Source organism: Aporhodopirellula rubra (assembly GCF_014192335.1).
Classification (GTDB): Bacteria; Planctomycetota; Planctomycetia; order Pirellulales; family Pirellulaceae; genus Rhodopirellula; species Rhodopirellula rubra.
Genome location: NZ_JACHXU010000003.1, coordinates 57,672 through 173,014 on the forward strand (window position 1 = coordinate 57,672; position 115,343 = coordinate 173,014).

The 115,343-nt window shown below is 56.7% G+C and carries 69 protein-coding genes and 1 pseudogene (2 of these 70 cut by a window edge); 37 read left to right on the plus strand and 33 right to left on the minus strand.

Annotated features, from left to right (window positions below; all coding sequences use genetic code 11):
- Positions 1–309, minus strand: the 5' end (the start) of a protein-coding gene (locus FHS27_RS04970) for a riboflavin synthase (RefSeq protein ID WP_184302548.1). 318 nt of this gene lie to the left of the window's left edge; the window shows 309 of its 627 coding nt (coding positions 1–309); its start codon is at positions 307–309; the stop codon falls past the left edge of the window.
- 240 nt (positions 310–549) lie between these two features.
- Here FHS27_RS04970 and eno point away from each other — a divergent pair, with 240 nt between their 5' ends.
- The 5 genes from eno (at position 550) to FHS27_RS04995 (ending at position 6,724) form a co-directional block, all read left to right on the plus strand.
- Complete coding sequence (gene eno / locus FHS27_RS04975) at positions 550–1,830, plus strand: phosphopyruvate hydratase (protein WP_184302551.1); 1,281 nt, start codon at positions 550–552, stop codon at positions 1,828–1,830.
- Positions 1,831–2,250: 420 nt separating this feature from the next.
- Complete coding sequence (locus FHS27_RS04980; RefSeq protein ID WP_184302554.1) at positions 2,251–2,886, plus strand: RNA polymerase sigma factor; 636 nt, start codon at positions 2,251–2,253, stop codon at positions 2,884–2,886.
- 7 nt (positions 2,887–2,893) lie between these two features.
- On the plus strand, positions 2,894–4,420 hold the full coding sequence (locus FHS27_RS04985; protein ID WP_246419118.1) for a serine/threonine-protein kinase: 1,527 nt from the start codon (positions 2,894–2,896) through the stop codon (positions 4,418–4,420).
- Between the two features lie 245 nt (positions 4,421–4,665).
- Entirely contained in the window at positions 4,666–5,964 is a 1,299-nt protein-coding gene (locus FHS27_RS04990; RefSeq protein WP_184302559.1) for a hypothetical protein, read from the plus strand.
- Positions 5,965–6,070: 106 nt separating this feature from the next.
- Positions 6,071–6,724 (plus strand): hypothetical protein, encoded by a 654-nt coding sequence (locus FHS27_RS04995; protein ID WP_184302561.1) that lies wholly within the window; start codon positions 6,071–6,073, stop codon positions 6,722–6,724.
- 113 nt (positions 6,725–6,837) lie between these two features.
- Here FHS27_RS04995 and FHS27_RS05000 read toward each other — a convergent pair whose 3' ends face one another.
- The 4 genes and pseudogenes from FHS27_RS05000 to FHS27_RS05010 form a co-directional block, all read right to left on the minus strand.
- Positions 6,838–7,662 carry a c-type cytochrome gene (locus FHS27_RS05000; RefSeq protein WP_184302565.1) on the minus strand — a complete coding sequence of 275 codons (825 nt, stop codon included), beginning with the start codon at positions 7,660–7,662 and terminating at the stop codon, positions 6,838–6,840.
- 162 nt (positions 7,663–7,824) lie between these two features.
- Entirely contained in the window at positions 7,825–8,484 is a 660-nt protein-coding gene (locus FHS27_RS31600) for a class I SAM-dependent methyltransferase (RefSeq protein ID WP_246419177.1), read from the minus strand.
- A gap of 42 nt (positions 8,485–8,526) precedes the next feature.
- Positions 8,527–11,640, minus strand: a pseudogene (locus tag FHS27_RS05005) (efflux RND transporter permease subunit); the annotation flags it as partial.
- On the minus strand, positions 11,637–13,025 hold the full coding sequence (locus tag FHS27_RS05010; protein WP_246419120.1) for an efflux RND transporter periplasmic adaptor subunit: 1,389 nt from the start codon (positions 13,023–13,025) through the stop codon (positions 11,637–11,639). The gene FHS27_RS05010 and the pseudogene FHS27_RS05005, both read right to left, overlap by 4 nt.
- A gap of 258 nt (positions 13,026–13,283) precedes the next feature.
- Here FHS27_RS05010 and FHS27_RS05015 point away from each other — a divergent pair, with 258 nt between their 5' ends.
- Positions 13,284–13,769 (plus strand): MarR family winged helix-turn-helix transcriptional regulator, encoded by a 486-nt coding sequence (locus FHS27_RS05015; protein ID WP_184302571.1) that lies wholly within the window; start codon positions 13,284–13,286, stop codon positions 13,767–13,769.
- Between the two features lie 141 nt (positions 13,770–13,910).
- Here FHS27_RS05015 and FHS27_RS05020 read toward each other — a convergent pair whose 3' ends face one another.
- From FHS27_RS05020 to FHS27_RS05035, 4 genes are read right to left on the minus strand one after another with little or no spacing between them, the layout of a single operon-like run.
- Positions 13,911–15,056 (minus strand): sodium ion-translocating decarboxylase subunit beta, encoded by a 1,146-nt coding sequence (locus FHS27_RS05020; RefSeq protein WP_184302573.1) that lies wholly within the window; start codon positions 15,054–15,056, stop codon positions 13,911–13,913.
- A 21-nt stretch (positions 15,057–15,077) separates the two neighbouring features.
- Positions 15,078–15,482: an OadG family protein gene (locus FHS27_RS05025; protein WP_246419121.1), complete on the minus strand. Its 405-nt coding sequence runs from the start codon at positions 15,480–15,482 to the stop codon at positions 15,078–15,080.
- 8 nt (positions 15,483–15,490) lie between these two features.
- Positions 15,491–15,871 carry a biotin/lipoyl-containing protein gene (locus FHS27_RS05030; protein WP_184302579.1) on the minus strand — a complete coding sequence of 127 codons (381 nt, stop codon included), beginning with the start codon at positions 15,869–15,871 and terminating at the stop codon, positions 15,491–15,493.
- 54 nt (positions 15,872–15,925) lie between these two features.
- Positions 15,926–17,479: an acyl-CoA carboxylase subunit beta gene (locus tag FHS27_RS05035; RefSeq protein ID WP_184302582.1), complete on the minus strand. Its 1,554-nt coding sequence runs from the start codon at positions 17,477–17,479 to the stop codon at positions 15,926–15,928.
- Between the two features lie 598 nt (positions 17,480–18,077).
- On the opposite strand from FHS27_RS05035, the gene FHS27_RS05040 reads away from it, so the two are divergent.
- The 15 genes from FHS27_RS05040 to FHS27_RS05110 all read left to right on the plus strand — a co-directional run bounded on the left by FHS27_RS05040 (position 18,078) and on the right by FHS27_RS05110 (position 41,137).
- Positions 18,078–19,952, plus strand: a complete 1,875-nt coding sequence (locus FHS27_RS05040; RefSeq protein WP_184302585.1) for a carbon starvation CstA family protein — start codon at positions 18,078–18,080, stop codon at positions 19,950–19,952.
- Between the two features lie 179 nt (positions 19,953–20,131).
- Complete coding sequence (locus FHS27_RS05045) at positions 20,132–20,785, plus strand: DUF2238 domain-containing protein (protein ID WP_184302588.1); 654 nt, start codon at positions 20,132–20,134, stop codon at positions 20,783–20,785.
- A gap of 55 nt (positions 20,786–20,840) precedes the next feature.
- Positions 20,841–21,263 (plus strand): GNAT family N-acetyltransferase, encoded by a 423-nt coding sequence (locus FHS27_RS05050; RefSeq protein ID WP_246419122.1) that lies wholly within the window; start codon positions 20,841–20,843, stop codon positions 21,261–21,263.
- A gap of 247 nt (positions 21,264–21,510) precedes the next feature.
- Positions 21,511–22,542 (plus strand): AAA family ATPase, encoded by a 1,032-nt coding sequence (locus FHS27_RS05055; RefSeq protein WP_184302591.1) that lies wholly within the window; start codon positions 21,511–21,513, stop codon positions 22,540–22,542.
- Between the two features lie 4 nt (positions 22,543–22,546).
- Positions 22,547–23,491, plus strand: a complete 945-nt coding sequence (locus tag FHS27_RS05060) for a DUF58 domain-containing protein (RefSeq protein ID WP_009097417.1) — start codon at positions 22,547–22,549, stop codon at positions 23,489–23,491.
- Complete coding sequence (locus FHS27_RS05065; RefSeq protein WP_184302594.1) at positions 23,488–25,602, plus strand: BatA domain-containing protein; 2,115 nt, start codon at positions 23,488–23,490, stop codon at positions 25,600–25,602. Before FHS27_RS05060 ends, FHS27_RS05065 begins: the two co-directional genes overlap by 4 nt.
- Positions 25,599–27,875 (plus strand): hypothetical protein, encoded by a 2,277-nt coding sequence (locus FHS27_RS05070; RefSeq protein ID WP_184302597.1) that lies wholly within the window; start codon positions 25,599–25,601, stop codon positions 27,873–27,875. The genes FHS27_RS05065 and FHS27_RS05070 overlap by 4 nt, the downstream gene beginning before the upstream one ends.
- A complete protein-coding gene (locus FHS27_RS05075; RefSeq protein WP_184302601.1) occupies positions 27,872–31,147 on the plus strand; it encodes a hypothetical protein in 3,276 nt (1,091 codons plus the stop codon). Before FHS27_RS05070 ends, FHS27_RS05075 begins: the two co-directional genes overlap by 4 nt.
- Positions 31,147–31,917: a hypothetical protein gene (locus tag FHS27_RS05080; protein ID WP_184302604.1), complete on the plus strand. Its 771-nt coding sequence runs from the start codon at positions 31,147–31,149 to the stop codon at positions 31,915–31,917. Before FHS27_RS05075 ends, FHS27_RS05080 begins: the two co-directional genes overlap by 1 nt.
- Before the next feature lie 278 nt (positions 31,918–32,195).
- On the plus strand, positions 32,196–32,852 hold the full coding sequence (locus FHS27_RS05085; protein ID WP_246419123.1) for a hypothetical protein: 657 nt from the start codon (positions 32,196–32,198) through the stop codon (positions 32,850–32,852).
- Between the two features lie 4 nt (positions 32,853–32,856).
- Complete coding sequence (locus FHS27_RS05090; RefSeq protein ID WP_184303344.1) at positions 32,857–33,915, plus strand: terpene cyclase/mutase family protein; 1,059 nt, start codon at positions 32,857–32,859, stop codon at positions 33,913–33,915.
- A 5-nt stretch (positions 33,916–33,920) separates the two neighbouring features.
- Positions 33,921–36,761 carry a TlpA family protein disulfide reductase gene (locus tag FHS27_RS05095; RefSeq protein ID WP_246419124.1) on the plus strand — a complete coding sequence of 947 codons (2,841 nt, stop codon included), beginning with the start codon at positions 33,921–33,923 and terminating at the stop codon, positions 36,759–36,761.
- Between the two features lie 207 nt (positions 36,762–36,968).
- Positions 36,969–39,284: an NfeD family protein gene (locus tag FHS27_RS05100; RefSeq protein ID WP_246419125.1), complete on the plus strand. Its 2,316-nt coding sequence runs from the start codon at positions 36,969–36,971 to the stop codon at positions 39,282–39,284.
- Positions 39,284–39,994: an NfeD family protein gene (locus tag FHS27_RS05105; RefSeq protein WP_184302614.1), complete on the plus strand. Its 711-nt coding sequence runs from the start codon at positions 39,284–39,286 to the stop codon at positions 39,992–39,994. Before FHS27_RS05100 ends, FHS27_RS05105 begins: the two co-directional genes overlap by 1 nt.
- A 225-nt stretch (positions 39,995–40,219) precedes the next feature.
- Positions 40,220–41,137 carry a universal stress protein gene (locus FHS27_RS05110; protein ID WP_184302616.1) on the plus strand — a complete coding sequence of 306 codons (918 nt, stop codon included), beginning with the start codon at positions 40,220–40,222 and terminating at the stop codon, positions 41,135–41,137.
- A gap of 25 nt (positions 41,138–41,162) precedes the next feature.
- Here FHS27_RS05110 and phoU read toward each other — a convergent pair whose 3' ends face one another.
- From phoU to FHS27_RS05135, 5 genes are all read right to left on the minus strand, one after another.
- On the minus strand, positions 41,163–41,861 hold the full coding sequence (gene phoU / locus FHS27_RS05115) for a phosphate signaling complex protein PhoU (RefSeq protein WP_184302618.1): 699 nt from the start codon (positions 41,859–41,861) through the stop codon (positions 41,163–41,165).
- A gap of 59 nt (positions 41,862–41,920) precedes the next feature.
- Positions 41,921–42,799 carry a phosphate ABC transporter ATP-binding protein PstB gene (gene pstB, locus FHS27_RS05120; RefSeq protein WP_390852682.1) on the minus strand — a complete coding sequence of 293 codons (879 nt, stop codon included), beginning with the start codon at positions 42,797–42,799 and terminating at the stop codon, positions 41,921–41,923.
- Between the two features lie 169 nt (positions 42,800–42,968).
- Positions 42,969–44,255 (minus strand): PstA family ABC transporter permease, encoded by a 1,287-nt coding sequence (locus FHS27_RS05125; protein ID WP_184302622.1) that lies wholly within the window; start codon positions 44,253–44,255, stop codon positions 42,969–42,971.
- 19 nt (positions 44,256–44,274) lie between these two features.
- Complete coding sequence (gene pstC / locus FHS27_RS05130; RefSeq protein ID WP_221224891.1) at positions 44,275–45,150, minus strand: phosphate ABC transporter permease subunit PstC; 876 nt, start codon at positions 45,148–45,150, stop codon at positions 44,275–44,277.
- 68 nt (positions 45,151–45,218) lie between these two features.
- The gene (locus FHS27_RS05135) at positions 45,219–46,286 is read right to left on the minus strand and encodes a PstS family phosphate ABC transporter substrate-binding protein (protein ID WP_184302629.1); all 1,068 of its coding nucleotides are present in this window, start codon (positions 46,284–46,286) and stop codon (positions 45,219–45,221) included.
- Between the two features lie 411 nt (positions 46,287–46,697).
- Between FHS27_RS05135 and FHS27_RS05140 the strand changes: the two genes are divergently transcribed.
- Entirely contained in the window at positions 46,698–47,825 is a 1,128-nt protein-coding gene (locus tag FHS27_RS05140) for an FAD-dependent oxidoreductase (protein WP_184302632.1), read from the plus strand.
- A 292-nt stretch (positions 47,826–48,117) separates the two neighbouring features.
- Here FHS27_RS05140 and FHS27_RS05145 read toward each other — a convergent pair whose 3' ends face one another.
- The 3 genes from FHS27_RS05145 to FHS27_RS05155 form a co-directional block, all read right to left on the minus strand.
- Positions 48,118–48,789 carry a hypothetical protein gene (locus tag FHS27_RS05145; protein WP_184302635.1) on the minus strand — a complete coding sequence of 224 codons (672 nt, stop codon included), beginning with the start codon at positions 48,787–48,789 and terminating at the stop codon, positions 48,118–48,120.
- A gap of 230 nt (positions 48,790–49,019) precedes the next feature.
- Positions 49,020–50,222 (minus strand): hypothetical protein, encoded by a 1,203-nt coding sequence (locus tag FHS27_RS05150; RefSeq protein WP_184302638.1) that lies wholly within the window; start codon positions 50,220–50,222, stop codon positions 49,020–49,022.
- Positions 50,223–50,536: 314 nt separating this feature from the next.
- The gene (locus FHS27_RS05155; protein ID WP_184302641.1) at positions 50,537–54,310 is read right to left on the minus strand and encodes a hypothetical protein; all 3,774 of its coding nucleotides are present in this window, start codon (positions 54,308–54,310) and stop codon (positions 50,537–50,539) included.
- A 728-nt stretch (positions 54,311–55,038) separates the two neighbouring features.
- On the opposite strand from FHS27_RS05155, the gene FHS27_RS05160 reads away from it, so the two are divergent.
- The 4 genes from FHS27_RS05160 (at position 55,039) to FHS27_RS05175 (ending at position 62,352) form a co-directional block, all read left to right on the plus strand.
- Entirely contained in the window at positions 55,039–56,049 is a 1,011-nt protein-coding gene (locus tag FHS27_RS05160; protein WP_184302644.1) for an ABC transporter substrate-binding protein, read from the plus strand.
- Between the two features lie 741 nt (positions 56,050–56,790).
- On the plus strand, positions 56,791–57,921 hold the full coding sequence (locus FHS27_RS05165) for a methyltransferase domain-containing protein (protein WP_184302647.1): 1,131 nt from the start codon (positions 56,791–56,793) through the stop codon (positions 57,919–57,921).
- Between the two features lie 310 nt (positions 57,922–58,231).
- Positions 58,232–59,890, plus strand: a complete 1,659-nt coding sequence (locus FHS27_RS05170) for a caspase family protein (protein ID WP_315854465.1) — start codon at positions 58,232–58,234, stop codon at positions 59,888–59,890.
- 200 nt (positions 59,891–60,090) lie between these two features.
- Positions 60,091–62,352 carry a serine/threonine-protein kinase gene (locus tag FHS27_RS05175; RefSeq protein ID WP_184302653.1) on the plus strand — a complete coding sequence of 754 codons (2,262 nt, stop codon included), beginning with the start codon at positions 60,091–60,093 and terminating at the stop codon, positions 62,350–62,352.
- 83 nt (positions 62,353–62,435) lie between these two features.
- On the opposite strand, the gene FHS27_RS05180 is transcribed toward FHS27_RS05175, so the two are convergent.
- Positions 62,436–63,725, minus strand: a complete 1,290-nt coding sequence (locus FHS27_RS05180) for a CCA tRNA nucleotidyltransferase (protein WP_184302656.1) — start codon at positions 63,723–63,725, stop codon at positions 62,436–62,438.
- Positions 63,726–64,286: 561 nt separating this feature from the next.
- Here FHS27_RS05180 and FHS27_RS05185 point away from each other — a divergent pair.
- From FHS27_RS05185 to serB, 4 genes are all read left to right on the plus strand, one after another.
- Positions 64,287–65,795, plus strand: coding sequence for a serine/threonine-protein kinase (locus FHS27_RS05185; RefSeq protein ID WP_184302659.1), 1,509 nt, complete (start codon positions 64,287–64,289; stop codon positions 65,793–65,795).
- A 264-nt stretch (positions 65,796–66,059) separates the two neighbouring features.
- The gene (proC, locus tag FHS27_RS05190; RefSeq protein ID WP_184302662.1) at positions 66,060–66,881 is read left to right on the plus strand and encodes a pyrroline-5-carboxylate reductase; all 822 of its coding nucleotides are present in this window, start codon (positions 66,060–66,062) and stop codon (positions 66,879–66,881) included.
- A 45-nt stretch (positions 66,882–66,926) separates the two neighbouring features.
- Positions 66,927–67,175 (plus strand): hypothetical protein, encoded by a 249-nt coding sequence (locus FHS27_RS05195; protein WP_009097347.1) that lies wholly within the window; start codon positions 66,927–66,929, stop codon positions 67,173–67,175.
- Positions 67,176–67,620: 445 nt separating this feature from the next.
- A complete protein-coding gene (gene serB, locus FHS27_RS05200) occupies positions 67,621–68,871 on the plus strand; it encodes a phosphoserine phosphatase SerB (protein ID WP_184302665.1) in 1,251 nt (416 codons plus the stop codon).
- 14 nt (positions 68,872–68,885) lie between these two features.
- Here the strand turns inward: serB and FHS27_RS05205 are convergent, their stop codons facing one another.
- Positions 68,886–70,406: a protein kinase domain-containing protein gene (locus tag FHS27_RS05205; RefSeq protein WP_246419126.1), complete on the minus strand. Its 1,521-nt coding sequence runs from the start codon at positions 70,404–70,406 to the stop codon at positions 68,886–68,888.
- A gap of 337 nt (positions 70,407–70,743) precedes the next feature.
- On the opposite strand from FHS27_RS05205, the gene FHS27_RS05210 reads away from it, so the two are divergent.
- On the plus strand, positions 70,744–71,886 hold the full coding sequence (locus FHS27_RS05210; protein WP_246419127.1) for a hypothetical protein: 1,143 nt from the start codon (positions 70,744–70,746) through the stop codon (positions 71,884–71,886).
- Positions 71,887–72,021: 135 nt separating this feature from the next.
- On the opposite strand, the gene FHS27_RS05215 is transcribed toward FHS27_RS05210, so the two are convergent.
- Positions 72,022–73,584, minus strand: coding sequence for an amino acid ABC transporter permease (locus FHS27_RS05215; RefSeq protein WP_184302672.1), 1,563 nt, complete (start codon positions 73,582–73,584; stop codon positions 72,022–72,024).
- A 112-nt stretch (positions 73,585–73,696) separates the two neighbouring features.
- Between FHS27_RS05215 and FHS27_RS05220 the strand changes: the two genes are divergently transcribed.
- Positions 73,697–75,445, plus strand: a complete 1,749-nt coding sequence (locus tag FHS27_RS05220; RefSeq protein WP_184302675.1) for an ABC1 kinase family protein — start codon at positions 73,697–73,699, stop codon at positions 75,443–75,445.
- Positions 75,446–75,500: 55 nt separating this feature from the next.
- On the opposite strand, the gene FHS27_RS05225 is transcribed toward FHS27_RS05220, so the two are convergent.
- Entirely contained in the window at positions 75,501–76,373 is an 873-nt protein-coding gene (locus FHS27_RS05225; protein WP_184302678.1) for a protein kinase family protein, read from the minus strand.
- A 674-nt stretch (positions 76,374–77,047) separates the two neighbouring features.
- Between FHS27_RS05225 and FHS27_RS05230 the strand changes: the two genes are divergently transcribed.
- Positions 77,048–82,201: an Ig-like domain-containing protein gene (locus FHS27_RS05230; RefSeq protein WP_246419128.1), complete on the plus strand. Its 5,154-nt coding sequence runs from the start codon at positions 77,048–77,050 to the stop codon at positions 82,199–82,201.
- Here the strand turns inward: FHS27_RS05230 and FHS27_RS05235 are convergent.
- From FHS27_RS05235 to FHS27_RS05255, 5 genes are all read right to left on the minus strand, one after another.
- Positions 82,198–84,990, minus strand: coding sequence for a bifunctional acetate--CoA ligase family protein/GNAT family N-acetyltransferase (locus FHS27_RS05235; RefSeq protein ID WP_184302681.1), 2,793 nt, complete (start codon positions 84,988–84,990; stop codon positions 82,198–82,200). The genes FHS27_RS05230 and FHS27_RS05235 overlap by 4 nt on opposite strands.
- Positions 84,991–85,295: 305 nt before the next feature.
- Positions 85,296–90,584, minus strand: coding sequence for a DNA repair ATPase (locus FHS27_RS05240; protein WP_184302683.1), 5,289 nt, complete (start codon positions 90,582–90,584; stop codon positions 85,296–85,298).
- Positions 90,585–90,767: 183 nt separating this feature from the next.
- Positions 90,768–92,837 (minus strand): flotillin family protein, encoded by a 2,070-nt coding sequence (locus FHS27_RS05245; RefSeq protein WP_184302686.1) that lies wholly within the window; start codon positions 92,835–92,837, stop codon positions 90,768–90,770.
- A gap of 403 nt (positions 92,838–93,240) precedes the next feature.
- Entirely contained in the window at positions 93,241–94,698 is a 1,458-nt protein-coding gene (locus FHS27_RS05250) for a class I adenylate-forming enzyme family protein (protein ID WP_184302689.1), read from the minus strand.
- The gene (locus FHS27_RS05255) at positions 94,695–95,483 is read right to left on the minus strand and encodes a TrmH family RNA methyltransferase (protein ID WP_184302692.1); all 789 of its coding nucleotides are present in this window, start codon (positions 95,481–95,483) and stop codon (positions 94,695–94,697) included. Before FHS27_RS05255 ends, FHS27_RS05250 begins: the two co-directional genes overlap by 4 nt.
- 236 nt (positions 95,484–95,719) lie before the next feature.
- Here FHS27_RS05255 and FHS27_RS05260 point away from each other — a divergent pair, with 236 nt between their 5' ends.
- Positions 95,720–96,745, plus strand: coding sequence for a hypothetical protein (locus FHS27_RS05260; protein ID WP_246419129.1), 1,026 nt, complete (start codon positions 95,720–95,722; stop codon positions 96,743–96,745).
- 153 nt (positions 96,746–96,898) lie between these two features.
- Entirely contained in the window at positions 96,899–99,013 is a 2,115-nt protein-coding gene (locus FHS27_RS05265; RefSeq protein WP_184302697.1) for a TolC family protein, read from the plus strand.
- Between the two features lie 201 nt (positions 99,014–99,214).
- Here the strand turns inward: FHS27_RS05265 and FHS27_RS05270 are convergent, their stop codons facing one another.
- The 6 genes from FHS27_RS05270 to FHS27_RS05295 form a co-directional block, all read right to left on the minus strand.
- Positions 99,215–100,825 (minus strand): DUF4332 domain-containing protein, encoded by a 1,611-nt coding sequence (locus FHS27_RS05270; RefSeq protein ID WP_184302700.1) that lies wholly within the window; start codon positions 100,823–100,825, stop codon positions 99,215–99,217.
- Between the two features lie 79 nt (positions 100,826–100,904).
- Positions 100,905–101,210: a hypothetical protein gene (locus tag FHS27_RS05275; protein ID WP_009097307.1), complete on the minus strand. Its 306-nt coding sequence runs from the start codon at positions 101,208–101,210 to the stop codon at positions 100,905–100,907.
- Between the two features lie 564 nt (positions 101,211–101,774).
- Complete coding sequence (locus FHS27_RS05280; RefSeq protein WP_184302704.1) at positions 101,775–103,568, minus strand: sigma-70 family RNA polymerase sigma factor; 1,794 nt, start codon at positions 103,566–103,568, stop codon at positions 101,775–101,777.
- A 267-nt stretch (positions 103,569–103,835) separates the two neighbouring features.
- Positions 103,836–105,950: a DNA primase gene (dnaG, locus tag FHS27_RS05285; RefSeq protein ID WP_221224894.1), complete on the minus strand. Its 2,115-nt coding sequence runs from the start codon at positions 105,948–105,950 to the stop codon at positions 103,836–103,838.
- Between the two features lie 927 nt (positions 105,951–106,877).
- The gene (locus FHS27_RS05290; RefSeq protein ID WP_184302707.1) at positions 106,878–111,527 is read right to left on the minus strand and encodes a vWA domain-containing protein; all 4,650 of its coding nucleotides are present in this window, start codon (positions 111,525–111,527) and stop codon (positions 106,878–106,880) included.
- A 315-nt stretch (positions 111,528–111,842) separates the two neighbouring features.
- Positions 111,843–112,073: a DUF4339 domain-containing protein gene (locus FHS27_RS05295; protein WP_236624807.1), complete on the minus strand. Its 231-nt coding sequence runs from the start codon at positions 112,071–112,073 to the stop codon at positions 111,843–111,845.
- 866 nt (positions 112,074–112,939) lie between these two features.
- On the opposite strand from FHS27_RS05295, the gene FHS27_RS05300 reads away from it, so the two are divergent.
- Entirely contained in the window at positions 112,940–113,338 is a 399-nt protein-coding gene (locus tag FHS27_RS05300; RefSeq protein ID WP_246419130.1) for a hypothetical protein, read from the plus strand.
- Positions 113,339–113,369: 31 nt separating this feature from the next.
- On the opposite strand, the gene FHS27_RS05305 is transcribed toward FHS27_RS05300, so the two are convergent.
- Positions 113,370–114,281 (minus strand): DUF6655 family protein, encoded by a 912-nt coding sequence (locus FHS27_RS05305; RefSeq protein WP_315854466.1) that lies wholly within the window; start codon positions 114,279–114,281, stop codon positions 113,370–113,372.
- A 552-nt stretch (positions 114,282–114,833) separates the two neighbouring features.
- Here FHS27_RS05305 and FHS27_RS05310 point away from each other — a divergent pair.
- Positions 114,834–115,343, plus strand: partial view of a response regulator gene (locus FHS27_RS05310; RefSeq protein WP_184302713.1) — the 5' portion only. 375 nt of this gene lie beyond the right edge of the window; 510 of the gene's 885 nt are visible here — the first part of the coding sequence; it begins with the start codon at positions 114,834–114,836; its stop codon lies beyond the right edge, outside the window.

The following is a 115,343-nucleotide window of genomic DNA, read 5'->3' on the forward strand; positions in this document are numbered from 1 at the left end:
GTAATGACCCCCCAAACGGTCACCGATGGCGAGGGCTCGTTCGAGATTGACCTGAGAGGTTCCGGCAACGAGTTTGCCCAGATTGGTGCGGCTGAGGGTTTCCTCGCCGGCCTCAAAGGAAAAAAGGTCCCCCTCGATCGCCACCACGGTGAGGCAGCATCCATTGATCGCGATGCTGTCGCCAATTTGCGTGTCGTCGGGGGTTCCGGGATTGCGAAACATCGGTGCGGCAACGGTGATGCGTTTGCCAGGGGGATCGTTTTCGATCGCGGCGACCGTGGCGAGAGTCTCAATCAGTCCGGTAAACATCGATAAGGGAGGTTGAAAGGTTGCTGGCGAAGGGTGACATGCTGCCGCGGGCAAGCCGGTTCGACAATCACGCCTGCGGGGTGTTCAATGCTGCCGTCATTGGACAAACTACGCGATGAAAACACAACGCCCAGCGTTTTGGCGGCCCCCCGTTTGTTTTGCGGTACATTTTGCGGCCGACCATCGGCTTATCCGATCACCTTTCTATTCCCCCATTACCTTCCAACCGATTAAAAAAACATGACACTGATCGAATCCATCCACGCTCGTCAAATTCTCGACAGCCGCGGCAACCCGACCGTTGAATGCGAAGTCACCCTGATCGATGGTGCAGCCGGCCGCGCCGCCGTCCCGAGCGGAGCGAGCACGGGGATCCACGAAGCCTGGGAATTGCGTGACGGCGACAAGTCCCTGTTCATGGGCAAGGGCGTTTCCAAGGCAGTTGATAACGTCAACGGCAAGATCGCCGAAGCCCTCGAGGGAATGGACGCGACGGATCAAGCCGCAGTCGACCAAGCGATGATCGCTCTGGACGGAACCCCCAACAAGAAAAACCTCGGCGCCAACGCCATCCTCGGTGTTTCTTTGGCGACCGCACACGCCGCCGCCGCATCGACGAACCAGCCCCTCTTCCGCTACCTCGGCGGATGTGGCGCCCGTCTATTGCCCGCACCGATGATGAACATCATCAACGGTGGCGAGCACGCCGACAACAATGTTGACGTGCAAGAATTCATGGTCATGCCACTCGGTTTCGAACGTTTCAGCGATGCACTTCGTTGTGGAACGGAAATCTTCCACAACCTGAAGAAAGTGTTGACCGACAAGGGTTACAACACCGCGGTCGGCGACGAAGGCGGTTTCGCACCTGACCTCAAGAGCAACCAAGAAGCTCTCGACGTGATCATGACCGCGATCGAGAAAGCCGGTTACAAACCAGGCGAACAAGTTTGGATCGCGTTGGATGCGGCTTCGACTGAGTTCTACGACGACAGCACGAAGAAGTACAAAGTCGATGGCAAAGAATTGTCGGGCGACGAAATGGTCGACTTCCTCGCTGATTGGTGTGCGAAGTACCCAATCTGCAGCATCGAAGACGGATGCAGCGAAGACGATTGGGACACCTGGAAGAAGCTCACCCTCAAACTCGGCGACAAGGTCCAACTCGTCGGCGACGATTTGTTCGTCACCAACGTCGAACGACTGCAACGCGGTATCGACGAAGGAATCGGTAACAGCATCCTGATCAAGGTGAACCAAATCGGTACGCTGACCGAAACGATCGATTCGATCCAATTGGCTGCCCGCAACGGTTACACCTCGATCGCCAGCCACCGCAGTGGTGAAACCGAAGACAGCACGATTGCCGACTTGGCCGTTGCTCTCTCGACCGGCCAAATCAAGACCGGTTCGGCAAGCCGTAGTGACCGGATGGCGAAGTACAACCAATTGCTCCGCATCGAAGAAATGCTCGGCGACGCAGCTCAGTACGGTGGACCTTTGTTCGCCGCCAAACTGTAGTTCGAACCCTCGAGCTGATTACAGAAGTCTCCCCGACCGGTTCGCCGGTCGGGTTGAGCGGCTCTTTTCTACGTTTGTGGTCTCGTAGCGTCCCGCCTGGCGGACGTTACTCGAGACAAACAATCTGCACGTGTGAGCAGTACGCACCGCGTCTCTTTCATCTGGTCCCGTCTTTCATTCGATCCTGAATGTTTCACGGATCCGTCTGCCGGGCAGCGAAAAACGAGCCTCTCATTCATGAGAGCTTGCGGTTTTGCAGTCTCATCGGACGTCCGTCGGGTACATTGCGGGACGTGCACGCTGGTTGAAAATCGAATTGTTCGAGCGAATGTTCGATTTTTTGAAAATGGAATGCAAGATCTGTGGCGGGCATGCGTGTGACTCTTTGAACAGTCAACCTCGCCCACTCGGGACCGTGTTTTGAATTTCGATTCCGCCACCACCGAACCGCAGACTCGGGAGAGTTTGCTGGTGCGTCTGCGAAACGCGGACGACGAGCTGGCGTGGGCGGAGTTTGCCGCCGTCTATGAGCCCGTGATTTACCGCATGGTCCAGAGGCGTGGTCTGCAGGACGCGGACGCCCGCGAAATCGTGCAAGAAGTTTTGATGTCGGTCGCGGCTTCGATCAAGCGGTTTGATGTTTCTGCCAAAGGTTCGTTCCGCGGATGGCTCAGCCGGATCACGCGAAACGCGACGATCGATCGATTGCGGTCGGTTCAGTCGCGACGCGAAATGGTCGGAGGCAGCAGCGTGGCTCGAATGATGGACGCCGTTGTCTCAAACAACGGCGACGGGTCGGGCAATCGACACGACGCGGAATTATCCCACGAGTTCGATCGCGATCATCGGCAGCAGTTGTTTCGCTGGGCCGCTGGCAAGGTGCGATCACGAACGGGTGAAATCGGATGGATCGCGTTTTGGAAAACGGCGGTTGAGGAACAACCGATTGCGGAGGTGGCCTCTGAATTGGGGATCTCCGAGGGTGCGGTGTATGTCGCGCGGTGCCGGATTCTAAAGCGGATCCGCGAACTCGTTCATCAACGGAGCAATGATTGAGAGCCTCATGATTGCAAAACAAAACCCTCACTTCGAAACGGATACGCTGCGAGAACTGCTTGACGAGCGATTGCCTCGCTCAGAAGCACAACGCATTGAGTCGCACCTCAACGATTGCGAGCATTGTCGAACGCAATTGCAGAATGTTGCGGGAGAGTCGATGTGGTGGGACGAAACGATCGAGGTGCTGGGCAATAGCACGTTCATCGAGCCGACGCGTGAACGCGGTTCGCGCTCGTCGGCCGACGCATCGTCTCCGCTGCATTCGCTCGACGCGTCTTTGGATTGGATTCGTCCGCTGCTGCAACCGCTGCCCGATCGAGTCGCAGATGGTGAGGTTGTTGCGGATGCGATCGGGCGATTGGATCAGTACCTGATTGACGGTGTGATCGGACAAGGTGGGATGGGGGTGGTGTTGCGGGGAACCGATCCGGAACTGAATCGACCGGTCGCAATCAAAGTCCTCTCGCCTCATTTGGCTGGCGTGGGCGCGGCGCGGATGCGTTTCATGCGGGAGGCCCAAGCTGCCGCGGCGATCGTTCACCCGTCAATCGTGCCGATTTACAGCGTCGTTCCGAACGGGAGATTGCCGTATTTGGTGATGCCATGCATCGCCGGTGGGAACTTGCAACAGCGTCTCGATCGTGAGGGACCGTTGGAGCTGACCGAGGTGCTGCCGATCGGTTTGCAGGTCGCGGAAGGTTTGTCCGCCGCACACAAAAACAGTGTCATCCACCGAGACATCAAGCCCGCGAACATCTTGGTCGAAGAAGGCAACGGCCGCGTCCTGATCAGCGATTTTGGACTCGCGCGAGCACTCGATGACGCCACGCTGACGTGCAGCGGAATGATTGCGGGGACGCCGCAGTACATGAGTCCCGAGCAGGCCCGCGGTGAGTCGTTGGACGCTCGCAGCGATTTGTTCAGCATGGGCAGTTTGCTCTACACGCTCGCAACAGGGCGACCGCCTTTCCGCGCCGAGTCGCCGCTCGGAGTGCTCCGCAAGATCACCGAAACGCGGGCCAAACCGATCCAAGAGATCAACGAACGGATGCCGGATTGGTTTGATGTGTTGGTGTCGCGATTCATGGACCCCGATCTTTCACGCCGCATCGCTTCAGCAGACGATGCGGTCACACTTCTGCGTGAGGTGAACGCGCACTTACGTAACCCGACCGCCGATCGACTGCCGCGTTCGCTGTGCGAACATCGTCGTTCGCCGTCGCTGCGATCGATCGTTTCGGCGACTTGTTTACTGGCGATGGTCGTGGCTGTTGTGATGTGGATCAAAGGGCCGGCTGACCCGATGCCGTTTAAGCGAGAGATTGCGAGGCCTGTTGTCTCGTCACCGCCCACCGCGACCGCGCCGCAGAGCGTTCCTCTATCGCCCACGCGTTTCACGGACGAATGGGAAGCCGTCCATCTCAATACCGAACTGAAATCGATCCAGGGTGTGTTAGACGTGTTGGAAAGCCAGTTCGAAGAAAGCGAATCAACGATTGATACCGACCGAAACTCAGGAGATCAGAAATGAAGGATGAAAACCAAGTGGACTCATTGGGCACCGAGGCAACGTCGCGGCGGAACCGAAACGGGTGGCATGTTTTGCTCGCGGCTTTTTTAGCTCTTCCCGTAACGGCGATTCTGGTTTGGTTGTGGATTCCTTCGTACTCCACGTCGGCGCAGGATCGCGATTCGAGACCCCGTTACCAAACACTGAGAACTGAACCACTTTCGTCGAACACGAGAGTATCTGATTGGAATCAGGCTCCACGGCCTATGACTGGGACACTCGATGCGGGGTCACGAAACAGCGGGAATCGTCAATCGGTGCCTGCGTCTGTTGCTCCCCCAGCATCCGATTTCGCCGCGAATCATCGTCTCGTTGTCGAGACCAGCTACCGCGAGGAAGCGTATCCGGTGACGGTGCCGTACACCGGTGAAAGCGGCAGACGGTCAACCAAAATGGAGACGAGAACACGGCGAGTTCCCGTCACAGTCCACCGCTGGGTCCCCGTAGACGGGAGTGCCGAACCGGATCAGATGCGAGCCTATCACGACGAGCGGATCTTGATGCTCGCCGGGCAACTGCGTGATAAGCCCAGTTCCGACTCCGACTCCAAAGAGGAGGAGGCGAAGTTGAGTGAACTACGCAAGCGATTGGATGCCGAATTTGTGCGGATGCACGAACGGCAAGCGGCGGAAATCGAGGCAACGCAGAAACGCCTCAGTGCCGTGAAGGAGGTTCATGAAAAACGAGGTGAAAATCAATCGCAGATTGTTCAGCGACGAATCGACCAGCTTCTCGGCCGAAGGGATCCGCTCGATTGGAATTATCGTTCGCCCGCGGTCGTCACGCCGCCCGCACCCCAACCACCATCGGCAGCGGTTTGGAGTGCAGACTCACCTAATCAGAGATTCCCTACGTTTGAAAACCGTTTTCAGGCCCCTCAACCTTTACCTCCGCAACCCTATCCATCGACCTCGGCATTGCTGCAACCTCGTGAGCCTTCTTTCGGTAGTGCAGCTTTTCCGACGCCGAACGTTTATCAACCGCCCGCCGCGTTGATTCCAAAAGAAGCGAGTGAGGCGACGGAGCCATCTCGTTTTGGGAACGTCAACGAAGTTTTCGAGGTGATCGCGAAGGCGAGCGAAGCCGAGTTGACGATCCAATCGACGAAGGTGCGGATGGATGAGGTCGCTGAGTTGTATAAGAAGGGGGCTCTTCCTCAGACGGAACTGCGAAAGGCGACGCTCGAACATGAGACGGCGAGAAAACGGTCGGCCGTGCTGCAGTTGCAGCTTCAGTCGATTCGGCGTGCATTGGCTCGTGAGGTTGAGAACGCCGAGAGGCGATTGGAAGACATTGCTGAACAACACGAGTCGAGGGAATCACCATTGACGGCGGCCGAGGAAATCGCGATCCAGCTAGAAAGCCGCAGAGCCAATTCAGCGATGGAAGCCGCCAAGGATGCGTTGACGCAATTCGATGAAGCGATGCGACTCATTCCGTCCCGTGATGAAGTTCAGCAACCAAACGAAACGCCTGAGGAGCTGAATCCCATTACGACCTACTGAACTCTTGTTTTGCGTGAAGCGGACGAGGTGACTCCGTTCGAAGGTGAGCGAGTCACCGTCGCGCGGAATGAGTTCGCGAGAGTGTTGCCACGGTAACAACACTGGCATGCAATACGTTAAATTAATCGTATCGCAATCAGTCATCACTTTCGCCAACGCGTGGATGCAAATGGATTCCATGGATCGAGCTTCGCGAATCGCAGTCTTCTTGCAATTTCTGCATGAAGCGAGCCGCCATGTGAAGAAAACGCGTGTGTCGTCCGACGATCCGCAGGTCCAGTTGATTCGTGGTGCGGTTGAGGAACATTCGGTCGATGACCAAGGCAAGCCCGCGATGTATCAAAGGTTTGAGAGTGCTTTGTATGACGATGCACAATCGATGGTCACGCTTTGGAGCTTCTTTGATCGCTATGAACTATCTGAGTTGCGCGAGTTTCAGCAATTGGTCGCGTTGGAGATTGCGGGGCTGACGGGTGACCGGCATCCTCGGAAAGTCTTCGATCGCTCGCCGTTTGGAATCGTCGTCCTCGTCGTGGGAACGGTCACGATCTGGATGACGTTCCTCAGAACCTACACGGGCGACGATCTGAGCGACCTCTTGGAATTAGTCCGATTCAACTGGATCGCCGGCAGCCTCTGGATCGTCGGTCTGTTCGTGGTGATCTGGTACATTCTCAAAACGCATCGCAACAACGTCCAGATCGCCTTGCTCTCGTCGATAGACCGCGCCTTGAACGTCTATTTGCGAGGTTCGGTTTAGCGTTGTGATTCCGCGCATTCCGGTGGTTGGCACCACCGGCATTGGTTGTGTCGGCCCTTCGGGCCTGGTGAATGAGGCGGTGTTTGCACGCTGAGCGGGGTTCGCGCCGCGTGCTACTGCTTTGTTTTGCCGTTGAAGACGCCTGTTTGGTTTTTGGGGGGGAGGTGTGCGTGGAGATTGAATTTAGGGCGGTCGTGGCTGTTGATGTAGGCGGCGATGTCGTGGGCTTCTTGTGGGGTTAGCAATGCGTCGTCGAGTGGCATTGCAACTTTAAGCCAGGAGGCGAGTTTGGGCACTCGGCTCAAACCGGCTCCGTCGTTGTACGATTCCTCGCCCCAAACCGGTGGCCCGTCGTCGCTGCCCAAACCGTTGTCGCCATGGCAGGACGCGCAGTTGTCTTCGTAGATAGGTTTGCCTCGGTTGATGTCACCGATGGACTCTTCCAAGGGCGGTACGTGATGAGGGCCGAGCGGTTTGTCGGGATTCATGCGGATCGGTTGGGCCGTCGACAACCAAGTAATGTAAGCGGTGATCGCGATCGCAACTTCGCTGCCGACGGGCGGGCGGATTCCGTTCTCACTTCTCATGAAACAATTGAGTGCTCGGTCCTGAAGCGTGATGACGCGTTCTTCTCGAGGTGACCACGCGGGGTACGCGGCGGCGACACCGAGGAAGGTGGCTGCCTCGGGATGCGTTCCGGAATCCAGATGACACGACGTGCAGTTGAGCGAATTGCCGACGTAGGCTTTCGAAAGCGGATGATCTTTGGTGTTTTCGACGATCTCTCGACCGAGTTCGATGACGCGGCTCAGTTCGCCGGGAGGCAGAGAACGCGATGTCCTCCCGGAATCGTTTGAGTCGTCGGCAATCGCCTGCGCCGAAACACAGGCGATGAACAGACTCGCGAGTGCCACCGATACGAGATCTCGAGCGGACATGTCAGGCAATTCCTATTCGGGCAACGTCGGAGCATTCCTAGGATGATGTAGCCGATGTCGTCCGGTTTCCGGCGACGCGGTTGGGGCGAATCCGGCGACCGTGCACCGGCACGTCATCTTTCGGAATGTTTGAGGCGGGTACCGCCTCGTCACTGTACGCGATTAAACCCGTTCGGCGATGAAGAACCATGCGTGCGGTCCGCCATCGCTGTAGTTGGCTTGCGTGTCTTGTCGAACGATGAATCGAGTTCGGGTCATCGATTCGATTTTCCAGTTGTCGGCGAACAATTCTCGGATCGCCGCTTCACTCAGTTTTCGTGGACCCTTACTGCCGGGTTCGAGTTCGCTGAAACACAGCACGAAGAGTTGGGAACCTGCGTGCGTTACTGCGGTGAGTTCATTGACATACTGTTGAAGGTCGTCATCGGAAAAACTGTGCAGTAGTCCGCTGTCGAGAACGTTGTCGAACTTCTCGTTGAGTTGCGAAAGTTTGAGAGCGTCGTGTTGCCCGAAGGTAACGTCGAGACCTCGCTCGCTGCTTTTGAGTTTCGCTGTTTCGATCGGACCTGCGAGGAAATCCACGCCCGTGACCGTGTGACCGCGTTCGGCAAAGAACAGTGAGTTTTCCCCCGTTCCACACCCGACATCGAGAATGGTTCCTTGGATGCGATCGGCAATGTCGACGAATACCGGTTGTGGTTTACCAATGTCCCAGGCCGGACGGTCATCGTACTTTTGCTGAAACTCGGATGCCGGAATGGTGCGTCCTGTGGAGGCCGGAGTGGCGGACGATGAGGACGGTTCCAAATTCGACGACGTCATTGTCACGCCCGCGTCGGTTGCCAATGCGGGTTGCTTCGCAAAGCGGCGAAGGACAACGTAGAAGACGGGAGTCAAAAACAGCCCGAACAACGTCACGCCCAACATGCCGCTGAAGACGGCGGTTCCGAGCACGCGTCGCATCTCAAAACCGGCACCGGTCGCGACTAACAACGGAATCACGCCGAGGATGAACGAGAACGCCGTCATGAGGATGGGACGCAAACGCATCCGGCACGCGTCGATCGCGGCTTGGAAGCGGTCCTTGCCTTTGTCTTCTTCGGCCTTGGCAAATTCAACGATCAAAATCGCATTCTTACACGCCAGCCCGATGAGCACGATGAAACCGATCTGCGTGAGGATGTTGTTGTCCATCCCTCGGAACCAGACACCGACCAATGCGAAGAGCAAGCACAACGGCACGATCAAGATAATCGCGAGTGGCAACAGCCAACTTTCGTATTGGGCCGCGAGTGCGAGGAACACGAACAGAACCGCCAGTGGGAACAGGAATACGATCGTGTTACCGGCTTGGCGTTCCTGGTAGGCGATTTCGGTCCATTCGAATCCGAACCCTGGCGGAAGACTGGTGGCGGCGAGCTCTTCCATCTTCGACAGCGATTGACCGGTACTGAATCCGGGAGATGTCGAACCGTTGATGTCGGCGGCGGGATAGAGATTGAATCGAACCAAACGGTCTGGTCCCGCGATTCGTTTGAGTGTCACGACCGAACCGAGCGAGACACTGGCCCCGCGGGTACTGCGTGTCCGCAGCCGCAAGATGTCACTCGCGTCGTCGCGGAATTCAGGTTCGGCTTGAGCGGTCACCCGGTAGGTTCGTCCGAGCAGGTTGAAGTCGTTGACGTAGGTCGACCCTAGGTAAACCTGCAAGGCTTCGAAAACATTACTGACTGGGATGTCGAGCATTTGAGCCTTGGTTCGATCGACGTCCGCGTAGATCTGTGGCACGCTCATACGCGAGTTCGTGAACGCTTGAACGATGCCGGGTTCTTGGTTCGCCTGGGCGACCATGTCTTCGGTGACTTGGTTGAGTACATCCAACCCCGCGCCGCTGCGGTCTTGCACGTACATCTTGAATCCGCCTCCTCGTCCGATCCCGCGGACCGGAGGTGGTGGAATGATGAAGATTTGAGCTTCGTTGATGGCGGCAACGTTCTGACGCATCTCGGCGACGATGGCTTCAACACTACGGCCTCGGGTGGCGCGTGCTTTAGCGTCTTCAAGGGGCAGGAACGTGACGGCCGCGTTCGGGCTGATGGTGAATGTGGAACCCGACAGGCCGACGATGCCGACCGCGTGAGCAACGCCGTCGATTTCGCTGCCGATCTTTGCAACCTGTTTCGTTACTTCGTCCGTGCGAGCGAGCGAGGCACCATCGGGGAGACGAATACTGACAATCACATAGCCTTGGTCCTGTTCCGGAATGAAACCCGTCGGCACCAGCGAGAAGCTGAATCCCGTCGCCACGAGCAGTCCGCCATAAAGCAGTAAGACGATTGCCGAACCGCGGACCAAACGGGCGACGATGCCAGCATAGAAGTTGCTGGTGCGGTCAAACGTTCGGTTGAACAAACGAAAGAACCAACCGAACAAAGTGTCGATCAGTTTGCCGAACCGGCCCTTTTCGGTGTCGGGAGCCTGCAACAGCAACGCACACAACGCGGGCGTCAGCGTCAGCGAAACGAAGGTCGAGATCGCCGTTGAGATCGAAATCGTCAACGCAAACTGCTGATAGAATTGCCCGCTGATGCTCGGGATAAAAATCGTCGGTACGAACACCGCGATCAGCACCAACGTGGTGGCGATCAGGGCAGAGCCGACCTCATCCATCGCCTTGTGAGCGGCTTCGCGTGGCGAGAAACCTTCGTTGATGAGACGTTCGACGTTTTCGACCACCACGATCGCATCATCGACCACAATCCCGATCGCCAGCACGAGTCCGAAGAGCGAGAGCGTGTTCAACGTCACGCCGATCATCTGCATGACTGCGAAAGTACCGATCAAGGAGATCGGAATCGCGACAACGGGGATGATCGTGGGACGCCAGTGATGCAAAAAGAGGAACACCGTCAAAACCACAAACAGTGTCGTGATCAAGAGCGTGAAGAACACCTCGCTGATGGATTCCTCGACGAAGTCCGTCGGATTGTAGGCGATCTCATAATCGACGCCTTCGGGGAAATCCGTTCGCATCGCCGCCATCGTTTGTTTGACTTCATCAGCGGTATCGACGGCGTTGGTTCCGGGACGTTGATAGATCAGTACCGCGATCGCCGGTTTGCCGTCGAGGTAACTCAAGCGTGAGTAGTCTTGAGCACCGAGTTCAACTCGCGCGACGTCGGCGAGCCGAGTCACGCGTCCGTCTTGGCCGCGTTTGACGATGATCTGACCGAACTCTTCGGTATCGGCCAATCGTCCTTGGGTGGTCACGTTGAGTTGAAAATCGCCGGTTTGGTCGGTCGGTGGTTGGCCGATCACACCCGCGGCGACTTGCACGTTTTGTCTGCGAATCGCTTCGACAACGTCGCCTGCGGTTAAGTCAACGTGGGTCATCTTTTCGATGTCCAACCAAATCCGCATCGCGTATTCGTTACCACCGGCGATACGGATGTCACCGACCCCGTCGAGACGCATCAGGGCATCACGAACACGCAAAAATGCGAAGTTACTGATGTAGAGTCCGTCGCGACTTTCGTCGGGAGACTTCAAGTGCACGACCATCAGCATGTCAGGAATTTGCTTGGTCGTCGTGACACCGATTTGACGGACAGCTTCCGGTAGACGTGATTCCGCAACGGCGACTCGGTTTTGCACCAGAACCTGTGCGTCGTCGAGGTCTGTTCCCAATTTGAACGTCACCGTTAACTGCATCGTGCCATCGGCGCTGGACGAAGATTCCATGTAGAGCATGTCGTCGACGCCGTTCATTTCTTGTTCGATCGGCGTGGCGACGGTGTCAGCGATGACCTGCGGGGTCGCCCCGGGATAGCTGGCGCGAACTAGGATCGTGGGCGGTGCGACGTTGGGATACTGCGAGACCGGTAGGTTGAAATACGTGATCCCGCCGATGAGCACGATCAGAAACGACAGCACCGACGCGAAGATCGGTCGTTCAATGAAGAAGTGTGGGAATTTCATGAAAAGTCTCCCGTCGCAGGCGGATGTGCCACTGCGGTGCCGGATTTCGATCCGGTATCAGGAGTCAGCCATTCATTCCTCGGAACGCTTTCGTAGTCGTCGGGCAATCCGTCTTCCACGACTTCGATGGTGCCTTCGATCGTTTTAACTTCCATCTCCGGGCGAGCTTGCAAAAGTCCTTCCGTGACGAGCGTTTCATCACCGACCAGCCCACTGCGAACGACCCGTAGTCCGTCGACGATCGGACCTACCTTCACGGCGCGGCGTTCGATGACCGAATCGTTGACGACGTAAACGAACTGAGACGCTTGGTCGGTGCCGATCGAGGAGTCCGGAATCAACACCGCCTCGTACGCTGAACTGCCGGGGATCCGAACACGGGCGAACATACCCGGCAGCAGCACTTGGTCTTCGTTGGACAGGATACAGCGGGCACGCATGCTCGCGGTGTCGACGTCGAATCGGTTATCGACGAAATCCATGTGTCCCGTATGAGGAAACCCGGTCTCGTCGACGAGACCGAGGAAGACCGGGTTCTTGGCAACGCGAGAACTTTGCCGCTCGCCCGATGCCGCCAAGCGGATGTACTTCAGTACTTCCTGTTCGTTTGCATCAAACGTGCAGTAGATGGGATCGACGGAAGTGATGGTGGTCAGCAAGGTGGGTGACGCGGTTCCACCGCTGATCAGGTTCCCTTCGTTGACATATTCACGGCTGATCCGACCGGTGATCGGCGATGTGATACGTGCGTAGTCGAGGTTCAGTTGTGCGGTGTCGATTCCTGCCTGGGCCGCTTCGATGGCGGCTTTGGCGGTTTCGATCATGGCTTGCGCCGATCGGATTCCCGCACGGGCGGCCTCCGTATCGGCTTTGGCTTGGAGGTATTCGGCTTCGCGTTGGTCGAGTTCTTCGGCGCTGGTCGCGTTTCGCTGCATCAAGGTTCGGGCCCGTCTGACTCTCGCGTCGGCGAGTTGCACCCCAGCGTCGGCTTGCAATCGTTGAGCCTCGGCCTCACCCATGCCAGCCTCTGCCTGTTGAAGTTGCGATTTGGCTTGGCTCATCGCGGCTTTTGCCGAATCCAAATCGGCCTGGAAGGGACGCGGGTCGATCACAAACAGCAGGTCGCCTTCGTTAACGATTTGCCCTTCGTCAAAGTGAATCGATTTGAGGTAGCCGCTGACGCGGGCCCGAATTTCCACAAACTCGATCGGTTCCAGACGACCGGTGTAGGAGTCCCACTCGACGATCTTTTTGGTGATCGGCTTTGCGACAGTGACGGTGACGGGTGGGCGTGGCGGCGGGCCCTGTTGTCCGCGATCGCAGCCGATCAGCAGGAGCGTCACAAGACTCAGGAAGGTTGTGAATCGTGGGCGAGGTGTATTCAAGGCTGTGACTGAATGTTGTGTAAAAGACGCGGGCATGCTCGATCGCATTGGATAAATCACGCGGAAGTGGCAGGTGACTTCTCTACATGTCGAAGTGGCGATGGCGTCCGCAACGGGGTAACGGACACGGACGTTCAGGATGGAAAACGCTCTGAAAACCAGACTGACACTGGAAATCAGGGGCGGGTTCATTTTGAGCGGAAATGTTTTATTGATAAGATACTTGCCGGTCAAGCTCTTAGCGATAAGATTGACGGAATGAACCTTCGCGAGGAACTCAAACGACCGGTCCCGTTCGCCTCCTTAGAGCAGGAAACTCTCCTTAATCTGCTGCGTGTTGGTGACCAGCTCGACAATAAGGTGTCCCGGTTGTTCCGCACCCACGGGCTGACGTTGTCACGTTTCAATGTGCTGAGAAACCTGGATCTGGCGGATCGGCCGCTGACGTGCGGTGAGATCGGTGAACGGATGATTCAGGTTGTTCCCGCGGTCACGTCGTTGGTCGATCAGCTCGAAAAACACGATCTCGTGGTCCGCCGACGATGCCAGAGGGATCGCCGTGTCGTCTATATCGCCATCACCGAGGAGGGGCGGCGGTTGTGCGAAGAGTTGAGAGATCCGCTCGATCAGCTCGAAATGCGGCTGATGGGAAAGATGACCCAGAAAGACTTGAAATCGCTGATCCGTCTTTTGGGAAAGGTGCGAGCGTCGATCGCGTCGGCGGAAGAAGCCGACGCGGGCTGATTGCCCGTGGAGATCGTTGGTTGTCGCCGAATCCGCGTGCCTAATGCGACGAGCCTGCCCAATGCGACGAACCTGCCCAATGCGACGAGCCTGCATGCCCAATGCAATCAGTGCGTTGGGCCAGTTCTAGCGACGGTCGGCTTACTTCACCAATTGTGACCAGAGGACACCGGCGGCGATTGCCGATCCGATCACGCCGGCGACGTTGGGGGCCATCGCGTGCATGAGGAGGAAGTTCTGCGGATCGTTCTGTTGGCCGACCATTTGCACGACGCGGGCTGAGTCGGGAACCGCCGACACGCCTGCGGCGCCGATCAGCGGGTTGATTTTCTCGGTCAAGAACAGGTTCATGAACTTGGCGAACAGAACACCACTCGCGGTCGCAACGGCGAAGGCCAACGCCCCCAAGCAGAAGATCAGGATCGAGGCGGGGGTGAGGAAGTGTGACGCACTCGTGCTCGCTCCCACGCAGAACCCCAGCAGGATGGTGACGATGTCGATCATTCCGGAGCGTGCGGTGGCGGCGAGTCGATCGGTGACGGTGCACTCTTTCAGCAGGTTTCCGAAGAACAGCATTCCGATCAGCACAATCGCACCGGGGGCGAGCATGGTGCAGACGAGGAATGCGATCACGGGAAAGATGATCCGTTCGCGCGTGGAGACTTGTCGTGAGGGTTTCATGCGGATCTTGCGTTCGGCTTTCGTCGTCAGCAGCGTCATGATGGGCGGTTGGATCACGGGGACCAACGCCATGTAGGAGTAGGCCGCGATCGCGATGGCGCCGAGCAAGTCGGGGGCGAGTTTGGATGAGAGGAAAATGGCGGTCGGTCCGTCCGCACCACCGATGATGCCGATCGCGCCGGCTTCATTAGGGCTGAACCCGAGAACGAGTGCGCCGAGGAATGTGAGGAACACGCCAATCTGGGCTGCTGCGCCGAGGAGAATCAGTTTCGGGTTGGACAACATCGTGGAGAAGTCCGTCATCGCACCGATGCCCAAGAATATCAACGGCGGGTAAACACCTTTGGCGACCCCGAAGTAGAGATACTGCATCACACTGCCCTCGTCGTAAACGCTCAACGGCATTCCCGGAACTGCGGGGATGTTGCCGACGACGACGCCAAATCCGATCGGTACGAGAAGCAGTGGTTCGTAATCTTTCGCGATCGCCAGAAAGATAAAAATCAATCCAACGACGATCATGATCACGTTGCCGAGTTCAAGGCTGCCGAAGGCAGTCGTCTTGAGTAACTCGCCGGCTTTGGAAAGCAAAAATTCGGTGTTCATCAATTTTCTCTTCGCAGTCGATTATCGATTGCGTGTTTGCAGACGGTGGGAAGCGTGATGCCGGATACGCCCTTCGAGCGTCCACGCGAGTTCCGAGGTAGTCAGTTGTCGGGTCCGAACGATTCGGACCGGACCAGGTTCGGCTTCCGCAACGGCGGCAGCAATGATCGCCAGAATGTGTCCGGGGATCGTTCCATCGTCGGTGGCCGCGGGAGTCGGTTTGGGAGCCTGTTTCGGTTTGGCGGCGTGGTGGTTGGATTCGGGAAAGACTTTCTCGAGCACACCCATCGCGAATGGGAATGCGCTAATGATGGTGATCAATACGATCAGTGCGAGGAATACAACGATCATGCCCATGACCGCCAACGGGATGCCGGTCTCTAAGAACAGCGGGGCGAAGCGAGACGTGTCGGCTTCAGCAATCATCGCCATGTTCATTCGAGTTCCACCAACACTTGACCTTCGGCGACGGACTCACCGGCTTTGACGTGAACCTTGGCAACCTTCGCGGGTGCTGGGGCGATGATTTGGTTTTCCATCTTCATCGCTTCGAGCACGAGCAGCAGTTGTTCTTGTTCGACATCCTCGCCATCGGTGACATCGACGGACAGCACAACGCCCGCCATCGGGCTGGTGATCGAACCGGCTTTGATCGGCGGTCGGGGGCTGCTGTCAGCACGTTTCACCGGAGCGGCCGGTTGAGACGGTGCGGGGGCGGCCAAGGGTGCCGGTGAGGAGGTGCCGCCGGGTTCGTCCATCCGTTCGACGGTGACTTCGTAGGCCTTGCCTTCGACGGTGATTTTGAGCTTTTTCATACTTTTGCTTTCAAGCGTCTAACGGTTCTATCGTGATGGGTCGAGAGTTGCCGGTTACAGCGGGATCAAACCGTGTTTCTTAGGCGGTCGTGTTTCGCTTTTCATTAATGTGCTGCGGAGCGCTAGCGAAACGTTCGCGCGGGTCGTCGATGGCTCGATCACGTCGGTGATCATACCACGAGATGCAGCCATATAAGGTGACGCGAATTGATCGTGATACTCCTTGACCAGTTCCGCGCGTTTGGCGGATTTGTCTTCGGCGGCTTCGATTTCGCGTCGGTATAAAACGTTGGCGGCGCCGTCGGCGCCCATCACCGCGATCTCCGCAGTCGGCCATGCGAATACCACATCGGCACCCATGTCGCGGCTGCACATCGCGAGGTAAGAGCCACCGTATGCTTTGCGGACGATGACGGTAATTTTGGGGACGGTGGCCGCACAGTACGCGAACAACATCTTGGCACCGTGACGGATGATGCCGCCCTGTTCCTGTTGCACGCCCGGTAAGAATCCGGGGACGTCGACGAGTGTGAGGAGAGGAATGTTGAACGCGTTGCAGAACCGAATGAATCGGGCCCCCTTGTCCGACGCGTCGATGTCGAGCGTTCCTGCTTTTACTTTCGGTTGGTTGGCGATCACACCGACAACGATGCCATCGACACGAGCAAACCCGACGAGAAGATTCGGTGCAAACTGTTGATGGACTTCCAAGAACTTCCCATCGTCAACGACGCGTTGAATGATCGGCATCATGTCCATCATGCCCTTGGCGTCCGCCGGGACGAGGGTGTCCATGACCGGATCGGGTTCGAGGTTGATGTTTTCGGCAGGCATGTGGGGTGGGTTGTCGAGATTGTTCGCCGGGAGGTACGACAACAATTCGTGAACCAACTCGATCGCGTGAGCATCGTTGTCGGCGACGAAGTGAACATTGCCACTGATCCCCGCATTGGCGGCGGCACTGCCGATCTCTTCCATGGTGGTTTCGACACCGGTTGCCGCTTTGATGACCTGCGGACCGCAGATGAACATGCTCGCGTTGTCGCGGGTCATGATCAGGAAGTCCATCAAGGCGGGAGAGTAGGCTGCTCCACCGGCACAGGAGCCCGCGATCACGGCAATTTGTGGAACGAGTCCTGATAAAGCGACGTTGCGATAGAAGACTTGACCGTAGCCCGACAAAGCGTCGACGCCTTCTTGAATTCGGGCACCCCCGGAGTCATTGATCGCGACGAAAGGCAGCCCGCAATTCAAGGCATAGTCCATCACATCGCAAATCTTTTTCGCGTGTCGTTGTCCGAGTGCTCCGCCGCCGATCGTGAAGTCTTGGGCGAATCCGGCAACGGACCGCCCGTTGACTTGGCCGACGCCGGTGACGACGCCGTCACCGGGCAGCGTTTTCTTTTCCATGCCGAAGTCATGGCAGGCGTGTTCGACGTGCATGCCCCATTCCTGGAACGTGCCTTCTTCAAACAGCAGGTCGAAGCGTTCGCGAGCGGTCAGAGCCCCTTTCGCGTGGACCTTTTTGATCCGTTCTTCTCCCCCGCCGAGCATTCGCTCGCTACGCCGTTTTTGTAAATCTTCGAGAAGCGATTTTTCGATGGTCATCTTGCTTTTACGATTGCGTCCAAACGAGTCAGGGTCTGTCGCGAAACATTCACGCAGCGAGGGTCTTGGGGGCCCAAGAATCGTGATCGACGTGATGTATGTGCAACGTAACAATCGGCCGATTTGATGTCATCACTGAACGTCACCGGCCCGGTGTGAGCGAACTTGCACAGGCGTTGTGGGTGCCTGTGTGTGGTCTTAGCGGAAGATCGGTTTCCCGTCGTGCGATCCCCTGTGCGGATATGCCACTGGGGACGGTTTGTTTTTATGCCGCACACATTCCGTTTTAGGTGGTTTGATTTCACGTTGGATTCACTTCGATACCCCATTCGAAAGTGGTCGCGTCGATTGACGGAAAATGTATAGAGAGCGGTTCGGGCGACGGAACGGTTGTTCAGACACCGTTTCCCTCCTGGGAACTGTTCTAGCATGCGGCAGCGGACCGATGTTGCGGCGACGTGCTCACGTTGGGACGGATCGAAAACACGGCGACCGTCTATCTCGGCGAGTCGGATGCGAATACGATCTGTCGTGTCCCTGGGGAGTTTTCTGAGCCCGTAAGTGGTTTTACAGGCACTTGATTTTCTGAAGAGAGTCTATGAGCACACTGTTTGTTGCGATCGCATCGATGATTGGTTTTGTCATTGCGTATCACACCTATGGCCGTTTTTTAGCGAAGAAATTATTCGCTTTGGCGGACGATGAGCCGATGCCGAGCGTGGTTCAGCGTGATGACGTTGACTTTGTGCCGACGGACCGCAGCGTCGTGTTGGGGCACCACTTCACGAGTATCGCGGGAACGGGGCCGATTGTGGGACCTGCGTTGGCGGTGTTCTGGGGTTGGTTGCCGGCTTTGTTGTGGGTGATCTTTGGTTCGATTCTTGTCGGAGGTGTGCACGATCTCGCGGCCCTGGTGATCTCGATTCGCAACCGCGGAGAATCGGTGGGGCAGGCGGCCGGACATCTGATTTCACCTCGCGCGAAATTGTTGTTTCTTATCGTGCTGGCGATGGCGCTTTCGATCGTGTTGGCAGTCTTTGGGCTGGTGATCGCGATCATATTCAAACTGTATCCCGAGTCGGTGTTAAGCGTTTGGACGGCGATGCCGGTCGCGATCGTGATCGGATATTTCGTGATCCGTCGTGGCAAGAATTTGGTCGTTCCCTGTTTGCTCGGGCTCGGCGTTTTGTACCTGACGGTGTATCTCGGCGCGTATCGTTTGCCGCTTGATATTGCTGACGTTCTGCCGACGGGCAGCACGTACGCGACGCCGGTGGTGGTTTGGACCGGTTTGTTGCTCGCGTATGCGTTTGTGGCCTCGGTATTGCCGGTTTGGTTGTTGTTGCAACCGCGAGATTTCATCAACAGTCTGCAGTTGTTGGTGGCGTTGGTTTTGCTCGTCGTCGGATTGGGCGTGGCGTCGTTCAGTGGCGACGCCGATTTGATTGCGTCGGCACCCGCGATCGCGTCGGAGATACCGGCCGATGCCCCTCCGATCTTCCCGTTTCTCTTCATCACGATCGCCTGCGGCGCGTGTAGTGGTTTTCATTGTATGGTCAGCAGTGGGACGACGAGCAAGCAATTGCGGGTCGCTACGGACGCTCAACTGGTCGGCTACGGGTCGATGCTCGGTGAGGGAATGTTAGCGGTGTTGGTGATTTTGGCGTGCTGCGCCGGAGTCGGGATGGGGCGGTTGGAACGCACCGTGGTGGACGGCGAGACCGTGATCACGCGTGATTCCACAATGGCTTCCTCCAGTGCAACGGATGGTTCGGCGTCATGGCGGTCCTATTACCGGACCGGACGAACGGTTGCGGCCTCGGCGGAGGTTGGGGCGGGCGAGTCTGGAGAAGCAGCCACGCAGGCCGACCAAAGCGGTGGATGGCGAAAACAGGGGCTCGATAAAAAGTTAGGCGCGTTCATCGATGGTGGGGCCAACTTTTTGTCGTCGATCGGCGTTCCGTTGAAAATGGGTGTGGCGATCATGGCCGTGATGGTCGCCTGTTTCGCCGCTACGACGCTCGATACGGCGACTCGTTTGCAACGTTATGTACTCAGTGAGTTGTTCACGTCGGCGGGATTCACGTTGGGAGCGAATAAATTCGTTGCGACGGGGATCGCGGTCACGGTGGCGTTGTTGATTGCGATCTTCGCGGGTGATGCACCCGGGAAAGGTGGTTTGTTGTTGTGGCCGCTGTTTGGGGCGACGAATCAATTGCTCGCCGGTCTCGCGTTGATGGTGGCGGTGTTTTACCTCGCACGTCGGAGTCGCCCGATTGCGTTTTTGGCGATCCCGATGTTCATGATGCTGTTGATGCCGGCATGGGCAATGACGTTTGACCTCGTGGAGAACTGGTGGCCGGCAGGCGATTGGGTTTTGGTCTGTTTCGCACTCGCGGTGTTGGCGTTGCAGTTTTGGATGGTATTGGAAGGTGTGATGTTGTGGCGGCGAGAGAAAACGTTTCGCTCGTAGGTATGACGCATGACTCGCGTGAGAATCAACGCGGGCGTTAGCGCGGTGATCGAGACCATCCTGATCGAAGCGTTTTGAAGGTGAGTGTAACGTTCTCCGGTACGCGTCTACGTGTGTGAGGTGCGGTGCTGTTCGGGAAGTCTGTTTGCACACGGGGCCGGTTTGTAGGAGAGCGATCGATGTCCTTGCGATTCATATTGATCGGTTTGACGGCGTTGGCGATTCCGTTGTCGTTCGTCGCCGCACCTTATCCGAACGAGTTGTTGCTTCAGCACGTTCCGACTGTGATCGGCGTTGTGTTGCTCGTGATTGCAGCGAAGCGATATCAGCCATCGGATGTTGCACTGGGGTGTTGTCTCGCGTTTCTTTGGCTGCATCTCATCGGAGCTCGGTGGATTTATTCGTACGTTCCTTACGATGACATGTTTCAAATGCTGACCGGGCACACGTTGACCGAGACGTTCGGTTGGCAGCGAAACCACTACGACCGAATGGTTCACTTTGCGTCAGGAGTTCTCGGTCTGCCGCCAATCTCGAATTTCTTGCAATCGTATTGTCATGTTTCGCCGGCTTCCGCTGCGTTTCTATCGGTGGCGTGTGTGTTGGCGATCGGAGCGGGGTACGAGATTCTCGAGTGGCAAATCGGAATGACGTTTTCACCTGAGATGGCGGAGTCGTATAACGGTCAACAGGGTGACATGTGGGACGCACAGAAGGACATGGCCCTAGCCGGGTTGGGAGCAATCATAACGGTACCGTTGATCTATCGCTGGGTGCCCAACCCTGTCACGCCATCGGGGGTTCGGAAAAACGAATCGATGCCACGGACGTGAATCAAATTTCGTTGTCGGGGTTTGTGGATCTTTGTTTCGATTGACATGACGTGCGATGATCACAATACGACCTGCCGTTGAGTCGGACACGCCTCGGATTGCGCGAGTCTATCAGGACTGTTTGAGCACCGCGGAGTGGATGGCGGAGGTGCGGCCGGAGTTGATGGACTACGAACGAGTGACGGCGGGAGAAATGGTTTTTGTTGCCGTGGATCCGAGTGGTGACATCGTTGGTTTTCTTTCGATTTGGCGGCCGGAGTGTTTCGTGCATCACCTCTACGTGTCCGAGTCGATGCGGCGTCTAGGCGTGGGCAAGGCACTGTTGGCTTCGCTGGACAGTTGGCTGCCGCGGCCGTGGACACTTAAGTGTAGTTTTGAGAACGCGTCTGCTCTGAAGTTTTATCAATCGCTCGGCTGGATGATTGCGAGCGAGGGTGAGAACGAAGACGGCCGGTATTATTTGATGATCTATCGATAAGTGCGAGTGATTGGTTGGAGACGAGGCACTTGGTGAGCGGTCCGTTTGATCAAGTGTGAGCGTGGTATTGGGGGGAAGTGCCCACTGTGTCACTGAACAGATTTCGAGTGACGATCGTCCATCACCGTGAGTTTGCGAGAAGATAAATTTGCATGGGGGGCTGGCGGACGGCTATGATTAGTGAGCCTTACCCCACTCCTCGGGGTGCGGGAACTCATCGTCGTTCCGACAATCCAGGATCTTCCACATGTCGCAGTCGGTTATGTCATCTACTCCGGTCGCTCCCGAATCCGCCCTGAGCGATGACGACGTCGCCGCCGTCGATCGGCTCGGGAAAGTCCATCACCGGCTGCGTGAAGAGCTCGGGCGAGTGATTGTCGGTCAACGAGACACGATCGATTTATTGCTCGTTTGTTTGTTCGCCCGACGGCACGCGTTGTTGATGGGGGTTCCGGGGCTCGCGAAAACATTGTTGGTGAGCAAGCTCGCCGAGACGATGTCGTTGAAGTTCAGTCGCATCCAATTCACGCCTGACCTGATGCCGATGGACATCACCGGTACTGATATCTTGCAAGACAACGGCGAAGGGCGACGAGAGTTCGAGTTTGCACATGGCCCTGTTTTCGCGAACATTATTTTGGCCGATGAAATCAACCGGGCTCCGCCGAAGACGCAGGCCGCGATGCTCGAGGCGATGCAGGAGCAACGCATCACCGTTGTTGGTAAGGGCTTCGATTTGCCCTCGCCGTTTATGGTACTCGCCACACAGAACCCGGTCGAACAGGAAGGGACGTATCCCTTGCCCGAAGCCCAGCTCGATCGGTTCATGGCGTTAATCGAACTGGACTATCCGTCGGAGGAGGAGGAGATCGCGATCGCGCGGACCACGACGGGCAGCAAGTTACCATCGCTCGAACACTTGATGACGGGTGACGACATAATCGCCCATCAAGATTTGGTGCGTCGGATCCCGGTCCCCGAACACATTTATATCGAGGCGGCGCAGTTGGTTCGAAAGACGCGGCCGGCGGGTGGCACGGCGCCGGAGTGGTTGTTGCCGTTGGTGTCATGGGGAGCGGGACCGCGTGCGGTTCAGGATTTAATTCTCGGCGCGAAGGCGCGTGCGGCGCTGGAGGGGTCTTACATGGTTCGCAGCGAAGACGTGCGTTATGTGGCGTTGCCGGTGTTGACCCATCGGATCATCACCACGTTCGCGGCGCAGGCCGAAGGGTTGTCCGCGAGTGACATCATTGGGCGATTGTTGAGCGAAGAAAACTAATCGCATGTGGACGTCTCAAAAGCCGCGTGATTTTATCGATCCGACCGTATTGGCATCGCTCGCCGGGATGCCGTTGATGGCGCGTCGTCCGATGCGTGGGACGGTTTCCGGTCGCCACACGAGCCCGACGCGAGGATCGAGTGTCGAGTTCGCTCAGTATCGAAAATACGTTCCCGGTGATGATCTCCGGAGACTCGATTGGCGGGCTCATGGACGCAGTGATCGATACTACGTCAAAGAGTTCGAAGCCGACACGAATTTGCGGTGTTGTCTGGTCGTTGATACGAGCGGGTCGATGGAGTTCGGGACGGTCGCCGAAAAAACGAGCGACGCGTTGACGAAGAAGGTGATCACCAAACTGCAATATGCGAGGCGGATTGCGGCGGCGATCGGTTACATCGCCGTTGGTCAGGGGGACGCGGTCGGATTGTCCTGCGTCGCTGATGGGATCGTCAAACACCTGCCTGCCCTTCGAAACCCGTCGCACCTGCGTTCGATTTTTGACACGTTGGAAGAGGCCAAAGGGGACGGGCAAACGCAATTGGTCGAGGTGCTGCACGAACTCGCCGAGACGACGCGTCAGGGCGCGATGATTCTGGTGATGTCAGACTTTTTTGTTGACCCCGATCAACTGCGTGGATGTTTTGAACACATTCGATTTCGCAAACATGATCTATCGTTGTTTCACCTACTCGATCCGCAGGAGTTGAATTTTTCTTTTGGACGACCAACTCGTTTTCTCGATATGGAAGGCGGCACGGCGATCTTTGCAGAACCGAGCGAGATCGCCGACCGCTATCAATCGGCGCTGCGCGAGTATCTCGATCGGATGAGCGAAATTGTGACGCAGACGGGCGTGGACTATCACCGCGTTAGTTTGGATGAGCCCTACCAAGAGGTGCTTACGCGGTTTCTGACTCGGCGGGCCACGGCGCGGGGTGTGCGATGAGTTTTCTGCAACCGTGGATGTTGGCGGCGCTGCCGCTTGCGTTGATCCCGATCATTATTCATTTGATCAATCAACGTCGGTATCAATCGACGCAGTGGGCGGCGATGATGTTCCTGTTGTCTGCCAATCGGATGAACCGGGGATATGCACGGATTCGGCAGTGGTTGATTCTGGCACTCAGGGCGATCGTGATTGCGACGTTGATATTTGCCATCGGCCGCCCGATCGCGAGCGGAGTGTTGGGGGGATCCATTGCCGGAGCCTTCACCGGGAGTGGACCGGCCAACACGATTGTGTTGTTAGATCGTTCGCCTTCGATGCAGTCGAGCACGGACGGGACGTCGCGTACGAAACTGCAAACCGGTATCACTCAGATTGTCGAGGCGTTGCAAACGATCGGGACGGAGCGGGTGGTTTTGATCGAAAGCAATTCGCAAACGCCCCGCGAGTTGGCCTCGCCGTCGGATTTGTTGGAATTGCCTGAGACGGGGCCATCGGACGCATCGGCGGATATGCCGGCAATGTTGCTCGCGGCGTTGGACCATATCAACGCGAACCAGTTGGGCCAAACCGAGGTCTGGATCTGCTCGGACCTGCGTGCTCACGATTGGCGTTCGGAGGACGGGCGGTGGAAATCGCTGCGGGATGCGTTTGTGGATTTCGGTCGTCGGATACGTTTTCGACTCTTGGCGTTCTCGTCGTCGGAAACTGGCGTTTCGGCGGCACAGAAGAATTTGTCCGTGCGAGTCGAACAGGCTGACTTGGTGACGGATGATGACGAGTCCGCGGTCGTTCTCTCGGTCAAAGTGCAACAGAACTTAGATGGTGTGACGTCCGGGCAAAGTGCCTCGAGTGACGAGTCGAGTACGTTGCCGCTGACGCTGAGTCTCGGTGACTCACGCACGGTGGTTGATCTCGAAATTCGCGGCGGCGTCGGCGAACTCAATGGTCATCGGATCGCCCTGCCGAAGGGTTCTGAAAGGGGACACGGACACGTTTCGATTCCAGCAGATTTGAATCCTGCGGACAACGAGTTCTTTTACACCTTCGACGCGCCCGCGGCCCGCCGCACGGTTGTTGTGACGGAAGACGAACAGGTGGGGCGTGTCTTGAAATTGGCGTCGGAAATTCCGTCTGACGAGAGCGTGCAGAGTGAGGCCGAGGTCATCAGTCCACGCGAAGTGGATGGGATCTCTTGGGAGAGCGTGTCGTTGTTGTTATGGCACGCCGCTTTGCCAGGGGTCGGCGGGCGTGACGGTGATGTAGGAACGAGGGAGATGATCGAGGCGTTCGTCGAACGCGGCGGTCGTGTTGTCTTTTTTCCTTCTGCTTCCGCGAGGGGCCTGAGGGGTTCGGGGGAAATCTTCGCGATGCACTGGGACGATTGGCGTGACGCCGATAAAGACACCGCGATCAAATCGTGGCGAGGCGATGCAGACCTTTTGGCCGCCACCATGGCGGGAACATCGTTGCCGGTTGGACAATTGAAAATCGATCGCTATGCAGGTCTGACTGGCGAGGCGACTTCGCTGGCAACGCTCACGGACGGAACGCCACTGCTGGCTCGCGTCGCGACACCTCGGGGTGGAGTTTACTTTTGCAGCACGACGCCTTCGGAAGACGATTCATCATTAGCGGCCGACGGGGTGGTGTTGTATGTGATGATTCAACGAGCGTTGGCCGCCGGCGCCGAGTCGCTCGGGAATACGTCGAACTTAGAAGCGGGTACCTCAGATCCTAAGTTGGCATCGCGATGGCAGCGGTTGTCGGGACGTTCGTCAGCGTTGTCGAGCGAAAACGCTTTTATTGCAGGAGTGTTTGAGCAGCGTGATGAGGGGCAATTGGATGAAGGCCGGTTGATCGCGGTAAACCGCAGCGTGGCCGAAGATGTGTCTGCAACGCTGGATGACGATCAAGTCGAGTCGCTGTTTCAAGGATTGCCGTTCGTTCGGGTAGATCGACAAGCGGGGAGCGGGAGTTCACTCGTTGAGGAGGTTTGGCGAGCGTTCTTGATTGTAATGTTGGTGGCGATGATTGGCGAAGCATTTCTGTGTCTGCCGCGTCAGCGAACCGAGGACAGTGTGCGCGTGCCTGGAGGTGTCTCGGCATGATCCAAACCAACATGATCTCATTCGCATGGACGCCGTGGACGATTGCCATCGCGGTTTGTGCCGTGGTCGTAACGGCGGTTGTCGGTGTGATTGCGTGTCGTCGTACCCGTTGGCGGCGATCCACGATCGCGTTGGAGTCGTTGCGTTTCGCGATGGTGTCGATCGCGGCGTTTTTGTTGGGCGGACCGGAATGGGTGGAGCAGTTTCGACCCGAGGAAAAACCGGTTGTGGCGGTGTTGTGGGACGACTCTGCGAGCATGCAGACACGAGACGTGTCGGCTGCGGCTCAATCACGACATGACGCAATCATGCCGCTGACACAGATGGACGCTTGGTCGTCGTTGCAAGAACGCGCCGATGTGGTGATCGAACCTTTTGCTGAAACGAAGGAAGAACCTCGTTCACCGGTTACGATTCATCCGATTTCGAATACCAGCGGGCCTCAAACGGTCGGAGCTTCGCGAACGGATTTGGACGTGGAGTCGGGCGAATTGGGGACGGATCTATCGAGTCCCTTGGTCGATGCGGCGAGGAAGCACAGCCATTTGCTCGGCGTAGTGTTGGCCTCGGATGGTGATTGGAATCAAGGCTCCGCCCCGGTTCAGGCAGCGGGACGTTTGCGATCGCTCGGCATTCCTGTGTTCGTGTTCCCCGTCGGCAGCGATACGAAGTTGCCGGATGTGGAGTTGGTCAGTTTTGACGTGCCCACGTTTGCGATTTTGGGCAAGCGGGTTCGAATCGGTTTTTCGATCGAAAGTTCACTGCCTCGCGATTACGTCACGACGGTAACGATGACGAACGCGAGCGGTGGGGAGGTGACGAAGGAGGTCCGCGTCTCCGCGATGGGCCGAACGAACGATTCGATTGAGTTTGAGCCGACTTCGCTCGGAGAGACCTCCCTGTCGCTTTCGATTTCGTCGCACCCGAGCGAAGTCCGTGACGACAACAATGAATTGGCCGCGCCGATTTCGATTCGAGAAGAAAAGTTGAAGGTGTTGGTGATCGAATCGTTGCCGCGTTGGGAGTATCGATATCTTCGTAACGCGTTGTCGCGAGATCCGGGAGTCGATGTTTCGTGTTTGCTGTTTCATCCCGGTCTCGATAAACGGGGCGGAGGAAATGCAGACTACATCAGCGATTTCCCAGCGACAAAAGAAGAGTTGGCACGTTATGACGTCGTCTTCCTCGGTGATGTCGGGATCGACGACGGGCAACTCACGCCGGAACAGTGCGAATGGTTGCGAGGTTTGGTCAGCCAGCAAGCGAGTGGTTTGGTTTTCATGCCCGGATGGCAGGGGCGGCAATTCAGTTTGCTCGACACTGAGCTCGGCGATCTGGTGCCGGTGGAGTTGGATCAATCGCAACCTCGTGGATGGGGATCGCGAACGGCGCAGCATTTCGAGTTGACGGAACTCGGTCGACGAAGTTTGCTGACCAAATTGTCGGATACATCGGACGAGAATCTCGAGGTGTGGGGCAACCTGCCGGGGTTCCAGTGGCATGCGCCGGTGCTGCGGGCCAAACCGGGAACCGAAACCTTGTGTGTCCACCAAGAGACGAGCAACCGGTTCGGCCGGTTGCCGTTACTCGTCACGCGGACGTTTGGCGCAGGCAAAGTGCTCTTCATGGGAACGGACGGTGCGTGGCGTTGGCGAAAGGGCGTTGAAGATCTGTATCACTATCGCTTTTGGGGCCAGGTCGTGCGTTGGATGGCGTACCGCAGAAACATGGCCCAGGGCGAGAGCATGCGTTTGTATTACTCTCCCGAACGGCCACAAACTCGACAAACCGTCACGGTGAACGCGAACGTGATGGAACCGAGTGGCGAGCCGCTGAGTAAAGGCGACGTTACCCTGCGAATCGTTTCGCCTAGCAATCGCGTCGAGACGATTCGGATGGAGTCAGGCGGTGAACAGTGGGGGGCGTTTTCAGGCAGGATGACGCCACGCGAACCGGGGACACATCAGTTGACGATGTTCTGCAAACAAACCGGCGAAACGCTCGAGACGAGTGTGTTCGTTCAGGGGGCGAGCCTCGAACAGGTCGGCAAACCGGCTCGGCCGGAGGTTCTCGAAGAAATTGCGCGGGTGACCCGTGGGCAGGTGCTCGCGATTGATCGAAAGGGCGACGTCATGCAATGGCTTTCGGCGATGCCCGATCCGCCACCATCGATACGTCGCATCGCGTTGTGGAGTCATCCGATTGTCGTCGGATGTTTTGTTGCTCTGTTAGCATTGTTCTGGATCGCACGAAAAGGAGTAGGTTTGATATGAGTTCTGCAAATCAACCGTTGGCGTTAAGTGTTCCCGAAACGCTCCAGCGACAATTGTTCGCCTATCGTCGGCGTGTTTGGCAGATCAAGATGATGGAGGCCGTTGCGGTTTCAGTGATCGCGATCGGCGTGGCGTTCTTGGTTGTCTACGGGTGGGACCGAATCGCGGACATGCCGGGACTCTTTCGCGGTTTGTTATTAATCGCGACATTGACTCTGACGTTAATCATTCCGTGGTTCTTTTATCGTTGGGTATGGCGTTATCAGAGCCTCGAGCCGCTCGCTCGGTTGCTGAGTAAGCGTTTGCCTGCGGTCGGGGATCAACTGCTCGGCGTGATTGAATTGACACGCAGTGACAGCGAGCAGGCACGCTCTCCCGCGTTGTGCCAAGCGGCGATGAAACAAGTCGCCGAGGACGCGTCACGTCGGGACCTCAATCAATCCACTCCCGCATCGTCTTACCGAGCCTGCAGTGTGGCGGCGACATTGGTGGCCGTCGCGGTGGTCGCATTGGCCGTGTCGTATCCGGCCGCGTCCGGGAACGCTTGGTCGAGATTGTTGATGCCTTGGAAAAACACACCTCGCTACACGTTCACGCGGATTGTGCCGTTGCCCGAAAAAGTGGTGTTGCCGCATGGGGAACCTACGACGTTGCCAATCATGTTGGCCGACAATTCACGTTGGCAACCGCCGACGGCAACGCTTCAGATCGGCAGCCAATCGGTTGCGGAGGCGAAACTGAATGACGGCGTTTACACGTTTGCCGTACCACCGCAAATCGCGGATCAAGAAACCACGCTGTGCGTCGGCGATGTCACTCAAACGGTCGCCATTAATCCGACGTTGCGACCGGAACTGGCGTCGGTGGTCGCGGACGTTCGCTTGCCCGAATACCTCGGCTATGACGGTGTGCGACGAGTCGATTCACGCGGTGGCAACGTGACGATGGTTCGCGGCAGCGAAGCGGTTTTTACCGCCACGGTCAATCGAGATCTCGCGTCCGGGAAGGTGAATGCGGAAGATCGAAAGGTCGTCGGGGCAACGCTCGCGAGTCGATCGGTTCCGGTCAATGATGTCTCGTCGCTGCAGTTTCAGTGGCAGGATCAATTTGGGCTGACGCCACGCGAACCGTTTGAGTTGACCGTCAACGCGGTGGATGACGAAGCGCCGACGTTGATCTGTGACGGGTTGCCACGACAGGCTGTGGTGTTGGACAGCGAGACGTTGAAGTTCACGGCACGAGCGAGCGATGATTTCGGCATTCGTCAAATCGGTTTGATGTGGCGAGGCCTGGACATGGGATACGTCGAACGTCCTGCCAAAGGTGAACGACCTCTCGCCGCGGGTGATCATGACGCGGCGGATGTCGAAGCGATCGGAACCTTCTGCGCCACGACGCTCGGCATTGAACCTCAACCGATTGAGTTATTCGTGTGGGCGGAGGACTACCTTCCGGGACGCAATCGCATCTATTCACCCCCACACATTCTCTATGTCTTGACCGCGGACCAGCACGCGATTTGGATTACCGAACAACTGAGCAAATGGCACCGTCAGGCTCTTGATGTACGTGATCGCGAACGACAATTGTACGAGAAGAACAAGGAGCTTCGAGATCTTCCACCGGACGAACTCGACAACGCTGAAAACCGACGCGCGATAGAACGTCAGGCGTCGGCGGAACAGTCCAACGGTCGGCGTCTCGATCGACTCGGTCAAATCGGCGACGATCTCGTGCGAACCGCATCTCGTAATCCTGAAATCGGGGTCGGGCATCTCGAACGGTGGGCGGAGATGTTGCAGGTGTTGCAGGACCTTTCGGAGAATCGGATGCCGTCGGTCGCTGACTTGCTCGACAACGCGGCCGAACAACCCAAGGGGATCGCGCGATCCGAGGGCACGGGCAAACCGAAGAGTCCGAGTGGCCCCAAAGCGGGACAGAATCGCGCCGGTGGGGGCGGTGTGGGATCGAAGCCATCGGAAGAGAAAACACCGAAGCTTCGCAATGCCCCTTCGCTCGTTGATATGGAATCGTCGGCAAATTCGCCCGATGAGGAACCGTCTGAACCCGGTGCACCGAAGAAGCCGAGCAGTCCGTCCTTGCGGCTTCCTGTCACCACGGTGATGGGGAAGAGCCAGCCGAAGAAAGACCCGCCCGCAAATCAGCAAGACAGTATGCAACAGGCGGTCGAAGAACAGGAGGGATTGCTCGCCGAGTTCGATCGACTCGCTGATGAACTCAACGCGGTGCTCGCGAACCTGGAAGGCAGCACGCTGGCGAAGCGGTTGAAAGCGGCGTCCCGACAGCAAAATGTGGTCGCGGGACGATTGACGGATCAACTGCAACCGGCCTTCGGTGTCACCAAGATGGATGTCGATGAAGACGTGCGTGAGGAACTCAACAAACTGAAAAACACCGAGGAGATCAGCGTCACGACGGTGTCATACATCATGGATGATCTTGCCGCCTACTTCGAACGTCGTCGGTTCATGAACTTCAAAGCGACTCTCGATGAAATGAGAGAATCCGACGTGATTGGCGGTCTGCGGCAACTCGCCGGGAAGATCAATGAACAGCAAGGCCTGTCGGTTGCGGAGGCCGAGTATTGGTCCGATGCGTTAGACCGGTGGGCAGAAAATTTAGTCGATCCGGCGTGCAGCGGATCCTGTCCAGGTGGGAAATCACCCGAGAGTTTGCCGCCCTCGATCGTCCTCGAAGTGCTGCAGATTCTCGAAGCCGAAATCGATCTGCGGGAAGAAACCCGAGTCGCTGAACAAGCGAAGCCTGCGATGAAGGAGGGCGAGCATGAAGAGAATGCCGAAGCACTCTCAACCACGCAGTCGGAAATCAATGAACGTGTTGTGAAGGTGATTGGCCGGATCAGGGAATTGCCCGACGCGACGAAACACTTTGCCAAAGAACTGAAAATGCTCGGTCAAGTGGATCTCGTGATGGCGGAGGCGTCGGAGATTTTGCGTGGGGCGGATACGGGGCCTCCCGCGATCGCGGCGGAGACCGAAGCGATCGAATTGATCTTGCGATCCAAACGCATCAATCCCAACGGCGGTGGCGGCGGAGGCTCGACACCGGGCGGCGGTGGAAACGGCAATACGACCGATTCGGCACTCGCACTTGTAGGGAAAGGACGCAATGCCAAGGAAGTCCGAGAAAGTCGTGAGGTTGGCCAAACAACGGGCGATTCTGGTGTCGTTTTACCCGAGGAGTTTCGACGAGGACTCGATCAATACTTCAACCGAATCGGAGGTTCGTGATGCGGTTTCGTGGTTGCATCGTTTGGGGATTGATCCTGGTTTGCGTTTGTACCGCAAATGGTCAGGAGGAAGAAGCTCTTGTGGAAGAACTGCAAGCGGCCCAGGTGCGTTTGGAGGTCGCTGTCGAAGGCAAGGCAGCATTAACTTTTGTTAGGCCATTGGTCAACGTTGAGTTGTCTTTCATCAAACGTGTTTGCGAGCCGTCGGTTGAACAGATGAAGCAAATCGTTCGGGCGGCGACCAAAGCGTATTTGGCCACCGGTGATTTGGTCCAAGACGAGAACAATAACGTCAGAAGGTTGAACAATAACAACGGCGTCCACCTCAGAGGACCTAATAGCGAACTGCTGAGCGAGAATCCGTATGGCCGCGTTCGTCGAGATGCGCTGAAATATCTCGAACCGATTTTGTCACAACCGCAGTACGAAACGTATGTCGAAGAGGCAAAGGAACGCGACCGATTCGAACGTGCGACCGCGATCGGTCTCGCGATTGATATACTCGATGAAAAAGTCGGTTTAACTGAAACACAACAGTCGGCATTGATGCAAACGCTGATGAAAGATTGGCAGGCCATCGATCTGCAATGGATACTCAACTATGTGCAAAACCAGCAGTACCTTCCGCCGATGCCGAAGGACAGTTTGAAAAAAGTCCTGACTCCAAAGCAACAAAAGGCATTGGACTCGTTTCAGCAGATTAGCATTTCGTTCGGATGGGGCAACCAATTCGGTGGCGAAGTCAAGCTCAACGAGGAATGGATCAAGTGATGTGGTTTTCAATGAAATTTCGGATGAAAACACACCGCGTTGCGTCTGACTTGGTTTCACGGTTCGGCCGATTTCTGGGACAGAATGGTTCGGTATTCCGGGGCGACACACCACGTGGTCGCAGTTTCAATGAGAACGGGACAATGAGGATGGCTTGCCGCATCGGTGTCCTGGGATTGGTGTGCGGGTGTCTCTCGGGTTTGGGGGATCTACGTCATGCGAACGGACAAGGGTTCCAAATCACTCAGACGCAATTTGAAAGTTGGATCTTCTCGGGGATGCAAAACTCAATAGCTGCCCGCAAGGCACTGAATGACCGGATTGAGATCGAGCTCGATCGGGTTGAACAGTTCACGCCACTAGAGGAGTCTCAAAAGACGCGGATTCGATTTGCAGGAAAAGGGGACATCAGTCGTTTCTTCGTGGACGTCGATGAGGCGATCGAGAAGTTCAAACTGAAAGAGGCTCAAGGCGAGATCGGTCAGGACCAAATCAACGAACTCTATCAACTCGCGATGCCGCTCCAGCAGCGACTTAATAAAGGGCTCTTTGGAGCTGACTCGCTGTTAAAAAAAGTGGCTCGAGCGACCGTCAATGATCAGCAGGCTGCTGAACTCAAAGAACTTCAGAGGAACCAGGGAAAGCGGAAGTTGGAACTTGCCTACGCGGCCTACGTCGGGAATCTCAACAGGCATGTTCCAATGACAACGAAACAGCGAGATGCCTTTTTGGGTTTGCTGCGAAACGATGTGAAGATTTCTAATCCGTCGGGGCAGTATCTTACCTACATCATCATGATCAAGCTGAGTGAGTTGCCCGCCGAGAAGATCGAAGCGATTTTTGACGATGCACAGTTAAATGCGATCCGGAGTATGTTCCCGCAAGCGAAAATGATTAAAGCAAGCTTGAAACAGATGGGAGCGTGGGATGAATAGTTGTATGGCGTGGATCGCTCTGGTTTGGTTTGGCCTGACGGCGGCGCATCCAGGAATTGTGCACGCTCAGTTTCCGACGGCGCAGATGGGCGAGGTGGTTCCGCGTGATGTGCGAGAGACTTATGAGAAAGGATTGAAATTCCTCGCCACGACGCAGACGGAAGGAGGGAGCTGGGAAGGAGGGCATGCGGGGCCTGGCGTGACTGGGATGGCCGTGATGACGTTCCTTGCCTCCGGTGAAGACCCGAACTTCGGCATCTACAGCGGCAACATTCGACGTGGGCTGCGGAGCATGTTGAGCGGCCAGGATGCGACAACCGGAATCTTTGGTGGAAACATGGGGCACACGAGCATGTACAACCACGGGTTCGCAATGCTCGCGGTTGCCGAAGCCTATGGCGCGGTTGACGATGCCGATTTATGGAGTGGCAACGGTGGAACGAATGGAGCCAATGGTGTGCGGTCGTTGGGACATTCGTTGGAGTTGGCAGTGCGTGGCGCCGTTATCTCGCAAAAGAAAAATCAATACGGCGGATGGCGATATGGGCCCGACGCGACGGACGCGGACACCTCCGTCAGTGGCGCGGTGATGGTCGGTTTGCTCGCCGCACGTAATGCCGGGATTGAAGTTCCCGATGAAGCGATCGATCGAGGGGTAGCGTATTTCAAATCGATGACGAGTCCATCGGGACAGGTTGCCTATGCCGGAGTTGGTGGCTTTGGCGATTCGATTCCCCGGACATCGATCGGCACTCTCGTGTATGCGATCTCCCGTCGAAAGGATATGTCTGAGTTTAAAGCGACTCTCGGTGCGTTGACGAATCGACTCGAGGAATCGTCCAGCGGATACTTGAGGTACGGACAGTACTATCAAGCTCAAGCACTCTTTCAAGGTGACGTCGACGGGTGGGAACGTTGGAACGATCAACTGATTCGGGAGTTGAAGGCCGATCAACAGGAAGATGGCAGTTTTAGCGGGTCGCTCGGAAAGCCGGTCGATACGGCATTGGGGTTACTCGCGATGGCACTTAATTTCCGCTTCCTGCCTATTTACGAACGATGATCCTAATGATTCGGCAAAAAAACGCAGCGGTCTCGATCGTCGAGGGTTGGCTCTCCGTCGTCTTACTTGTGTTGTCAGTGACGAGCGTTCGAGCGGACGATACGAACCCAACCGGACAATTGCGATTGGTGGGTGGAGACCATTTGCCCGGCCAATTGGCCTCGTCGAACGCAACCAACGGAGATCGAATTGCCTGGAAGTACCCGCATTTCGCGAGTGCGATCGATTTCCCCGCCCATTCAGTCGTGTCAGGTTCGTTCCCTCCTCCTATTCCACTTCGGCCATCGACGGGGCAGTTCGTATTCGATTTAGTGCGTGGGGACCGATTGTTTGGCAGTGTGTTGGAGGTTGATGAGTGGTCGATCCGAATCGATACAGATTCGTTTGGCGAGATTCTGCTGATGCGATCAGCCGTACATCGGATCGGACCCTGGCGTGACGGTGCGTCCATTCTCTTTCAAGGACCTGGCCCCGTTCAGGAATGGACTGTCGATGGTAATCAGGACGATTGGGCCCAAGGCGGAGCCGAACTTCGGACGGATGAAAGTGGGGCGTCGGTGTATCGAAACGTCGAGTTGTCGAACGTCATTCAAGTCGAGGCTGAACTGAGATGGGAGGGAAAACCACAGTTTGTCTTTGCCATTGGTGTTGACGAGAAGAACAGTGAGGAGTCCGCCGCGAGCGCCTTTCGTGTCGAGGTATGGGAGAACGACGTTGTTCTGTTGCGGGAATTGGATGAGGTTGCTCAAGTGATCCCGCTCGGATCGGTCGCTGACCTTGATGGCCAGTTGAGTTTGCTGCTGCAGATCAATCAGAACGATGGTCACCTCATGGCGTTCTCGCCGCGCGGTGACAAAATCGGGGAATTCGAATTGCCGGCCAATGATTATCCCGACGTCCGTCCTGGACTTCGTCTAACGAATCAAGTCGGCAACGTGAGTCTTGATTTCATTCGTGTTCAACGTTTGTCGGACTTGCTGAGTCATCGATCGCGGGAGGATCGAGACAGCATCGTCCTCGAGGATGGGACCGTGCATGTCGGACAGTTGAGGGTCATTGATGCGGAGGAATGGGAAGTTGTAACCGAGGATTCTGTGTATCGGATGAGGACCGAACACGTTTCGGCGGTATCGCTCAGAGATTTTGAGGACGCTGATTCCAATGATGACGTCACTAATGTTGTCGCCAATGCTTCGTCGGTTGGAGGTGATGGATCCTCTTCAGGGTTGCAAATCATCACGCATGGTGGAATTCGGTTGACGGGGAGAATCCGTTCGATTGAAGATGGGCGTTTGACCTTGCAAAACGATGTGATTGAGGGAAATCTTAAAATCACTTGCGATCAAATCGGACGGTTCTCGGTCGCCGATCCGAGACCTGTGAAGAGTGCAGCGTCACCGTTCATCTTGGGCAGATTGATGTTGCCGGACGGACGGTTGACGGGGCGGTTTATTGATACCGAAGACCAGACGACGCCCACGCCCCTGCGGTTCTCGCCTCGTGGGGCCAAACCGGTAAGTTTGGCTCCGAGTTTTCGCGGACGAATGGTGTATCGGGAAACACCGCCACCGGAGACAAAGTCGCAACGATTGGCTCGCGAAAAACGCGAGGTGGTACAGCGGCGTGAGGCGGCGAAGCGAGCGAAACAGGGGGGCGTTTGGAATGTGTTGGCGAGTGCGTTCGGAAACAACGCTCATAACAATCGAAAAGTCGTGTCGCCCCGTTCGATGTATCTACGATCCGGCGAAGTCATTCCTTGCGTGGTTCAAGCCATTGATGAAAATGGCGTGCGTTTTTCATCCGAAATAACGGGACAGACATTATTGCCCGAGGGGCACATGCGTGCGATTCAGTTCGTCGCGGATTGTCGAGATCCGGAAATTGAGGTCGCTCGACGCGATCGTTTATTGACCGTTCCACGCATTCGCAAGAAGACTCGACCCACACATTTGATCGTGGCCGTTAATGGCGACATTTTGCGTTGTCGATTGGTGAGTTTGTCGGAAGAAACCTTGGTTGTCGAAACACGCCTGGAGAAGATCGAGATCGATCGATCCGTTTTGGCTCAGATCATTTGGCTCAACGCAGAGGAACGCGATTCCGACGACGGGGAATCGGACGCAGGCGATAACGCCAATGGACTGGCCGTGCGTGCGGTTTTACGAAACGGGAACCGGATGTCGATGTTCATTGATCGTTTGCATGAGAGTGTTTTAATCGGCGAACACCCGCTGTTGGGTGAATCCAAAATCAACCTCGGGGACGTGAATGAATTGTTGATCGGTATCGACATCAATCAGACCGAGCGGGACCAGCCCTACGGTGATTGGCTATTGAAAGACGCGCCCGAGCCCATCATTCCGGAGGCCGGTGAAGGCGGTGGTCCGAACTCGGGCAAGTCGTCCGCGTTGGTCGGTAAGCCGGCCCCGAACTTTACGCTCGACCTGCTCGACGGCGGCAAGTTCAGCGTCGCCGATCAGGTTGGCAAAGTCGTTGTGCTGGATTTCTGGGCGACATGGTGTGGGCCCTGTTTGCAAGCAATGCCTGTGATCGAACATGCGGTTTCTGAGTTCGATTCCGACGACGTTCGATTGGTCGCAGTTAATCTGCAGGAAACGGCCGAACCGATCCGTGAGACCCTCGATCGTCTGAAGATTTCACCGGAGGTGGCACTGGATATCGATGGCGTGGCCGCCGCGAGATATCAGGCGGACGCGATCCCACAGACGGTCGTCATCGATCGGGATGGCAAAATCACTCGATTGTTTGTAGGGGGCGGTCCCGCTCTGGCTGACCAACTTCGCGAGGCGATCACCGAAACGCTCGAAGCGACTCCTGAAAAATAGGTGGAGTTGATGGATTCATTGTTTCAGGTCCAGAAGGTTTCTTGATCGATGCTGTTTCCGGCACTGAAAAATGAACGGTTCGACGAATGATTCCTGCGATTTGACACACCCATCCGGCGGTGGGCAAATTGCTGCCAGCATCCATTGACGTCCAAATGGGTGACAGGCGACTGTGTCCGGCATCGACATCACGCCTATAATGCGGGCATGACTAATAGCTCTGCTCGAATTCCCGTTTCACCGCCACAACGGCGCGTTCTCTCAAAGCGTCATCGCGTCGTCATGATGGCGTGGTTGATGATGATTTGGGTGGGCGGATGGTGCGCCGGGACGCTGGTGGACACGTCCGTGGGGTGGACGCAGGGAAAAACGCCGCCGGATGACCAATCCGCTCAGGGTTATTTGATCGAAGTCCCGCGGCCGCTGATGACTCGTGATGTCGAACAAATTCTGTCGCAGTTGACCCGATTGTCGTTGGCGGTACGTCAAACTGCATCCGATGCTGAGAATGCGAGTGGACGGCGAGTTAGTGTCGTGTTGCATTTCCAGCAATCGTCAGGCGAACGTGGTGGAAGGGCACCGAATGAGAGTGGTGCGGAGGCCGGGGGTAGTGGTCGGAGTACGACGTCGCTGGAGGATGCACTCAAACTCGCTCGTGCTATTTCGGGTAGCGATCTGAAACGGATCCGTCCGATCGCGTGGGTTGACGCTCCGGTACGAGGCAGCGATGTGTTGTTGGTGCTCGCGTGTGAATCGATTCTGGTGTCGCCAACGGGATCGATCGGCGATGCGACGTTTGGGGAAACACCGGGTGATGAAACGACGCAATTGATCTACCAGTCGATCGCGAAGCGGAGAAGCGTGCTGGCACCGGAAATTGTCTCTGGTCTTGCGAACTCGGACCTTGCGATCGCACGTGTGCGGGTGGCCGAAGGGCCGACGCGATTTGCAATCGGTGACGATCTAGAAAAGCTCCGCCGCGAAGGCATGATTGTCGAGGAAACGATTTGGTCTGAAGCGGGACAGCCATTGATTTTGACGGCCGATCAGCTTCGCGAACTGCGCGCGGCAACGGCCATCGTTGATTCCCGAGAGGATGTCGCCGATCGGCTCGGTCTGGCATCATTGCGGAGCGAATCGGTTGATGCGTCCGGTGAGGCGGTAGGCGTGTTATTGAGAATCAACGGGCCGGTGCGCCGTGATCGAGTCCGTCGATGGCAATCCAACCTTGCCGCGACGATCGAGGCAGCCGAAACGAATACGTGGCTCGTCGAGATCGATTCTCCCGGTGGATACCTCGCCGGCAGTGCCTCGATGGCGGCGTTTTTGGCCGATCCGGGATCGTCGATCCGCAGCGTCGGAGGCTATGTTTCGCGAGAAGCACGGGGCGACGCCACCCTACTCGCGTTGGCGTGCCGTCCGTTGATGATGCATAACGATGCGACGCTCGGTGGCAGCGGTGCGGAGGCGATTCAACCGGAGGATGTTCGTAGCCAACGAGAATTAATTTCCCTGATCGCGCAGGCGACCGGACGCAGCGAAACGTTAATGCGTGGTTTACTCGATCGGAGCCTCGCGGTTCATCGATATTCGAATCGCCGAACCGGGCGGATTCGATATGCCGTTCCTAGCGAAATGGCCGCTGAGATGCAAAACGGTGATGCCGATGAGGCGTCGGAATGGAAACGCGAGCAACGCATCGAACTAGGAGAGGGCTTGTCAGCGCAGGCGGCGATCGAGCTCGGACTGGTCGACGAGGCGGTGGACTCCTTGAAGGCGGTTGCGACGAACGTGGGTTTGACGGACGTTCCGAGACAACTGACGGATCGTGGATTGGTGCGTTGGGTGGAACGACTCGGACGTAACGATGGGCTCGCGTTCGGCCTGCTGTTACTCGGGTTCATGATGTTATCCACCGAAGCGAGTGCCCCCGGGCTGGGTTTGCCTGGTTTCATCGCGATGCTGTGTTTCGCGTTTTTCTTTTGGACGAAGTTTCTCGCCGGGACGGCCGAGTGGGCGGAGTTGCTGGCCTTCGGATTGGGGCTCGTTTGTTTGGCGATCGAGATCTTTGTGTTACCGGGTTTTGGTGTCTTTGGGATCGGGGGATTGGTGCTGACGGTTTTGGGCGTGGTGTTGATGAGTCAAACGTTTGTCATTCCTCGCAACAGCTACCAGGTCGGTGAATTGACCCAAGGGGTATGGATGGCGATTGGTGGGATGGGCGGCTTGGTGATCGGATTTTTGATCGTGCGAGCGTTTTTGCCTCAGGCGGCCACGGCCACGGGACTCGCGATGGACGCACCGTCGTCGGACATGGATCGGCTCGAACGGATCGCGGACTACGATCATTTGGCAGGTCAATCGGGAGTCGCCTCGACTCGTCTGCGTCCGTCGGGCAAAGCCCGGTTTGGGGATCAGATCGTTGCGGTCGTTAGTGACGGATCGGCAATCGATCCTGGGCAATCCGTACGAGTGATCGCTGTGCATGGCAATCGAATCGTGGTTGAAGCGGTGGAGGAGTGATGCCCGCATTTTATGCGATTGCATTACTGATCGCTTTCTACGCTCTTGTTGCGGCTGAAATTCTGATTCCCAGTGGTGGGATTCTCGGTCTCACCGCGGCGGTGGTTGCGGTGACGTCGATCATCATCGGATCCACCTACAGCTTTTCGATGGGCCTGACGTTGTTGTTGATCTACTTGATCACGACGCCGATCTTGTTTGCAATTATGGTGCGATTGTGGCCAAGGACACGAATCGGCCGTCAGATGCTGAATCGTGATACGTTGCAATCCGACACGACGTTACCACCGCCGACGACGCTCGACGGCACACCGCTCGATGATTTCGTTGGTCGAATCGGAGTTGCGACATCAAACCTTCTGCCCAGCGGTCAGGTGAAAGTCGACGGTCATAAAACCGATGCTGTCAGTACGGGGTTGCCGATCGATGCAGGCACCAAAGTGATGGTGGAGCGAGTGAACGCGGGGAAGCTGCAAGTTCGGGAAGCTAACCCAGAGGAAGTTCAGAGAGAACGACCTGCTGACGTCGACAACCCACAGGCAGAAAACATGCTGGGCGAGGACGCCGGTTTGGTGACCATGCCGCCGATCGAAGAGGTCGCTATCGAGACCACGACGGGAACATCATCGTTGGACGACGTCGACTTCGAGGCTCTCGACATAGAGGCCCCAGCGGCGGAGGAATCTGAAGGGCGGGTGGAGCCTAAGTAGGTTTCGCATGGACGCGTGCACGAGCGTCGTTTTTGATGGGGCACTTCGGCGTTACGGCCTGAGGCTCTTGTGAAGATAGTCGCTGGTCGGTCGCCTCAGCGTTCTTATTATCGAGACAGGATGCGACAATAAGGCCGCCGTTGAGAAGTTACCACCGTTGGTGTCGTTGTGTTAAAACTAGAAGCTAGAGATTCTAATGAACACACATGTGAAAGGAACTGATCGATGAAAGTTTTACTTGCAGTGGACGGATCCATTCACGCCTTGCATGCGTGTAAATTTCTAACCGCGTTTCCGCTGCCGCAACCCGTGCAGGTAGAAATTCTGACCGTGGTCAATCCACCCGAAGTGGTGATGAGCGCGCAGAGTGAATTGTGGTATCCGCAGTTCATCGAACATCAGGAAGAGATCGCGCGTCAGGCGATTTCATCTGGCGAACGCGCGATTCGCGGTTTGGATGCGGAGGTAAGCACTCATCAGATGATGGGTCACATCGGTCATTGTATAGTGGAACGGGCGACCGAAGAGAACATTGACCTCGTCGTGGTGGCGGCGAAGGGCCATTCGGCGTTCGAACGCGTGCTCCTCGGCAGCGTGAGTGACTATGTGGCCACGCACGCCCCGTGCAGCGTTCTCGTAGTCCGCCAAGAGATTCCAGAGGACCGAGGAGTCAACGATGAAATCCCGCCAGCCAGTTTTCGTCGTGGGATGATCGCCGTCGACGAACGTGGCGTTTCCGATGCGATGTTAAACGAACTGTGCCGCTACTCGTGGACGGACCAGCATGAACTCACAACGGTGACGGCATCGGTGAAGCTCGAGGTGTTCCGCGAAGACATCCTGGCATCGACGATGGAAGAAGCCGCGAGGCGGCGAACCGAGGCACGCCGTTGTGCCGATGCTGCGGCCGCCCGATTGTCCGCCTGTGGTGCCAAGGCAACGGGCGCTAGCGTGGAAGTCGAACACGTCGGCTACGGGTTGGTTCAATATGCCGAACAGAACTCGCAAGATATCGTCGTTGTCGGTGACAGCGGCCGAGGACTGATTTCGCGAATGTTGCTCGGCAGCACTTCACGCTACGTGCTGCACCATGTTCACTGCAGCGTGTTGGTCGTGCGAAAAGCGAAGAAGCAAAAAGCTTAGGTCGACGCGATGAGAAATCTCGTGTTTAGGAAACCTCTTCGCTGGCAACATCATCGTTGGAGGTTTCCGTGATGTGTCCGTGACGCACGATGTCACCGCTGACCAAGTAAACCGTTTCTTCGGCGACGTGTGTTGCCATGTCCGCGATCCGTTCGAGATGTCGGATCGCGCTAAAGCAATGCAGTCCCGCTTCGACCATTTCGGGGTCTTCTCGCATGCGTTGTTCGAGTTCGCGGATCATTTCGACGTTGAGACAGTCGACCGCGTCGTCCTGTTTGATCACTTTTTGAGCTAGGTCGGCGTCATGCTCGAGGAAAGAATCGAGCGCCGAGCGGACCATGTTGATCGTCGCGCCGACCATTTTGCTGAGGTCTTCGGGGACGCGGAACAAGGGATAGAGGTCCAGAGAGATGCTGCGTTCGGCGATGTTGCAAGCGAGATCCGCCATGCGTTCGAGGTCACCGTTGATCTTCACTACCGTGACCATCCAACGAAGGTCTTCGGCGACGGGTTGGTGTAGGGCCAAGAGTTTCAAGCAATCTTCTTCGATCTGGACGTCTTTTGCATCGACTTCGTCATCGGTGTCGATCACCGTTCGCGCCAAATCAGGGCGACGCTCAACCAACGAACGGACAGACAAGCCCATCATCTGTTCGACCACGCCGAATTGTTCGACGAGGTCAGAACGAAGTTGTGTCATTCCGCGATCGAGATGTTTGCTCATAGACGTCAGTCACTCAAAGACAGGGAGGGGCGAAAAGGCGATTGATAGAAGGGAGTGTCTTAACCGAACCGGCCACGAACGTAGTCGTCCGTCCGTTTCTGTTGCGGTTTGGTGAAGACGTCGTCGGTGGGGCCCGACTCTACGAGACGTCCTTCGAAGAAGAACGCGGTGCGATCACTGCAACGGCTCGCCTGTTGCATGTTATGAGTGACCATCACGATCGTGTATTGTTCACGGAGTTCGTAGATCAGGTCTTCGATCGCCAGCGTGCTCGCGGGATCGAGGGCGCTGCAGGGCTCATCCATCAACAGAATTTCGGGGCCGACGGCGATCGCACGTGCGATGCAGAGTCGTTGTTGCTGGCCGCCGGACAGGCCGAGTGCCGGTGCGTTGAGCCGGTCTTTGACTTCGTCCCAAACGGCCGCCTTACGCAGCGACCATTCCACCAGTTCGTCGAGTTCGCCTCGTCGCAGTTTCAGGTGCAAGCGTGGACCGAAGGCGACGTTTTCGTAGATCGTTTTCGGGAACGGATTGGGTTTTTGAAAAACCATGCCGACTTGTCGTCGCAGGTGCACCACGTCGGTTGATGGGCTCAGCACATCGAGGTCGTGGATTCGAAGCGTGCCGTTGCTGTGGGCCGTTGGCACGATGTCGTTCATGCGGTTGATCCACCTCAACAACGTGCTCTTACCGCAACCGCTTGGTCCGATGAAGGCGGTGACTTGGTTGCGTCGAATGTCTAGCGACAAATCATGGATCGCTTGGAACGAACCGTACCAAGCGTTGAAATGGCTGATTTCGATGCACAGTTCCTCGGCTGATTGAGACGCGTCCGCGGGGGACGGAGCCGATGTATCAGTGGTGGGTGCGTTCGTGGCGCTAGCGGATTGAGGCATATCGATCGCCAGCCTGATGGGCTGCGTTTGTTCGGGAATCATGACCGAAGCGTTGTACGTACTACGGACATTAAGCGAAAGGATTTTGTCGGTGCCGTGGTGGCAGAGTAATCGGGGCGGGAGACGTGACGCCGCGGAGGCGAAGGTGATCGTCGAAGTTGAACGGTCGTATTTTGTCAGAACGGTACAGGTCGGTGAGTGAAGCGATTGTTCATTCCACGCGTATTTTTTGACGCAGGTAGATCGCCAGCGAGTTCATGAGCAGCAAAACAAGCAACAACACGATAATCGCGGCGGCAGCGAGTTGTTGGTAGGTCACCTGGGGGTCACCCGCCCAGTGAAAAATCAGCACGGGCATGGTGACGACGGTGTCCATCAGGTTTTGCGGTCCCGAGTTTTTGGCAACCGTCGCACCGAGAACCACCAGGATCGGGGCGGCTTCGCCGATCGCACGCCCCATCGCCAAAATCGCTCCCGTCATGATACCCGGAATCGCCGCGGGTAACGAAACATTGCGAACGGTTTGCCATTTGGTCGCCCCGAGACCGTAGGAGGCCTCGCGGAGCGACGGCGAAACGCTGCGGAGTGCTTCCTGAGCGGCGATGATAACGATCGGCAGGATCACCAACGAAAGCGTTAGCCCGGCGGCAAGAAAGCTGCGTCCGAAAGGAAGGCGGAAATAATACCACGACGTTTTCGCGTACGCCCCGCCGCTTTGGCCCAGTCGGACGGTGCGGTGCTGAGTCGCGGGATCCTTCGGCTTCGGGGTGCCTGATTTTGGATCCCAGACCTCGAGGCGGAAAGTGTTTCCATCACGATCGACGGCTTCGATCGGTTCGGTGATGGTAATCGTGGGGAGCGCTAGGTCGGTTTGGCGGACCAGGACCGAGTCACCTCCACCCGCCAGCGTCAGAATTTGGTAGTACCGCTCGACACCCATCAGTTCGGTTCCGCTGGACTCGTTGACTTTGATTTGGCCGAACGCGTTGAACATGAAAACGAACAGGCTAAGACCCAACAGTCCATAAACGATCGAGGGGACCCCGGCGAGATTGGAGATGTTGAGGTTGAGGAATCCGTGCAGGCGTCGAAGCCATGGATTGGTCGGTTGGAACTCCTCGAGAAAGATGGCTGTTCCGATTCCAAGTGGCAACGCGGACAACGCGCAAACCGCACAAATCGAGAGCGAGCCGATAATTGCGGGGTACATCCCCGAGCTGGCCGGTTCGGACGTGCTGTGCGCACCGGTGAGCAACGTCGGCGTTAACCGAGATCGCCCTTGGACGGCGATTGAAATCAACAGAACGGCGAGCACGACGATACTCAGGAAGGAGACGCTGACGCATATCCCGTAGAACGTTTTGCTGCGCCGGATTCGTCGCTGTGAGTTTTGAGTTGATTCGGTTGTCGCCGATGCTCCCTGGCGTATCGCCTCCGGCACCGGACGTTGTGATTCGGAGTCGTTGGGGGCAACGGGCGTCGTCGATTCGATGTTCATTGTACGGAATGCCTTTCGATCACGCGTACGATTCGCGGTAGCGTCGTCGCACCAGTTGGCCGATCAACGTCATCGCAAATGTGATCACGAACAGTGTGATGGCAACACCGTAAAGACTGAAGTATTGAACCGTGCCATACTCGTTCTCACTCTTGATCATCTCGACGATGAATCCCGTCATCGTCTGCGATTGAGTACGCGGATCGATCGTGTAGGTCGCCTGAGTCCCCGCAGCGAGGGCGACGACCATGGTTTCCCCGATCGCTCGGCTGAACGCGAGCAGAAACGCGGAGACGATTCCCGATAGCGCGGCGGGAATGACTACTTTGACCGAGGTTTCAAACGGCGTGCAGCCCAGGCCGTAGGCTCCCTCACGAAGTGCTCGTGGAACCGCGTGCAACGCATCTTCGGACAAGCTGCAAACCATCGGCAGGCAAAGAATTCCGACCGCGATGCCCGCACTGGTGGCATTGAACGCGTCAAACCCGCCGTCGGTCATCCACTGCAGTGAAGGGCCAATGACCAACACGGCGAAGTATCCCAGCACAACGGTTGGGATACCGGCGATTATTTCGAGTGTCGGTTTAAGAACCGCGCGGACTTTCTTTGTCGCAAATTCGCTGAGATATACTGCGGTAATGAGACCGCTCGGTAGGGCGATCAACATTGCGATCGCCGTTACGCGAAAGGTTCCTGAGAGCAAAGGCCAAATGCCGAAATCGGCGTCTTCGATGTTTTTGCTTTGCAGGGCGGTCCACCGCGTCCCGGTCAAGAATTCGGTGACCGAGACGTATTCACTGTTGAAAAAGTGCCAGCTCTGAGTCACCAGCATCACGATAATGCCTATCGTGATTCCGATCGTTGCCATGGCGCACATTGCCAGCATGGAGAGCATGATGCGCTCCTGCCAAATGCCCGCTCCGGTTGATCGGAATTGTCGGTTCTCTAAAGCAGCAGGGCGATTCACTTCACCAAGTTCTCACTAACGAATAGTTCGGCAAACGAACCCTCGCGGCTTTCGCCATCGGCCGTGACAAAGTGCGTTCCCTCTTCACGGGCGTCCAAATTTGCTTGAGCTTGGTCGATCATCGATTGTGGCAAGCGGACCGAGTTGGCGGCTTCGCATAGATCCGAAACGTTTTCGATGTAGAACTCGACGAAGACTTGAACCTCGGCACGATTGAGCGACTCGCTGTTGACGTAGATGAACAGCGGACGGCTGAATGGTGCGTACTTGTTGGATGAGATGTTTTCAACCGTTGGCTCGTAAGCGACGTCGTCTTTCGGGTTCACGATCGGCACGGCACGCAAGCGGTCTTTGTTGGCGGTGTAGTATGCGACCCCGAAGAAACCGACGGAGTACTTATTGCCGGCAACGCCTTGGACGAGAATGTTGTCGTTCTCGTTGAGTGTCATGTCCTCGCGGAGTTCCTGCTTGTTGGCTTTAGCGAGAACTTCGTGGAAGTAATCGTAGGTTCCCGATCCGGTTCCCGGTGCGAAAATCTTGATCGGTTGATCGGGCCATGAAGGATCGACGTCGCTCCATTTCTTGGCGGCGTCTTCACCGACGAACATTTTTGTCAGTTGTTCGACCGTCAATTCTTTAACCCAGTCGTTCTCCGGGTTCACCGCGATGGTCAATCCGTCGTAGGCGACGGGTAATTCGATGAAGCTGACCCCGTTGGCCTGACATTTTTCGAATTCGCCCGGTTTGATTGGACGTGAAGCGTCGGAAATGTCCGCACCCTTGTCGTAAAACGCCTTAAAACCGTTGCCGGTACCGTTGCCACTGACGGTGACGTCAACCTGAGGGTGCAATTTGATGAACTCTTCGCGGACCGCATCGCTGATCGGTTGGACGGTACTGCTGCCATCGATCTTGATCGCACCGACCAAGTTGGATTCAGGCATGTCGTCGACGGTCGCGGTGTTTCCGTCGGACGGGGAAGGTGTGCTTTTACTGCAGCCTGAGACAACAATGCCAGAGACGAGAAGGGTTGCGACGCAGGCAATCCAATTGCGGTAATTCATCAGAGGGAACCTAATCAAAGGTGGGGATATTGAGTAGAGAAGCTGTCTGACACACAGTCTATCCGGCAATGTAAGATTCCTAAATGCATTTGCATCTCGGAGAACGAGGCGGACTCGACGCGAGTTCGAGGGCCAACTCGGAGGGCAATTCTCCCCGTTTTTCAGCGAAAACGTCACCCCACGACTTATCGGCCCCGTCTGGACGAGTGTGAAGATCGTGTTAAGAAACGGGGCGTCAGAGCGCTTCAAAATGTCATTGCGATCTCCGCCGCGGTAGGTAGGTCGTCGAATTGGACATTGCTCGTATAATGCCGCCAAAACGGAATTACCAAAGGTGGGGCGATCGCTGGGAAGCGAGTGGTCACATCGAATTAACGCAAATTTAGCAAACATCCCACTGCGAGATCTCCTATGTCCTCAACGTCAGATACCCCCCGTCCGGTCGGAAGCGAAGGTCCGGAAAAAACGATCATCATTGGCAGCGGACCTGCGGGATGGTCGGCCGCGATCTATGCAGCCCGCGCCAACCTCGATCCTGTGCTTTACGAAGGCACTTTCAAACAGGACATGATGCCGCTCGGGCAGCTCGCCTACACGACCGAAGTCGAGAACTTTGCAGGGTTTCCTGCCGGCAACGTCCGTGCGTTCGTGAAATCAGCCGTCGACAAGAGTCGGCACTACAACCTGCCCGAACCGCCTGCCGGTCATACCAAGGACGATCAACCTCACTATGCCGTTCAGGGCACTGAGTTGATGGAATTGATGAAGCAGCAGGCCTTGAACTTCGGGACTCGCGTGGTCAGTGATGACATCGAACGAGTCGATTTTTCCGGACCGCCTCACACGCTCTACCCGGCCGCCGGCGAGCCGGTTCAGGCGCAAACGGTGATCATCGCGACGGGCGCTCGTGCCAACTATTTGGGGTTGCCCAGCGAAGAAGTTTACAAAAACAAAGGCGTCAGTGCGTGTGCGGTCTGTGACGGTGCCCTGCCAATTTTCCGCAGCAAACCGCTCGCCGTGGTCGGTGGTGGCGACTCGGCCGTCGAAGAGGCCACCTACCTCGCCAACCTCAAGGGTGCCGACAAAATCTATCTGATCGTTCGCCGCGATGAGATGCGGGCGAGCAAGGTGATGCAGGATCGTGCTCTGAATCATCCCAAGATTGAGATGAAGTGGAATAGCGTCGTCGATGAGGTTCTCGGTGATGAGAAGATTGTCACAGGCCTGCGTTTGAAGAGTACCGTGGACGGCTCCATGAGCGATCTTGCCGTCGGCGGGATGTTTGTCGCGATCGGGCACACGCCCAATACCGCGTTCCTTGACGGTGCCGTCGAGATGAATTCGGCTGGATATATCCAGTGGACCCTCCCCTTCCGCACGAACACCAGTGTCAAAGGTGTGTTCGCGGCAGGCGATGTTGCGGATGACTACTACCGTCAAGCGATCACATCAGCAGGGACCGGTTGCATGGCAGCTCTTGATTGCGAGCGGTTTTTGGTCGATCACGAAGAGGTCATTGGTGCCTCTTCGGCTCGCTAGAGTCGGTTGTTGAAGAACTGAGCCCGTCGCGCTGAGCCCTTCGCACCGAGCCCACGCGACTCCAAGGGCATATACGGTATACGGAAGCCACCGTCGTCAGACGGTGGGCCGTGCTCGGGCGAACGTCACTGTTTTTGAAAACGAGCATCGTTTGCGGAGTGCTGATCGATTGATGTCTGGCATCTTATTCTGAGGCACTACCGCGGCGAAGATGGTTTCGCCGCGTGAGTTCGGGCGCACTCGGTGTTAAGAACTCCGCTCTTAACCTGCGGTGTTGGTCATACCGCATAGCTTATTTGGCTGCGTTGAGAGCATTGTTGATTTGATCGTTGATTGCTGTTTCCGGCGTTGCAGTTGCGTTTGTTGCCGATGGCGGTGGGCTGTGTAAGAAGGCACGAACCTGCTGGTGCATCGCGAGCAGTTCTTTCTTGACGACTTCATAAGAGGCTTGGCTGCGGATCGCGGTGAGCAATGCGTCGTCGATCTCTCGAGGCAGTTGAGCCCGTGTTGCTCGGCTCTCGATAACGTCGGCAATCGACAGGCCGATGTCTCCTTTGGGATCGTACATGGTTGTCAGGATGTAAGACTTCACGCCCATTTCCATCAAGGCTGCGGCGGGTTGGCCGTGTTTGGCTTCAATCGCTCGCGTGGCGGGACCAAGGTCTTTGAGCAGGTAGTGGAGAACGGTGGCGCCGTACGAAGCGGGCGTGCCTTTCTTTTGCGGCAATTCAGGCAATTCAATCTCGAGAAAATTCGCGATCTGATTCGCATCCCGCATGACGTTATTGACGGCTTGCGGGTCGGCATTTTGGATCGCTGCCGAAGCGGCCAAGCCGATTTTGCCCGCCATGACCCATGTCGCCTCGCGGGCATTGGGCGGTTGCATCGGATCCTCAGCCGAGGATGAGTGCGTCGCGAAAAACGAAAGTGTCGCCACCAGAACGAATGTCAAACCGTGTCGCATCGAAGAATCCTTCACTTGTCGAAGTGGATGGGATTGCAGAAAGAGGATGCGGGAACACGGTTTCAGTCCGCGTGCCGCTATTCATTAGATGATGAAAGCGGAGCACGACCGGACACCGGTTCGCAAAGAGTTGCTTATTTCGCAGGATGCTATTTCTATCAAACGCAATGTAGGCATTCCACGTTGAAATGCGGCGGCGCTGCAAGAGATCGATCGGTGAACGCGAGGCGTTACTGCTTGCTCGGCTGCACGGTGTCGGCGGCCGGTTTGGGGACGGCGAAGAATGTGTTCGCGCGACGCACGCTATCGGGATCCACTTTCTTCAGCTCTTCCATCGCTTCGGCGGCTTCAGGTTTGGGGCAGGCTCGCAAGTAATTCACAACCGGGACGCGGACCCAATTATTTTCGGCGTCGGCGTTGAGGAAGAGTTGCTTGAGTTTGTCGACTTGGCTCCAATCCTGCCAACGCGCCAGGTCGGGGATCACGAGATCGGCAAGGTCTTCACGATCTAGGATGGCGTGCAGCGATTCGACAAGAGCGCTCCGCGCGATCACGCCGCCTTCGGTTCCGTGAAAACGGATCGCCATGATGGCCGCGTAGGTGTCTGCATACGACGCCTGTCGGTTGACCAAGAATTCCTCGTTGACGAGTTCGAGGCCCGGTTCGCCCGCGAGCGTGAGGTAGCATGCGATGAGTGCGTCGAGTCCCGTGCGGGCGGTCTTTTGGGTGCTGCGAAGCATTTCTTCGAGCATCGGCAAATCATCTTTGTCACCGCACACGCCTAACATGGTCAAATACAAACGTTTGCGATCGGGTGACAACGAATCGTCGGAGATCCACTCGACCAATTGGTCATGGTCCATCTTGGGTTCGATTTTTTGCAGTGCCGCGTACGGAGCAACCGCGAATTCGTCGTAGGCGTCACGAGAGAGCATGGAGTCTTCGTCTTGCAGGTAATCCATGTAGAAGAGAAGTCGTTCCGCGTCGTCTTTCTCCGCGATCTCTGGAATCCGAACGATGTACTGTTCGGCACGCGGCGTCAGTGGCAAGCAGGACCACTGCATGTCACTCGGGTCCACGCCAGAGAGTAGGAAGCGACGTCCCTTGGCAATGTCTCCGAAGTAAACCGCTTTGACGGTTTGCCCGGCGGCCACGTGGTCTTCGCCCTTGAGGACCATGGCGATTTTCATTTCGACTTCGCCGGTGTCGGCGTTGCGAGTCGCATCGCTCTGCATTGCCGACGCGATCACGACGGCATCCATTGCCTCCATTTCTTGACGCAACGTCTGAGCCACGGCGCTGCAGAACGGACAGGCGACTGCGGTGCGAGACAACGTTGAACTGACGACCAGTGAACCGATCACTGTCATCGTGATTACGCTGCGGAACCATGAGCGATGGCGGGGCGTCATCGCGGATTGTTTGAATTGCATTGGGATGTTTTGGATGGAGGGGGAGCTAGGTGGGATGGCCGCGACCGGTGGTGTTTTTCGAGTGCGTTGCTGGCCGATTTGGGGGACTGTTGGCCGAGGATCGGGCGTTGGTCGCGGGGTGACGGTTTGCGATCGCAAGGGTTTTGCGTCGGGCCGTCGCGTTCGTATTTTGATCTCAGTCGGGGCTGGCTGCTACCGGGGAACGTAAACGCCCTCGCCGTTGGGGGGGGCGAGGGAGCCGATGGGACGTACCACGCCGTCCTATTTTATCCGGCGTGTTTGGACGTTGCGTCATTCTACGACGCTGACGAGATCTAGTTCCCAAAGAGTTTGTCAAATCGCAGCTTTTCGAGGCTCTTGTTGAGGCCCTGTTCGAGTTGTTGCTGTCCCCGACCGAGTTGCTGCTGCAGGAAATTTCCGGCGGCGTCTTGGGCCGCTTGTTGAGCCGCCTGGACGCCCATGTCGGCGACGACGCGGCGGATGCCCGCGGAATCGAGGCTCGGTCGACTAAGGGTCCCGTCGATTGGCAGGGTCATCGTTTGCCCCGCGAGCCCTCGCAGGTCGCTGCCGAGCCATTTGGCGTCGAGAGGGATTTGGGCAATGAGATCGAGGCGTCCGTCGAAATCGACTTGTCCGCTCGTCACCACGCGAGCCCGGTCGACGTCAAACATCAGGGCGCGGTGATTGACCACGCCGCGGCTGACTTGGAACTCGACCGATTGAGCGGGCATAGTGATGAGGGTTCGCCCGGTGCGTGGTGGGCGAGCGGCGGATCCGATTGCGGCAAGGGCTTGAAGTTGACGGGCGCTGGCGATGACTTGATCCGCCAACGGTCCGGCGTTCATCTGCACACGTTCGATATCGAGGCGACCCCGGATTTCGCTCCGCGTTGGGTCGTCGATCCAGACGGTTGCTTGTTGCAATTCCGCACTGAAGGTGCCTTCCACGAGGGCCGCGTCAGCCGCGATCGGTGCGAGATATTTTAGCCATTTGCCTGTCATGTCGGGCGTCAATGCGACACCTCGTGCGATCGGTCCTGGCCGCAAGTCAATATAGAGTTCGGGGCGGTAGTGAACGTCGCCGGCCAGCAGGATTTCACCGGATCCAGTTTCAATCGGTTGGTCGCTCAGTGGTGCCACTTGAGGGCCAATCATCCGCGGCGTCAGGCGACTCGGGCCGAGCACCGGAATGCGGCTGGGGGTGATCGTGACCACACTCTCCGTCATCCGGAATGGAACTTCAGCAGGTCCGAAGAGCATGCCCGCCGTGTCGACGGTCTCCCATCCCAGATTGCCTTTGATGGTGAAGGCGTATTCGGACGAATGGTTTTGTGCGTAGAGAATTTCGATAGGAGTTTGGTGCAAGCCTTCGGCAACGATGGTGGTTCCCGATAAGCTGGTCAGCCGTCGAGCGACTTCATCCATTTTGAAACGAGCCGGCCCACGCAGTTGCAAGTCCGCGGCTTCGTCGCTCCACGAGGCTGAACCGGCGAGTGTTGCTCCGCACCAGTCCGTTGAGATCTGCAGCGATTCGGTTTTGACCGCGAGCGTGGGCAGGTTCACGTCCAAGCTGCCTTCGATCTGCATTGCTGGTTCGGACCAAACCACCGACGAAAGCGCGGGGTTCCCGCTCGCGTGCGGTTCGCTCAAAACGACATCGCGGCCACTGATTTTGGTATCGACGTGCACGCGAACGGTGTCGCCAACGATGATCGTGTTCCCCTCCAGTTTGCCCGCGACATCCCATTGGCCCGGTGCTGTGTTGATTGGGGCGGTACTGGTGAAGCCGATTTGGCGTGTTTGCGTCGTGCTGGAACGCCCGTTGACAGCGTGCGTTCGTGGACGATCCTGAGGTTCACGTGCGATGCGTTTGGAGGCACTGGTTTGGAGTCGATCGAGATCTGCCAGCCATGCGATTTCGAGATCCGTCATGTTGTTGATCCATTCGCCTTGGATCGCGGCTGAAACGGCATCGCCGGTCACCGTCATCGATTGGATCATCACTTCACGGCGAGGCCAGAACGCTTTGCCGTCGAAATGCAATTTGACGAGTTCCTGTTCGATGTCTCGATCGTTCATCGGGATTCGCAGCGAACTGAGTTGGCCATCGAGGGCTTGCATCAAGACGTCGCCGACGCCGTTCATGCTGGCGCGAGCGGTGAACTCAAACCCGCCTCGGCAACCGCTGAGCGATTGCGGCATCCAAGGACGCAGCATTTCCGTAACGGAGTCGATCTGGCCTCGTCCGCGTAAACGCACCGGAATCATTAATGTCTTGTCGAGTCCACGAACCGTTTGCACCAAATCGACGTCGGTTTGTATCCCGTCGCCTTGGATGCGGAGGCTGCCACGTGACAGTTCATCGAGTGACCATCCATTCCCGGTCGTGGACCAGCGTCCTTCGACATCGAGCGTCGAAATCAGTTGCTGTTGTTGGAGTCGTTGTTCAGGAGCGAGTTCGATCGCGAGGTTGTCGATTTGGCTGTTGCCCTGCAATCGCCATAGCCCGTTGGCTTCAGCGTCCCATCGCAGGTTGGCTCGCACGTCGCCTTGGAGATCTTGGTTGTCGAGTTCGAAAATTGGCTGCAGCATCCGGGCGAGTTTGCCAAAGTTGACATCAACGTCCGCGGCACCCGAGGCGATATCCCCGTGTCCTTGAATACGGGCGAAGGGGCTGTTCATTTCAAACTGTTCAGCGGACAGTTCGGTCGTGTTGCTGGCCACGATTGCAGTGGCATCCATGGGCGCGATGCGGATTGCTTTTCCGTCGGCGGTGGCTTCGATCGTATCGCTTTGGATTACCAGTCGCCGTCGACGTTGTCCAAGACGCGCCGAACGTGGGTCGAGGGCGGGCAACGGTTCGATGGTTGCCCGGAGTGTTCCTCGGTGCAACGTCGCGCTACTGCGCATCGGCAATACGTTAGGCATTGCAGCGTGCAGACGCGGTAGGTCGATCAAAATGTCGGCGGTCGCGTCGACTTGATCGAGCCAAACCAGTGGGTTCGATTGGGAACCCGAGAGTGAAAACGAGTCGGAAAACTCTCCGTTCATCGCAACGGTTGCGAAGTCCGTTTTAGCGGACATTTGACGTGTCACGATGCGGCCAGGTTGCCACATCCAATCACCGTCGATTTGGGTTAGCTCGTTACTCCACAAACGTTTTTGCGTGGATGGATCGAATGCGGCGAGTCCGCGAATTTCGATTTTACGTAACGAGACGCTGGGGTGACCCGATACGGGCAGTTCGAGGTGCGTGCTGCCCGATAGGTCACCTGTGATCTCGGCAGGCAGTTGGCTCTCGGGAAAGCGTCTGGCGACGAGACTCAAGACTGACAACGGAAGTGAGTCGGATTCTACTTGCAACGCGACGGGCGTGGTTGCACCGGGGAGCATGCCGACGGTAGCACTGCCTTGCAGCGATCCTTCACCGCCACCAGGTTGTTGCAGGACGCCTTGCCACTTTGATCGTAGTTCTTTCGCGTCGAGTTCCATCGATGCGTTGGATTGGCTGAGAGACCAGGTTGCCTGCGTCACACCGTCGGTTACATCGACATGCAAACCTTGAATCTGCACCGAACCTTCGGGGACGACGTTCGTCGGAGTTTCCGAAGGTGCGAGCAATAACGCGATGTCTTCTTCGATTGAGCTTGTCGAGGCGTTCACCGTGCATGCGACTTGCACGTCGCGCAGGACCAGTTCGCCGAATTGTCCCCCTTTGAATTCACTCGACAGGAGTTGGGGGAGGGTCAGTGACGTTTGCAGTTCACCGATTTCGATGGTTGATCCAGCCCTGTCGCCGACAAGACGCAGGCCGTTGATGCGAATCGGGGTCACCCATCCGATTTGGATGCTGTCCGATTCGGCTTGCCATCCGTATGAACTCAGCGATTGTGCGAGGAACGAACGTCCTAGCGGCGAGTTGCTGATCAGGCTCGGTCCCGATGCGATCATCAACGTGACGAAGGCGAATGTCATGACGGCGATCATCTGTCGTCGTCGCGATCGGTCGGCTCGACGATGCAGGGTGCGTTCGGTTTGAGTTCGTTCGCGAACCTCAAAGTCGTAGTTCTTGACCGCTTTGCGTCGCATCCGTGCGTCTCGCTATTAGGGATGGATCGAATCGGCGCCGATCAATGACAGACAAGGGGCGCGCGTGGATTCACTTATAGCGAGAAAGCTTCATCGAGCGCAAGAGAGGTTTGCGTCGGCGCATAAAAAAAGCTCCCGGAAAGTACGAGGTCCTAGGGGGGCGGAGGACAACGCGCTTCTCTTCCGGGAGCCGGTGGTCGGTGGTGTGTCTTTCGGTGTTGCAGAATCCGATCTTAGCTCAGCAAGCCGGCTTCTATTTTCGCAACTTTGGTTTTCAATTTCAAGATGAATTGGCGATCGAAAAAAATGGTTCGAGGCAGTGCTTCGCATCCATGCTAGCACTTCTCGAACGATCCGCACATAGAACAACCTGACGGTTTAAGGGGGCCATCCATGACTCCGTTTCAACCGCAATCTTCGCAGTCAAGAAGAACAAAAATGTTCCTCCAACCAGTGCAAAGAGCGTTCGATCTATGAACATCTTTTGCCGGTTCAAGTTGCCGAGACAACCTGCTCGCGACGATGCGGGGAACTTAGCCGGGGTGGCTTTCGTGGGTCAAGTCAGCTTTCGGAAAGTTTTGAAAACATGTCCGCGGGTTACCCCGCAACGTCGCTGCAAAGCCCGGGAAATACGGTTAAAATTGAGCGTGAAAAAAATTGGAAGTGTTACACTTCGTGTTCGCTTCACAACCCGCTGCCCTTCTCCCCACGTTGAAGCCGTTATTCGTATGCACGTAAAATTACCCGTCACGTTGATCGTTGCAGCTTTGTTTTGTTGCCTCGCCGGATGTCATCCTCCAGCTGATGACAACGCAAACCCAAAGACCGCGGCAGAGGCAACCGGAGATCTGTTGCACTTTGCCGTGATCCCCAAAGGTGAGAACCACATCTATTGGCAGTCGGTGCGAATCGGTGCAGAGCAAGCCGCGAAAGAAGTTGGGGCGCGAATCACGTTCAAGGGACCTGCAAAGGAAAGCGATCGCAGTGAGCAGATCGACGTGTTCCAAGGGTTTCTCAACGCCCAGGTTGATGGGATTTGTCTGGCGCCGTTGGACGCCGACGCATTGGTGCGTCCGGTCGAAGAGGCTAAGCGTGCAGGAGTGCCGGTCGTGATCTTCGACAGCGGCCTCAATGCCAAACCCGAAGACTATGTTGCGTTCGTCGCAACGGACAACTTCCGCGGTGGGCAAATTGCTGCTGATGCGATGGCGGCAAGCCTGGGGGATGACGGGGGTAAGGTAATCTGTCTCCGTTATCATCAGGGGAGTGACAGCACGCACCGTCGTGAAGAAGGGTTCTTGGACGGGATTGCAAAGTATCCCAATATCGAAGTGATCAGCAGCGATCAGTATTCGGGAACGACGACGGAGTCCGCGGTCGATAAAGCGCAGGCTTTGTTCAACCGGTTTGGCGAAAATGTCGATGGAGTTTTTACGGCATGTGAACCCAATGCGGAGGGGATGCTCCGGGCGATTCGGGATCGTGGGCTGGCTGGGAAAGTCAAACTCGTTGCCTTTGACAGCAGCGATTCACTCCGGGAGGCGATGTCGGCGGGGCATGTTGCGGCAATTATTTTGCAAGATCCCGTCCGGATTGGTAACCTTGCAGTGAAGACGCTCGCGGCATCGATTCGTGGTGAAACCGTCGAGAAGAATGTCGATACCGGAATTTTTGTCGCGACAAAGAAAAATCAAGACGAGCCTGCCATCGCGAGCTTGCTTAATCCGCCTCAGTCGTGATCTCGCGTATGCCGAATACCCCGTAGATCGCAGGTTTTCAAGGCGGTTTGTTCGTGCTCGGGGGTGTCTTAATTCGTTCGAACGTAATGTGAACCCTTCATTTTTCGCGATTTTAATGACACAGGGTTAGTGTTAAATCAGCCCGTGTCAGTCGTTTATTCAGCATCACTCAATCTTGCTTGCGCGATTCGGAGTGGTCGTCGCCTGCTCGGCAGTTTCGGTATTTTAGGCCGTTTCTGCTATTTGCGACGATACCGCCCTTGTCATATTTGTTGGCATCCGATTCAATCACTCGACGCATTTGCGCAATTAGGTGAGCTTTCGCGTTGCATGCCCCGCAGCGTTGCTCACCTGATCGGCGGTCCTGTGGGGGTTATCTTGTGCCCCTTGTGTAACCCTTCACAGGCCGCCACTTTTTAAATCTTGTTCAACTCGCCTCTTCCCTCTTCCTGGTGGTTTCCACCATGTTTAGGGGTGTCTTCTTTGGGCGGTGTGTTGAGCGAATCAGGGTGACACGCCACGCTATGGCCATTGTTGCATGCTGCGTTTCTTTGATTTGCAGGGCTCGTTGATCAATGCCTTCTTGAGCGGGGAATTGCAATTGTTGTTGTGGTTTCGGGGCCGTTGACCACGATCCCGCGTCGTTTGGTGAGTCGCGTTAGCGTGCTGGCAGTCGATCGGCGTGGGGCGTATCTTTGGGTTGAACTCCCCATCCACACCCGTACGAATGTGTAGTGAAGCATGTCGAGTCTCGACACCGAAAAGGCCGTTCGCCAACGTTATTCAGGAGCAGCTCTTGAACGTGAGGCGGCACTATGTTGCCCGGTCGATTACGACGCGAAGTATCTGCAGGTCATTCCGGCGGAGGTCATCGAGCGGGATTATGGTTGTGGCGATCCTTCCAAGCACGTCCGGCGCGGCGAAACCGTCTTAGATTTAGGAAGCGGCGGCGGGAAAATCTGCTTCATCGCGTCCCAGGTCGTTGGGCCCGAGGGAAGCGTGATCGGCGTTGACATGAATGACGACATGCTGTCGTTGGCTCGGCGATCAAAAGCCGAGATTTCCAAATCCATTGGCTACGACAATGTCACGTTCCGTAAAGGAAAAATCCAAGATCTCGCGATCGATCGCGACGCCGTTGAACGGTATCTGAACGAGAATCCAGTCACGGACGACGTGACTCTTCGCGGACTCGAGTCGTTTTTGGCTGACATGCGGGCTGAGAATCCGATGATCCCCGATGAGTCGGTCGACGTCGTCGTCAGTAACTGTGTGCTGAACCTGGTCGATTCGAGTGAGAAAGAAATCCTGTTCGACGAGATCTTTCGCGTTCTACGCCCCGGCGGCCGGGCGGTGATCAGTGACATCGTGTCCGACGTTGAGGTTCCTGAGGAATTGCAGGCGGACCCTGAATTGTGGAGCGGTTGCATTTCGGGGGCGTTCGAGCAATCGGCGTTTCTAGAGGCGTTCGAACAAGCCGGGTTTGTCGACATCCGCATCGAGAGTTTGCAGCCGAATGCATGGCAAGTGGTTGCCGGAATCGCATTCCGGTCGGCAACGGTGATCGCCTACCGTCCTCATCTGATCAGTGAAGGTGAGGGTGTGATCGAGCAAACGCAGCAGTATTTGCTGACTCGGGACGCGACGCGGCGGGTTTACCGCGGGCCTTTCAAGTATGTCGTTGATGACGATGGGCGGATGTACACGCGGGGCGAGGCTTGCCAGGACGCGCTCGCCCAAGCGGCTGAACGTGAATCGATCGCCGATCATTTTGCCGTCTATGAGGATGTCACGGGCGAGGAATCTTCGGCAACTTACCTCGGTCTGCCGACGATGGGCGACGGTTGCTGCTCGAGCGGCGATTGCTGCTAGTTTTCACCGGATTCCATTCGGGGATTCATGTCTGACGATGGCCTCGCTTTGCCATGTTAGGGATGCCGAGATGGGGGCCCTGCGCGGAGATCTGCTGTCGCAATTGATTTGGTGTTGCTGACGCGGTAAAGCTTGCCCTCCAGAAGACGGGAGTGGGCCCGTTTCTCGGTCCTAAGAGAGAACGTCTCCTCCGTCGAAGGTAAATGTGATGAAATCCTGCGAGAGCTTTGCTCGTGCATCTCGGGAATTGGTATTCCGGGCGCCGTTATTGAACGCGCTGACGCTGTCGCTGGCTGTGGCCGGATGGTCAGTGACATGGTCGTCAAATGTTTCGGCCGCAAGTCCGTTCCACGCCCTGTTGATTGGCAACAACGCGTATGAGGCGGAACGGTTAAGGAACCCGATCAATGATGTCGAGTTGCTCGGGAAGGCTCTGCGTGATCTTGGGTTCGTGGTCACGATCGAATCGGATTTGGGGCATCGAGAAATGGACGATGCCCTTTTCGACTTCACGCAGCGGGTGCCCAAGGGAGGGCTCGCGTTCTTCTATTTTGCCGGGCATGGCATTGGAATTCAGGACGACCACTTTCTGATTCCGGTCGATGCGCGGTTACGAGATTCATCGGCACTGAAGTATCAAACCGTTTCTCAGGATTATGTACTTGATGCGTTAAATCAGTCGGGGGCGAACACGAAGGTGTTGATGATGGATTGCTGCCGCAACAATCCTTTTGAAAGGCGGTGGCCGGTAACGCAGCGGAACCCTTCGTCGGAATGGTCGCCACGCACTGAGACGCCCGATGGGACTTTGATTGCATATGCGACGGCCGAGAACCAACCGGCTCTTGATGGTGAAGGTGAAAACTCACCCTTCGCATTCAATTTGTCAGCGAAGCTCCGCGACCGACCCTCATCCGGTTTGTACTTGCTCGACGCGATTCGCAGCGCGAGTGAAGCGGTCAAGCAACAGACCGGTCAGCGAGCGTGGGTGCATTTCGACTCTTCCATGCCGCGGGTCTGCCTGAGTGAGCCACCGAATAACCAGGCGCAGGTTGCCTCGGCGTCGAACCAGGGACGCGACAAAGAATTGGTTTCCCGAGAGGATCTACCGCCACGCCGTGAGGACACGACGAAAGGATTGATGGAGACATCATTGCTCGCGCAAGCCCGCACGTATCTTAAGCAGGGCGATTACGACCTCGCGATTGACGCCTATACCGTGGTCGCGCTCGACCCCGAGGTGTCTCGAGCCGATCGAACCTCGGCGCTGCAAGACAGGAGTGCTGCATACCTGCGCCGAGCAGGTGAGAATGATTTTGAACGTGCGCTGATCGACGCCAAGGCGATCGGTGGCGCAGGAATTCAGTTGCCGCATTTGGCCAATTCGTCGCCCATGCGCATTCAGAGGCAACAAACAGGAACCATTTATCGTCATCAAATCGCGACCATCACATCCGTCTCCGGTGACTTCTATTACGTGCAGTCGGTTTACGGCGGTCAGGATCAGCACGGTTGGGTGAGCAAAAGTGCGTTCCGTGTCGAGCAGGCAAGCGACGTAGAGCCGAAACCGAAAGTCGTTGTGGATAAGGTGGTTTCGCCGGTGACCCTGAACAGCACTTCCGTGGTGTCGGCATCGGTTTCGCCACCGACTCGCCCGTCCAGTTTCGAAGGTGTCCAGGTGCCAAGCCCGAGTTCGAGTGCACCTTACCCCGTCATCCGGCAGAGCACTCCGATACGGAGCTCCTCTTCTATGGTGAATCCTCCGATGGCATCATCGTCCCGATACACGTCGGCTGGTTACCCTCAGCCTTCGACATCGACGCAGTACCGGGGGCAAACCAATTCGTTTTATCGAACGCCCGCGACGACGTCGGGGCCTCGTTATCAGCTCCAGCAGTCGAGCCAGTCGTCTCGCGGCAGATCCAGAGCGGGCGGCGGTTGCCCCCATTGCAAATTGGGGCGACGTTAGAAGTACCGAACAAAAATTTGGGCGAGCGTTATAGCCGAAGTGGCGTGGGAGACCGCCTGATGCACACTTCGTCTTGGGTTTGTATTATTCTAGCGATTGGCTGGCTCGCGGGGTCTCTTTCCCCGCATGCTGATGAGAGTCATCTTGGGGCACGGTCATCGGAATGCCGGTGACGATCAACACCACCAACTCGCTCGACTATGACAAAACAACTCAAGTCCTACGATTTCCTAGAGCCGCCTGCGCACGAAGGCGATTTAGGCATGCTCGGATCGTATCGGATACTGGGTGAAATGGGCCGTGGCGGAATGGGGTATGTGTTCCGAGCGGAGGACACGGTGCTCGAGCGGCCCGTCGCCCTCAAGGTGATGAATAAAAAGATCGCCTCGACTCCAAACAGTCGCGATCGGTTTTTGCAAGAAGCCCGCGCGATGGCGGCGGTGCATCATGACAACGTGGTCGTGATCTTCGAAGTCGGCACTCATGAAGGCACGCCCTTCATGGCGATGGAGTTGTTACGAGGTGAAACGCTCGAGGCGGTCAACGCCGGAAAGGAGCCGGTCGATTACGAACGTGTGATCGATTACGCCCGACAAATCTCTCGCGGGCTTGCCGCCGCGCACGCCAAAGGGATTGTGCACCGCGACATCAAGCCCGCCAACATTTGGGTTGAAGAAGGTAGCGGTCGGATCAAGATTCTCGACTTCGGATTAGCGCTCGCTCAATCACCCGCCGGTGATTCGACGGGCGTCGGTTCGGTGTGCGGCACACCCGGGTATTTGACGCCGGAACAGGCTCGCAGTGATCCGTTAGATGACCGCAGCGATTTGTATAGCCTCGGCGTCGTGTTGTACGAAATGTGTACAGGTAAATTGCCGACCGCGCAGCCCGCGATTGCGGAACAGTTGGTTGCGTTGTTGACGCGATCACCGACACCGGTGCGCGAACTCAATCCGGACATCCCTCAACCGCTCGCCGACCTGATTCAACTGTTGCTGTCAAAGGAGCCCGGGGATCGGCCCGCCAACGCGTTGGAGTTGGACAAGCAATTGCAGAAGGTTGCCCGAGAGTGCGAAGCCAAATCAGAAGTCGCCTTGTCACTCGGAAAGCTTCAAGAGAGTTTGAAAGAGGTGGTCAGCAAGCAGGTCGAGGTCGAACCCGAACCGGTCGAGATCATGCAGGTGCCCGACTTCGACCCGTTGTCGGTCCCCGCCTTGCCTGCGCCGTTACCGCCGAACGTTCCCGGTGCGAGAACGCCGGCAGCGGTCGGACAACGCCGGATGAATCCTCCCGGAAAACAACCGCAGACTTCTCCGGCGCACGCATCGGTTAGCCCCGTGGTGTGGATGGGCGCGGGCGTGTTGGCGACACTGCTGTTGGTGCTCGGGATTTTCTGGATGGTGATTCCTGATCAGGGCGAGAACTATGTTGTGACGGCCCCCGGCCAAAGTAACCCTGTGAATCCAAGCACCACGCCGAAGCAGGGAAACCCGGCGAACGCGAATCAGCAATCGCGAGCCTCCAATAACACATCCAACAAAACCCCAAACCGAAACAAGAACAACGCAAACCAGCAGTCTCCGAAGTCGAATCAGAACAAAGGGAATCAACAGAACAGCGGCAAGTCGAACGCATCAAACGCTTCTGCAAACAAGAATTCACCGTCCTCAGGTCCGGGGAACGAAGCTGAATCAGTGGCATCGCGATCCGACGTCGCATCGGAGGCGGATTCGGAAACCGACGGGAAATCGTCACGCGACATCGCCTTGAGTGAATCTGCTGCGGGCGATAGCGGGGGTGATGTCATGCCGTCGGTAGATGATAGCGAGGTCAATCCCGCGGACGCGATTGAGCCCACGCCAACAGTCACTGTTTCGAAATTGATCACGAACCTCACGGGATTCGGAGCAGACACCACAACGCATCGCAATGACACGAAAGGAAATGCGCAGGGGACAAAAGATTTGCTGATCGTCCAAACGCGGAATGATCAGGATCTCAAGCACATCTACGTGCGGTTCGATTTGCGATCACCTGAATTTAAACGTGCGGACGTTCAAAACGTCACGCTCAGCCTCGCGTTCTTAATTGGGCAAAAGATCAACAAAACCAAACTCAACGTCTATGGTTGGGAAGACCCAGACGCCGAGGCGTGGAAAGAGGATGAAAAACGCGGTACCCCGCTGTTATGGAAAAACTCGGTATCACTCTCCGGCCTTGAGTCGCTGCCGTTATTGGCGACATGGGACAGTGACGCCGTTGACGAAGGGGACCTCAGGCGGAAACAAGAATTCGCGGACTTCGCGAGCGATAAACTCACCCAGTTTATCCTCGACTCGTGGGGAAGAACGGTCAGTTTCGTCATCGCAGGTGGCGCCGAACGCGGCATCCCGATCCGTTTTCTTAGCAAGGAACGTGATCCCGAGTTTGCACCTTCGTTGAAATTCGAAGTGGCCCAATAGCGAAGCCCGAGATCGATCGGACGTCCATCGGCAGGACGCCGGTGTGCTTGGGAATGCGTTCCGCTGCAAAGACAGCGTCGTCGTCACGCGTTAGGTTGACGGCGCACCCATGACATGGCCTCCTCCGGGCTGTGCATTTGATCGTCGAGTTGCATTTGGCGGATCGTCGATAACCAACCACGGAACTGTGGGCCAGGTTTGATCCCCGATTTGATCAGGTCGTCGCCCGTCAACAGTGGTTGAGGATCGAGTGAAGACGGAGTTCGTTCTCGTTCCTTCATCGCTCGTCGTACCCCGGAGTCATCGTCGGCGATCGCGACGGCCGTTGCGATGATCGTCTCGATATCTCGGTCGATGAGAATGGGTTGCAACGCTGACCATGCCTTGTCGGCGCAGTTCACGATCTCGGGGGCGAGTTTGATCGCGGCGGTGATCGCACGTTGTTCAGCCGTTGATAGCTTCCATTGTTGAGTCAGCGTCTTTAGATCACTCTGAGCCGCGCGCGAGGACGGGTGGAGGGTGAGTAGTGTGGCCGCGATTCCACTTTCAAAGGTCGTGTTCTCGAGTTGGCTAAGACGCGTCTGAAGAAGGGGCCACTGTGCATTTTCGAGTGTCGGCCAGACATGGCGATGCAGGCCGGTCTTCACCAGTAGCCGGAGTCCCCTTGCGATGTTGGGGTGCCCAACCACTCGCCGCATTTCAGCACCTACTCGTTCTCCGCTCACCATCGAGATCGTATCGGAGTGAGCGACGATTGCTGACATCGTGGCTTGCTCCACGGACAAACTCAACGTTGTCACGAAGCGGATGGCGCGGAGCATTCGGAGTTTGTCTTCCTCGAATCGACGGTCGGCTTCGCCAATCGTGCGGAGATGCATCGATTCCAGGTCGGTGATCCCACCGACATAGTCCAGGATCTCACGCCGCGCCGGGTCATAGAATAGCCCGTTGATGGTGAAGTCACGTCGCGCGGCGTCCGCCTCAGCGGTTCCATACGTCACGTGATCGGGACGCCGTCCGTCACTGTAATTTCCGTCGGCGCGAAAGGTCGCGACCTCGGTCGGTGGGGCTCCCTCGAGTTCATTTTTATCGGCCGCGGCAGTGGTTGATTTTGGAGGTTTCGGTGGCAGTACACCGATCACGCCGAAAGAGGCACCGAACGCAACCGTTTGACGACGACCGAAAACCTTTTGAACCGAATCCGGCGTGGCATCGGTAGCGACATCGAAATCTTTCGGGGTTCGTCCCAACAGCGCATCGCGCACACAACCGCCGGCGAGAACGGAAACGAACCCTGCTTCGCGGAGGCGGTCGATAATTCGAATGGCTTCACGCCCGGCGGGCGAATCAAGAGCGGTGTCGGGAAATTGCATGGAGCAGATGCTAGCACGTCTGAGTTTGGGGGCGTTCGAAGTGACAGGTGACAGGTGACAGGATTTGGGCGTGGGGAGAGTGTTGCCTCGGTGCGGTGCGTGATTTACTGAGGGCATTGGGTGAAAAAAGGATCGGGTTGAACTTTGGCGTTGGTTTAAACGTCGGTTTCAAAGTGTCGCATTGGTGTTTGCTCGGGTTGGAGGCATTTTTGAGATTTCGAGGGGCGCGGAGCCGCCGCGGACTCGTACGGCGTGAAATCGAGTCGTCATAGTCGGAATTCTCCGAAAAATAGGATTGTATGTTTAGAAACGCCGTTCCTTACATTCCGCCAAAGAGCCTCGCCATGATCGGCGAGGTGAGTAAAATGGAGGGCTCAGACTTTCCAGCTCGGCAGAGATGCGGTGAAGTCAGTGGAGTCTGAGCGACGATTTGCAACTTATCTGATTTCCCTCCCGTCTCAACGCCCCGGCGTTGGCGAAAAACGGTGGCGGGACTGTGATTTCGCGAAAATCCGCCTGCCCGTCCTCTGTACCGCATACTGAACACCTCAATACGACGCTATGGCTTCCCCTCTCACGACCGAAGAATTCATCAACCGGGTTGTTGCCGTGGGCGTTGCCGAGCGTCTCGACGTCAACCGCGCGATTGGGGAACTCGGGGTCGGCGAAGTTCCGCTCGTCGATGTGATCGATCAACTCCAACGGCGTGGTCTGATCACCACGTTGCAGACCGAGAAAGTGCTCCGTGGTGACCGCGTGGGGTATTTCTACGGCGACTACAAAGTGCTGTACCTGATCGGTGCCGGTACGTTTGCTCGCGTTTACCGTGCCGAGAAAGATGGCGACGTTTTCGCCGTGAAAGTGCTGCGGAAACGTTTCCGAGATGAGCCAAAAGAACTCGAGCAGTTTCTGCGCGAGGGCAAGATGGGATTGAAGCTCAAACATCCCAACATCGTGCGAATCATCGATGTGGTCGCCGATCGCCACAATCCGTTCTTGGTGATGGAATTCATTGAAGGGCAAACGTTGCGTGAATTGGTCAAGATTCGCGGAAAGTTGCCGGTCGATTTATCGTTGAAGTTGATCCACGAGGTGGCTCAGGGTTTGGCGTTCGCGGCGGAGTTGGGGATTTCTCACCGTGACTTGAAATTGTCCAACGTTTTGATCAGTTCGTCGGGCGTTGCGAAGTTGGTTGACTTCGGATTGGCAGCGTTGGCGGACCGCAGTAATCCCGAAATTGTCGCTGACTGTCCAAATGCCCGTGCGATCGATTACGCCGCGCTCGAACGTGGTACGAACGTCCGAAAAGATGACCCTCGCAGCGACGTGTTCTTTGCGGGGAACATGTTGTATCACATGCTCGCCGGGACTCCGGCACTGACGGAAACACGCGACCGGATGGCCCGATTGAACGTATCGCGTTTTCAAGACATTCGACCGATTCAAGATTACGTTCCGGATATCCCCGGGCTCGTTAATCAATTGTTGCTCAACACGATGGAGTTCAATCCGCAGTTGCGGATTCAATCATGCAAATCGTTGGTCTCGGCGGTGAAAGGGGTCATGGAAGATTTGAAACGGGGTGGCCAGGGACCGGTCGAGCAACCGAAGGTCAAGGTGAATGCGGAAGATGTGGGCGACGACCAGATCATCACCAATGAGGGTGAAGGTTATATCGTCATGTTCGTTGAGTCGAAAACGGATCTTCAAAATGCGATCCGTGAACGGCTCAAAGCACGTGGTTATCGCGTGTTGATTATTTCCGATCCACGGCGGGCGTTGGCCCGTTTCGATGATGCGATGGAGCCGCCGGCGGATTGCGTGATTTTCGGTGCCGCGGAATTGGGCAACGACGCATTGGATGCCTACAACGAGTTTGCCGAGAGTGAGCAAACTCAAAATATTCCCGCGATCATGTTGGTCGATCCGCGACAACGGCACATCGTTGAAAAAGCCGTTCGTGGTTCCAATCGAACACTCCTGCCGCTACCTTTGAGCGTCAAGAATCTCCGCGTTACCCTCATCAAGCTGCTCTCGGGGACCGAACAGCGTCCCGCTGGAACGTATTAACGACCAGGAAAACGGTCGCTCTTTCGTCTTCTTTGAGGCGATATCGGTAGATCAATTTGATGTGGGATTGGTTGCCGGAAGTTAGTCATCAAAACGGGCTGTCTCGGCGTCACGGTATCAACTCTCGCGAGAGGCTGCGTCGGTCGTTCCCTGTCCTGAGTTGATGAGCGTTCGAGAGTTGCCCCTCTTCGTATCGGCAAAAAGAATCCGTCCGCGGTTTCGGTTTTTAACACTCCGTTAGTCATCTAAGCATCTTTTCAACCTATGAAACTTCCTCAATTGACCGTCGTTGGCGGCGGCCAAATGGCTCGAGCACTCGTCGGTGGCATGATCCAGCAAGGCGTGCTCGACGCCAGCAAACTGACGCTGATCGCGCCCTCGTCCAACACGAGGCAATGGTGGGCTGAGAAATACCCGGATTGTCGAACGATGGAGGGCAGTACGAACGAAGCGGGTGAAAGTGCGTACGCGTCGTGCGAAATCGTTCTACTGGCGGTGAAGCCTCATATCATCGCCCCCGTGCTTTCGGATCCGAACGTGGACCTGGGTGGTAAGTTGGTGATATCGATCGCGGCCGGTGTCCCACTTGCGACGATTACCGCTGGCGTCGGGCACTCGCGGGTAGTGCGAGTGATGCCAAACACGCCGAGTTTGGTAGGCGAAGGTGCGGCCGCGTATAGCACCGCTGAAAGTGTGACGGGATCCGATATTGAATCCGTCGAGACCATGCTCGGCAGCGTTGGGTATGCCGTTCAGGTGAGCGAAAACCAACTCGATGCGGTCACTGGGGTGAGCGGATCGGGCCCCGCCTACATTTATCTCGTCATTGAAGCACTCGCCGACGGCGGGGTCGCTGCGGGATTGCCACGCAAAACGGCATTGGAATTGGCCGCTCAGACGGTTCGAGGGGCGGCCACGATGGTGCGTGATACGGGCGAACATCCAGGCCTTCTCAAAGACAATGTGTGCAGTCCCGGCGGAACGACTATTGCCGCAATGCGTGTGCTGGAACAGAATGCGGTTCGTGGCGCGTTAATTGACGCGGTCAACGCCTCCGCAGCACGCAGTCGCGAATTGGCCAAATAAATCAACCGATCGAGCCATCGCACGCACCGAAATGCGAGACCATTGATGCACAAACCTCTGATCAAGATCGACGACAAACATGTCCCCCTATATCGCATTGTGTGGGTAGCCGACCTGCCGCACTTTTGCGGTGAAGAGGATTGTGTCCGCGAGGGGTACTACGAAGTTCGGCTGGACGTCGATGACTCGATCTGGACCCACCACGCCGACCGTGATCGCGTGATTGAGGCCTTGAATCAGTGGTGTGGCGACCCAAGAGACGACGGTGATATGGGTGGTGAGGCCGAATTCTAGAGCCTGGGGCTGCCTTTCAGATAATGAAAACCGGGGCAGTCCTATTCACGAATATTTAGTTTGTGTGAACATTCTCGCCTCGATCGATGGGGATTACACGGCAACTGATCACGGCAACTGATAATGGTTCGTGCTGAATCTCGCAACGCTCGTTTTCTAGGAAATGCCCCTGTCAGCAGAGCCGGAAACGATATTTCCTTCTCCTGCCGAATCACGTCTTGTTCGATCGGGCTCGCGACGCGGGGGGGACGAGAGATGGGGGCGCAAGAGATGGGGGCGCAGCAGCCAAATTGCGGCGGTCACGCAAACGCATCAAGCGATACGGCCTGTCTCGATGTTCGCGGAGCGTTTTGGCGGCGTTCGCGACTGCCTGCCGGCAATCTTAGTCGCATGCAAAACTAGCCACTTTGACGCCTTGGCGAGTGATCGCTAGGATTCGCGGGCTATGAAAGAGCCTACACCCGCTACCGCGACGACCATCCTCTTCCGTTTTACTGGTGAAGACCGACCGGGCCTGACCGCATCCCTGTCGGATCATTTCGCCAAGTTCGGTTGCAAGATCATCGACGTCAATCAAGCCGTTATTCACCGATCGCTACTGCTCGGATTGATGGTCCGAATCCCCACGGATGTGGATTCCGAGAAGGTCACGCAGAAAATGCGGCGTCGTGCGGAGAAGCTCGAACTGAAGTGCAAACACACGCACATTGAGGACGATGCCTACGACATCTGGGTTGGAGGCGAAGGAAAATCTCGATTCATTCTAACGCTCCTCTCCCGCGCGGTGACGGCCGAACAATTTGCGGCGGTGAGCCGGTTGGTCGCCGATCAGGGGTTGAACATTGACGTCATCACGCGATTGTCGGGCCGGCCTAAACGCGTGGCCGATGGAAAACCGACACGGGCGTGTGTGGAGTTTTCATTGCGGGGAGATCCTGAAGACCCCGATCGTTTGAAAGCGAGCCTGCTCGACCTTTCGAGCCGATTGGATTTGGATCTGGCGTGGCAACAGGATGACGCGTTCCGCCGCAATCGACGCGTCGTCGCACTCGACATGGATTCGACGTTACTGCAGGCCGAAGTGATCGATGAGATCGCTAAAGAAGCGGGAGTCGGCGAACAGGTATCGGCAATTACGGAAGCCGCGATGCGAGGTGAGATCGACTTCGACGAATCGCTTCGTCGCCGCGTCGCTTCGCTCGAAGGTTTGCCCGAAACCGTGTTGCCGAAAATTGCCGAACGGTTGGAGTTGACCGAAGGTGCCGAGCGACTGCTGTCGAATTTGAAACGGTTCGGTTATCGAACGGCGATCTTGTCGGGAGGTTTCAGCTATTTCGGTGAGTATCTTCGTTCGCGACTCGACGTGGACGACGTGCACGCCAACCAACTCGAGATCATCGACGGTAAACTGACTGGGCGGGTCGTCGGCGAGATCGTCAATGCGCAGCGAAAAGCCGCGCTGCTTGAGCAACTTGCCGCGAGCATCGGGATTGATTGCGAACAAACGATCGCGATCGGCGATGGAGCGAACGATTTGCCGATGCTGTCACGCGCCGGATTGGGAATCGCATTCCATGCGAAACCGATCGTGCGTGAATCGGCACGGCATCAGGTCTCCACGCTCGGTCTCGACGCGGTGTTGTACTTGCTCGGCGTCCGCGACCGTGACTTAGTCGAGCAAGCGAAACCCGTGTAACGGTTTGAATCGGACTACGTGACCTGTGCCGACACGTCGCGTGCGACGGCGTAGATCAAGTGTTCGCCTTCGATCGATTTGGCGGTCCATTCGATGGTGATGTAGTCGCCATTCGCGGTTATATAACGGTTGCGAAATCGAACCACGGGACGCCCCTCCCTCAAGGCCGAGACTTGCGTGATCGTTCGTTCTCGGTCGTCTTCATGGACGAATGACAAGAACGGGTTCGACAGTAACGCCTCATTGGAGTGCCCAAGGACTCTCGAGAAGTTATCGTTGATGCGAACAAAGAACCCGTTATGATCGGCGATGCAGAACATGTCCGGCGAGAGTTCAAAGAAGCGATTCATGTCACTGCGAACACTTCGCAGCGTCGAGGCCTGATGAGCCGTCATCACTTGCGACAGCACCATGGCGTCAACGGGGCGTTTGTCGATATCGACTTGGAGGCAATTGATTGCCAGGCGAACGATCGCATCGTCGAAGCCGCAATTGAGTAGACGTTCGAGGCTCAGGAACGTTTTGCCGCGAACGGCGCAGCGATAAACTTGTTGAAGACTTTCACCTTCGTAGGGTGCGTGGCCGCTGAGAATTTCGCAGAGAATTCCTCCGAGGCTGAACACGTCGGCGCGGGAATCGAGCGTGCTGCCTCGTGCTTGCTCGGGCGACATGTACTCTGGGGTGCCGTTGATATGTGCCTGCCGTGTGATCAGCTCGTTTGCTTCGAGTTCGGCGGAGAGCGATGACGCGGCGTTCTTATGAGATCGCGATTCAGACGAGGAGGGATCCAGGACGATGCGATGAAAGTGCTGGGCTAGTCCCCAGTCCATCACATTCACTTCACCAAATTCGCCGACCATGACGTTGGCAGGTTTTAGGTCGAGATGAATCACGCCGCGTGAATGTGCGAACGCCATCGTCTGGCAGACGTCCGTGAAAATCTGTAACAGCTCGGCTTTCTCGATCCGCTGATCTTGAAGCATCGTTTGCAGCGTGATGCCGCCGACTAATTTCATGACGTGATAAGGTTGCCCGTTTGCACACACGCCCGTTTCATAAATCGGTGCGACGCCGGGATACGATAGGAAGCTCATAATGCGGGCTTCGTTTGCGAAGTCATCCGCGTAATCCTTCGTGGCACGATCGCGGCGTAGTACTTTAACGGCGACCTCTCGATTGAGCAGACGGTCGAATCCCTTGTAGATGATTCCCATTCCCCCGGTTTCGATCCATTGCAGGATCTCATAACGCTCGGTGAGCAAGCGAGGTGGTTCATCGGTCTCGAACGAATCTGACAACTCGTCACTGGTTTGGTGTCCGCCGCCTCGTGAGGGCGGGTGGGATGCACGGCGAGCGGAGGTTGGTTTTCCGAGCGGAGGCTGGATCGAATCGGAAGCGATCGGGCCTGTTTCACGCATTCTCGTTTCACTTCGCCCCGATGTTTTGGGTTGCCAGGATCGGTGCATCGTTTGGCTACTCCTTTTTGCCATTTCGCGGGTGGCCGGAGTCATCCCAGCGGAAGGGTGAACGTTCATCTTAACGTTTCCCTCGCGGCGATTCGTGATGAAAGTCGCGTTGGTCGCAGGAATGTTGCCACCGCAGCGGTCGGTGGTGACGGCCCGATCCGTGTCAGGCTGGCATTGACACTGGCGAGTGAAAATTCATAGGACGGGGGCAATCATGGCGGGAAGAGGTCATTTTCACCGTAAATGATGCGATTTGCGTTGCATCAGGCGGTGAGGCATCCCAGTCACATAATCTGTACCGAATTTTCAGATTTGACTCGATTTGCCTTTTGAAACGGTCGATCGCAAAGGATGGACGTCAAAATCAACCTCGAAGAAACCCGCTCCCTTGCCTAAGGATGCGACGATGAAGCGAACGGATATCGCCGAAAACAAATTCACCCGTTATGCACGCCGTGCTGCAGTTGCTGCATGTGTGTTGGCGACGCTCCCCTCGATCGGTTGCCGTAGCGGTAAGCCTGGATGGAACATGTTCGGCCGACGCGGCGAGCCATCCGCCGAGATGCTCGCCGGGAGCGGACCGACCACGACCTATCCGACCCCGCCGTCGGCACGAGCGACGCCGGAAGCGATCGCCTCGATTGCTGGTGGAACCGCGCCTAGCACAACGAACGCAACACCGAGCACGCCCAGCCTTCCTACCGGATCGAATCCGTACGCGTTGGCGGGCAATCGCATGAGCTCACCTGAAAGTGGTGTGCCCGGGGGATTCCCAACGAGTGCGCCTTCGCAGTCGTCGAACAACCCAACCCCGTCGACATCGTTGGCCGCCGGGAATCAATCGGTGCCACCGGCCTACGCTTTGCCGGGACGCACGAGTCCTTCGAGTAGTGCAACCACGCCGAGCTATGCAGCCGCCGCGGCAAACGGTTACGCCGCCTCGACACCGACAACACCACCTTCGGCGTCGTCGATGCCAACCGGTTATCAGCTTGGGGCGAAGCCCGCGTCATCGCCTGCCGCCACCGTGGCGAGCACTCCGCAACAGAACTCGGGCAGCGGGTTCACGATGCCACCATTGAACAATTTGACTCCGACACGATTGGCCGCTGGGTCGACGAGTTCGTCTGGTTCAACCACATCTCCATCGAGCGGATTCACGTTGCCTAGCAGCATGGCGGCGCCGAAATCGGCGACCGTCGCCTCCGCGACGACTTCGGCACCTGCCGCATCGAGTTCGATGGCGTTGCCTGGATCCTCGACTTCCGCTCCTTCAGGGACGTCCACCGCCGCGCCGCAAACTGCCGTGGCGTCGTTGAGCCTGCCGCCATCGAGTCCTGCTTCATCGAGCACCGCATCGTCAGGTGCATCGACGCCGATCAGTGGAACATCGACGTCCGGCGGATCAGCAGATTTTCAAACCGCGGCGGCGGCAAGCACGTCGACCTCGACGACGTCTAGCAACAACTCGGTGCAGCCGACCGGCTACATGCCTGGTAGCACGAGCAAAGCGTCGAGTTATCCGTCTTCGAATCCTGTGATCCGATAGACGGTTCTGCAAAAAATTACGATCGTCCATCGTTTCGGATGATCGTTCCCCGGTTGGGCTGGCTGTCTCTTCGCAAAGAGAGGCCGCCGATCGGTGACAAGTGGCAGCGTTCCGTTTGCGCAAAAACGATGTGTGCTAGCGGCTCAAATTCTTTGCGGCGACTCGCCACGCTACCCAACTCAACGCGATGATCGCGACGAGGTACCAAAACGCGAGCGACGCTTCGTGGTAGCGCGAGCCGCTGTGCAGTAACCCGAACAACCGCGTGCCGACGGTGGTCACGCCCGGTGGCAATACTGCCAAAGCCGCAGGCACGTCACCGCTCGCGACGACCGCGGCGACGATGAACGCAGCCAAGGCAGTTGGCCAAACAAGCGGTATCTCAATGCGGAACAGTCGCGTCAGTGTGTTCCCGTCGAGTTGGCTCGATTGCCAGATCGGTTGGCTGATTTGTTCGTACCCGACACGCAATAGGACGTAGGCGATCACGAGGCTTCGTATTCCGACCGAGCAGATCGTCGGGATCAGCGTTTGCGTTGCTAACATTTCGCCGAAGGGAATCCCGGAGGCGAAAAATTTGACGACCGCCATCGCCACGATCGGGCCGGGAATGAGGAAGAGCATCGTCATCGCACAATCGACCAACCATCCGGTTTTGGCGTGCCCGCGTCCCCATCGAGCTAGAACCCACGCCAGCGGTGTGACCGCCAAGGCCGTGAATAACGCGAGTTGTAACGTCCAGACGTATTCGCGGGCGAACATGGACGGTGCGTTGCCGAGTGCGTGAACACAGGCCGACACGGACCAGCTTGCGATCGGTTTTCCGTTCTCGACTCGAACGAGGTGCCCGGACTGAACGATCAGTCCAGCGACAATGGCGCCTTGGCAAACGATCATTGATGTAAGCACGCCCAACGTCGATGCGATCACAGTGAGAGGACGCGTCGGTTGACCGTCGAAGGAAAGAGAATGTTGTGTGCCCCTGTTTTCATGGCCGTCGATTTTGCCCGCGATGCGCAGACGTTTCTTCCTGAGACGCATCCAAACGAATGCGGGAATACCGCCAACAATCAATGGCAGCCATGTGGTTACCGTGATCGCGGTCGCGTTGGGATCGAGAGCGTAGAAAAGATAAAATTGATCCGCGACCGTTCGGACGCTGTGTAAGTCTGCGATGCTCATTTCCGTCGCGGCAAGCAACCAGACAATGACGATCGACGCGAGAACCCATGGCCGGGCGATTGGCAAACGAACGCGGAACCACGCGGATGTTTTTCCAAAATCTAACTCCGCATGTTGGATGACTTCGGGGGCGATGTTTCGCGTCGCCCAAAAGGTTGCCGTGGCGACAATGGCGGCGCCGTGAACGCCGTGGATCCAACCGACCCACAGGAGGTTGCCGCCGGTCATCGTTTTCATCAGCCATCCGAATTTGCCTGCTGTCGATTCCCAGACCGCGGCGTGCATGATGAGCGGAGTCGCGATCGAAAACAGCATCGCCATGAACCACGTCGTTACCAGCATTCGTCGTAGCCGGTCGATCCCGCCACCTCGGGTTGCAGGCAAACAGGACTGACGAAGGATGACGGCGCACGCGGCAGCGGGAATACCGATCGTGATCGCAATCACGGACGACACCGCCATTAACGCGAATGTCGTCGAGATCGCAGCGGTCCAGTCGTCGGCGAACAGTTCCATCGGCAGAATCGGTACCTTCCTAAAAATTGAGAGAATCGCCAGAGTGTAGCCGAGCGGAATCTCTTTTTAAGCATCCCGAACCAACCACCTCGTGGTTAATGTATTTCTTGTGATGAAGTTGACCTCCATTCCGAGCCTGTACCGCAATCTGCGTCGTGGACGCGAGATTCTGTTGGTGCTGCGCCGTTATGGGTTGGCCGATTGGCTGAGTCGTTCGCAGCGACTGCCGTTTCGGGATTGGATCAAGGATCGTTCTGGCGTCCCTTTGACGCAGTATTCGCGGGTCGAACGCATTCGCATGGCGATCACCGAATTGGGGCCGACCTTTATTAAGGTCGGCCAAGTTCTCGCCTCCCGCCCTGACCTTGTCGGCATCGAGCTCGCGGAGGAATTGAAGCGTCTTCGCGGACGAGTCGAGCCCGATACGGCGGAACAGGTTCGTGCAACGTTGCGGTCCGAATTGGGAGACGATTTCGAGAAAAACTTCTCTTCGATCTGCTACACGCCGCTGGCGACTGCGTCGATCGGTCAGGTCCACCGGGCCGTTCTGCTTGACGGCAGCCGTGTCGTCTTGAAAGTTCAGCGAGCAGGGATCGATCGATTGATGCGACAAGACCTCGAGGTTCTCGAGGGGCTCGCCCAGTTGGCTGCTCGGGTGGATACGATCGCGGTGTGGGGGCCGCGAGAGATGGTCCGGCAACTGCGTCCGATGGTTTTGCACGAACTCGATTTCAATCGCGAACGGGGAAGTCTTAAACAGTTCGCTGAGATGCTCGTGTCCGACCAAGCCGAAGTGGCTGTTCCAACGGTGATCGATCATTTGTGCACGCGGCGAGTGCTCGTCATGGAGGAGATGATCGGAGCGCCTTTGGCGGCGGTGTTCTCGCATTCAACACCAACGTCAGATGATGCCGAGGACGCATCCGAACCGTCGGAAACCGTTCCGGTGGCGGATGGTTTGACTAAGGACAACCTTCCTGCTGACTTTGGATCGCGGCTCGCCAAAATCTATCTAAAGATGGTGTTTGAAGATGGGTTTTTCCACGCCGATCCGCACCCCGGAAACTTGATCTACCTGTCCGACGGACGGCTCGGCATTCTCGATTTTGGGATGACTGGTCGGATCGACGAGACATTGCGTGAGTCGATCGAGGAAATGTTGGTGGCGATCAATTCGGGTGATCGCAGAAGGCTGACTCGTTTGATTCGTGGTGTCGGCAACCCGCGTTTGGATCTGGATCAGGCGGCACTGGAGATTGATGTCGCTGATTTCGTGGACACCTACGGTCGTCAATCGCTCGATCGGTTTGATCTCAGCGGCGCGTTGAATGAACTCACCGAAATCTTGCACCGACACGGCATTACGTTGCCGAATCAATCGGCGTTGCTGCTGAAGATGTTGATCTCGCTCGAGGGGACGCTGCGAGAACTTGGGGTCGGATTCGACTCGCTCGATATTGTCCGGACTTATTTGCGACGGGTGATGCTCCGGCGGCTGACCCCGACCCGTCGACTTCGTCAGGCACGGCGGATTTACCTGGAAAACGAAGCGTTCCTGGAGGAAGCCCCCGAGCAAGTTCTCGCGGTATTGAATCAGGCGCGGTTAGGACAATTGCAACTGCGGCTGGACCCGAAACGGATCACTCCCGCCGTTAATCGTTTGGTCGTCGGGTTGATGGCAAGTGCTGTGTTTCTGGGCTCGTCGTTGTTGCTCGCCTATGAAGTCCCGCCGCTCCTTTTTCCCGATTCGAATGTCGCGGGAATCGAACGGCTCAGTGTGTTGGGGCTGATCGGAATCCTCGCCAGCATGGCGGTCATGACGACGCTCAGCATCACGATTTTGAGCAGCGACCGGGATTAATCCTCGGATCGCGGTTCTGTCGCGGGCGTAGGCCAGCGACCACGCTGACACGCCTTTATGCGGCGATCCGTTGAGCAGGAACGCTCGGGCCGATGTGTCCGCCGAGTGTTTGAATCTCCAACGCAAGCAGGCGTTGCACAATCTCACCGATCACGGGACGCTGCAGCGGGTCATTGGCCACCATGTTCTCGATCAGTTCGGCGACTGGTTCGATCACGTGTTGAGCAACCGGCGCGGTTGCCGACAAACTTTCCCACAGCACGCGACCGAGAGCGAAAACGTCCATCGCCGGGAGTGCCGCGGTCGATCCGTTCATCAATTCGGGGGCGGCGTAGTCGGGCGTTCCACGGAAGACACGGTGCATTGGCGTGTGCGTGCGTGCGGCAAATCCCAGGTCCACCAACGTCACGTGGCCCTTCGCGTCGATCAGGATGTTTTCCGGTTTGACGTCTCCGTGAACCCACCCGCCGGCGTGCAGTTTTTCCAGGGCTTGTCCGATCTGACGTGTCCACCAGAGGGCCACGGGAACCGCGAAATGTTCGATTTGGTGGGTTCGCTGATCCATCGAGACGGCGTCGAGCCGCGGCATCACGACGTACGGTGCGTGAGGTGAGCGAGATGCGTCCAGAATCGCGATCAGGTTCGGGTGTGTGACGCCCGACGCTTGGATCGATTGTCCGATTTGTCGTTGTGCGTCCCGAATCACGTTTGCCTGAGGTGCGTCGGCCGGATCGCTCGAAACCACGCCAGCGACAGTCTTTAGGACGTAGTCGTAGCGAGGATTTCCTTGGCTGTCGGCAGGTTGAGCCAAGAACAACTCGGTTCCCGTGCCGCGCGTCAACCGAGAACCCAATCGCCAGATACCGAGGATCTTTTCGGTTCCTTGAAATGATTGTTCAGTTGGAGTCGTGGCAGAACGGTCGAACATCTTGGCACTCGTGGGCATTTAATCGAGATAGGTTTCCAGAAAGGGTCATCGTCCCGGGTAGCCGAGTCAGGCTAATCGGCTGCCGGAAACCGGGACAACCGTTACAGCCGTCAAACCCGGTGCCCGGAATCGCGGATGCGTCGCCCGTCAGAGAACCTCTGCGTCGATCTTGCACGTGCGACGAGAAATCGTGAAAAAGGCCGGGCAGCATTCCCAAGACTCAGGGGAAGCGTGGAATCGGCAACGCACTCGGTTTCTGCGGGTCGGGATCTCCCCTTTCTTGTCAAAGGTGACGATTTGGCGGTCGAAATCAGGTTGATGGCCAATCCGGAACACAATTTGGAAGACGTCGCGAGAGAGGCCTCCGGAAGGGGGGCTTTTTAGGTTCCCGAGGTGGGTTCAGGTGCGTTTATGCCGGTTAGGGTAGGCGCGGGCGCAAACACTGGGAACTTTGTCGGTCGCAATCGCGTCGGAAACGCTGCATTTCGTTGACAGTGCAGCGCCCCCAATTAGACTCGCTGATTCGCGGACGTGGATTTGTTCAAAATTTGCATCCGTCTCGTTCCAGCCGCTTGAAATTCGCTAACTGGCTGCGAGATGAGAAAATTTGCGCCACTGTCTGCTACGGCTTTTCCTATTCTGGTCCCACGGGCCCCCTCCGCCAGAGACCCTCGATGAATCCTCGTCAGTCCTCCCAAACGTCGTCGGATTGGTCACACTCCTCGACCTCCTCGTCCGATGCCACTGGCTCTTCACGCAGTCGTCGTTCACGTCGACGCGATAAGACGAAAGCTCGCCGCAAGTCTGCCCGTCGTTTGACGATGGAAGGCCTGGAGCGTCGTCAATTGCTCGCCGCTAATCCGCTCGGCCCGATTCCCGGTGCCGACGATTATGATGGTCCCCGCAATATCGGATCGGTTTCCTCGTTCACCTACCGTGAAAAGGAGGCCGCGCAGCTCAATGGATTGAACGACTTCTACCAAGACGCCGAGTTCGTTCCGTTGGGGAACCTCACCGGTCAACGCGACACCATCGACATTTCCGGTACGGTGAGCTTCACCCAAGTCGGAACTCAATTCGTCAGTGACATTGATTACTACAGCTTTGATTTGAAGGCGGGTGATATTCTCGATATCGCCACGATCGGAGCGACGACGACGTTCGACGTCTTTTTGCCGAGTACGTTTGATTCGAGTCAGCCGAGTGGGCGGATTTGGTTCGGGCAAGACGACGCGGTCTCGCTGTATCCGATCGATTCACCGTTGCAAACGCTGGGGAACGCCAACGCGGCCCAGGTTGTTCCGTTTGATGGTCGCTACACGATCGCCGTTTCGGCTGAAACGGGATTGTCGAGTTACACGATTGGGCTGCGAACGTATCGTCCCGTCACCGAGAGCCTTCCGGTTGGACAAGGACAGATTGTCTTCTTGGACTTCGACGGCGGCAGTTTCGCTCGTGATGAGTTTAACTCTTCCTTCGCTGACGCCGGCATCCCGGCCGGTGGACGATTCCGCGTCCCTGATATCAGCCAAACGCTCGATGAAGCCGGCGTCGTTGTTTCCTCGTTCGATCAGTATCAGCAGGTCGCCGACCGAATCACCAACACTGTCGAGCAGCAGTTCGCGGATATCGGTGTTTACGGATCCAACGGATCGTACAGCTCGACGGGAACACCGGGTGAGTTCGGAATCACAATTCTCAACAGTTTTGAGCATCCCGATCCAGGCAGCAATCCGCTGGTAACGCGTGTTGTCTTCGGTTCGATCAACTCGTTCCCCGAGATCGACGGAGCTGGCCTATTGGGGCTCGCTCAAACGATCGACGTCGGGAACTTTGATCTCAGTGAAACGGTGCTGGTTTGGCTCGACAATGAAGTCGCCGCGTCGGAAGCAGTCGAGACCAGTGCAGCCTATAGCCTGTTTGATGTCCTCGGTCTGGAAATTGGTGCCACGACGACTCACGAGCTCGCCCACGTCTTTGGCTTGTACCACACCAATGGTACTAATCTCACGCCGTCATTGATCGATGGTGGTGGTACGCTCAACGAAGAGAATGGATTGGGTGTTGGTCCCGACGGGATCCTCGGAACGGCGGATGATATTCCCGTTCGTTTCCGTACCGACTTTGTCGATCCAGGTGGGGCGATCTCGTTCGGAACGTTGTATAGCGCCGACACAATTTCTCACACACTTGCCACGGGAACTCGTGGTGGAGCCTTGACCGGTCGCGTCTTCAATGACTTGAACAGCGACGGCAACGGCAGCAGCGATCCCGGATTGGCGGGAGTGACCGTCTTCGCGGACGCTAATAATAATGGTGTTCTCGACGCGACCGAGGCGAACGCGGTTACCGGTTCGGACGGATCGTATTCGCTGTTTGCAGCATCGGGGACGTACACCGTCGTCGCGATGACGCCGAGTAACTTCACCGCGACGACCGCAACCTCACAATCGGTCTCGTTGAGCACGACGGGTGGGACAGGACCGACGTTCGGGTTCGGCCAAGTCAATCCAGACATTACGGGTAAGAAGTTCGCTGACCTCAACGGCAACGGTGCACTCGATGCGGGTGAACCAGGCGTCGAAGGTGCTTACATCTACGCTGACCTCGACGGTGACAACCGGCCTGACCTCGGCGAACCGTTTGATATTACCGATGCCAACGGTTTCTACACTCTCGACCTGCCGATTCTTGGTCGCGAATACGCTATTCGTGAGGTCGAAGAACCCGGCTTCATCCGCACGTTGCCTGGCAACACCGAGGGTGAATGGGTCGTTAATTACACCGGCGGCCCTCTCGGAGCGAACTATCACTTTGGCGGATTGCCATCACGCGATTACGGTGACGCACCCGATTCCTATTCGACCAGCATTGCCGCGGGCGGACCGAGTCACGGAACGCTCACCGGTCTAACCATCGGTACCCAAATCGATCGCGAATCGGACGGTGTTCCGAGTGCGAATGCAACGGGCGACGATGCGATCAACACCGCAACGGGCCAAATTGATGACGAAGATGGCGTCATCGAATCCGTCGCACTCCGCCCTGGTGCGACCGGAACAATCACGGTCACGCTGACCAACACCACCGGCAGTACTGGTTACCTGCAAGCATGGCTCGACTTGAACGCCGATGGCGACTTCCTCGATGCCGGCGAACAGATTCGCACCGATGCCATCTTAGGCACGGGAACACACAATATTGACGTGGCGTTGCCAGCTTCGTTCGACATCAATGTCGATGGAACGGCTGATGGCGTGCTCAACACGTTTAGCCGATTCCGTTACAGCCTCACACCAGGTCTCGGTGTGGGTGGTGGTGCGGACACTGGTGAAGTCGAAGATCATCCGATTCGGATCTTGGCGGCCAGCAACACGGGCGGTTCGGCGAGCGATGATTTCGTTACCGTGCCGCAAAATTCGAACGCATTCGCAATCGATGTGTTGTCGAATGACTTCAGTTTGCCTAGCAACCCGCTGACGATCACCAACATCAATCGCACCGGTACGAGGGGCGTCGTTTCGGTCTCCGGAGCGGCCGGACAACAAGTTATTCTTTACTCGCCGCCGAACGGTTACACGGGACCAGATTCGTTCCAGTACACCGTCAGCGATGGTGACGTTGCGACGGTCTTTGTGAACGTCCAGTTCGCAACGGACGCACCGATCGCGGTCGATGATATCTTTGAAGTCGCGAGCAACGAGACGAACGTTCCTCTGAACCTGCTCGATAACGACATCGCATCGGTCGAAGGTGGACTGCGTATCACGCAAGTCTCCCGTGGTACCGGTGGTGGTACCCTGACGATCGAACCGGGAAGCCGCGGCGTTCGTTACACGCCTGCAAACGGGTTTGTCGGAACGGAGCAGTTCTCGTACTCGATCAGCGACGACTCGGGACAAACATCACAACAAGCGATCGGCACGGTTGTGTTGACTCCGCAATCGTTGGCTGATGACAAGGCCGAATACAAGATTGAGATTCTCGGTGAGAACAACGACACCGAACTGCTGACGCTGCAAGCCGGTCAGATCTTCCGCGTGCGAGTCTCCGTCGACGATATTTCGAAGGCGGACACCGAATCGATTCAGGGTTTGCAGTCGGCATTCGTTGACTTGCTGTATACCTCGGAACTCGTGACAACTGTTGATACGAATTCCACGGACGCCTTCCCGTTCGATATCACCTTCGGTCCTCAGTTCCAGACTGGTGCGTTTCAGCTCGGCAACTCGCTCACGCCAGGCTTGATTGACGAAGTCGGTAGCACCCAATCGTTCAGTAACCTGGATACGATCGGTAGTTCAAACGACCGAGCGTCGTTCACCGGATTTGCTGAGGTCTTTACGATCACCATGCAAGCGACCGGATCGGGGCTCGCTACGTTCAAGACCGATCCGACCGAAGCGGCCGTGAGCGAAACGACGCTGATTACGGACACGGATCCAGTGGTTCTCGATTACGACGAGATCCGATACGGTTCGACGCAGATTGAAATCGCTCCACTCGGCGACGGTTTCCCTGTCGCACTCGACGATTCCTTCCCGGTTGGTGTTGATTCGCTCGGCTCGACGATCCGGTCCTCCGCAGCGGCACGGTTCAACGTGCTCGATAATGACTTGATCGGTGATAACGACGTTGTTACCGAATTGACGCTGAAGGAAGCCGCACTCAACGGTAACGTGGTGCGAGTCGATGTCGGTGGAGATAACGATCCGTCGAACGATTATTTCTCCTACACGCCGCAAATTGGTTTCTCCGGCTTTGACCGCTTCTCGTACATTCTGACTGTGGAAAGTCCCGAGTTCGGAACGGTTCGCAGTATCGCAGAAGTCACGATGACGGTCGGTGCAGTGCAAAACCCGTTGGTGAACTTCGACTTCACGTTCGTCAACGAAGACGGTGACGAAATTACGTCTGTTCCTGTTGGTCAGCGTTTCGGTTTGCGAATCGATGCGATCGATTTGGGAACCGGACGTCCTCCGACGGAAGCCGTGTTCGCGGGCTTCTTGGATATCCTCTACAACACCGATTTCCTTTCGACCATTCCTGTCGACAACGGCGGAAATCCGGATGCGTTTGATTTCGATGTTGAATTCGATCCGCAATTCCTCTTGGATCCGGCCGTGGGCGTCAACGATCGTCCAGGATTGATCGATGAGTTCGGTTCGAACCAAGCCAGTTTGGGCGGATCAGGGCTGACGCTGGCCACGATTTACTTCCGCGGTGTCGCACCGGGAACAACAACGGTGACCGGATCGCCTGCGGATCGTTTCCCATTCCAAGACACGCTGCTGGATCAGAACGACGATCCTGTACCGGTCGAGAATATCCAGTACGACTCGGAAACGATTGTTATCACCGGATCGGGCGAACCACTGCAAAATGCATCGATGCCGGCTGACGTGAATGGTGACAACCTCGTCACGGCGGTCGACGCGTTGATCGTGATTAACGAAATGACGCGTCGCGAAGCCTCTGGCGAAACCGCCGCGTCGAGCGACCGTGTTTACTATCACGATGTCAACGGTGACGGATACGTAACCGCCGTGGACGCGTTGCAGGTGATCAACCAGCTCAACGCATCGACGAGCCCCAGTGGCGAAGCGATTGCACCGGCTCCGGTTCAACAACCGGTAACCGAATCGGAAGACACTACTGATGCCGTCATTACCGATCTCACGGCCGATGCCAAAATCGTCGGTGGTTCTGGAGTCGAGGAAACTCCGGTCGGGTCAAGCGTCGACACGGGATCGAAGACGGATGACGATTCCGATGATGATGATCTGCTGTCGCTGTTGGCGGACGATATCGCCAACCAGTGGAGCTAGAGTTTCTTGCTGACGATGATATCATCCTCGTCGCTCGAATCTCGGGTGAACCCTCGGTGCGAGAACATTTGTAGCATTCGGTGATTGCGGGGATCGACCTCCGCGGTCACCGTGCTGATTCCCCACCCGTCGCAGATCGACAAGCATTCGTCAGTCAGTAACGAGCCGAGCCCGCGTTCTTGCCAGGGGTCGGCGACCAGGACTGCGAATTCGGCTTTGTCGTGGTCTGAGTCGGTGACCAGTCTTCCCACACCGGCGATTTCTGTTTTGCCGTTGTGATGTGTCTCAGCGATGATGGCCAGTTCACGTTCGTAGTCGGTGAAACAGAACCGAGCCGCCAGGTCGTGATTGCTGCACTGCAAGAGATAGCGAAAACGCAACCGGATCGATTCTTCCGAACAGGTGGCCAACATCGCTCGCCAATTCGGTTCGTCTTCAGGAGCGATCGGGCGCAGCACAAACTGCGTGCCATCGGCTAACCGGACGCGTCGAACGTATTCGTCGGGATAAGGGCGGATCGCTAAGTGAGGAAATTCGGCGGTCCGAGATCGCGTCGCTTCGTTAGAGATCGGCGTCTCCAAATCAATGACGATATTGGCGTCTAAGGCGATCGTCTGTTGCGGCGTGACCAGCAACGGATTGACGTCGAGTTCGACGATTTCAGGGTGGTCGGCAAGGAGATAGGAGAACCGGAGCAACACACTGATCAGTTGGTCCATGTCGACGGCGGGTTTGCCTCGATATTCACCGAGCATCGGCCAGCATTGCAACCGTTCGAGCATCCGCCGGGCGAGTCGTTCGTTTAGTGGTGGTAGTTCTAACGATCGGTCCTGCAGCAATTCAGCATCCACGCCGCCCGCACCCACCAACATCACGGCGCCAAAGACCGGGTCTCGTCGTGCCCCGATCAGCAATTCACGTCCGTTGGGATCCACGACCATTGGCTGGACCGTGACTCCGCGAAACTCCGCATCCGGGCGTATCGTGTGACACCGTTCACGGATGGCTTCGAACGCTCGCTGGACCCCAGTAGCGTCAGTCACGTTCAGAATCACGCCGCCGACTTCGGTCTTGTGAACGATATCGGGCGAGTACACTTTGACAGCGACTGGGAATCCGACCTGTTCGGCGTACCGGATTGCCTCGTCCACTCGGCTCGCCACGATCGGGCGTGTGGTGGAAATACCGTAGGCTTCTAAAAGGGCTTTCGAATTGGATTCGGATAGTAATTCCGAATCGCTCAGCATTAACGACGCGAACGATTCTCGTAACGCCGCGCGATCGCGATGAAACTCGATCGGCATCGTCCGTGGTGTCTCTTGCAACACTTCCCGGTTGCGTGAATAGCGAACGAGATACGAGAACGCACGAACGGCTTTCCCCGGCGTGTCATAAACGGGAATTCCGGCGCGAGCCAGTCGTGCGCTGCCTTCTTGAACTCGCTGCCCGCCCATCCATACAGCCAGAATCGGTTTAGTGATCTTTTTAGCGGCTTCGATCAACGCGTCTGCAATCGCCGTCGGATCGGTCAGTGCCTGTGGCGTGAGAACAACGATCGCTGCATCGACATTGTCATCTCTCAGCACCGTGGTGATGGCTTCGGCGTAACGCATCGGCGTCGCGTCACCGAATAAGTCGACCGGATTCGAAAGGCCGTTGGTGTTGCTTGCCGAAATGGACGGTCTCACCGCATTGGCTGGTTCGGCTGTGTTATTAGCGTCGACGCTCGCGAATGAGTGATCCAATGAATCGCTCTGGCGTTGGGCTGCGATTAGTTCTTCTTTGGTTTGCGACGAGAACTGCGCCAGCATGCATTTCTTTTGCAAGACAGCATCCGCCGCCATCACGCCCGCCGATCCTGCGTTACTGACCACCGCCAAACGAGATCCTCGCGGCGGTTTGTGATGAGCCAACAACTCGGCACAGTGGATCAAGTCATCGAACTCCTCCACCCGTACGATACCCGCCCGAGCGAACGCCGCGTCATAGACGGAGTCAACACCTACCATGGCACCGGTGTGCAAGGCCGCCGCTTGTGCGGTCGTTGCGAATCGTCCTGACTTGTACGCGATGATCGGTTTTTGTTTGGCGAAGGCGCGAGCGGCGGACATGAAACTGCGCGCATCGGTAATCGATTCGATATACATCACGATGGAATCGGTGTACGGGTCTTCGGCGAGGAAGTCGATCAAATCGGCGATCGTGACGTCAATGAGGTTGCCCAGCGACACGAAATGAGAAAACCCGATACCTTCTTTTTCTGCCCAATCTAAGATCGCCGTCCCCAACGCGCCCGACTGAGTCAATAACGCGATCCGGCCCCGCCGAGGCGAGGTGTCAGCAAAGCTCGCGTTCAAGCCCGCGTGCGTGGAAATGATACCCAGCGAATTGGGGCCGATGATCCGCATGTTCGGAAACCGCTTCGCCACGGCTAGCAGTTTTAATTCGAGTTCGCGACCTGTTGCACCGGTTTCACGGAACCCCGCCGCGAGAATCACGACACCACGCACGTCCGCGTGGCCACACTGATAGACCAAATCGGGAGTCGATTCCGCGGGCGTACAGATTACCGCGAGATCAATCGCACCGGTGACCTCTTCGATGCTGCCGACACATCTCACACCTTCCACGTTGTCATAATGCCGGTTGACCGCGATGATTTCGCCACCGTAGCCGGCTCGCTGCAAATTACGAACGACGGTGTTGCCGACACTCCCGACACGTTGGCTCGCCCCGATGACGACCACGCGATTGGGAGTGATTAGACGTCGAAGGTTACGAGTAGGCATGAGGATACTTTCCGTGATTCGGGGCGATAGAATCGACCATAGCGGAGTCGTATCTCAGTATCCAGGCCGCGCGTGAAACGACACGATCGAGAAGCCTGTTTTGACCTCAACCAGGACGAAAGACCGCAGTTAAGGGGCGTCACGCAACGGTATGGGGCAACTTGTCGCAGGGGCCGGGGCAGACGCAGGGGTGGAGGAGCGAAGCGTTTGACGTCTCGGCGAGAATGATCAGGTTGGCTCGCGAATCGCGATATCCTTCCCGATCCAGGCATCAATAAACAAAACCCGAACGCCGCGATAAGACGCTATTTTTCGGGCGGCGAATTGAGCGTCGACTCCACCTGTTGATACGTTTGCATCATCTGGTCGAGTTGTTTGAGTAGCCGATCGATATCACGTCCGTTGTCGATCGACTCGTTGAGCAGCGGACGCATCCACTCTTGCATGAGATGGAATTGCCCCTTGATCAGTTCCGCCATCACTCGCGGAACCTTGTGTTGCACGAGCACCTTCTGTTCGACCGGTGCGCTCGTTTGTTGACGTGTCAGTTCCTCGATTTGGTTGCCGGTGGTCTGCAGCCGTTGGCTCAACGATTCGCCGATCGCGAGCAGTGATTGTCGTAAGGAGTCCACTCGCGCATCCATCCGCTGTTCGGAAGAGTGGTCTTCCATCGCGACGGCTTTTGCGATGACTTGTCGAATCGATTCCAGCCCGTCACGCATCGACGCGAGTTGTCGCATCACCTGCCCGACCTGATCTTCGCTGTCCATCCCCGCCATGCGAACGCTCTCGACGAAGGCATACTTGATCGAATCCCAGCGTGCTTGTTCGTCGGGGGTCAAGATTCCCATCAACTCCTTGAACTTCAGGACGTTCGCTTCATTGTCGGTCGTCAGTGTTTGGGCGTCTTGTTCGTAGTTGCTGACGATCAGCGTCTGCAATTCGGAATCGTTCATTACCGGTGCAACCCGCTCGGCGATGCGGTTCATGTTTCGGTAACTGCCCTGCAATTTGAAAGCCGGTTCGGTCCGATAGGCGTCAGCTTGAGCGGCGGAACGGATGTAGGCACGGTTGACTCGAAGGACCACGTCGCGAACCCGCAGTAGTTTACGAGTCACTTCGAACATGTCGCGAACTTGGTCGAGCGAGAAGTTGCTTTCGAGCTCGATGCCTTCGATCGAATCTCGTTGAGCGGCCATCGCGATCTTGCGGGCATCCGATGGAGGTGCCGTCGAGAGCGGCGCGAGCGTTGTGTTGCTCGACAAGCAGTTCTCGAGATAGCTCATTTCGAATGCGTCGGCACGGTCGCCGATGATTTCACCGAGGTTGTAAACGTCGGCACGGTTGGAAAGCATGTCCGGAATTTGGAAACGGTCGCCGCTTTCGGTGTACGGGTTCCCGGCCATCACGACCGCCACACGCCGCCCACGCAAGTCGTAAGTGCGTGTTTTTCCGTCGCGGACGCCTTCGATCTTTCGTGTGGCATCGCACAACGAGATGAATTTCTGTAACAACTCGGGATGGGTGTGCTGGATATCGTCGAGGTACAACATCACGTTGTCACCCATTTCCAACGCGAGGTTCAATCGTTCGACCTCTTCGCGAGCCGCCGCGTTGGGCGCTTCGGCGGGGTCGAGCGACGTGACGCCGTGGCCAATCGCCGGGCCGTTGATCTTCATGAACACCAACCCCAAACGGTTAGCGACGTATTCCATCAGTGTTGTTTTGCCGTATCCCGGTGGCGAGATCAATAACAACAATCCCATGCGATCGGTGCGTTTGTCTTCGCCGGCCGTTCCCATTTGTTTAGCAAGATTGTCGCCGATGAGCGGCAGGTAGACTTCGTCAAGCAATTGGTTGCGGACGAAGCTGCTGAGGACTTTGGGTTTGAACTCGTCCAATCGCATCGAATCGCGAGCCGTCTTGACCAAATTCGATTTGGCTTCGTGCAGAGCATGGAAACGTGGTACCACGGAACTGCGATAGTCATTGAGTCGTTGCATGAACTCGTGGTAATGAACGGTCAACTTGCCGTCGATGATCCGTTCGTGGCTGCCGACGAGACCATCGACTGATTCCGCGACGGGAACGTCCACGATTTGCAAGTGACGTTCGATCCCGCGTGATTCCTCTTTTTCTGGTTTTGCACCGTCTTGGCTGTTTTCTTGTTCGATTTCATTAAGGATCAACCATGCCAGTTCATCGCGGTAACCGTCTGCCGCGTCGCCATCGGTGGTTTGGCTATCGACGTTCTGTTTGGCAATGAATGCGTCGCCCCAGTTCCTGGCCAGGACGTAGGCACGAACGGGATCGTCGGAGTTGGGTTTGAGTCCGGCGACTAACCACTTTTGACGATCGCTTTGTGGCAGTGCGTTCTTGAAATTGTTGAGCAAATCCATCGCTCGCCCGCTCGTGGTCGCTTTGTTTGGTGCAACGAGCAATTCGTTGAACAGATAGTCGGCGATCCGTTCCGCCGTGACTGTCTTTCCAAACAAGGTTTGCCAGGTTGAAACGTCGGCGGAGGCGAGGCTCGCGAGACGTTCACGGAACTGCACCGCAGGTTCCGCTTGGGGGTATGCCCTCGCTAATTTCGCGAACCCTGCAATCCAGTGTTTCATTTCGGTCTGACGTTTCGGATCAAGGATCCGTGTCCACCAAAATTGCCCGCAGGCTCTCAACGTCGGTTCGTATCGAAGGAGTCCGAGTTGTCGGTCGATCGCGATTAACGCGTTCAGGATTGCAGCAGTGTCTCGGTCGTGAACCCCTTTGGCATAACCTTCGTCGAATCGACCGTTCATTTGGTCGGCGACCCACGCGGCATCGACCGATGTTCGAGTGGTGGCCGACGGGAACAAGTCCATCGCGAGATATTCGGACCGATAGACGTGACGGTTTTCGCTGATGAGCGGTTGGTCCCACAACTCTCTCGAGTTTTCTAAACGCTCGTCACGCATCGGCTCGAAATACTGCGTTCCGGTGAGGTGCAAGCACAGTTCACCGCCGCGCAGTACTGTCGTGAGGTCGAGTGGTTGAGTGTTGACCGCGAATCGCCGTTCACCGAGACGGATAACATCGCCACCGTCCTCAAAGAGATCTTGCCGATCTTTGAGCCCACGTGTGGCGTCTTCCCGGATGACTTTTAACCGGCCTTGCAAGTCGCCGACTCGAACGGAATCTCCGAGTTCGTCGAGTTCATCGATCAGGCTGCGAATTTTGCCGACCATCAAGTCGCCCGCAAAATAGGCTGCGATCGCGTCGGTGGAGTCCATCGCTGAAACACGAGACGAAATCGCTTTCAGAATTCGATCCGCCGCCGAAGAGAGTGACTCGGCGCGACGGTTCCGTTTTTCAACGAGCGAAACCTTGCGAGATTCAAACGCGGTGTAGACTTCTTCACGACGTTCGGCGAGCGTCTCGATGAATTCGTCGAATTCTGCGAACCGTCCTTCGAGTTCTTCGAGGCCGACCATCACTTTTGTGAGGTATTCGTCGCAGCGGGCGGGTGTGTCGCAGACGTCAAGGTAGCCCGACGTGGACTGTTGCAGCAGTTTCATCTGGGATGCAAATTCGGCGCGTCCCTCGATACCGATCAGGTCGCGGCGTCGGTTTTTCAACGCACTGCGAACTCGGTTGACATCGGCGAAAACGTCTCCGATCGCATCGATGATCTGTGTCCGCTGCGTCGCGTCTTCGATCTCGAGGTTGCTAACCGTTTCAGTCAGCAATTCGAGTTCGGAGGCGGCGGTGTCGATCTCGGCTTCGAGTTCCTTGGCAACCGAAACGCTGCCCACGTCGGGGATTTTGTTTTCAGCGGCAACAATCGCGGCACGGTACGGAGCTAATGAATCACCCGTCAGCAGGAAATCCACGCACCGACGACTCAATCGCTGGGTCGCCTCGGCGAGGCGTTTCTCTAACGCATCGGCGAGCGATAGGTCGACAAATTTGAGGTCTCGGAGCGTGATCGCGTGCCCGCGATGTTCCCGCAAATGAGTCAGTGACGCGACGAATTCTTGAATGCTCTCGAATCTCGAACGATCAATTTCTTTGAGCGTACGCTCGATCGCTGTTTTAACTTTCTCGGTCTGCTTTTTAGTCTCGGTGCGGACGCGGACGACTTTCTCGAACTCTTCCACCGCAGCGGACGCGGCGTCGCGAATGTGGCCGAGTGCGGTGTCGAGATGATGTGTTTCTTCTTTGCCGATCCAAAAATAACTATCTAGAATGTCGCCCGACTTTTTGACGAGATCCTGGTAGAGGCCGTCGTAGCTGTCGTCTTTTTCGATCAGTTGCAGCACCTCGCTGCACTCAGCCATCCCGCGAACGAGATCTTGGTTCCCGATTTTGAAGAGCAGCGAGTCGGTTTGGCTCGGTGGCAGGTAATTCTCGCCGACAAAGGGCGTTTGCCAAATCTGAATCGGGTGGTGTTTTTGGGGCGTTTCGTGTGTTTTGAAACAAACCATCTCACCGGCTTCAAAGAACGTTTGCCCATGGCAAACCAGCGGCGTTTCAACGCTTTGGCGGATTTGGTTGTACCGCAATTGCACGTACGTGCCGTGTTCGATGTTGCTGAAGAGATAGAGGTAGTCTTCGCCGTTGGACGATGCGATGGTGCGTTCGTATCGCATGTCGGCCAATCCGTGATCGAACCGTTTGAATTCACCCGATTGCAGGTAGTAGCCGCCGGGGAAGATCAATCCTTGGTCGCCGGGCAACATCACGCAGGCGTGTTCGATTTCATCGAGACGAACGGCTTGGTTGATCTTGCCGCTGAAAACGATGTATCGGAATTGGTTCTCTTGATAGGGTTTGATTTTCATCAGCACTAGGTTGCCGATGATTGCGAAGTAGATCTCCGCGTCGTCCAGTTTTTGGTCAGGGTTGTCGACTTGTTCGGCGTAGATGCCTTCGCCGCTACTGGTGTTGTTTTCGACTTTGACCGTGAGGTCACCGCCGACGGTTTCGACGAAAACTTTGTCTTCGATCGAGATGTGCGGGTGATCGCCATAGCGGTGCATGTCGCGCGTCGCCCGTTGCCATGTGAAGGCGTGTTGTGGCGGCTGTTTGACCTCGTGATCACTTCGGTTGTCGATGTATTCGATTTCCGTCCCAGTGATTCGCCATTTAAACGACTTGATGTCTCCGGCGGTTTTCCCTACCTGGAAAACCATGTGGAGGATCGGGCCACTGACGAAGAAACGCAGGAACGTGGTCCCTTTGTAGAACCGATAGAGTTCCTCGAAATCTTTGACGAACCGAGGGTCGCTGATGAGGTCCAGTGCCGAGGCATGAAACTCATGGTCCTCCATTCGGTAAATGGAGAAAACGTCCGGAAGATGGATTTCGGTTTTCAGTCCGAATTGAACGTTGTACCCGAAAACAAAATGGTCACCGATCGAGACGATGTCTCGAGGGACACAATTGTGTTCCGTTGTAATTCGTTGCGTCGCAACCAGGCGGGTTTCGATGTTACCGAAGACTTCATTTCGGTCGGCATTGAGTTTGCCGAGTCGATCTCGCAAATCGCCCGCAGCGTCACGAAGACGGTTGCGAAGGATTTCGTAGGTTCCGCCGGTGAGTTGGGTGTCACTCATAGGATGGTTGTTGGCGATAGGCAGTGCGGACGCGTCGGTAAATTACATTCCGGTGTCCATCGCGTTGACGCGACAGAGCACCTCTGTCCCTGAGGACATGATTGATTCACCGCGGCCAGCGGAAGATCGTCAAAGTGAGACGATCGGTTGCCGGCAGCGTGGAGTTAACAATCATCGAGAGTCTTAGCCTTTCGACACCGGTTTGACCCGTTTGGCAGCAACGGTTGTTTCACCATTGTTGCTGGGGCGTGCGAGCAGCCGGCCGGCTTTCTGATCCGTGACGTTGGCTGTCGCGGCGATGCTGAGCAGGCTCGTCAACTGGTTTCGTACGTCGTCGGTGGATGCCATTCCCATCATTTTGGCGATCAACGCGGCGATCGAAAGATCTTTCACCCCGTCGGTGTCCAATCCGAATTGTCCGATCAGTTCTTCGACTTGGCTGCGGAAGTAGTCCGCATTGCCGTCGAAGAACGTATCCTTGATGTCGGTCGCAACTTTGCTGTTGTAAACGAATCGGTCGATCGCTTTACCGCCCTTGACGGCAGAGGTGATCTGGTCGAAGAACTCGCCGTCGCCACCGACGATATCGATCCGAGCGGCCTTGAGTGCATCGCCAATGACACTGGCTTGGCTCTCGGCGATGCCACGTTGGGCATCGATCGCGGCGATCTCGACATCCTTCTCTTTGTTGAGCGAGAGTTTGAATTCCTCGTGCTCCTTGCCGACGCCGTCGAGTTTTTTCATCGCTTCGGCTTTCTCGGTGATACCGGTTGCTTCGGCACTGTATTTCTCTCGTGAGACCATCGCTTCGGCGAGACCTTCCTTCTCGAGGGAGATTGCCTTCGCTTCTTGGACCTGAGCCTCTGCCAGTCCGATCGCGGCGGCTTGGGCCGATTCGGCTTCGGCGAGCATCTTGGTCGCGGCGGTTTCTTTTTCTGCGGCGTCGCGTTTGGCTTCCGCTTCGATGCGAATCTTCTGAGCGATCAATTCGCTGGATTCCTTCTCTGCTTGGGCGAGTTTCGTTTGGCGAATCAGTTCTTCTTCGGCCTTCATTTCGGCCGCAGTGATTTGAACCTTCTTCGCTCGATCGGCTTTGGCGAGTTCCTCGGTGTCCTTGATGCGTTCTTGTTCTTCGACAACCGCACGTTCGACGGCAACGCGTTCGCGAATGACTTCTTGGATGTTTCGTTTCTCGACTTCGATCGCCTTTTCTTTCTCAACTTCAGCGACGCCCACGACTCGCAATCGTTCGGTGGCTTCGAGGTCTCGATCGCGAGCGACACGTTCGAGTTCGACCGCGTCGGTCTTTTCTTTGTTTCGCAAGGCAACCAAGATTTGCCGGCCTTTGTTTTCTTCCGCGATGCCGATTTCTTCTTCGGTCGTGATCCGGGCGCGTTCGGCTTCGAGACGTTGTTCTTCGCGGACTTTGGCTGCGGCGGCTTGCTCACGCGATGAAATTTCCGCGATCTCGCGTTGTTGTTTCTCGACGGCTTCGACTCGTTGACGTTCCAAAGCAAGGATGGTTTCTTCCGCTTCGACGTCTTGTTTCTTCAGTGTCTTTTCTTTGTCACGTGTGAACTGGTTTTCTTTCACCTTCTCCATCGATGTCAGTTCGGTGATCTTCTTGATGCCCTCGGCGTCGAGAATGTTGCTCGGGCTGAGCATGTCCAATGGCGTTTGTTCGAGGTAGTCGATGGCCGCGTCGTCGAGCCGATACCCGTTCAGGTCAGTGCCGATGACTTTAAGAATCTCGTCCTTGAATTTGTCGCGTTGGTCGTACAGATCGATGAAATCAAATTGCTTTCCGACCGTCTTGAGTGCTTCGCTGAATTTCGCATCAAACAACTCACGAAGGGTATCGAGTTGGCTACAGCGTTTGGCGCCGATGGCTTCGGCGACTTCCTTCATTTCCGCCGGTGAATTGGCGACGCGAATGAAGAATGCGACTTTGATATCCGCGCGGATGTTGTCTTTGCATATCAGGCCGGCACTGCCCTCGCGGTGAATCTCGAAGCTCTTCAGCGTCAGATCCATGAACTCGTATTGTTGGATCAGTGGAATGACCATCATCCCCTGCCCGCAGACGGCTTCTACGCCGCCGCGTCCGGATCGCACGATGGCGCGGTCGGGACCGACCTTGATGTAGTACTTCTGCAATAGGACGACGAGGAACAGCACACAAACGAGTGCACCGACAATCAACACGATCGCACCGTCCACCCAATAGGAGTCGGTGAAGAAAGCAGAAAGCATGGGAGGAGTCCCTTTATTTACGGTGAGTCAGGAGTGAGGAGGAGCAAGGAACATGGCAGGCACGCACGCGGTATCGGGCGCAAAACCTCTCCAAAAAGTTGCTATTAAGCCGATTTCGACTGGGGTGAATCGATCGCGGCAGCGGTCCAGTTTAGTCGCTACCCCACTCTAGAGTAGAATATGCCTTACTCCGCTGCCGGAACTCTCGCCAAGATTTCTCGAATGTCGGCTCGCTCGATTCAGGTGGCGAAGGTTTTGAGAGCGCTGGAGGAGCGGGAGTCGTTTTCTCGGTCGGAATTCGTCCCGCATTCGGCCGCATCTGCGCATCGTCCTCCGTTTCGCTGGGAGCGTTTGCGAAAGTCAGCCGATGGGCCGGGGATGCGTCAAAATCGGAGTTACCCAGTCACGGACACTCAAATCGACGCCGGACGATGTTCCGGCGAGGGGTGCCTTTCGACGTTAGTTCTCCTGCGGCTTGCGTAAGAGGCGGATCGAGTCGTGCGATCGAAAACGGAGTGCGTGCGGGTAAGAGGTCGCGGACGCACTCGGTGATCGTTTCGTTGTCCGGTGCCCTGTCGAGGGAGTCCGGTTGGATCGCGATAATCAATTTGTCGTTGATCGACAGCAACACCGCGTGTTCGCAGCGGACGTTCTGAAGGATCGATTGTTCCACTGGATGTGGGTGAATCTTGAATCCATTTTCAAGAACGATCACGTCATCGTCACGACCGAGAATTCTCAGTTGGCCGCTCGGGGCCCGTTCGACGAGGTCGCCGGTGTCGAGCCATCCGTCCTGATCGATTTTTTCGGCGGTCGATTTTGAATCGTCCAGGTATCCGAGCATGACCATCGGCCCGCGGACATACAGACGTTGGTTGGTGATTTTGATTTCGCAACCCTGGACCGGTGGACCAACGCATCCGGCAACCGTGTCACCGGGGGACGAACTGCAAATGACGGGCGATGTTTCCGTGCAACCGTACCCCTGGATCACATCAATTTTCTTGCCTGAGAGTTCGTTGAACAGGTCGGCGCCGAGTGCCGCGCCTCCACAGCCGAGTGCACGTAATTCCGCCAATCGCAGATCGCCTAACCGGATCCGTTCGAGAATCGTCCGAGCCAGGGACGGCACACAATTGATCAACGTCGGTCGAGATTGGGGGGCCATGCGGCCAAGTCCCGCGTGTCCGTAATCGAGAATCCATTGGCAACCTGACTGCAACCAAGTCCCCATGTCACATGTTCTCGCGTAGGCATGCGAGATTGACAAAAGGGTCAGACGTGTGTCGTCGATGGATTGAGGGACCGCGTTGAGTTTCGCGGCCGCGTTCGTGGTCAAATTCCGCTGAGACAAAACGACGCCACGGGGTTGGGCGGTCGTGCCACTCGTCCAAAGCACTAAACTAGCTCGATCAATGTCGACTCGATTGGCGGCATCAGCGAGATGTGTCATTGACTCGGCGAAGTCATCGGTTGCCACGAACAAGTCTGTTTTCGATAGGGCTAGTTCCATGCCGCGAGAACGTTTGCGAATTTCACTTTGCGACTCCGGTGGCAACTTAACATCGATCGGAATCTCGATTGCTCCGCACGCGATGCACGCCAAAGCGGTGACAACGTTAGCTTCGGTGTTTTGGCACTCGTAGACGACTCTCTGTTGCTGGGCATCAAAGATGGGCTTGCCGAGATCGTTGTCACACGCTGTACCCGTCAACGTGCTCTCGATGACCTGAGTGGTTCGGAGCACCGCAGTGACGAGTTGCCTCCACGTTCGTGGCGGCGATCCGGGGCAGCGGAGGGCAACCGCGTTGGGGCGTTCGCGTGCGTGATGTAGCAATGCGTCCAAAAGGTGCCGCGTCATGAGACTGGTTTGGTCAGTTCGTGAAGAAAGATCGCACCGGCAACACTCACGTTCAAACTGTCCGTCGTTTCCGGCATCGGAAGCGTTGTACGGACATCGCAGGCTTTTTGTATCTCGGGGGCGAGGCCCTGAGCTTCGTTTCCCATTAATAGAACCGTTGGTGCCCCGGCGAGGTGCGATTGAAGGGCGCCGATGGTGATCGCGTCGGGAGCCAATGTTGTGGCGGCGAATCGAAACGTGTCGGATTGCAGATCCGCAATTTGTTGAAGCGGTTGATCGAAACGATAGAAGCGATGATGAAACACCGACGCCATGCTGACTCGGATGACGCGGCGCACAAATGGATAGATGGTGGACGGGCCGATCAAGACGTCTTGAACGCCCATTGCGGCGGCCGAACGCAGTAGGCTGCCGACATTTTCAGGATCGCTGATGCCGACCAACCCGAGTGCAAGGCGGGGGCGATCGGTTTGGAGTTGTTCGCACGGGAGCAATTGGGGACAGACACCATGTGCCAGGACGCCTCGATGGAAATCGTAACCCGCGATAGCGGCACCTATCTTAGGATCGACAACGTAAACGGGAACAGATTCGGGGAGCATGCCGATGTATTTCGCTTCCTGCCCTTTGTGAAGCAGTAGCGATTGTACGGATAAGTCGCTCTGAAGGAGCCGTTTCACGACCAAAGAGCCTTCCGCAATGAACCCGTCCTCTGGGTCGCGTAGTCGCACGTTCCGATAAGCGTTAATACGCGAATCGAGTGGGTCAGTCAGTTCGATCAGCATGGAGTTGCGACGTAGATTATTCAGAATGGGGGGAAAGTGGTGCACGCGATCCGTGGGGCAAACGCATTTAAGGTTTAACGCCTTTGCGGCCTATGCCCTTCGCGTTCTGCGAACAACGACGGTTTTGCCACGTGGAGGTCGATTCGTTGTGTAGGTCCAGACGATTAAACGGCCTGTCGGGAATTCTCGGCATGTGCATTTCGATCCGCAAATCACGTCAAGGAAGACGCACCACGATGTCATATTCAATCTGGGATTGGTGGTTCGGCGACGGACAACTGCAACCTTCTAATGTTTGCCGAGTGAACGGTTTGCGATGCGATCGTTTGTTTTCATTGAGCGGCGGTTCGATCACACGTCGCCGCTTGGGCGTCTTCTTAGCCGCGATCGGTGTCGCCTCCGTTGGCGGCGCCGCTCGGACGATGGCGGCCGACACTTCGACGGATTTCGGATCTGTTAACCACGCCCAGCGATGGGATTCGTCGACGACCTTTGCGATGATTATCGCTGATGAAGATGGTGCCGAGAAGTCGGCTGCCTCGAATAGCGATCCGGCGAGCGACGCAGTAGACAATCTCAACGAAGATGAACTGCGTCGCAAGCGATTGAGAGATCTACTCGGTGACGATGCCGATCCCCTCGCGATGGATGATCCGAAGGAGGATGGGGCCGAAGTTGGAGATGCGGAGCGTCCGCCACGAGCGTCTGATTTTGAAAATGAAGATGGCGAAGACACGTTCGCCAAACCGTTCATCGAGGAGCGATTACCAGAAGTCGAGGGCGGACGGTTTGTATTGCCGCCGATTCGAGCGGTTTCAATTGATAAAAAGCCGATCGGAAACGGAAGGGTTCCTGAGGGACTCGAAGCGGGGGACGACTTGCAGCTCGTTCCCCTGCCCGAAGACGGTTATTCCCGCTTGGCTCTGACGGGCGGTGGGGCGTGGCCGCAGTTGATTCGACCTTGGGCCGCACCGAACACTTATTCACATCCGTTGTATTTCGAAGATCGGATGCTGGAGCGGCACGGTCACGAGCGTTGGGGATGTTTCCAACCGCTCGCCTCTGGAGCTCGGTTCTTCACCACGCTTCCAATGTTGCCTTACCTAGCGACCGTGCAGGAACCGTGTGACATCGTTTACAGCAAAGGATATTACCGCGCCGGATCGCCGGTGCCAAAGTTTTATCAACGACCACCGTTGGAGCAACGTGCTGTCATTGTGGAAGCCGCTGTGGTTTCGGGAACTTTCATCGCATTGCCGTGATGAGTTAATCAGTCTCGCCCCAAATAGAGAAAAACTAAGTTCAGGTGGAAACGCCTGAAATTGAAATCGCCCGCTCGCTCGAAGTTTTAAATCGACACGGACGTCGAATGCATCGAGCACGGCCTCACCCTCGTACAGCTATTGAGATCAGCCATGGATCGGCAGTTCACTCACGACCTTCGTGTCGAAACGATCGAAGAGAAAACGGCGAAAAAAACGTTGAACGGTCAACAGCGAAAACAGCGCCGGCGACGCGTGTTGGCCTCGTTGTTGTGCGGATGCGTGAGTACGCTCGCGACGGTTGGGTGCGGCCTAACACAGAAAATTCCGGACAGTCCTTACGATACAAAGACGTCGTATCACGATCATTCCGCATTGCGAATTGAGTACCCACAGGTACAACAATGTGCGACTCCGTCTTCCTCGGCAGCCGCCTCTGCAATCGCTCCCAACGCATTGCAGGATCCGGCATCCATGCCAGCGTTGGAGTTGACACTGCAGGACGCGATTCGACAAGCCTTGGGTAGCAGTCCCGTACTGCGATCGATCGGTGGTGCAGTCGTGACCAGTCCTGCTGCGACGGCGACCTCATTCGATCCCGCACTCGCCCACGCCAGCCCGTCACTCGGTGTGGAAGCGGCGTTGTCGGCGTTTGATGCCGTGTACTCTCAATCATTGTCGTGGGATAAGGTCGACCAGCCGAGGAACTTTAGCTTGCCCGGTCTCGGTACCGTTTTCCCTTCGTACGCAAACCAAACCGTTGCATCGTATAGCAATGAGATCTCCAAACGGACGGCATCGGGGGCCACGTTTGCCATGCGTAACGTCGTCGGTTACACGAGGACGGATGACCCGAGTCGCGCCAGTCAATTGTTCCCAAGTGCCTTTTCAGGATATTTGGAGGCTGAGTACAGGCAGCCCCTGATGAAAGGTGCGGGAGCAACGTACAACCGAATCGCCGGAACGAGCGGAGCGGTGGGGCAGTACAACGGCGTGTTGATCGCACGCGTCAACGAAGATGTCGCTTTGGCTGATTTTGAAGCCGCCGTGATCTCGTTGATCGCCGACGTTGAGCAAGCCTACTGGGACCTGACGGCCTCGTATCGGATTCTCGAGGCGGTTGTGAAAGGGCGGGAAGCCGCACTGCAAACGTTCCAATACCAACAAGTTCGGTTGGAGGTCGGAACGGGACGTCGTGACGAAGAGGCTCAAGCCCGCTCACAGTACTACCAATTCGAAGCCCAGGTGCAGTCGTCGCTCGCCGGCGAAACCGGTCTGTATGCTAACGAACAACGATTGCGTTACCTCATCGGAATGCCGGCGAGTGACGGAAGTTTGCTGAAACCGAGCACCTCACCCGTCGACGCGAAAGTGATCTTCGATTGGGACAGTGCTCTCGGCCAAGCCTTGGTGCGACGTGTCGAAGTTCGCCGGCAAAAGTTCAACGTCAAGCGACGGGAAATGGAACTGACGGCGGCGAGGTTGAACCGGCGACCACAAGCTGATTTTGTCGGTCAGTATCGATGGCGAGGTCTGGGTGACCATTTGATCGGCAGTGGCAGCGACGCAGTACCCAATAATGATTTGGTAGACTCGATTACCGGTGGCGACTACCAAGAATGGAGTGCCGGGGTGGAGTTCACCGCACCGATCGGGCTGCGTGCAGCCAGCAGTGCGGTTGCTCACGCCAAGCTCAATCTGCAACGTGAGCGGGCGTTGCTTAGTGAAACCGAATTGCGGATCAGCCATGATCTCGCCAGCGCGAGCCGTAACATTGAACTTACTTATCAACTCGTTGAAACCAATTACAACCGATACCTCGCTGACCTAAGACAGGTTGATGTGCTTCGTCGTCGTTATCGTGACGGGACGGACAACATCAACTTCCTCTTGCAAGCACAACGTCAAGTGGTCACGAGTGAAGTCGAGTTCTATCAATCGATTTCGAACTACAACCTAGCGATTCGAGACTTCCACCGGGAGAAGGGATCGTTGCTCGCCTACGCCGAAGTGAATTTGGCCGAAGGTGCGTGGTGTCCTGGTGCTGAACGCGACGCCTACGAACTCGGACGATTCCTAGAGCCACGGTGCCAGCCTGAGAAGGTCTGTGTGCCATGCCCTGTCAGTTCCGGGCCGTTTGACCCGTCGGCAACGCAGCCTACGGTGGGAACGGTTTCGAACAATGACTGGCAAATGATCGATCAAGGGATCAGCTCACCGGGCGACGTGATCGTGTCACCGGATATGCCTGAATCGGTGATTCAGTAAAAGAGTGTCGTTCGGTGTCTCGCACTCAGCGGCGAGAGTTCGCTCACCTCATCACATGCGTAAGATGGCAGAACTCGTCAACGATTCCAACTGGGACCGTTGTTGGCCGGGAGCCTTGGCGACATCCGTCACGGATCGAGCCCGAGTTCTTAGCAACGCCGCAGTGTTCGTGCGTTGCGGTAGCACTGCCCGCCTAACAACTTAGGCGGCGCGTGTCGTTTGATCTTGCTCGGTTGTCGGGACGACGGAACGCATGCGGGATACCGCTCGTTTTTGACGGACCATGGCGAGGGCCGCTTCGCCGATCCACGTATCCACGCGGTCCCGATCCGGTGGTTCCGCACCGCGTAGGTAACGGCGTCCGGAATAGGTGGCCGCGTATTCGCTAATCGCTTGATAGAGCGTTTCGAGGTTCGTTTTCGCGATGCTGTCGGCTGTTGCAAAACCCGCGCCGACGAGAAGTTGGGTATCGCGAGCCAGCATGTCGGGCAGTTGGCACATCAGGATCGCTTGGCATCGCCATGCGTGCAACGTGTCACGCGTGATCCACCGCGTGGCGAGTTTTTCGGCAAGGTCAGTGGGGTCAGCGGCCAGGAATTCGCCGACGGTGTTAATCCCGAGTTTCGCGAAACGGGCGGCCGTTTTCGTGCCGATCGAAGGTGCGTCAACGAGGGCGTCTTCGACGTGCAACCGCACGTTGCCTTCTTGAGGTGAAACGAATGGGATCGTCGCGGGTGGTAGATCAGATGGGGCTTTTTTAGCCGCCGGGGTGACGTTTGTGGCTTTGGCGTCGGTCGATGCGACTTCGGAATCGTCGGCCTGCAGAATACGGATCATCGAGCCGTTTTGACGTTCGGCGCGGAGTCGATTGTATTCGCGTTCCTTCGTATAGATGTGCCGCACTTTCTCCATGATGCGGAGTTCGCTGGGCATGTTCTTTTCGATCTTGCCGGTTGCTTCGAATTCGTCGATCAACGCGGTGATCTTCTTCTGTTCGAGTCTGTGTTCGATGCGGCGGATCCAGGTTTGGTGAGGCACGCGGATGCCGGCGAGGACCATGCCCAGCGTGGTGCCTTGCCTCGGAATGGGTTCGCTACGGGACTGTTCGGCGTCGTAGGCGGCGCGTTCAATCACGCGTGCCCAACCGGTGACGCAGAGGCCGATCAGTTGTGAAAGACATCCGCGTGAAACACCGTCGAGGCCCGATGGCGGATCGCTGCGGCCCGCTTTGAGATCATAGTGGTCGAGCAACGTCTCATAATGTTCGTGAGCGACCCGTGCCGAAGTGAGGATCGCTTCGCCGAGCCATCCGGGGCTGTCGGAGAGTTGGAAGACCGTTCGCGAGGGATCGCTTTGCCACTGGTTGAAGAGTGTGCTGTACGATTTCGTCACGCTCCACTCGATCGGTCGATGCAAGACCTTTTCGACGGGGGTTTGGGCGGTGTGGAGTGGTTGAATCGGATCGGTGAAGTAGTGGCTCAATACGCCCGCAGCATGGGCGGCGTCGCTCCAGCGGTCCGTACGCAGATAACGCTGCATCCGGTCATACCATTGATGGGCGACGCGAGGTGCGCCGCCCCAGTAACCGTCATCAACATGTATGACGTGGTTTTGGAAATCCCGGAATCGTGTGTCCGGATCTTTGGCACCCGCCAGGTAACGATGGTGGTGCCGGAGTAGATGGCCGACGAGTCGCTCGCCCGCAGGGGTTCCGACGAGCGGTAACGCGTCGATGGCAAAATGATGATGCGTGCTACGGCAATGTGCCGCCCGCAGGATCGTAAGCAACAAATTGGTCGACTTGGTGGTCACCGGTATCACTCCGCAGACGGAAATTGCCGATGAATTCGGCGTTCTTGTGGAATCGCAGACTCGTCGACGCGGGCCAGGGTTAGGCAGCTCGTTTTGAAGCCTTGGCTTTGACGGAGCTCACCCCGTAAGCGGTTGCTTGACGTGCCAATCTTTGTCGCAAAGAGCGGCCGATTTGCCCATCTTCCAAAGAATCGTAATGCAGGACACGCTGCGTAAAGCCTTCACGGCTCAACGGCCGAAAGACGCAGTGACCCGCCGGTGGTGAAACCTCACCGTAGAGAGACTGCAACCGGAAGGCATGATCCTTCAGGGCAACCGCGTGATAAAGGTCATAAAGTTGATCGACGGTGAACGACGATACGTCGGCGAGAGGTCCAATGGCCACGTGAGCATCCTTGCATGGGAACGATTGGGAGAGACCAGACGAAGTAGAGTATCTCAAAGACGACTTCGTGCTGGCAAGATTGAAATCAAAAGTACAGTAACAACGGGCGGTTTGTTTAACCGGCAAAGTTTACCTGAGGGGGCAAACGAAACTGGTTTTCTGAGTAAGTTCCAATCCTCCTCTAGGTCAGATTGTGCCGAACAATAGCGAATAGCCGGCGTGGTCAACCAAGTGGAGGACCCGACGCCAGGCCGAAGAGGTCGGTTCAATGATCCGTCGTGGTGTGGGATTGCGACATTACTTATTGAACCGAAATGCTTCTCGTAGTTGATAAAGAGACGGCGGATCGACGTTTGGGCACGTCGTGTCCGCCGTTTTTTTTTGTCGATGCAGATTTGCGAGACAACGTTATCGAAATTGTGTTCTCGAACCCTGCGCGAGTAATTGAACGGTCAGAGGCCACCGAGAGCGAACGGACGAGGCGCCACGCGGCGTTGGTTTTGTCCTCCGCCGCGAATTCACCATTCGCATCTTGCGCGATCCTCTGTCGCACATCATGGCTGACTAGGCAGCCGGGTTAAGGTACGACGAAAGTCGTTCGGCACGCGAAGGGCTTTGCAGTTTGGCAACCGCTTTCGCCTCGATTTGCCGAACGCGTTCTCGGGTCACCTTGAAGATTCGTCCGCACTCCTCGAGTGTGTAGCTGTATCCGTCAACGAGGCCATAACGAAGGCGAATGATTTCACGCTCACGGAACGTCAACGTCTTGAGCAAATCATCGATTTTATTTCGCAACATTCCGCTGGCGGCCATGCGGACCGGGTTGTCGTTTTCGTTGTCTTGGATGAACTCACCAAAACTGCTGTCTTCGCCTTCGCCGACGGGGCGATCCAGACTGACAGGATGACGACCGATATCCATCACGCGTCGCACTTCTTCGATCGGCACTTCGGTCGCTTCTGCGATTTCTTCGTAGGTCGGTTCGCGGCGGAGGGTTTGGGTGAGACGTTTTTGCGCCTGCCGGAGTTTGCTCAACACGTCGATCATGTGAACCGGGATACGGATCGTACGGGCTTGGTCAGCAATCGCACGCGTGATCGCTTGGCGAATCCACCACGTGGCGTAGGTGCTGAATTTGAATCCGCGACGATACTCGTATTTGTCGACCGCTCGCATTAGGCCCGTGTTTCCTTCTTGGATCAAGTCCAGGAACGAGAGTCCGCGGTTGCGGTACTTTTTGGCGATCGAAACGACGAGCCGAAGGTTACCGGCGCTGAGTTCGCGTTTGGTTGCTTCGTATTGGTCGAAGAACTTGCGTGTTCGCACCATGCGGTTGTGGAGGCTGCGAGGGCTCTCTTGCGTGACGAGCATGAGTTCGCGGAGTTCTTGACGCAGGTCGGCGGCTTCGTCGCGGCTCATCGCGTCTTTGCCGAGTGAGGTCAGGCGATCACGGATGAAATTCATGCGTCCCGAGATTTTCTCGAGTTGGTGCAGCAGCGGCGTGACGCGGCGACTGCGGAGGCTCAATTCCTCAACCAGTTCGAGGCATTTGCGGCGGCGACGCAGGAAGCGGTTGCGAACTTCCGCTTTGAGACGCGGTGAGACGCTGCGACGGACGAGGATTTCAAAGTCCGCTTGGTTTTGTTCGAGCAAAGGTTCGAGCGTTCGCAGGTTGTGCGGCATCCGCTGTGAAATTTGCTCTTTGGTCAATCGCTCGGTGAGCGAGACCTTGATTGTGCGGTCGAAAGGAAGTTCGCCGCTGTGGACCTTCTTCAGCACGTCGACGGTCGCCCGCATGGCGTAATCGGTTTCAAGCAACGCGCGGCGGTATTGCTTGCGAGTGATTTCGATTTTCTTTGCCAGCGAAATCTCTTGTTCGCGGGTCAGCAATGGGATCTCGGCCATTTGGCTCAGGTACATCCGGATCGGATCTTCGCTCGCCTTGGGCAGGTCGGCGGCGGTTCCCAATACTGGTCCGCCGGTGTCCTCAACGCCGGTCAGTTCGTCCGAGGATGCCTCGACCGTGTCGTCGGTGTCGGCGGCTTCTTCGGCAACGGCATCGATATCTTCGTCGAAGTCACGCATTTCGCCGGACAGATCTTCGCCTTCACGGAGACCCGCGATGTTGGGTTGGGAAACGCGACGTGGTTTTTGAGTCGCAGCTGCCTCACGTGCTTTTTTCTCGGTTGCTTCGATCAATGCGATGCCACGGCGTTCGAGGGCCAGCAACAGCGTATTGAGCTTCTCCGGATTGACGTCTTCGTCAGGGAGGTAGGCGTTGACTTCATCGTAGGTCAGGTAGCCGTCCTTGGCACCGCGGGCGATGAGTTGCGAGAGATCTTGGTCCATCAATTGCATGGTTCTAACTTCGTGTTAAAAGGGTCACGTCCCATCATGGGACGGTGAGCCGGTGTCGGTGTGATTGTCATGGGCATCGGTGAGATGTCATGGCGACCACTGGGTGACGATTCGTTCGAGAGCGGGAACGCTCGTACGAATCAACCGACGTGGGCTCGAAAGCGGGAAACTAACGTGATTGGGTTATGTTCGAGAAAGTCTCGGGATTTAAAAACTCGGGGCTCGAGGGACATGGTTGGTGTGCAACGGAATGACTCCGATAGTCACTTAACGTGGATTGTGGCGAATGCGTTCGGCGGCGATGATCGCTTGCAGGACGGCGAGCTCTTCATCTTCCGGTAACGTGGCTGATTCCAGTTGGACGATTTGTCGTGATTTCTCGGCTTCGAATTCACGCTCGTGAAAACGTGTCAGGATCGCGGCGTAGCGTTCGTGAGGGCTCTCGGCGATGCGATCGGCGCGAGTGTCGACACGTTGTTGCAACGTGATAATTTGGTTTTTCAAAAATTCATTCTCGAGCAGTGTCAACAACGAGGCTGAATCGAGGTCGTGACCTTGCAAGTCGAGATCTTGGTACGCCGACAGAAGCATCTTCGCCGTTGTCGATCGCAGCCAATCGGGGTCGATCGCTTCGATCGCCATCGCGGCCACTTCGGGGCTCTCGAGCAGTGTTTCGAACAGTTCACGTTCAACACCGCTGAGCGGTTGGGATTGCGAATGGTCGGTCCGTTGCGATGGCGAGAATGATCGCGAGGGAGTGGAAGGGACGCTGCCGGTAGGTGGCATGGAGTCGTCGATACCGAACATCGCGGCATCTTCCATCGCGGCCGAAGCGAACGGGTCGTCGAATCCGAAGTCCGCGTAATCGTCTTGCGGCGGCGGTGCGGTGGGCGCCGTGCTCGAAGACGGTTTCGATGGAGCGTTGTGTTGGGCAGGGCCGTTTGGTTTCTTCTGATAGCGAGCTTTCTTGGCTTCGCTCTCTTTTCGATCGGCACGAAGAGCGTCGAGTCGTCGTGACAAACGGTCAACGGGCAGTTCAAACGTGCGACTCATTCTCATGAGCAATTGGTCAACCTTCAGCGACGCGTGATCGTCGTTTTGAGGGACCTTCACGAAAAGACCGAGCAGTGTTTCGATTGCCGAAGTAACACGGTGCGTGTCGCGGGTGATATCGACACCCTCGGTAAGTCGGGCAATTTTATGATCGACCGCATCGGGGGCATTGGCAGCCATGTCCAGCAGTGCCGGGGCCGAATGCGCGGCGAGGAAATCGGCCGGGTCGGCGTTATCCGGGAGCGTAAGGATTCGGAGATCCGCGTCGGCGGTAACGAATAGTTCGAGCACTTCTTCGGCGCGGCGGCGTCCGGCGTCGTCGCCGTCGAGTACCAAAACCACTCGCGGCGCAAACCGTTTGAGAATACGAACGTGTTGTGCGGTCAGAGCGGTGCCGAGAACAGCGACGGCATTTTCGATCCCCGCCATGCGAGTTGCCACGACGTCGGTGTAGCCCTCCATGACCAACACTTCGCCAGCCGATCGGATCGCGTCGCGTGCCAAGTCGAGGCCGTACAGTTCGGAGGACTTCCGGTAGAGCAGCGTTTCGGGACCGTTGAAATACTTGGCCCCCGCGGTCACTTTGCCACCGGAGGCGGCGACGGTTCGATCAGCGATTGCCGGGATGATGCGGCCCCCGAGCGAAATCACTTTTCCATGAGCGTTGTTGATCGGGAACATCAACCGGCCGCGAAAGAAGTCGTAACATCCGTCGTTGCCCGATTGGTTTCCTGGTCGATTGCCTCGTGACTTCGCGACGCCGCAGGCAACGGCGACTTGTTCAGTGAAGTTTTTGCGTTTCAAAAGATTGACGGCAAAGTCCCACGAGTCGGGCGCGAACCCGATTCGGAAACGTTCACGATTTTCGTCGTTGATCCCGCGGGAGGCGAGATAGTCCCACGCCGCTTTGGCGTCATCAGACTTGCGGGCGTCGAGTTGTTCGTAGTACGCCTGGGCTACTTCTTCAATCGCGGCAGCGAGAGTGGCTTTGTCATCGGGATCACCCGGTTGCGTTTTCGGGCCTTTGCGATATTCGGGAAGTTCGATACCAGCCCGTTCAGCGAGCATTCGTAATGCTCCCGGGAAATCGACCCCTTCACGCTGCATCACGAAACTGAAGACATCGCCGCCAATGTCACAAACCCAGCATTTCCAAGACTGTCGCTCTTGGTTAACCGTCATCGACGGTTTGGTGTCATTGTGGAACGGACAGCGGGCAACGAAGTTGCGCCCCTGTGGACGTAGTTCGAGGTCGCGACCGATGACATCAACGATGTCGGACGCGTTGCGCACTCGTTCTTTTACGTCGAAGTCCGTCTGGAATGACAAACTAGCGCTCCTGCCAGTAACGTCGTTGACAATTGAAAACAGATTCCGAATTAGGAAAGTCGTTTTCGCTTATCTCCGACACGATTGCGTTGTGGCACATGCCCTCGTGTGAATGTGCGGATGAGAGTGAACACGACTGACGTGTTGATCATCTCACCGGCCATCACGCTCAAAGCAGATGCCGTTAGTGAATCGGTCGACCCGTTCAATCACGACTGCGATTGGTGCATCACCCTTCCTGAGTGACCGGCCCGCCCGCATCGTTGACGATCATCGAAAGAGGGCCGAAGCAAACTTCCTGTGCGTCGTGATACGAACGAAATGCCGAGGCAAATTTCGATTCGGTACGTCCCTGTAGCGTCGTGTCTCAACCGGGGTGGGGTGGTGTCCCGCAAGATCTCGCCGGTTAGCCGCTTCGTTACAAGCAAGACATGAGTTTGGTGACCTTTGGAATACCAGTCAATAGCAATCAGTCTGCAAACTTGAGCCGAAATCGGAAATTGGATGAAATCTTTTTGATGCCAGCAAAACAGGCGAAAACTCCTTTTGAGACGGCGATTTCGGTGGATTGAGCACCTGTCCTCCCCGTGATGTCACCGCCGATCGAAAATCAAAAGAAGTGTGCGATTTTCTGACGAACGATCTCAGGACCCGCAGTAGAACTCTTTCACGGAGGAGCTTTCACAGAGGAGAACGTGCGTCAGTTGTTCGAAGGAGGCTGTGGGCCATCTCCCGAGCCATCATGACGAGAACGGGAAGGCAGTGCCCTCAGCGATTGGCCAAAAAAAAAGAAAACCCTGCGACCGTGATCTTCATTCGAAGAATTACGCGTCGCAGGGCTTAGGAATCGTTCCGTGATTAGGACTGTCGCGACATGGGACGACGTTTGGGGGCGTCGTTGCATATGCGATCGGAATCCGGGCTGGTTTAGAAGACGCCGCCCGCTCCCCCGGCCGCGCCACCAGTAGCGCCGCCACCGACACCGCCCGTCGCTCCCCCACCGCCGGTTCCACCGGTTTCGCCGGTGACGAAGTTGAAGGTTGTCACGTCCGCGATCTGGATAAACTGTGGTGCCGGGCTGATCCGAACATAACGCCGGTCTGCCGAGATGATCGCCAGCGCGAGCATCGAGGCCCCTTCAGGAATCGTGGTGATTTCAGGCCGGTAACCGACGGCACCGCGTGGGAAGAATCCTCGACCGTTGCCGTTTTGCACGCCGGGATTCCCCGACGAAGATGAAGACGAAGAACTGAGCGATGGGAAATCTCGCAAGAACTCTTGCATGATTTCGCCGTTGCTGACGCCACCTCCCGCATCGGGGCCCGCGAACTGGCCGAGTACTTCGCGACCGGCTTTGCGGCCGAAGTCTTGAAGGTGGGCGAGTTGTGCTTGAGCGAGTTCCTCTTTGCGTTGTCCCGATTTGACTTCGAAGATCACAAGAGCGTTCTTTTCCATCAACGGAACTTGTTGGCGAATGAACCGCTGATTCGGACGGCCGACATCAGTCAGGATTTCGACGGTGACCTTCCCGGTCGCGACGTTACCCCAAATCCGACGCAGCATCACGCGGTATTCACCACTGAAGCCACGCGGGCACAGATACGTTTCGCAAACTTGGCCAGTCGGATCATCGGCTGCGCCCGGGAACGCGTCTCCCAACAAAGTACCGCCGCCGGAGCTGGTCGGTGTGTCGAGCGAGCAAACCGTTCCGGCGGGTTCTTCCACCGACAGATCGACGTCGGCGTCACCGGTCCAGCAAACGCGAACGATGGCGTCATGCGACGAGGCGCGACGTAGTGCTTCGCTAAATTGCGAGGCGCCTTCGGTGTCCCCTTTTTCAAGTAACTCTTGATGAGTCGCACGGGCGAGCAAGCGGGCTTCCTCGACCAAGGGCTGCATCTGAGCCTGCCAAGCTTGGCCGAGCACGCCTTCGCATGCCCAGGCCAAATCTTCGTTGTTGCCGAGTCGTTTGGCTAATCGAAGACCCGTGACGTAAGGTTCGCGTCGGTCAGGATCGACAGCGGATAACTGACGACACAATTTCAACGCAGCGGCATCACAACGGATGGCCTCCAATCGACCGATCACGTTTAGCACATCGTCGGGGGTTTCGGCAAAGTCAACCGCCGACAACAGAGCGCGTTCGACTTCTGCGTCAGAGGCATTCGTCGCGGCCAGCGCGATTGCGTACGCCTGATACATCCACGGTTGGATGTGTCCGGCGGAGATCGCACCACCGATCACGGATCGAATCTCTTCAAATTTCTGACGAGCATCCGATTCGTTTCCGGCTTCCTGCAACGACGATGCCTTTACGTTGAGTTCACCCACGGTCGCTTTGACGCGGCGGTCGAGAACGGTCAATTGTTCTGCCGAATCAATTTTCAATCCGGCGAAGTAAGCACGCCACAAGTCCTCGAGCGATTGGCCGTCTTTCGCGGTCAAGCGGATCGGGCCGTAGTCGTTCGGGTCCTGGGACAGAACGGGTTTGGTTGGCGTTGCTTCGGTGGAAGATGCCGATGCATCCGCAGCGGGTTGGGGTCGGCTGGCTTTGTCCTTGAGGGAGACTTCGTCAGGAACGACGAACATGCCGCCGCCCATCCCGCCGCCACCCATGCCGCCCATGCCGCCGCCCATGCCGCCGCCCATGCCGCCGCCCATACCGCCGCCCATGCCGCCGCCCATACCGCCACCCATGCCGCCGCCCATGCCGCCACCCATACCACCACCGAGGGCGATCACAGGGACAACAAGGTCGCCGACGGGATAGACTTTCGTCACGAGATTGGTATTGGCGTCGTCTTCAGTCGTGATGTTGAGCACTTCGTCTTGGATCATGTAAGTCAGTTCCAAGTCACGAAGCATCAGACGCAAGAACGAACGAAGGGACACGTTTTCGAGCGAAATGTCGACAGGGGTGTCTTCGGTCAAACCGTTGCCTTCGATGGCCGTGCGGTTGATGCGAATCGGAATGTCATGAGCTTCCGAAAGCACGCGGATCGCTTCGTTGAGTGGCGTTTCAGGGAAACGTTGTGAGGTTTCGTCGTCGAGCGATGCTTCGATCCGACGTTCGGTTTCACTGTCTCCGACCAATTCGATCGCACCGTAGCGTTCGATCCGACGACGGCTCAACCGTTGCCAGACATCGGCGTCGGGGTACACGATTGGTGGTTCGTCGACGAACGGGATCGCGGACTTCAAGACCAACGAGAACGCATCGATGAAGTTACGCTCGCGAAGTTCACGATACCGACGGTCACGTGCGTAGGTTTGCAAACTGAGTGTTTGGTCAGTGACGTGCCGACCGAGAACACTATCGAATGTGATTGTGTCACCGGCGATGCGAGCGATTTCAAGCGAAACGCCACCATCGGCTTCGGTGTATCGGCCTTCGTCGATCAACGCGTTCATCTGAGCCGAGAGAGTTTTCAAACGGGCTTCGCGACGGAACGTTTCATCGAGGAGTCGTGCCGATGCGGTGGCACCCGCGGAGACCGCTTGCAAGTTTACTTGTTGTTCAAGGAAGGCGGCTTCTCGTGCGGATGCGACCTGAATCGATGCACGCACTTCGCCCATCAGTTCGCGACGCAGTTGAGGGTCGATGTCCGGAGTCGATTCGACACGGGCCAGAAGGCTCTTCAAGCTGCCGGCGACGCCAACGGGATCTTGACGGATCAATCGTCGGGCTTCGCGAAGTTGTGCTCGCACTTCTGCGCGCAAACGGCCTTCGGCACGCGATCGCAATGAATCAACACGATCCATCAACTCTCCGCCTGATTCACGTAACTCGTCGTCACCAACGGGACCACCAAAGGCGCCGCCGGGTGCGAGCATCGAAGGTTGTCCGGTTCGCGGTGCGGTTGGGTTCGGTGCAGCGAATGGTTCTGCTGGTGGGGCCGTCGGTTGCGGTTGTGGCTCGACCGTCGGTTCTCCAACGGCACCGAACGCGTCGCCGGCACCGAACGGATCGTCGACGGGCGGTTGCGCTGGTGTCGCGTCGTTCATCGGAGCAGCCGGTTCGGCGGCACCGAACGGATCATCCGCACCGGCGTCGAACGCGGGTTCGTCTGCCATCGCGTCGCCGAACGGATCGGCGGCAGGTGCGGGTTCGCCGGCGGCCGCTGGTTCAGCATCCGCAGCAGGTTCGGCCGCGCCAAATGGATCGTCTGACATTCCGTCCCCGTCTCCGCCAAAGAGATTGTCGAACGGGTTCTCATCGACCGGGTTTTGGACGATGAGCGTTTGATCGGAAGGGTCCGACATCTTCAGGATCGCTTTCGCGTCCCGGTTGTTCGGGTCGTCTCGCAGGGCTTTCTCGGCGACCGCTTGAGCGCCACGCCGGTTGCCTTGTTGCAACGCCATGCTGCCCGCTTCGGCGAGAGCCTCCGCGCGATGAGCGAGCATTTGAGCGGTTTGACGCAGCATCGGAGAGCCGGCCGTTGGCAGCAACAACCCGCGGTTGCCCGCGTGTTCGGCAATCAAGCCAGGCAAGAACGCCATGTCGGGGTGACTGTCTTCGATGTCAGCAGCGAGGCTGAGCGTTACCGATTCACCAGCGACGGTCCCGTGGATTGCCAGGGACAATTCCTCGCGAGGTGTTTCGATGCTGCCGATGAGGATCGAATCGCGATCCAAACGCAGTGGTGGGAAACGATCACCGTGGATCCAAGTCAACGATTCGCTGTCCGAACCGGTTTCGCTGCTCGCGACATCATTGATCCAGATCGGGCTCAGTTTCGCCGAATCTGCAACTCCGCGGGCGATCACGGCGGCGCCGCCGACGGTTGGGTCGTCGCCAACAACACCCAACACGCCACCGGTTTGGTTTGCCAAGATGGCGATCGATTCGAGGTTCTTGGAAGGGCCAATCGCGATCGAGTGAACGCTGATGTGGTCCGACCGCAATGCGTCAACGAGGCGTTCGAAGCGAGCGGCGTTCTGAATCGCATCGAGTGATGTCCCGTCACCGATGTAAACGATTGCTCGTGAATGGGTTTTGTCGCTCGCTGCCAAAGGTGCCCGAACGTTGTCGAGAATCTTGACGAGGTTGGTGTTCCCCAGTGGCAAACGGCGATCGAGTTGTCGGACCGCAGTGATGATTTCAGGGGCCAACGCCGTGGAGAATTCCTGTGTCAACGCGAGTGAGTCGACATCGGCGGCAAACAACTGCACGCGAGTCTTCTCACCGTCGAGGCGACGCAACAACATTTTGACGGCGGTCATCGAGTCGGTGCGGTAAGCGCCGACCTGGCTGGCGGAGGTGTCCACCACGACGACCACGTCGGTCGGTTGATTCGAGACGGCGGCCATGATCGCATCGTCAGCACCGGGTTGAACCGATACCGCGATCGACGGCGAGTTGCCATCTTCCAGCGTGTAGCTGACGATTCGGGCCGATGTTTCTCCGGTCAGCGATGCGGACGAGTCGTCGGCAAACGCGACAGAATCGTTCATCGAAATCGCAGTGATCGCCACCGTCAGGCATGCGAACAGTAGCGACGCGGGATTGGCGATACGCCAACGACTTCGTTGGCTAGGAATGTCAGTAAGGGCCTGGGCGGCACGTGGCGTCATCATCGGAGGCTCGAGATGGGGGAGAGAAGAGAGGCGATACGCTCGCGATATCATGCAAATCACTCGTTAAGGGGGACATCTTGTGGCGAGAGAGCGTGCGGAATGGAGTCAGTTTATTTATCGAAAACTGAGATTCCACGAAAAAAACCTCGTTCCAGGCGAGCGAGGGCAGAATAGGGTTCCGGTTGTAAGGTGTAGCGTTTTGCAACACTTGATGCAAAACACTACAGCGTTCCGCTGCACTCGCCTGTGAAAGGCTTTCAGTACGGCTAATAACGCTATTCCGGTGCCAAAACCGGTCAGATTGCCAGAATTGATCTAGGTGACCTGATCCTGAGCGTTGGGGTTTGCTTTGAGCCAGCGAGCCATCGCAGGACCCACCGTACTCATTGGGACCCACCGTTCACGGGTCTTCCGACTCTGCACCAGCGTCTCAGGTTGTATCTTTCCCGCGTCGATCCGCTGGAGCAGATCTTGTTCACTGATGGGACCCACACGTTTGGCTTTGTGGAACCATCCGCTGCTCATGTAGAACCAGTCTGCGCTCATGGTTGGGAACTCCATCGGTTACGGCAGTGCTAGCAACGTTGCTCGCGTGGCATGCATCGATCTCGGAACAGATAAATCTGCGTTCATGATTCAGAAATTTAAAAGTCGTATTTCATGACGCAAAACGATGGTAGCGTAAGTTAGTGCCCCGTTGCAAGAAAATCCGGGAGTTTTGTTGTCAACATGATGCGCGTCTTTACGAGTGATTTCCGCCTGATTCGTATCGGCGTGCCCCCCGGATGCAGGGTGGTTGTGAGGTTACTGCTCGGCTCACGGGAGTGCAGGTGATGATGGGCTCTCGTGGGGGGCCACTGGAGCAATTAGACGAGGTCGGAAATGCGATGCGGCCGATGCCCGAAGTCTTTTGCCTGCCGTTGTTTTCGCTGCTGGGGCGGGAAAAAGATTGACGAGATCGAGCCATCGTCGCCTCGTAATGACCGCGACGAAGAAAACGGCGTTATATTCCCCCCGAATGGATTCGAGTTTGGTGCGATCGGGTGTGTCCGTTGGGATCGGAAAGCGTTGGCAGGGGAATCACGGGGGCCCGTTTCCCTTCCGCGTTCGCTAACTTTTGTGGTCCGGCGGCGCCGAGGAATTGAGTCCATCCGTCATCTCGACGGTTTTCGTTGATCTTGATGCAGTCCTGAGGACCCTCGCATTTGGACCGGATTTCTCATGTCGAAAACCGAAATTCGCCAGCCTCACGTTGGATTTTGACCTATTGTTGGAGTGAACGGTTTGCTGGCGCGGTGGGCCGGTCGCGTCAATGACAGCGGCCGTCGGTTGAGCAGACCATTATCCCCGCCACGCGGCGGTCGTTCGTTTCGAGGAAACGGACTCTCGCTACAGATAAGGATCCTTGCTCTATGACACTCTCTCCCGCTTTTTCTGACTTCCCCAATTCGTCCGGATCGAATTCCGGTGTGAGTGCGGCGTCAGGGTTTGCACATGACCGAGCCACGGCCGCATCCATGGGATTGTTGCCGACGATTCCGACGACAGAACCAAACACGACACCATCCTCGCAACGCGAACCGGTCAAGGACCGCCGTGCCGCGAACCGATCGGGACAACCCGGACGTGCCGGCGTTGAACGGCGTCAGTTCGGCAGCAGCCACTCAGGATTGTCAGCCGAAGGTCGCGATCTCGCGTCTGCCATCGACGCTTACAAGTTGAAGCACCATCGTCGTTACATCACGTGCGATGAAATGTTGGTCGTCTTGCGTTCACTTGGATATGAGAAACCGTCTACCGCGAGCGAGTAAGCTCTCACTCTTTACCACCGGACCACGTCACCTAACGTACGATCGTTTCGGAATCGTTATTGATTTCGTTTGCGATCATCGGTGGCAGTTCATCTCCGGGAACCAAGCCTGTGCCTGGTATCATTCCAGGTCCGTTTCCGTCGACTCCCGAATGGAGTACCGGCCATCCACCGTCGAAGCGAGTTTCGGCCGTGTAATCGACGGGCGGACGGTCGAATGATTTCGGAGGCGACCCGGTGTTCTTTCGGCCGAATTTCAACAGTTTGCTGCCCGCCAGTCGCGTCTCGGATCGAATCGATCCGGCTTGAAATGGCCCGATCCCCATCACCCATGTGTCGCGTGCAGTCGATCGTGATTGGCTGATTCCGGATTGCCAGATCGCCCGGCGAGTTTCGCGGTCGTAGGCGAACGCGGCAATTTTCGCGGCACCTTCGCGGGCGTCCCGGCGAGCGAGCGCGATCTCGGGAACCTGTGGAACCGACGGCGTGCTCGGCAAAAGTGACGCAGCCGATCCGATCATGTTGTTTTCGGGGACGCCAAATGTCACCCGGTGATCGTCGGCGCCGAGGGTCCCGATGCGTGCTTCGATGACGATGTCGGCGTCCTTGTTGCTGTCCTGCATCAAACAGCCCGCCGCCATGATTTGTTGTCGAAGTGCGCTGGTGACATAGTCCGCGTTGACGAACGAATCGCTTTTGACCGAACGCAAATAACTGGTGTCGAGAAAAACCTTCTCCCCGCTGAGAGGTCGAAAGTCAATCGTCGAGACGCTCCGATCAACCGCGTCGGAGAGAAGCAGTTGTTCGGTCGCTTGGTGGTCTCGCGTCGTTCCGCATCCGGCAATGGTTGTCATGCAGGCACACGCGATCGAAAACACGAGCCAGTTTTTGAAGACTCGCGGTGTGAGTTTGTCGCTCGGTGATGAAAGGATATTTGAACGCACGGGAATAGCGTGAACGCCAGCGGTCCAACGATTCGGCAGGGTAGGTGGAGCAAAGGAAGGCGATCGGTCGCACTTGCAAAACGGTGTCGCGGTGCCACGTGATCGGTTGAAATCAAATCTCAACACCCATGAAATACCAGCATGTGCTCGACCGGGGCAAGGCAGGAACCAATGGATCTGCAGTGTCTCTGTGTCCCATATCCTGTGTGTCTTGCCGTGGCGGGCGGGATTGCCTGGTTTGCCAGCGTTGCCGTCGCGGTTGTTTTTTGTGAAGGCCGGTGTCGCTCATCGCCATCGAAGGAGAGTTGCCCACCCGAGAGACCGATCGTATATTTGCAACCGAGTTTCCCGCTGAGATATGCATACGATTGCACTGACGAGGCTGGGCGGCGCCTCCCGTAGGTCTCGATGATGAGCCGGCGGGCGGGCAATGGCGTTTCACGCAGGCACCGAGTGTTGCCTGTTGTGGGTGATCGCTCATTTCGTGTTCTGTCGGTTTTGTTCCGGCGGCGCTGTCCGTCAATCGCATCGTTTAAGCAGGAGGCTATCGGTATGTTAGTGTTGTCGCGTCGTGCTCAGCAACAAATCTCATTTCCCAATCTCGGCGTCACGTTAAGCATCCTTCAGGTGCGAGGACGGATCGTCAAAGTTGGCATCGAAGCGCCGCCTGAAATCACCGTCCTAAGGCAGGAAACGCTCGGCAAGACGACGGGGCAGCCGAGTGCCGTTGAGGCGTTTGAGGCTTCCCATCCAGGGACCGCGTCCTCGTTTCAAGATTCAACCGCGTCAGACGATACCACCGCGGCGCGAGACGATGCCGAACATTGGCGACGCAATCAACTCAACACTCTCGGTCTCTATCTCGATGTGATCCAAATGAATTTGGATTGCGGTGAGACCGAAGATGCGAAGTCGGTTCTCGAGACGTTGATCGCCAATCTCAGTAACCACAATCGCAAGCTCGCGCCGACGCTAACCAGCCCAGCGATTTCGCACGTGAACGACGAGACGCCGATTCACGTTTTGGTGGTCGAAGACAGCGATAACGAACGCGGTTTGATG

What these genes read in the sequence shown, in the direction of transcription:
- pstB (WP_390852682.1), bottom strand. Translation starts at nt 42,799, where the DNA reads ATGATTCCCGAACAAACGCAGCCCATCAGGCTGGCGATCGATATGCCT.
- FHS27_RS05100 (WP_246419125.1), top strand. Translation starts at nt 36,969, where the DNA reads ATGACTAATAGCTCTGCTCGAATTCCCGTTTCACCGCCACAACGGCGC.
- FHS27_RS05225 (WP_184302678.1), bottom strand. Translation starts at nt 76,373, where the DNA reads ATGTTCGACCGTTCTGCCACGACTCCAACTGAACAATCATTTCAAGGA.
- FHS27_RS05205 (WP_246419126.1), bottom strand. Translation starts at nt 70,406, where the DNA reads ATGAACGTTCACCCTTCCGCTGGGATGACTCCGGCCACCCGCGAAATG.
- FHS27_RS05055 (WP_184302591.1), top strand. Translation starts at nt 21,511, where the DNA reads ATGTCGCAGTCGGTTATGTCATCTACTCCGGTCGCTCCCGAATCCGCC.
- FHS27_RS05175 (WP_184302653.1), top strand. Translation starts at nt 60,091, where the DNA reads ATGACAAAACAACTCAAGTCCTACGATTTCCTAGAGCCGCCTGCGCAC.
- FHS27_RS04990 (WP_184302559.1), top strand. Translation starts at nt 4,666, where the DNA reads ATGACTGGGACACTCGATGCGGGGTCACGAAACAGCGGGAATCGTCAA.
- FHS27_RS05075 (WP_184302601.1), top strand. Translation starts at nt 27,872, where the DNA reads ATGAGTTCTGCAAATCAACCGTTGGCGTTAAGTGTTCCCGAAACGCTC.
- FHS27_RS05290 (WP_184302707.1), bottom strand. Translation starts at nt 111,527, where the DNA reads ATGATGACGCCACGTGCCGCCCAGGCCCTTACTGACATTCCTAGCCAA.
- FHS27_RS05020 (WP_184302573.1), bottom strand. Translation starts at nt 15,056, where the DNA reads ATGAACACCGAATTTTTGCTTTCCAAAGCCGGCGAGTTACTCAAGACG.
- FHS27_RS05185 (WP_184302659.1), top strand. Translation starts at nt 64,287, where the DNA reads ATGGCTTCCCCTCTCACGACCGAAGAATTCATCAACCGGGTTGTTGCC.
- FHS27_RS05255 (WP_184302692.1), bottom strand. Translation starts at nt 95,483, where the DNA reads ATGCTGATCGAACTGACTGACCCACTCGATTCGCGTATTAACGCTTAT.
- FHS27_RS05085 (WP_246419123.1), top strand. Translation starts at nt 32,196, where the DNA reads ATGCAAAACTCAATAGCTGCCCGCAAGGCACTGAATGACCGGATTGAG.
- FHS27_RS05065 (WP_184302594.1), top strand. Translation starts at nt 23,488, where the DNA reads ATGAGTTTTCTGCAACCGTGGATGTTGGCGGCGCTGCCGCTTGCGTTG.
- FHS27_RS04995 (WP_184302561.1), top strand. Translation starts at nt 6,071, where the DNA reads ATGCAATACGTTAAATTAATCGTATCGCAATCAGTCATCACTTTCGCC.
- FHS27_RS05195 (WP_009097347.1), top strand. Translation starts at nt 66,927, where the DNA reads ATGCACAAACCTCTGATCAAGATCGACGACAAACATGTCCCCCTATAT.
- serB (WP_184302665.1), top strand. Translation starts at nt 67,621, where the DNA reads ATGAAAGAGCCTACACCCGCTACCGCGACGACCATCCTCTTCCGTTTT.
- FHS27_RS31600 (WP_246419177.1), bottom strand. Translation starts at nt 8,484, where the DNA reads ATGACGTCGTCGAATTTGGAACCGTCCTCATCGTCCGCCACTCCGGCC.
- FHS27_RS05140 (WP_184302632.1), top strand. Translation starts at nt 46,698, where the DNA reads ATGTCCTCAACGTCAGATACCCCCCGTCCGGTCGGAAGCGAAGGTCCG.
- FHS27_RS05155 (WP_184302641.1), bottom strand. Translation starts at nt 54,310, where the DNA reads ATGCGACGCAAAGCGGTCAAGAACTACGACTTTGAGGTTCGCGAACGA.
- eno (WP_184302551.1), top strand. Translation starts at nt 550, where the DNA reads ATGACACTGATCGAATCCATCCACGCTCGTCAAATTCTCGACAGCCGC.
- FHS27_RS05280 (WP_184302704.1), bottom strand. Translation starts at nt 103,568, where the DNA reads ATGCAATTGATGGACCAAGATCTCTCGCAACTCATCGCCCGCGGTGCC.
- FHS27_RS05080 (WP_184302604.1), top strand. Translation starts at nt 31,147, where the DNA reads ATGCGGTTTCGTGGTTGCATCGTTTGGGGATTGATCCTGGTTTGCGTT.
- FHS27_RS05040 (WP_184302585.1), top strand. Translation starts at nt 18,078, where the DNA reads ATGAGCACACTGTTTGTTGCGATCGCATCGATGATTGGTTTTGTCATT.
- FHS27_RS05295 (WP_236624807.1), bottom strand. Translation starts at nt 112,073, where the DNA reads ATGAGCGCAGACTGGTTCTACATGAGCAGCGGATGGTTCCACAAAGCC.
- FHS27_RS05030 (WP_184302579.1), bottom strand. Translation starts at nt 15,871, where the DNA reads ATGAAAAAGCTCAAAATCACCGTCGAAGGCAAGGCCTACGAAGTCACC.
- FHS27_RS05035 (WP_184302582.1), bottom strand. Translation starts at nt 17,479, where the DNA reads ATGACCATCGAAAAATCGCTTCTCGAAGATTTACAAAAACGGCGTAGC.
- FHS27_RS05050 (WP_246419122.1), top strand. Translation starts at nt 20,841, where the DNA reads ATGATCACAATACGACCTGCCGTTGAGTCGGACACGCCTCGGATTGCG.
- FHS27_RS05015 (WP_184302571.1), top strand. Translation starts at nt 13,284, where the DNA reads ATGAACCTTCGCGAGGAACTCAAACGACCGGTCCCGTTCGCCTCCTTA.
- FHS27_RS05000 (WP_184302565.1), bottom strand. Translation starts at nt 7,662, where the DNA reads ATGTCCGCTCGAGATCTCGTATCGGTGGCACTCGCGAGTCTGTTCATC.
- FHS27_RS05220 (WP_184302675.1), top strand. Translation starts at nt 73,697, where the DNA reads ATGAAGTTGACCTCCATTCCGAGCCTGTACCGCAATCTGCGTCGTGGA.
- FHS27_RS05095 (WP_246419124.1), top strand. Translation starts at nt 33,921, where the DNA reads ATGATTCGGCAAAAAAACGCAGCGGTCTCGATCGTCGAGGGTTGGCTC.
- phoU (WP_184302618.1), bottom strand. Translation starts at nt 41,861, where the DNA reads ATGAGCAAACATCTCGATCGCGGAATGACACAACTTCGTTCTGACCTC.
- FHS27_RS05090 (WP_184303344.1), top strand. Translation starts at nt 32,857, where the DNA reads ATGGCGTGGATCGCTCTGGTTTGGTTTGGCCTGACGGCGGCGCATCCA.
- FHS27_RS05245 (WP_184302686.1), bottom strand. Translation starts at nt 92,837, where the DNA reads ATGCTTTCTGCTTTCTTCACCGACTCCTATTGGGTGGACGGTGCGATC.
- proC (WP_184302662.1), top strand. Translation starts at nt 66,060, where the DNA reads ATGAAACTTCCTCAATTGACCGTCGTTGGCGGCGGCCAAATGGCTCGA.
- FHS27_RS05300 (WP_246419130.1), top strand. Translation starts at nt 112,940, where the DNA reads ATGACACTCTCTCCCGCTTTTTCTGACTTCCCCAATTCGTCCGGATCG.
- FHS27_RS04985 (WP_246419118.1), top strand. Translation starts at nt 2,894, where the DNA reads ATGATTGCAAAACAAAACCCTCACTTCGAAACGGATACGCTGCGAGAA.
- FHS27_RS05105 (WP_184302614.1), top strand. Translation starts at nt 39,284, where the DNA reads ATGCCCGCATTTTATGCGATTGCATTACTGATCGCTTTCTACGCTCTT.
- FHS27_RS05180 (WP_184302656.1), bottom strand. Translation starts at nt 63,725, where the DNA reads ATGCAATTTCCCGACACCGCTCTTGATTCGCCCGCCGGGCGTGAAGCC.
- FHS27_RS05070 (WP_184302597.1), top strand. Translation starts at nt 25,599, where the DNA reads ATGATCCAAACCAACATGATCTCATTCGCATGGACGCCGTGGACGATT.
- FHS27_RS05150 (WP_184302638.1), bottom strand. Translation starts at nt 50,222, where the DNA reads ATGCAATTCAAACAATCCGCGATGACGCCCCGCCATCGCTCATGGTTC.
- pstC (WP_221224891.1), bottom strand. Translation starts at nt 45,150, where the DNA reads ATGCTCTCCATGCTGGCAATGTGCGCCATGGCAACGATCGGAATCACG.
- FHS27_RS05240 (WP_184302683.1), bottom strand. Translation starts at nt 90,584, where the DNA reads ATGAGTGACACCCAACTCACCGGCGGAACCTACGAAATCCTTCGCAAC.
- FHS27_RS05060 (WP_009097417.1), top strand. Translation starts at nt 22,547, where the DNA reads ATGTGGACGTCTCAAAAGCCGCGTGATTTTATCGATCCGACCGTATTG.
- FHS27_RS05145 (WP_184302635.1), bottom strand. Translation starts at nt 48,789, where the DNA reads ATGCGACACGGTTTGACATTCGTTCTGGTGGCGACACTTTCGTTTTTC.
- FHS27_RS05215 (WP_184302672.1), bottom strand. Translation starts at nt 73,584, where the DNA reads ATGGAACTGTTCGCCGACGACTGGACCGCTGCGATCTCGACGACATTC.
- FHS27_RS05265 (WP_184302697.1), top strand. Translation starts at nt 96,899, where the DNA reads ATGGATCGGCAGTTCACTCACGACCTTCGTGTCGAAACGATCGAAGAG.
- FHS27_RS05210 (WP_246419127.1), top strand. Translation starts at nt 70,744, where the DNA reads ATGAAGCGAACGGATATCGCCGAAAACAAATTCACCCGTTATGCACGC.
- FHS27_RS05260 (WP_246419129.1), top strand. Translation starts at nt 95,720, where the DNA reads ATGTCATATTCAATCTGGGATTGGTGGTTCGGCGACGGACAACTGCAA.
- FHS27_RS05230 (WP_246419128.1), top strand. Translation starts at nt 77,048, where the DNA reads ATGAATCCTCGTCAGTCCTCCCAAACGTCGTCGGATTGGTCACACTCC.
- FHS27_RS05045 (WP_184302588.1), top strand. Translation starts at nt 20,132, where the DNA reads ATGTCCTTGCGATTCATATTGATCGGTTTGACGGCGTTGGCGATTCCG.
- FHS27_RS05025 (WP_246419121.1), bottom strand. Translation starts at nt 15,482, where the DNA reads ATGATTGCTGAAGCCGACACGTCTCGCTTCGCCCCGCTGTTCTTAGAG.
- FHS27_RS05165 (WP_184302647.1), top strand. Translation starts at nt 56,791, where the DNA reads ATGTCGAGTCTCGACACCGAAAAGGCCGTTCGCCAACGTTATTCAGGA.
- FHS27_RS05235 (WP_184302681.1), bottom strand. Translation starts at nt 84,990, where the DNA reads ATGCCTACTCGTAACCTTCGACGTCTAATCACTCCCAATCGCGTGGTC.
- FHS27_RS05160 (WP_184302644.1), top strand. Translation starts at nt 55,039, where the DNA reads ATGCACGTAAAATTACCCGTCACGTTGATCGTTGCAGCTTTGTTTTGT.
- FHS27_RS05110 (WP_184302616.1), top strand. Translation starts at nt 40,220, where the DNA reads ATGAAAGTTTTACTTGCAGTGGACGGATCCATTCACGCCTTGCATGCG.
- FHS27_RS05125 (WP_184302622.1), bottom strand. Translation starts at nt 44,255, where the DNA reads ATGAACATCGAATCGACGACGCCCGTTGCCCCCAACGACTCCGAATCA.
- FHS27_RS05135 (WP_184302629.1), bottom strand. Translation starts at nt 46,286, where the DNA reads ATGAATTACCGCAATTGGATTGCCTGCGTCGCAACCCTTCTCGTCTCT.
- FHS27_RS05250 (WP_184302689.1), bottom strand. Translation starts at nt 94,698, where the DNA reads ATGACGCGGCACCTTTTGGACGCATTGCTACATCACGCACGCGAACGC.